At 66.3% G+C, this 112758-nt stretch carries 109 protein-coding genes and 1 tRNA gene (2 of these 110 only partly in view); 41 read left to right on the plus strand and 69 right to left on the minus strand.

Annotation, left to right across the window (positions count from 1 at the left end):
• On the minus strand, window positions 1-754 hold the start of the coding sequence (locus ACQR1F_RS07790) for a porin (protein ID WP_316218310.1). 776 nt of this gene lie to the left of the window's left edge; the window shows 754 of its 1530 coding nt (coding positions 1-754); the start codon lies at window positions 752-754; its stop codon lies beyond the left edge, outside the window.
• Between the two features lie 674 nt (window positions 755-1428).
• Window positions 1429-2958: a porin gene (locus ACQR1F_RS07795; RefSeq protein WP_315804010.1), complete on the minus strand. Its 1530-nt coding sequence runs from the start codon at window positions 2956-2958 to the stop codon at window positions 1429-1431.
• Between the two features lie 400 nt (window positions 2959-3358).
• Here ACQR1F_RS07795 and ACQR1F_RS07800 point away from each other — a divergent pair, with 400 nt between their 5' ends.
• Complete coding sequence (locus tag ACQR1F_RS07800; RefSeq protein ID WP_315804011.1) at window positions 3359-3880, plus strand: MarR family winged helix-turn-helix transcriptional regulator; 522 nt, start codon at window positions 3359-3361, stop codon at window positions 3878-3880.
• Between the two features lie 64 nt (window positions 3881-3944).
• Here ACQR1F_RS07800 and ACQR1F_RS07805 read toward each other — a convergent pair whose 3' ends face one another.
• Together ACQR1F_RS07805 and ACQR1F_RS07810 are read right to left on the minus strand one after the other, a co-directional pair.
• Window positions 3945-4844 (minus strand): alpha/beta hydrolase family protein, encoded by a 900-nt coding sequence (locus tag ACQR1F_RS07805; RefSeq protein ID WP_434912769.1) that lies wholly within the window; start codon window positions 4842-4844, stop codon window positions 3945-3947.
• Window positions 4845-5625: 781 nt separating this feature from the next.
• Complete coding sequence (locus ACQR1F_RS07810; RefSeq protein WP_315804013.1) at window positions 5626-7155, minus strand: porin; 1530 nt, start codon at window positions 7153-7155, stop codon at window positions 5626-5628.
• Window positions 7156-7902: 747 nt separating this feature from the next.
• On the opposite strand from ACQR1F_RS07810, the gene ACQR1F_RS07815 reads away from it, so the two are divergent.
• A tRNA-Ser gene (locus tag ACQR1F_RS07815) sits at window positions 7903-7996 on the plus strand.
• 131 nt (window positions 7997-8127) lie between these two features.
• Here the strand turns inward: ACQR1F_RS07815 and ACQR1F_RS07820 are convergent.
• The 9 genes from ACQR1F_RS07820 to ACQR1F_RS07860 all read right to left on the minus strand — a co-directional run bounded on the left by ACQR1F_RS07820 (window position 8128) and on the right by ACQR1F_RS07860 (window position 16305).
• Window positions 8128-8481 (minus strand): hypothetical protein, encoded by a 354-nt coding sequence (locus ACQR1F_RS07820; protein WP_315804076.1) that lies wholly within the window; start codon window positions 8479-8481, stop codon window positions 8128-8130.
• Window positions 8482-8607: 126 nt separating this feature from the next.
• Entirely contained in the window at window positions 8608-8874 is a 267-nt protein-coding gene (locus ACQR1F_RS07825; RefSeq protein ID WP_315740271.1) for a hypothetical protein, read from the minus strand.
• 1394 nt (window positions 8875-10268) lie between these two features.
• Window positions 10269-11747, minus strand: coding sequence for an Asp-tRNA(Asn)/Glu-tRNA(Gln) amidotransferase subunit GatB (gene gatB, locus ACQR1F_RS07830; protein WP_316181893.1), 1479 nt, complete (start codon window positions 11745-11747; stop codon window positions 10269-10271).
• A 4-nt stretch (window positions 11748-11751) separates the two neighbouring features.
• Window positions 11752-12048 (minus strand): hypothetical protein, encoded by a 297-nt coding sequence (locus ACQR1F_RS07835; RefSeq protein WP_316237456.1) that lies wholly within the window; start codon window positions 12046-12048, stop codon window positions 11752-11754.
• Complete coding sequence (gene gatA, locus ACQR1F_RS07840) at window positions 12039-13514, minus strand: Asp-tRNA(Asn)/Glu-tRNA(Gln) amidotransferase subunit GatA (RefSeq protein WP_434912770.1); 1476 nt, start codon at window positions 13512-13514, stop codon at window positions 12039-12041. The genes ACQR1F_RS07835 and gatA overlap by 10 nt, the downstream gene beginning before the upstream one ends.
• Complete coding sequence (locus ACQR1F_RS07845; RefSeq protein WP_316237458.1) at window positions 13511-13747, minus strand: hypothetical protein; 237 nt, start codon at window positions 13745-13747, stop codon at window positions 13511-13513. Before ACQR1F_RS07845 ends, gatA begins: the two co-directional genes overlap by 4 nt.
• An 80-nt stretch (window positions 13748-13827) precedes the next feature.
• Complete coding sequence (gatC, locus tag ACQR1F_RS07850; RefSeq protein WP_315804081.1) at window positions 13828-14115, minus strand: Asp-tRNA(Asn)/Glu-tRNA(Gln) amidotransferase subunit GatC; 288 nt, start codon at window positions 14113-14115, stop codon at window positions 13828-13830.
• Between the two features lie 120 nt (window positions 14116-14235).
• The gene (locus ACQR1F_RS07855) at window positions 14236-15312 is read right to left on the minus strand and encodes an NAD(P)H-dependent flavin oxidoreductase (RefSeq protein ID WP_315804082.1); all 1077 of its coding nucleotides are present in this window, start codon (window positions 15310-15312) and stop codon (window positions 14236-14238) included.
• A 9-nt stretch (window positions 15313-15321) separates the two neighbouring features.
• Window positions 15322-16305 (minus strand): NAD(P)H-dependent flavin oxidoreductase, encoded by a 984-nt coding sequence (locus tag ACQR1F_RS07860; RefSeq protein WP_434912771.1) that lies wholly within the window; start codon window positions 16303-16305, stop codon window positions 15322-15324.
• Window positions 16306-16410: 105 nt separating this feature from the next.
• Here ACQR1F_RS07860 and ACQR1F_RS07865 point away from each other — a divergent pair, with 105 nt between their 5' ends.
• The gene (locus ACQR1F_RS07865) at window positions 16411-17301 is read left to right on the plus strand and encodes a LysR family transcriptional regulator (protein ID WP_315804084.1); all 891 of its coding nucleotides are present in this window, start codon (window positions 16411-16413) and stop codon (window positions 17299-17301) included.
• 226 nt (window positions 17302-17527) lie between these two features.
• On the plus strand, window positions 17528-18463 hold the full coding sequence (locus ACQR1F_RS07870) for a cyclase family protein (protein WP_315804085.1): 936 nt from the start codon (window positions 17528-17530) through the stop codon (window positions 18461-18463).
• Between the two features lie 46 nt (window positions 18464-18509).
• On the opposite strand, the gene ACQR1F_RS07875 is transcribed toward ACQR1F_RS07870, so the two are convergent.
• Window positions 18510-20099 (minus strand): ABC-F family ATP-binding cassette domain-containing protein, encoded by a 1590-nt coding sequence (locus ACQR1F_RS07875; RefSeq protein ID WP_434912772.1) that lies wholly within the window; start codon window positions 20097-20099, stop codon window positions 18510-18512.
• Between the two features lie 171 nt (window positions 20100-20270).
• Here ACQR1F_RS07875 and ruvX point away from each other — a divergent pair, with 171 nt between their 5' ends.
• Both ruvX and ACQR1F_RS07885 read left to right on the plus strand, forming a co-directional pair.
• Window positions 20271-20756: a Holliday junction resolvase RuvX gene (ruvX, locus tag ACQR1F_RS07880; protein ID WP_434912773.1), complete on the plus strand. Its 486-nt coding sequence runs from the start codon at window positions 20271-20273 to the stop codon at window positions 20754-20756.
• A 3-nt stretch (window positions 20757-20759) separates the two neighbouring features.
• A complete protein-coding gene (locus tag ACQR1F_RS07885; protein WP_316218301.1) occupies window positions 20760-21683 on the plus strand; it encodes an AEC family transporter in 924 nt (307 codons plus the stop codon).
• Window positions 21684-21692: 9 nt separating this feature from the next.
• On the opposite strand, the gene ACQR1F_RS07890 is transcribed toward ACQR1F_RS07885, so the two are convergent.
• Genes ACQR1F_RS07890 through ACQR1F_RS07900 form a run of 3 tightly spaced genes read right to left on the minus strand, consistent with a single transcriptional unit; the run spans window position 21693 to window position 24905 of the window.
• Window positions 21693-22517 (minus strand): CPBP family intramembrane glutamic endopeptidase, encoded by an 825-nt coding sequence (locus ACQR1F_RS07890; RefSeq protein ID WP_316218299.1) that lies wholly within the window; start codon window positions 22515-22517, stop codon window positions 21693-21695.
• Window positions 22514-24157, minus strand: coding sequence for an acyl-CoA dehydrogenase family protein (locus ACQR1F_RS07895; protein WP_434838252.1), 1644 nt, complete (start codon window positions 24155-24157; stop codon window positions 22514-22516). The genes ACQR1F_RS07890 and ACQR1F_RS07895 overlap by 4 nt, the downstream gene beginning before the upstream one ends.
• 22 nt (window positions 24158-24179) lie before the next feature.
• Window positions 24180-24905, minus strand: coding sequence for a M15 family metallopeptidase (locus ACQR1F_RS07900; protein ID WP_316218297.1), 726 nt, complete (start codon window positions 24903-24905; stop codon window positions 24180-24182).
• A 151-nt stretch (window positions 24906-25056) separates the two neighbouring features.
• Here ACQR1F_RS07900 and ACQR1F_RS07905 point away from each other — a divergent pair, with 151 nt between their 5' ends.
• From ACQR1F_RS07905 to dprA, 5 genes are all read left to right on the plus strand, one after another.
• Window positions 25057-26010: an aspartate carbamoyltransferase catalytic subunit gene (locus tag ACQR1F_RS07905; protein WP_434884870.1), complete on the plus strand. Its 954-nt coding sequence runs from the start codon at window positions 25057-25059 to the stop codon at window positions 26008-26010.
• Between the two features lie 23 nt (window positions 26011-26033).
• Window positions 26034-27335, plus strand: a complete 1302-nt coding sequence (locus tag ACQR1F_RS07910) for a dihydroorotase (RefSeq protein ID WP_434890184.1) — start codon at window positions 26034-26036, stop codon at window positions 27333-27335.
• A 30-nt stretch (window positions 27336-27365) separates the two neighbouring features.
• The gene (plsY, locus tag ACQR1F_RS07915; RefSeq protein WP_434912774.1) at window positions 27366-27962 is read left to right on the plus strand and encodes a glycerol-3-phosphate 1-O-acyltransferase PlsY; all 597 of its coding nucleotides are present in this window, start codon (window positions 27366-27368) and stop codon (window positions 27960-27962) included.
• A 213-nt stretch (window positions 27963-28175) separates the two neighbouring features.
• Window positions 28176-29513, plus strand: a complete 1338-nt coding sequence (locus tag ACQR1F_RS07920; protein WP_434912775.1) for a patatin-like phospholipase family protein — start codon at window positions 28176-28178, stop codon at window positions 29511-29513.
• A 63-nt stretch (window positions 29514-29576) separates the two neighbouring features.
• Window positions 29577-30695: a DNA-processing protein DprA gene (gene dprA, locus ACQR1F_RS07925; RefSeq protein WP_434912776.1), complete on the plus strand. Its 1119-nt coding sequence runs from the start codon at window positions 29577-29579 to the stop codon at window positions 30693-30695.
• A 3-nt stretch (window positions 30696-30698) separates the two neighbouring features.
• Here the strand turns inward: dprA and ACQR1F_RS07930 are convergent, their stop codons facing one another.
• Window positions 30699-31097: a winged helix-turn-helix transcriptional regulator gene (locus ACQR1F_RS07930; protein WP_315804096.1), complete on the minus strand. Its 399-nt coding sequence runs from the start codon at window positions 31095-31097 to the stop codon at window positions 30699-30701.
• Between the two features lie 97 nt (window positions 31098-31194).
• Between ACQR1F_RS07930 and ACQR1F_RS07935 the strand changes: the two genes are divergently transcribed.
• On the plus strand, window positions 31195-31806 hold the full coding sequence (locus tag ACQR1F_RS07935) for an FMN-dependent NADH-azoreductase (RefSeq protein WP_316218293.1): 612 nt from the start codon (window positions 31195-31197) through the stop codon (window positions 31804-31806).
• Between the two features lie 70 nt (window positions 31807-31876).
• Here the strand turns inward: ACQR1F_RS07935 and ACQR1F_RS07940 are convergent, their stop codons facing one another.
• Window positions 31877-32650: an SDR family NAD(P)-dependent oxidoreductase gene (locus tag ACQR1F_RS07940; RefSeq protein WP_434912777.1), complete on the minus strand. Its 774-nt coding sequence runs from the start codon at window positions 32648-32650 to the stop codon at window positions 31877-31879.
• Between the two features lie 141 nt (window positions 32651-32791).
• On the opposite strand from ACQR1F_RS07940, the gene ACQR1F_RS07945 reads away from it, so the two are divergent.
• On the plus strand, window positions 32792-33235 hold the full coding sequence (locus ACQR1F_RS07945; protein WP_434912778.1) for a winged helix-turn-helix transcriptional regulator: 444 nt from the start codon (window positions 32792-32794) through the stop codon (window positions 33233-33235).
• A 13-nt stretch (window positions 33236-33248) separates the two neighbouring features.
• Here ACQR1F_RS07945 and ACQR1F_RS07950 read toward each other — a convergent pair whose 3' ends face one another.
• Window positions 33249-33458, minus strand: a complete 210-nt coding sequence (locus ACQR1F_RS07950; protein WP_315712655.1) for a hypothetical protein — start codon at window positions 33456-33458, stop codon at window positions 33249-33251.
• 225 nt (window positions 33459-33683) lie between these two features.
• Here ACQR1F_RS07950 and topA point away from each other — a divergent pair, with 225 nt between their 5' ends.
• From topA to ACQR1F_RS07970, 4 genes are read left to right on the plus strand one after another with little or no spacing between them, the layout of a single operon-like run.
• Entirely contained in the window at window positions 33684-36455 is a 2772-nt protein-coding gene (topA, locus tag ACQR1F_RS07955; RefSeq protein WP_434912779.1) for a type I DNA topoisomerase, read from the plus strand.
• 4 nt (window positions 36456-36459) lie between these two features.
• Complete coding sequence (gene rnr, locus ACQR1F_RS07960) at window positions 36460-38835, plus strand: ribonuclease R (protein WP_434887038.1); 2376 nt, start codon at window positions 36460-36462, stop codon at window positions 38833-38835.
• Window positions 38832-39278 (plus strand): DUF983 domain-containing protein, encoded by a 447-nt coding sequence (locus ACQR1F_RS07965; RefSeq protein ID WP_434884876.1) that lies wholly within the window; start codon window positions 38832-38834, stop codon window positions 39276-39278. Before rnr ends, ACQR1F_RS07965 begins: the two co-directional genes overlap by 4 nt.
• A gap of 40 nt (window positions 39279-39318) precedes the next feature.
• Window positions 39319-40077, plus strand: coding sequence for an NUDIX hydrolase (locus ACQR1F_RS07970; RefSeq protein ID WP_434882456.1), 759 nt, complete (start codon window positions 39319-39321; stop codon window positions 40075-40077).
• Between the two features lie 15 nt (window positions 40078-40092).
• Here the strand turns inward: ACQR1F_RS07970 and ACQR1F_RS07975 are convergent, their stop codons facing one another.
• Complete coding sequence (locus ACQR1F_RS07975) at window positions 40093-40476, minus strand: Rid family hydrolase (RefSeq protein WP_434912780.1); 384 nt, start codon at window positions 40474-40476, stop codon at window positions 40093-40095.
• A 351-nt stretch (window positions 40477-40827) separates the two neighbouring features.
• Here ACQR1F_RS07975 and ACQR1F_RS07980 point away from each other — a divergent pair, with 351 nt between their 5' ends.
• The 3 genes from ACQR1F_RS07980 to ACQR1F_RS07990 all read left to right on the plus strand — a co-directional run bounded on the left by ACQR1F_RS07980 (window position 40828) and on the right by ACQR1F_RS07990 (window position 44015).
• Entirely contained in the window at window positions 40828-42153 is a 1326-nt protein-coding gene (locus tag ACQR1F_RS07980) for an LLM class flavin-dependent oxidoreductase (RefSeq protein ID WP_434912781.1), read from the plus strand.
• Window positions 42154-42272: 119 nt separating this feature from the next.
• Window positions 42273-42440 carry a 50S ribosomal protein L33 gene (rpmG, locus tag ACQR1F_RS07985; RefSeq protein WP_006611239.1) on the plus strand — a complete coding sequence of 56 codons (168 nt, stop codon included), beginning with the start codon at window positions 42273-42275 and terminating at the stop codon, window positions 42438-42440.
• 222 nt (window positions 42441-42662) lie between these two features.
• A complete protein-coding gene (locus tag ACQR1F_RS07990; protein ID WP_316237475.1) occupies window positions 42663-44015 on the plus strand; it encodes a globin-coupled sensor protein in 1353 nt (450 codons plus the stop codon).
• Window positions 44016-44127: 112 nt separating this feature from the next.
• Here ACQR1F_RS07990 and ACQR1F_RS07995 read toward each other — a convergent pair whose 3' ends face one another.
• The 8 genes from ACQR1F_RS07995 to ACQR1F_RS08030 all read right to left on the minus strand — a co-directional run bounded on the left by ACQR1F_RS07995 (window position 44128) and on the right by ACQR1F_RS08030 (window position 50186).
• Window positions 44128-44358 carry a hypothetical protein gene (locus ACQR1F_RS07995; protein ID WP_315804107.1) on the minus strand — a complete coding sequence of 77 codons (231 nt, stop codon included), beginning with the start codon at window positions 44356-44358 and terminating at the stop codon, window positions 44128-44130.
• Between the two features lie 145 nt (window positions 44359-44503).
• Entirely contained in the window at window positions 44504-45202 is a 699-nt protein-coding gene (locus ACQR1F_RS08000; protein ID WP_316237476.1) for an aspartate/glutamate racemase family protein, read from the minus strand.
• A 186-nt stretch (window positions 45203-45388) separates the two neighbouring features.
• A complete protein-coding gene (locus ACQR1F_RS08005) occupies window positions 45389-45790 on the minus strand; it encodes a DUF1127 domain-containing protein (RefSeq protein WP_315804109.1) in 402 nt (133 codons plus the stop codon).
• Window positions 45791-46258: 468 nt separating this feature from the next.
• Window positions 46259-46681 carry a DUF1127 domain-containing protein gene (locus ACQR1F_RS08010; protein ID WP_434838264.1) on the minus strand — a complete coding sequence of 141 codons (423 nt, stop codon included), beginning with the start codon at window positions 46679-46681 and terminating at the stop codon, window positions 46259-46261.
• Between the two features lie 382 nt (window positions 46682-47063).
• Window positions 47064-47237 (minus strand): hypothetical protein, encoded by a 174-nt coding sequence (locus ACQR1F_RS08015; RefSeq protein ID WP_434838265.1) that lies wholly within the window; start codon window positions 47235-47237, stop codon window positions 47064-47066.
• A gap of 14 nt (window positions 47238-47251) precedes the next feature.
• Entirely contained in the window at window positions 47252-47437 is a 186-nt protein-coding gene (locus ACQR1F_RS08020; protein WP_434838266.1) for a hypothetical protein, read from the minus strand.
• 952 nt (window positions 47438-48389) lie between these two features.
• Window positions 48390-49808: a PleD family two-component system response regulator gene (locus ACQR1F_RS08025; protein ID WP_316181848.1), complete on the minus strand. Its 1419-nt coding sequence runs from the start codon at window positions 49806-49808 to the stop codon at window positions 48390-48392.
• 12 nt (window positions 49809-49820) lie between these two features.
• The gene (locus tag ACQR1F_RS08030) at window positions 49821-50186 is read right to left on the minus strand and encodes a response regulator (RefSeq protein WP_008964019.1); all 366 of its coding nucleotides are present in this window, start codon (window positions 50184-50186) and stop codon (window positions 49821-49823) included.
• 217 nt (window positions 50187-50403) lie between these two features.
• On the opposite strand from ACQR1F_RS08030, the gene ACQR1F_RS08035 reads away from it, so the two are divergent.
• Together ACQR1F_RS08035 and ACQR1F_RS08040 are read left to right on the plus strand one after the other, a co-directional pair.
• Complete coding sequence (locus ACQR1F_RS08035; RefSeq protein ID WP_315718395.1) at window positions 50404-50703, plus strand: DUF3572 domain-containing protein; 300 nt, start codon at window positions 50404-50406, stop codon at window positions 50701-50703.
• Window positions 50700-52007 carry a DNA polymerase IV gene (locus ACQR1F_RS08040; RefSeq protein WP_434838267.1) on the plus strand — a complete coding sequence of 436 codons (1308 nt, stop codon included), beginning with the start codon at window positions 50700-50702 and terminating at the stop codon, window positions 52005-52007. Before ACQR1F_RS08035 ends, ACQR1F_RS08040 begins: the two co-directional genes overlap by 4 nt.
• Before the next feature lie 8 nt (window positions 52008-52015).
• Here the strand turns inward: ACQR1F_RS08040 and ACQR1F_RS08045 are convergent, their stop codons facing one another.
• On the minus strand, window positions 52016-52873 hold the full coding sequence (locus ACQR1F_RS08045) for a cell envelope integrity EipB family protein (RefSeq protein ID WP_315804115.1): 858 nt from the start codon (window positions 52871-52873) through the stop codon (window positions 52016-52018).
• Window positions 52874-53078: 205 nt separating this feature from the next.
• On the opposite strand from ACQR1F_RS08045, the gene ACQR1F_RS08050 reads away from it, so the two are divergent.
• The 4 genes from ACQR1F_RS08050 to ACQR1F_RS08065 all read left to right on the plus strand — a co-directional run bounded on the left by ACQR1F_RS08050 (window position 53079) and on the right by ACQR1F_RS08065 (window position 56126).
• On the plus strand, window positions 53079-53546 hold the full coding sequence (locus tag ACQR1F_RS08050; RefSeq protein WP_315804116.1) for a RidA family protein: 468 nt from the start codon (window positions 53079-53081) through the stop codon (window positions 53544-53546).
• 30 nt (window positions 53547-53576) lie between these two features.
• Window positions 53577-54329 carry a glycerophosphodiester phosphodiesterase gene (locus ACQR1F_RS08055; protein WP_316237479.1) on the plus strand — a complete coding sequence of 251 codons (753 nt, stop codon included), beginning with the start codon at window positions 53577-53579 and terminating at the stop codon, window positions 54327-54329.
• Window positions 54330-54431: 102 nt separating this feature from the next.
• The gene (locus tag ACQR1F_RS08060; protein ID WP_434912782.1) at window positions 54432-55640 is read left to right on the plus strand and encodes a GNAT family N-acetyltransferase; all 1209 of its coding nucleotides are present in this window, start codon (window positions 54432-54434) and stop codon (window positions 55638-55640) included.
• 60 nt (window positions 55641-55700) lie between these two features.
• On the plus strand, window positions 55701-56126 hold the full coding sequence (locus ACQR1F_RS08065) for an HIT family protein (protein ID WP_434912783.1): 426 nt from the start codon (window positions 55701-55703) through the stop codon (window positions 56124-56126).
• On the opposite strand, the gene nadC is transcribed toward ACQR1F_RS08065, so the two are convergent.
• The 8 genes from nadC to ACQR1F_RS08105 form a co-directional block, all read right to left on the minus strand.
• On the minus strand, window positions 56127-56975 hold the full coding sequence (gene nadC / locus ACQR1F_RS08070; protein ID WP_434912784.1) for a carboxylating nicotinate-nucleotide diphosphorylase: 849 nt from the start codon (window positions 56973-56975) through the stop codon (window positions 56127-56129).
• Complete coding sequence (locus tag ACQR1F_RS08075; protein ID WP_434912785.1) at window positions 56972-58525, minus strand: L-aspartate oxidase; 1554 nt, start codon at window positions 58523-58525, stop codon at window positions 56972-56974. Before ACQR1F_RS08075 ends, nadC begins: the two co-directional genes overlap by 4 nt.
• Window positions 58522-59508 carry a quinolinate synthase NadA gene (gene nadA, locus ACQR1F_RS08080; protein ID WP_316181838.1) on the minus strand — a complete coding sequence of 329 codons (987 nt, stop codon included), beginning with the start codon at window positions 59506-59508 and terminating at the stop codon, window positions 58522-58524. The genes ACQR1F_RS08075 and nadA overlap by 4 nt, the downstream gene beginning before the upstream one ends.
• Before the next feature lie 68 nt (window positions 59509-59576).
• Window positions 59577-60533, minus strand: a complete 957-nt coding sequence (locus ACQR1F_RS08085; protein WP_315804123.1) for an NUDIX hydrolase — start codon at window positions 60531-60533, stop codon at window positions 59577-59579.
• Between the two features lie 15 nt (window positions 60534-60548).
• Window positions 60549-61031, minus strand: coding sequence for a tRNA (N6-threonylcarbamoyladenosine(37)-N6)-methyltransferase TrmO (gene tsaA, locus ACQR1F_RS08090; protein WP_434899363.1), 483 nt, complete (start codon window positions 61029-61031; stop codon window positions 60549-60551).
• A gap of 78 nt (window positions 61032-61109) precedes the next feature.
• Window positions 61110-61454: an AzlD domain-containing protein gene (locus ACQR1F_RS08095; RefSeq protein ID WP_315804125.1), complete on the minus strand. Its 345-nt coding sequence runs from the start codon at window positions 61452-61454 to the stop codon at window positions 61110-61112.
• Window positions 61451-62197 carry an AzlC family ABC transporter permease gene (locus tag ACQR1F_RS08100; protein WP_434912786.1) on the minus strand — a complete coding sequence of 249 codons (747 nt, stop codon included), beginning with the start codon at window positions 62195-62197 and terminating at the stop codon, window positions 61451-61453. The genes ACQR1F_RS08095 and ACQR1F_RS08100 overlap by 4 nt, the downstream gene beginning before the upstream one ends.
• A 122-nt stretch (window positions 62198-62319) precedes the next feature.
• On the minus strand, window positions 62320-63336 hold the full coding sequence (locus ACQR1F_RS08105) for a transglycosylase SLT domain-containing protein (RefSeq protein ID WP_410051455.1): 1017 nt from the start codon (window positions 63334-63336) through the stop codon (window positions 62320-62322).
• A 142-nt stretch (window positions 63337-63478) separates the two neighbouring features.
• Between ACQR1F_RS08105 and ACQR1F_RS08110 the strand changes: the two genes are divergently transcribed.
• A complete protein-coding gene (locus ACQR1F_RS08110; RefSeq protein WP_434912787.1) occupies window positions 63479-64414 on the plus strand; it encodes a glycine reductase in 936 nt (311 codons plus the stop codon).
• A 113-nt stretch (window positions 64415-64527) separates the two neighbouring features.
• The gene (locus tag ACQR1F_RS08115; protein ID WP_316181829.1) at window positions 64528-64989 is read left to right on the plus strand and encodes a PEGA domain-containing protein; all 462 of its coding nucleotides are present in this window, start codon (window positions 64528-64530) and stop codon (window positions 64987-64989) included.
• Window positions 64990-65006: 17 nt separating this feature from the next.
• Here the strand turns inward: ACQR1F_RS08115 and ACQR1F_RS08120 are convergent, their stop codons facing one another.
• Window positions 65007-66023, minus strand: coding sequence for a carbon-nitrogen hydrolase family protein (locus ACQR1F_RS08120; RefSeq protein WP_316218266.1), 1017 nt, complete (start codon window positions 66021-66023; stop codon window positions 65007-65009).
• 183 nt (window positions 66024-66206) lie between these two features.
• Between ACQR1F_RS08120 and ACQR1F_RS08125 the strand changes: the two genes are divergently transcribed.
• The 5 genes from ACQR1F_RS08125 to ACQR1F_RS08145 all read left to right on the plus strand — a co-directional run bounded on the left by ACQR1F_RS08125 (window position 66207) and on the right by ACQR1F_RS08145 (window position 70048).
• Entirely contained in the window at window positions 66207-67163 is a 957-nt protein-coding gene (locus tag ACQR1F_RS08125; RefSeq protein WP_434847053.1) for a helix-turn-helix domain-containing protein, read from the plus strand.
• Window positions 67164-67228: 65 nt separating this feature from the next.
• A complete protein-coding gene (locus ACQR1F_RS08130; protein ID WP_315804132.1) occupies window positions 67229-67390 on the plus strand; it encodes a hypothetical protein in 162 nt (53 codons plus the stop codon).
• Window positions 67391-67415: 25 nt separating this feature from the next.
• The gene (locus ACQR1F_RS08135) at window positions 67416-67754 is read left to right on the plus strand and encodes a c-type cytochrome (protein WP_315804133.1); all 339 of its coding nucleotides are present in this window, start codon (window positions 67416-67418) and stop codon (window positions 67752-67754) included.
• A 99-nt stretch (window positions 67755-67853) separates the two neighbouring features.
• Entirely contained in the window at window positions 67854-69278 is a 1425-nt protein-coding gene (locus ACQR1F_RS08140) for an MFS transporter (RefSeq protein ID WP_434912788.1), read from the plus strand.
• 8 nt (window positions 69279-69286) lie between these two features.
• Window positions 69287-70048 (plus strand): sulfite exporter TauE/SafE family protein, encoded by a 762-nt coding sequence (locus tag ACQR1F_RS08145; RefSeq protein WP_315804134.1) that lies wholly within the window; start codon window positions 69287-69289, stop codon window positions 70046-70048.
• Between the two features lie 86 nt (window positions 70049-70134).
• On the opposite strand, the gene clpA is transcribed toward ACQR1F_RS08145, so the two are convergent.
• Both clpA and clpS read right to left on the minus strand, forming a co-directional pair.
• Entirely contained in the window at window positions 70135-72522 is a 2388-nt protein-coding gene (clpA, locus tag ACQR1F_RS08150) for an ATP-dependent Clp protease ATP-binding subunit ClpA (RefSeq protein ID WP_315804135.1), read from the minus strand.
• A gap of 422 nt (window positions 72523-72944) precedes the next feature.
• The gene (clpS, locus tag ACQR1F_RS08155; RefSeq protein WP_008960690.1) at window positions 72945-73277 is read right to left on the minus strand and encodes an ATP-dependent Clp protease adapter ClpS; all 333 of its coding nucleotides are present in this window, start codon (window positions 73275-73277) and stop codon (window positions 72945-72947) included.
• A 487-nt stretch (window positions 73278-73764) separates the two neighbouring features.
• Between clpS and ACQR1F_RS08160 the strand changes: the two genes are divergently transcribed.
• Window positions 73765-75540, plus strand: a complete 1776-nt coding sequence (locus ACQR1F_RS08160) for a TadE/TadG family type IV pilus assembly protein (protein ID WP_315804136.1) — start codon at window positions 73765-73767, stop codon at window positions 75538-75540.
• 92 nt (window positions 75541-75632) lie between these two features.
• Here the strand turns inward: ACQR1F_RS08160 and ACQR1F_RS08165 are convergent, their stop codons facing one another.
• On the minus strand, window positions 75633-75974 hold the full coding sequence (locus tag ACQR1F_RS08165) for a phasin family protein (RefSeq protein ID WP_315718372.1): 342 nt from the start codon (window positions 75972-75974) through the stop codon (window positions 75633-75635).
• A gap of 429 nt (window positions 75975-76403) precedes the next feature.
• On the opposite strand from ACQR1F_RS08165, the gene ACQR1F_RS08170 reads away from it, so the two are divergent.
• Window positions 76404-78143 carry a serine hydrolase gene (locus ACQR1F_RS08170; protein WP_315804137.1) on the plus strand — a complete coding sequence of 580 codons (1740 nt, stop codon included), beginning with the start codon at window positions 76404-76406 and terminating at the stop codon, window positions 78141-78143.
• 231 nt (window positions 78144-78374) lie between these two features.
• Here ACQR1F_RS08170 and ACQR1F_RS08175 read toward each other — a convergent pair whose 3' ends face one another.
• The 4 genes from ACQR1F_RS08175 to ACQR1F_RS08190 form a co-directional block, all read right to left on the minus strand.
• The gene (locus tag ACQR1F_RS08175) at window positions 78375-79091 is read right to left on the minus strand and encodes a DnaJ domain-containing protein (protein WP_316237485.1); all 717 of its coding nucleotides are present in this window, start codon (window positions 79089-79091) and stop codon (window positions 78375-78377) included.
• 105 nt (window positions 79092-79196) lie between these two features.
• Window positions 79197-79955, minus strand: a complete 759-nt coding sequence (locus ACQR1F_RS08180) for a VWA domain-containing protein (RefSeq protein WP_434912789.1) — start codon at window positions 79953-79955, stop codon at window positions 79197-79199.
• Between the two features lie 143 nt (window positions 79956-80098).
• Window positions 80099-80986: an alpha/beta fold hydrolase gene (locus ACQR1F_RS08185; protein WP_315804140.1), complete on the minus strand. Its 888-nt coding sequence runs from the start codon at window positions 80984-80986 to the stop codon at window positions 80099-80101.
• Between the two features lie 408 nt (window positions 80987-81394).
• Window positions 81395-82318: a division plane positioning ATPase MipZ gene (locus tag ACQR1F_RS08190; protein ID WP_315718368.1), complete on the minus strand. Its 924-nt coding sequence runs from the start codon at window positions 82316-82318 to the stop codon at window positions 81395-81397.
• Window positions 82319-82581: 263 nt separating this feature from the next.
• On the opposite strand from ACQR1F_RS08190, the gene panC reads away from it, so the two are divergent.
• A complete protein-coding gene (gene panC, locus ACQR1F_RS08195) occupies window positions 82582-83433 on the plus strand; it encodes a pantoate--beta-alanine ligase (RefSeq protein WP_316181812.1) in 852 nt (283 codons plus the stop codon).
• Between the two features lie 172 nt (window positions 83434-83605).
• Here panC and ACQR1F_RS08200 read toward each other — a convergent pair whose 3' ends face one another.
• From ACQR1F_RS08200 to mgtE, 8 genes are all read right to left on the minus strand, one after another.
• Complete coding sequence (locus ACQR1F_RS08200) at window positions 83606-84046, minus strand: DUF1489 family protein (protein ID WP_434912790.1); 441 nt, start codon at window positions 84044-84046, stop codon at window positions 83606-83608.
• A 23-nt stretch (window positions 84047-84069) separates the two neighbouring features.
• Window positions 84070-85062: a hypothetical protein gene (locus ACQR1F_RS08205; protein ID WP_434912791.1), complete on the minus strand. Its 993-nt coding sequence runs from the start codon at window positions 85060-85062 to the stop codon at window positions 84070-84072.
• Between the two features lie 299 nt (window positions 85063-85361).
• Entirely contained in the window at window positions 85362-85553 is a 192-nt protein-coding gene (locus ACQR1F_RS08210) for a hypothetical protein (RefSeq protein WP_315718364.1), read from the minus strand.
• Between the two features lie 239 nt (window positions 85554-85792).
• Window positions 85793-86452 carry a glutathione S-transferase family protein gene (locus tag ACQR1F_RS08215; RefSeq protein WP_316181807.1) on the minus strand — a complete coding sequence of 220 codons (660 nt, stop codon included), beginning with the start codon at window positions 86450-86452 and terminating at the stop codon, window positions 85793-85795.
• A gap of 150 nt (window positions 86453-86602) precedes the next feature.
• Window positions 86603-87475, minus strand: a complete 873-nt coding sequence (locus ACQR1F_RS08220) for a hypothetical protein (RefSeq protein WP_434908606.1) — start codon at window positions 87473-87475, stop codon at window positions 86603-86605.
• Between the two features lie 147 nt (window positions 87476-87622).
• Window positions 87623-88441 (minus strand): aldo/keto reductase, encoded by an 819-nt coding sequence (locus ACQR1F_RS08225; protein WP_316181804.1) that lies wholly within the window; start codon window positions 88439-88441, stop codon window positions 87623-87625.
• Window positions 88442-88517: 76 nt separating this feature from the next.
• A complete protein-coding gene (locus ACQR1F_RS08230) occupies window positions 88518-88793 on the minus strand; it encodes a helix-turn-helix domain-containing protein (RefSeq protein WP_315718360.1) in 276 nt (91 codons plus the stop codon).
• A gap of 81 nt (window positions 88794-88874) precedes the next feature.
• A complete protein-coding gene (gene mgtE / locus ACQR1F_RS08235) occupies window positions 88875-90293 on the minus strand; it encodes a magnesium transporter (RefSeq protein WP_434899373.1) in 1419 nt (472 codons plus the stop codon).
• Window positions 90294-90402: 109 nt separating this feature from the next.
• On the opposite strand from mgtE, the gene ACQR1F_RS08240 reads away from it, so the two are divergent.
• Complete coding sequence (locus ACQR1F_RS08240; RefSeq protein ID WP_434912792.1) at window positions 90403-91239, plus strand: polysaccharide deacetylase family protein; 837 nt, start codon at window positions 90403-90405, stop codon at window positions 91237-91239.
• A gap of 240 nt (window positions 91240-91479) precedes the next feature.
• Window positions 91480-92673: a polysaccharide deacetylase family protein gene (locus ACQR1F_RS08245; RefSeq protein WP_434912793.1), complete on the plus strand. Its 1194-nt coding sequence runs from the start codon at window positions 91480-91482 to the stop codon at window positions 92671-92673.
• A gap of 57 nt (window positions 92674-92730) precedes the next feature.
• Here ACQR1F_RS08245 and ACQR1F_RS08250 read toward each other — a convergent pair whose 3' ends face one another.
• The 4 genes from ACQR1F_RS08250 to ACQR1F_RS08265 form a co-directional block, all read right to left on the minus strand.
• On the minus strand, window positions 92731-93105 hold the full coding sequence (locus tag ACQR1F_RS08250) for a hypothetical protein (protein WP_315804151.1): 375 nt from the start codon (window positions 93103-93105) through the stop codon (window positions 92731-92733).
• A 222-nt stretch (window positions 93106-93327) separates the two neighbouring features.
• On the minus strand, window positions 93328-94566 hold the full coding sequence (locus tag ACQR1F_RS08255) for an NAD(P)/FAD-dependent oxidoreductase (protein ID WP_315804152.1): 1239 nt from the start codon (window positions 94564-94566) through the stop codon (window positions 93328-93330).
• A 16-nt stretch (window positions 94567-94582) separates the two neighbouring features.
• Window positions 94583-94933, minus strand: coding sequence for a RidA family protein (locus ACQR1F_RS08260; RefSeq protein ID WP_315804153.1), 351 nt, complete (start codon window positions 94931-94933; stop codon window positions 94583-94585).
• Window positions 94934-94972: 39 nt separating this feature from the next.
• The gene (locus ACQR1F_RS08265) at window positions 94973-96469 is read right to left on the minus strand and encodes an amidase (protein ID WP_434912794.1); all 1497 of its coding nucleotides are present in this window, start codon (window positions 96467-96469) and stop codon (window positions 94973-94975) included.
• Between the two features lie 207 nt (window positions 96470-96676).
• Between ACQR1F_RS08265 and ACQR1F_RS08270 the strand changes: the two genes are divergently transcribed.
• The 3 genes from ACQR1F_RS08270 (at window position 96677) to ACQR1F_RS08280 (ending at window position 98361) form a co-directional block, all read left to right on the plus strand.
• Window positions 96677-97342, plus strand: a complete 666-nt coding sequence (locus ACQR1F_RS08270; protein ID WP_315804155.1) for a helix-turn-helix domain-containing protein — start codon at window positions 96677-96679, stop codon at window positions 97340-97342.
• Between the two features lie 91 nt (window positions 97343-97433).
• Window positions 97434-97787: a hypothetical protein gene (locus tag ACQR1F_RS08275; RefSeq protein WP_316181794.1), complete on the plus strand. Its 354-nt coding sequence runs from the start codon at window positions 97434-97436 to the stop codon at window positions 97785-97787.
• Between the two features lies 1 nt (window position 97788).
• Window positions 97789-98361: a type II toxin-antitoxin system VapC family toxin gene (locus ACQR1F_RS08280; protein WP_315804157.1), complete on the plus strand. Its 573-nt coding sequence runs from the start codon at window positions 97789-97791 to the stop codon at window positions 98359-98361.
• 281 nt (window positions 98362-98642) lie between these two features.
• On the opposite strand, the gene ACQR1F_RS08285 is transcribed toward ACQR1F_RS08280, so the two are convergent.
• The 11 genes from ACQR1F_RS08285 to ACQR1F_RS08335 form a co-directional block, all read right to left on the minus strand.
• The gene (locus ACQR1F_RS08285) at window positions 98643-98855 is read right to left on the minus strand and encodes a hypothetical protein (RefSeq protein WP_315804158.1); all 213 of its coding nucleotides are present in this window, start codon (window positions 98853-98855) and stop codon (window positions 98643-98645) included.
• Between the two features lie 655 nt (window positions 98856-99510).
• Complete coding sequence (locus ACQR1F_RS08290; protein WP_434912795.1) at window positions 99511-102099, minus strand: ATP-binding protein; 2589 nt, start codon at window positions 102097-102099, stop codon at window positions 99511-99513.
• A 213-nt stretch (window positions 102100-102312) separates the two neighbouring features.
• The gene (locus ACQR1F_RS08295; protein ID WP_434912796.1) at window positions 102313-103821 is read right to left on the minus strand and encodes a glycerol-3-phosphate dehydrogenase; all 1509 of its coding nucleotides are present in this window, start codon (window positions 103819-103821) and stop codon (window positions 102313-102315) included.
• Window positions 103818-104564, minus strand: a complete 747-nt coding sequence (locus ACQR1F_RS08300) for a class II aldolase/adducin family protein (protein WP_434912797.1) — start codon at window positions 104562-104564, stop codon at window positions 103818-103820. Before ACQR1F_RS08300 ends, ACQR1F_RS08295 begins: the two co-directional genes overlap by 4 nt.
• An 18-nt stretch (window positions 104565-104582) precedes the next feature.
• Window positions 104583-105623 (minus strand): 2-hydroxyacid dehydrogenase, encoded by a 1041-nt coding sequence (locus ACQR1F_RS08305; protein ID WP_316181789.1) that lies wholly within the window; start codon window positions 105621-105623, stop codon window positions 104583-104585.
• Window positions 105616-107196 (minus strand): FGGY family carbohydrate kinase, encoded by a 1581-nt coding sequence (locus tag ACQR1F_RS08310; protein WP_434912798.1) that lies wholly within the window; start codon window positions 107194-107196, stop codon window positions 105616-105618. The genes ACQR1F_RS08305 and ACQR1F_RS08310 overlap by 8 nt, the downstream gene beginning before the upstream one ends.
• 2 nt (window positions 107197-107198) lie before the next feature.
• Window positions 107199-108308 carry an ABC transporter ATP-binding protein gene (locus ACQR1F_RS08315; protein ID WP_434912884.1) on the minus strand — a complete coding sequence of 370 codons (1110 nt, stop codon included), beginning with the start codon at window positions 108306-108308 and terminating at the stop codon, window positions 107199-107201.
• 15 nt (window positions 108309-108323) lie between these two features.
• Complete coding sequence (locus tag ACQR1F_RS08320; RefSeq protein WP_434874456.1) at window positions 108324-109427, minus strand: ABC transporter ATP-binding protein; 1104 nt, start codon at window positions 109425-109427, stop codon at window positions 108324-108326.
• A gap of 6 nt (window positions 109428-109433) precedes the next feature.
• Window positions 109434-110291, minus strand: coding sequence for a carbohydrate ABC transporter permease (locus tag ACQR1F_RS08325; RefSeq protein WP_434899381.1), 858 nt, complete (start codon window positions 110289-110291; stop codon window positions 109434-109436).
• Window positions 110292-110302: 11 nt separating this feature from the next.
• Window positions 110303-111229, minus strand: a complete 927-nt coding sequence (locus ACQR1F_RS08330) for a carbohydrate ABC transporter permease (RefSeq protein ID WP_434912799.1) — start codon at window positions 111227-111229, stop codon at window positions 110303-110305.
• A 104-nt stretch (window positions 111230-111333) separates the two neighbouring features.
• Window positions 111334-112758, minus strand: partial view of an extracellular solute-binding protein gene (locus ACQR1F_RS08335; RefSeq protein ID WP_315804166.1) — the 3' portion only. 15 nt of this gene lie beyond the right edge of the window; only the last 1425 of its 1440 coding nucleotides appear in the window; its start codon lies beyond the right edge, outside the window; it ends in the stop codon at window positions 111334-111336.

Raw genomic sequence — 112758 nt, forward strand, 5'->3', positions numbered from 1 at the left:
CATAGCTGCCGGTGAGCACGCCAGCGGCCGTCTGTCCCGCCGTATTCCAGATCTGCGACTGCGAATACTGCGTCGCATCCTGGGCCGAGATCGCGGCCGTGATGCCCGAGCCGAAGTCCGCGGTGTAGGTGAACTGGTTGACGCCGGTGATGGTGCCGCCGCCGCCGGTCAGACCGTCGAAATTGTTGCCGGGGTAGTTGGCCCAGGGTGCGTCGAACTGCGACACGGCCTTACCCATGGTGAAGCCGGCGAACTGGATGAAGGCATAGAAGACGCCGATCCCGCCTTGCGCGATGTTGCCGTCAGCCTGCGCTCCAGGCGCGCCCGCCGTCGAATAGGCGGTTGCGCCCGTGGGGGAGCCGGTCCCGGCATAGCTGCCCCCGGTCCACTGGAAGACACCGTCGAAGAAGGTGCGCACGACGCCATATTCGGTCGCGGTGCGGGTGTCGATGTTGAGGTCGGCGCGCGAACGCGTCGTGTAGTAGTTGCTGAGACGATTTCGCCCGCCGGCGACGCCGTTCACGGCATTCTGGAAGATCGTATTCGTACCGAAGCCGGCCTCGGCACGCAGGTAGCCGCCGAGCTTGATGCAGGTGTCGGTACCCGGAATGTAGAAAAATCCGGCGCCGTACATCGAGCAGACCCTGACATACTCGACCGCTTTGGCCTTGATCGGAAGGTCGGCGGCCTGAGCCCCACCCATGGCGAGCAACGCCGCCCCTGAGCCCAGAACAAGGCTCCTCACAGTCTTCATACTAACCTCCAAATTGCTCAGTTCAGACCGGCCCGGCTCGACATCGAACGACCGCCCCAACGGTCAGCCCGTCTCCAGCTGCACCACAGTGCTCGCGCATAGCGTTGCAGTGGGAACGATCGCGAGGCAGAGTTGGTGCTTTATCGGACCATTCTCGTGACCGGCCGGATCACGCATGTGGCGCGGCCGCGGCACGGCACACGGTCGCCAGATCCCCAAGAGTAATGTGTCAGGGAAGACTTTCGCCGCCGAATGCGTGTCGCGCTCGTGGCGGGAATGCAGCAGGACGCGCGTCGAGAAGCGCGGCGAGCGCGAGGCTCCAATTTTACGGCTCTGTCATCCCGGCGATCGTGGCACGGGCCCTCGCCTGCCCGGGATCGCGCAGGCCAAGCTTGGCTCAAACGTGCGGTCGAACCGAACGACCCCGCCGACCGCCTCTCACGCATGTTTGAGCCGGATGGCCACGAGGCGGTCGCGAAATTCCATCCAGATCGCACTCCGTCGCGTGGCCGCGCGGTGTGGTTCTCGGGCGGCTCTGCAGCATGTTTGTCAGCGACAGAGCGGAGCAGCGAGGAATGCGGATCTCGGCGCCGGAGCACGCGCTGGCTATGCAAAGAAAAACCCCCGGCAGTTTCCTGCCGGGGGTTCGTCAAACCGTCGTCAGACGATCTGGATCAGAAGTTGCGCTGAGCGCGGAGCAGCAGCACAGCCGACTGCTGATCCTTCAGCTCGTACACCGCGGCCGGCTTCGCGACAGCAGCAGCAGCCGGAGCGGTGACCGAACCGGAGTGCTTCTGGTCGAGCCAGGAGTAGGCGAAGTCAGCCGAGAAGGTCAGGTTCTTGACCGGGGTCCAGCGCGTGATCAAGCCGAGGGTGGCCAGATCGAAGTCCGGATTACAGGTCGAACCCGCGTTGAAGGCCGCGACAACGCCCGGGCTGGTGCAGATCAGGCCCTTGGCCGTGCCATTGTAGCGGACGGCAGCCCACGACCCGTAGATCGCAGTGTTCCAGGCCGGATTCCAGTTGTGGGTGTACGCACCGCGCATACCGTAGGTCGTGGTCAGCTGCTGCTCACCACCGGTCGTGAAGACCGAGTCGCCCACACCGGCAAAGCCGATGCTCTGGTAGGCGCCAGCCAGACCCGTGCTGCCGTACATCGCGTAGTTGTTCGGCATCAGGCTCTGGATGTTGTAGCGGCTCGCACCGTTGGTGTAGACGCCCTGCACGTTGATCGTGTCGCCAGGTCCGGTCGGGATGTTCTTGATCGACAGGGCCAGCTGAGCCGCCCAGCCCCACTTGTCGGCCGGGTGGCCGGAGGTCTCGGACGCGCCGTAGTAAGCGACGTGGTTGTCATGCGCCGCGAACGACGCCTGGAACAGACCCCAGGCCTGGTCGACACGGACCATGCCGACGAAGTCCGGAGAGACGTTGCCACCGTAGTTGCTGGTGCCGTAAGCACCACCGATCACGCCAGCCGCCGTCGAACCCGCCACGTTCCAGAGGTTGTTCTGGTAGTAGGCGCTCGCATCCTGAGCCGAGACCGAGGCCGTGATGCCGGAGCCGAAGTCAGCAGTGTAGCTGAACTGATTGACGCCGGTGACCGTGCCGCCGCCGCCGGCGAGACCGTCGAAGTTGTTGCCCGGATAGTTGACCCAGGGCGTGTCGAACTGCGACACGGCCTTACCCATGGTGAAGCCGGCGAACTGGATGAAGGCATAGTACACGCCGACCGAGCCCTGCGCGATATTGCCGTCGGCCTGTGCGCCCGGCGCACCAGCGGTCGAGTAAGCGGTCGCACCGGTGGCCGAACCCGTGCCGGCATAGCCGCCGGAGGTCCAGCTGAAGGTCAGGTCAGCGAAGGTACGGACCACGCCGTACTCGGTCGCCGTGCGCGTGTCGATGTTGATGTCCTGACGAGCGCGGGCCGTGTAGTAGTTGCTCAGGCGGTTATGCGCACCACCCTGGCCGCTGTACGTGCCGTTGAAGTCGCTGTTCGTGCCGATCGCCGTTTCAGCACGGAGATAGCCACCGAGCTTGATGCAGGTGTCGGTGCCGGGAATGTAGTAGAAGCCCGCACCATACAGGGAGCAAACCTTCACATACTCGACCGCTTTGGCCTTGATCGGAAGGTCGGCCGCCTGAGCCGCGGACATGGCGAGCAGAACTGCCGCCGAGCCGAGGACAAGGCTCTTAACCGTCTTCATTTAAACCTCCAAGTTGCTCTTTTGAGAAAGAACCGGACCAAGATCCCCCAGGACGATCCGCTTCCTCTGCTCCCGAAAAACCGCTTCAGCCGCTTCGCGCCATCGGACACACCCGCATCACGCGAGGGACTTAAGCGAACCACCTGTCACGGGACGATCGAGTAACCCCCCACCGTCGCCAGGAACTATGCCTTCGCTCATTCGGTAAGCAAAATAGTTTATGCAGTCAGGTAATTGAATGAAGCCGAAATGTGTCTTGAGGGCAACACAATGGCAGCTTGTTGTGCAGCGCACGGGGGACGGCGCATGTCCTCCTAGATAAGTGATTTTGTTGCGGATTTTTTTTCTTTAGGGTCGAGCTTCGTACTGGAACTCCTGAGCAATGGCGCCCTTGAAGAACATGTCTGCCGCACCTGTGGAAGCGGACGCGCAACCGCAGACTGCCGAACATCTGCCGAAGAATCGCGACGCCATTCTTCGCTTCGCCAGGGAGATCTCCACGATCAACGTCCATCTGGAGGAGCTGAGGTACTTCTGGGCCAAGCGAATCGGCATCAGTGGCCCGCAATGGATGATCCTGATGGCGATCTCCGAGCTGGATCAAGGCGAGGGAGTCGCCGTGAATGCGGCGGCCAAGCGGCTGCACGTCGACCCTTCGTTCGTCACGACGCAGTCGAAGCTGCTGGAGAAGAAGGGCTTCATGGAACGCAAGCCCGCGCCCAACGATGCGCGCGTGGTCCGGATGTCGCTCACCACCAAGACATCGGAGCAGTTCGCCGAGCTGGAAGCCCAGCAGGCGCAGATCTTCAGCTTCATCTTCGAGGAATTCGACGCTCGCGAGCTGGCGACGTTCACGGACAAGCTGGCTGGCCTCAAGGACCGTTTCGAGAAGGCCAGCGCGCGACTCACGATGGGGCTCTGAGGCCCCCGAGGCGACCACGGCCCAATCGCCTCTTGCAGGCAGCGGGCCCAGATATGCGGTCGCATCAGCCAGGAGGCCGCTGAGACCCCGCCAGGCGCCTGGCGATCCAGTCAAAGACGAAGGCATCGGCTTCGAGCCAATCGGCGCCCGCGCTGGAGACGATCTTCAGAGTGATATCCGGGTGCTCGCGCTTGATCTGCGCGATCAGCCGGGTTGCGATGTCGGCTCGAAGCCAGCCGCGCTCCGGCACCGTCACCAGCAGCGGACACATGATCTGCCGCGCCGCCAGCCCTTCCGTCGCGATCGGCGGCCTGCCCCGCTCACCCGCACCGGGTCGGCGCGACAGGAAGACACGCTCGTGAATATCCCACAAGCCGGCGTCGCAGACCGCCGCAGCATAACGCGGATCGAGTGCGATGCCGCGCGCGACAAAGGACGAACTCCAGTCGTCGGCCAGAATCGCGACCCGGCCTTCGTCCACGTCATCGCGGGACGTCACGTAGTCCGTCACGCTCGCGATGGCCGATTCGAGATCGCGACGGCCGACGATCTCCTCGAAGCGGCAGTCCGGTCCGCTGCCCAGCAGATCGACCACCAGCAGCGCCAAGCCGCGCTGCTCCGCATGGGCTGCAAACTTGAACAGCGACGTTTCCTTGCGACGGCCGGGCTCACCGATGCAGATGACGGTGGGCGCCCTGCCCGCCTCGCCACGCGCCGGCAGGAAATAGGCTTCGAGCGGATAGTCGGCGCGCCAGTGGATTGTGACGACCTCTCCCTGCGGATCGGCACAGCGCAGGAATTCGCGCGCACATTCGCGCATGCGGGACAGCACGACGTCCTGGCGGGAACGCGAGCTGCTGAACGGACAGGCCGCAGCCTCATAACAATCCACTGCGCGCGACCATTTGCGAAACGCCAGCTCGGGACGACCGCTGCTCACGGCGTCGGCGGCGGCAGCCTTCATGGCGTCCGCGCATTGCATCCACTCGCGATACCAGGACTCGTCGTCGCTGGCGTCGATCCGCTGCGCAACCGCCAGACATTCCGCAAGCTCGGCCCGGCCCTCGGGCCGCGCTTCCAGCAGCCGCGTGATGGCGCCCGCCAGATCGTCTTGCTCGGACCACGGACGCAGCACTCCCACAGAGCCTTCCGAACTCATCTTTGGACACATTCCTCACTGGCGTGACGGTGTGGCCCCGTCATCTGACGGTCATGGTGACCATCCGGCATTTCCCGGTCAAGCCGATGCACAACGATTTTTAGTGAGACGATGGATGTATGCGCTGATGGCACGCGCCTGCGGAGATCACGCTGAGGCTCTGCAATCGAGAGGCAACGTCAGATCTTGGGTGCCGAGGAGATCCCGATGTGAAAAAGCCTCCGGCGGGGCATCGCCGGAGGCTTCCTGGAGTCTAACATCGTATGATCGTCGTCTTGCGTCTGCGGTGTCGTCCTCACGAGGACGAATGATTACTCAGGCATGAGAAAATTAGCTTATCAACTCATCTGTTTTCAACACCATTTTTAAAAAAATGCCAGCATGCAGCCAACCTACTGAAACGAATGCGACTTTCGAGCTACAGGCAATCGAAGCTCTGCTCAATTGGCTCGATCCATCGATCTGGCATCGATCGCTTCTCGAGCGCAGCGGACCCGGAGTCACTCCGGAATGAGCGCCCGCACACAAGCAAAAACCCCCGGCAGTTTCCTGCCGGGGGCTCTTGAACCCGATCAGACGATCAGGATCAGAAGTTGCGCTGAGCGCGGAGCAGCAAGGACACCGAGTTCTGGTCCTTGAGCTGATAGACCGCAGCCGGCTTGGAAGTCGTGGTCGTAGCCGGGGAAACAATGTTGCCCGAGTACTTCTGGTCGAGGTTGGTCCAGGCCACGTCGGCCGAGAAGGTCAGGTTCTTGACCGGGGTCCAGCGGGTGATCAAGCCCAGCGAGGAGATGTTGAAGTCGGGGTTGCAGGTGAACCCTGCGCCCGCGATCGCACCCATCGCCGCGCTGCCGCAGATCAGGCCCTTGGCAGTGCTGTTGTAGGACACGGCAGCCCACGAACCGTAGATCGCGGTGTTCCAGGCCGGGTTCCAGTTGTGGGTGTACGCACCGCGCATACCGTAGGTCGTGGTCAGCTGCTGCTCACCGCCGGTCACGAAGACCGAGTCGCTGACGCCAGCGAAGCCGAGCGTGCCGTAGACACCAGCCGTGCTGCTGCCGCCGTACATCGCGTAGGTGGTCGGCACCAGGCTCTGAGCGTTGTAGCGGCTCGCACCGTTGGTGTAGACGCCCTGGATGTTGATGGTGTCGCCGGGGCCGGTCGGGATGTTCTTGATCGACAAGGCCAGCTGAGCAGCCCAGCCCCACTTGTCAGCCGGGTGACCGGTGAGCTCGGTGGCGCCGTAGTAGCCGGTGTGGTTGTCATGCGCCGCGAACGACGCCTGGAACAGACCCCAAGCCTGGTCGACACGAACCATGCCGACGATGTCCGGGGACACGTTGCCACCGAAGGTGTTGGTGCCGTACGAACCGCCGATGATGCTGGCCGCGGTGATGCCCGACACGTTCCACATGTTGGTGGTGTAGTACTGGCTCGCGTCCTGCGCCGAGATCGCCGCAGTGATGCCCGAGCCGAAGTCGGCGGTGTAGGTGAACTGGTTGACACCGGTCACGGTGCCGCCGCCGCCCCACAGGCCGTCGAAGTTGTTGCCCGGGTAGTTGGTCCAGGGCGCGTCGAACTGCGACACGGCCTTACCCATCGTGAAGCCGGCGAACTGGATGAAGGCGTAGTACACGCCGATGCCGCCCTGAGCGATGTTGCCGTCGGCCTGAGCGCCAGGAGCGCCAGCCGTCGAGTAGGCAGTCGCGCCGGTCGCCGAGCCCGAGCCAGCGTAGGTGCCGCTGGTCCAGGTGAACGTCAGGTCAGCAAAGGTGCGGACCACGCCGTACTCGGTCGCGGTGCGCGTGTCGATGTTGAGGTCCTGACGAGCGCGGCTGTAGTAGTAGTTGCTCTGGCGGTTCATGCCGCCGGCAACGCCGTTGACCGCGTTGTTGTACTGGCCGTTGCTGGCGAACGACGTTTCAGCACGCAGGTAACCGCCCAGCTTGATGCAGGTGTCGGTGCCGGGGATGTAGTAGAAGCCAGCGCCGTAAAGCGAGCAGACCTTCACATATTCGACCGCCTTGGCCTTGATCGGAAGGTCAGCTGCCTGAGCCCCGGACATGGCGACGAGAGCGGCCGCCGAGCCCAGGACAAGGCTCTTGATCGTGTTCATAATGTTAAACCTCCAAGTTGCTCAGTCAGGGAAGGTTCCGCCTCCGCTGGGTGAGAGACACCCTTGGGGTTGGACCCGTTATCCCTCTTCGACCCGTCGCTCAGCCGCTTCGCGCTATCGGACACACCCGCATGAACGCGAGGGACTTGAGCGAACGACCTAAACGGGACGACGTCGGGATGCCCCCCTTCGTCGTGCGAGCAGAATTACCGAAGGCCTTTGCACACGCAACAAAGGAACCATCATTGCGGCGCCCAAGCGGCGCCTTTTCGGATCGGTGTTGCACAAAAGGCACGGAACCGTGGTTCTGCGGGAACACCTAAGTCGCTGTTTATGTTGTCGTTTTGTCACAACGCAATTTGAGGTGCTTAAGGCCGCGAGCACTCGCCCGCCCGGAACCCGCCCCAAGTCAGGCGCCGGGGCCGTGAATCCAGCCACGCGCTGAACGAGAATCGGGCTGGAGGACGCTGCCGTCTGCGTCCCCTCCCGCCGGCCGCCTTTGCTGCCGACGACCCTCTATATTAGGGGTCCCCCGCGTCAGGGATCATCGAGGGGGCTCGCACCGCCCGTCGACTTCGACGCGTACCGCGGCCGATCAAACGGCAGGTCCAGCCCGGATCGATGAGCCGAAGGTGAAGACCACCGCCCGCACCGGTCCGGCGAAGCCGCGGCCCTGTGAGGATTTCGAAACCGCATGCAATCTGCCGCTTGCGGCTCAGCGCGGCGTCGGGCATACCGACCGTCGCCGGAGACGTGGCCGAGTGGCTGAAGGCGGCGGTTTGCTAAACCGTTATAGGGTTGTAAAGCCCTATCGAGGGTTCGAATCCCTCCGTCTCCGCCAGCCACCCTTGGGTGCGGCCAACAGGCCCCTCCCCCCGATCATCCGCATCAAAGCCGAGCCGTTCACGCACCTGCCGGATCGCAACGGAGCATGGCCGTCGTGATCACGGTTGCCGCTCGATCCCGCGCGGTTCAATCGAACAAGCCACGGCTGATGTTGATCACGAAGGCGGCGGGCACGCCGATGATGGTGCCGACGAACCCATAGCCGAGCGCAGCCCACCATGACGCTGCGCCTCCTGCTCCCATCGCGGCACCATAGATGGCGCCGAGACCGGCACAGAGGGCGGTCACCACGACGAGGCGGCGGTCATTATGGGCCTCGACCCGCAGACGCTTCAATTCGCGCCGGCTTTGCACCGCAGGCCCGGCCGGCTCGGTCGATCCACAATGCGGGCACGCCACTGCGCTGAAGGAAACGCCGCTGCCGCAGTCATGGCAGTCGATCAGCTCTTGCCGCCGCGCCTGTCGCCGTGCCTGGCCCATGCCGTCAATCCCGCTTGTCTGCGTCACACCGAACGACAGATAGGAGATTTATGGGCGCGCGACGAGGCCCGCTTCCGACGAGAATGAGCGATCGGGCGAGATCCGCCAAGCCGCGGCTTGGCTCGCTCAGTGCGCGGTCATCCAGGCGCGCGCCTCGCGCTGCGCGGTCGCGATCTCGGCGTCCGACATCTGCTCGGCGACCTCGCGGCGCATGGCCACGGCATCGACGCGGCCCCTGAGGGCGGCGAGATTGAACCATTTGTGCGCGGCGATCAGATCGACCGCACCGTCGCGACCGCTCGCATAGAGCATGCCGAGCTCGAACAGCACATCGCCGCTGGCGCCCTGCTCCGCGGTGGTCACGTCATCGAAATTGAGTTGTCCCTGAAACATCGTCGCTCTCCTTCGCTTCGAGGAGGCGGCTGGTCACCCGAGCACGCCCCCGTCCAGCTGTTCAACGCCTGGTTATCCCCATGCCGTCTCGCGGCTTATGCGCGAAGGATGACCGATCAAGTTTGAAAGGCAGTTTAAACATCGTGCTGAACGAGCCCTGAACGCGGAACCCCGCATTTTCCCGGGCCGGGTTCAATGCATTGATTCGAAATGGATTCTTCAACTCGGCAAAGAGCGGTTTACCGTTCTGTTTGGCAAACTCATAACCATCCGCGAAAGCGCCTCACCGCGCTGGCGCGAAGCGCACCACGCCGCTGGTCAACAGCCGCATCGCGACTGGACACGTCTCGACAGCACGTGCGGGAGATTGCGCAGCGCGGGCACGCCTGCGCCGAGCTGCTGATGATGCTGTTCGTCTATGGGGAGGTTGGAGGCACACAGTCGCCAAGGGCGCGGTGCTCAGGGATCGAGGGCGTCGGCGAACACGTCAGGATCAGATCCCACTCTGGCTGATAGCCGCTCGTGAGATTGCAGACCGGAAACGCGATCTGCACCGAACGAAGAAATCCTGTTTCTTCTGCCGGACCGCACCGCGAGCGAAGCCGCTCTCGAGTTCGATCCGACCGTTGACCTGATGTCTCGCCGACACCCTCTATCGTCTGTTGGAGCTTCAGGAGATCCGCCCGGCTCTCGAGGAGCCATGCAGACCTAACGTTCCAACGACGTGCCGGCATCAGCTGCCGGACTCATCTCGCAGAGGACTGCGAGAGTTACTTCTTCTTGGCGACCTTCTTGGTCTTCTTGGCAGTCTTCTTCGCCGCAGTCTTCGCGACCTTCTTCACTGCCTTCTTCGCCTTCTTCGCTTTCTTGGCCATGTTGCCCTCCGATGTGAGATGGCTTAGTCGATGCGTGCACTCGGGAATCGAGCTGCACTCCTCATCGATACACCAACGAGTGAAAAAAAACAGCTTCCGGCTTAAGGAAGTGTTGACAGGCGCGCGCGCACGCGGCTGGCGCAACGCGCGAAGCAGCGCGTCGATCGATCGCGAAAATCCAAACGTCTCTCTGCGCAAGGCCGCGATCGCAACTAATCGCGATTGCGCAAAAAGCCTGTGCTGCAAGTATTTTTCTGAGCGACTGAACGGCACGTCGCACGCGGCGACGCCGGCGTGTCGGCGTGCAGACTCGCACCGCGAGAGCAACGCGCGGACTCTGAGTCGTAAATTTTGGCAACGAAAAAATTTTCATTGCACACGCCCTCGTGTGCGTTCGAACGCTCGGCAATGGTGGCTTTTTTGCGAATCGCACGCGGCGATTCGCCGGACCGCGGCGCCAAAACAAAACGGCGCGCACCCTCGTGCGCGCCGCCGGAACGAAGACGAGCGACCGTCGTTTCAGATGCCGAGCTTGCTCTTCAGGAGATCGTTCACCGCCTGCGGATTGGCCTTGCCGCCCGACGACTTCATCACCTGACCGACGAACCAGCCGGCGAGTTGCGGCTTCGCCTTCGCCTGCGCGACCTTGTCCGGATTGGCGGCGATGATCTCGTCGACCACCTTCTCGATGGCGCCGAGGTCGGTGACCTGCTTCATGCCGCGGCTCTCGACCAGCTCACGCGGATCGCCGCCCTCGCTCCAGACGATCTCGAACAGGTCCTTGGCGATCTTGCCGGAGATCGTGCCCTCGCCGATCAGCGCGACGATCGCCGCGAGCTGAGAAGCCGAGACGGGCGACGACGCGATGTCACGGCCTTCCTTGTTCAGCCGGCCGAACAGCTCGTTGATCACCCAGTTGGCGGCGAGCTTGCCGTCGCGCGCCCGGTCGGACAGCGCCTCCAGGACGGCCTCGTAGAACGCAGCGCTCTCGCGCTCGGCGACCAGCACGGAGGCGTCGTAGGGCGACAGGCCGAAATCCGCGATGAAGCGCGCCTTCTTCTGGTCCGGCAGCTCCGGCAGCGCCGCCTTCAGCTCGTCGACGAAGGACTGCGAGAACTCCAGCGGCAGCAGGTCCGGGTCCGGGAAGTAACGGTAATCATGCGCCTCCTCCTTGGAGCGCATCGAGCGCGTCTCCCCCTTGTCGGGATCGAACCGGCGGGTCTCCTGCTCGATCGTGCCGCCGTCCTCGATGATCTCGATCTGGCGCCGCGCCTCGGCCTCGACCGCCTGGCCGATGAAGCTGATCGAGTTGATGTTCTTGATCTCGCAGCGGGTGCCGAGCGGCCCGCCCGGCTTGCGCACGGAGACGTTGACGTCGGCGCGCAAGGATCCCTTCTCCATGTCGCCGTCGCAGGTGCCGAGATAGCGCATGATCGAGCGCAGCTTGGTCACGTAGGCCTTGGCCTGCTCGGCGTCGCGGATGTCAGGCTTGGAGACGATCTCCATCAGCGCCACGCCGCAGCGGTTGAAGTCGATATAGGACAGCGACGGCGACTGGTCGTGCAGCATCTTGCCCGGATCCTGCTCGATGTGCAGGCGCTCGATGCCAACAGTGGCGGTCCTGCCGCCGTCGAGCTCGACCGTGACCTCGCCCTCGCCGACGATCGGGTCCTTGTACTGGCTGATCTGGTAGCCCTGCGGCAGGTCGGGGTAGAAATAGTTCTTGCGGTCGAACACTGAGCGCAGGTTGATCTTGGCATTGAGCCCGAGCCCGGTGCGCACGGCCTGCCGCACGCACTCCTCGTTGATGACCGGCAGCATGCCCGGCATCGCCACGTCGACCAGCGAGACGTGGCTGTTGGGATCGCCGCCGAAGGCGGTGGAGGCGCCCGAGAACAGTTTCGACTTCGAGGTGACCTGGGCATGGATCTCCATGCCGATCACGACCTCCCAGTCGCCGGTGGCGCCCTTCATCAGCTTGCCGCTGGTTGCCGTCATGGCTCTAACTCCCAAGCAGTGCGGAGACGATCCGCTCGAATTCGATAACCAACGCATCTTTCGCGACCGGCTGCCCGGCCTGGCGATACCAGTAGCCGGCATTGCCGAGGTCGCCCTCGACGCGATGCAGATGTGCGTGCGCCCAGGCCGCGTCGCGGCCGGGCTCGTCCTGAATGATCTTGTGCGCCCGGTCCCAGTCGCCCTTCGCCAGCCACCACAGGCCGGTGAGCACCGGCGTCAGGCCGGCCGCGGGCGCGTCGCCCGCGAGGCTCGTCTTGAAATCGGCGACGCTTACCACCACCGAACCGGCGTGAAGCGTCCCGCCGCGTGCTCGATGACCTCGCCGAGCGAGAACAGCGTCTCCTCGTCGAACGGCCGGCCGATCAGCTGCAAGCCCAGCGGCAGCCCCTGGCTGTCCTTGCCGGCGGGCACCGCGATGCCCGGCAGGCCGGCCATGTTCACGGTCACCGTGAAGATGTCGTTGAGATACATCTCGACCGGATCGGCGCCGCCCTTCTCGCCGATGCCGAAGGCGGCCGACGGCGTCGCCGGCGTCAGGATCGCGCTCACGCCCTGGGCGAAGCAGTCCTCGAAATCCTTCTTGATGAGGGTCCGGACCTTCTGCGCCCGGATGTAATAGGCGTCGTAATAGCCGGCCGACAGCACATAGGTGCCGATCATGACGCGTCGCCGCACCTCGGGCCCGAAGCCCTCGGCCCTTGTGTTCTCGTACAGTTCGCCAATCGACTTGCCGGGCACGCGCAGACCGTAGCGGACACCGTCGTAGCGGGCGAGGTTGGAGGACGCCTCGGCCGGTGCCACGATGTAATACGCCGGCAGCGCATATTTGGTGTGCGGCAGCGACACCTCGACGGTTTCTGCGCCGGCGGCTTCCAGCCACTTGCGACCCTCGCTCCAGAGCTTTTCGATCTCGGCCGGCATGCCGTCGAGCCGATACTCCTTGGGGATGCCGATCTTCATGCCCTTCACGGACTTGCCGATCGCGGCCTCGTAGTCCGGCACGGGGATGTCGACCGAGGTGGTGTCCTTCGGGTCGTGGCCGGCCATCGAGCGCAACAGGATCGCCGCATCGCGGGTCGAACGCGCGATCGGGCCGGCCTGGTCGAGCGAGGAGGCGAAGGCGACGATGCCCCAGCGCGAGCAGCGGCCATAGGTCGGCTTGATGCCGACGGTGGCGGTGAACGCTGCGGGCTGGCGGATCGAGCCGCCGGTGTCGGTCGCGGTCGCGCCCATGCACAAGAGCGCAGCCACCGCCGACGCCGAGCCGCCGGACGAGCCGCCCGGCACCAGCGTGGTGTTGGAGCCCTCGCGGCGCCAGGGATTGCCGACCGGGCCGAAGCACGACGTCTCGTTCGACGAGCCCATCGCGAACTCGTCATTGTTGAGCTTGCCGAGCATGACGGCGCCGTCGCGCCACAGCTGCGAGGTCACGGTCGACTCGTAGGTCGGCACGAAATTGCCGAGGATCTTCGAGCATGCGGTGGTGCGGACGTCCTTGGTGGCGAACAGGTCCTTGATCCCGAGCGGAATGCCGGCCAGCGGCCCGCCCTCACCCTTGGTGATCTTGGCGTCGGCGTCGCGCGCCATCGCGCGCGCCTGGTCCGGCGTCTCCATCACGAAGGCATTGAGCGCCCGCGCCTCCTCGATCGCCTTGAGATGGGCGTCGGTCAGCTCGAGCGACGTGAAGGTCTTGCTCGCGAGACCCTTGCGGGCCTCGGCGAGCGTCAGCGAAGTCAAATCGGTCATTTGTTGATCGGGCTGCAGAAGAACGGGGAGAGCGTCTTGTCGTCGTCGGCGTCGTCCGCGAAGAACTTGTTCTTCGCAGGGGAGGCTTTCTTGGTATTGGCGGCCGCTTCGAGCTGGTCGAGGATCTCGTTGACGGCCTTGTCCGGGTCGGCGGCCTTGCCCTGCCGCTCCATGGCGTCGAGATAGTCCATATAGGCCTTGTAGGCCGCTTCATCGTCGCAGAGCAGGCACATCGGCGTTGGCTCGCTTGTCGGTTTGAAGGAGCGGATCACGCGCGACGGGCGCGCGGACCTGCCTCGGCTATTCCACCTGGCTATTCCACGACCTTCGGCACGAGAAAGAAGTTGTTCTCGGTCATGGGCGCGTTCTTGACGATGTCGTCGGCGATGTCGCCGTCGGTGACGACGTCCTGGCGCTTCTTCATCGCCATCGGGGTCACCGAGGTCATCGGCTCGACGCCCTCGACATTGACCTCCGAGAGCTGCTCGACGAAGGCCAGCATCGCATTGAGCTCGCCCTGCAGATGCGGGACCTCGGCGTCAGTGACAGCGATCCGCGCCAATTGCGCGATCTTGCGGACGGTGGCGGCATCGACCGACATTATATAGGGCCTCGCGGGAAACAGTGAACCCGCCCTATAGCAGAGCCGGCTTTCGCGCCGCAACCGGCAGCCTCCGGACTTTCCCAGGGCACCGCCCCGCCCGTGACGCCGCCTTTGGCGTCAGCCCGCCAGCTTCGCAAGCCGCGCCAGCGCCTGTTCGGCCAGCGTCCGCGTCAGCTCGGCCCCCGGCAGCTCGCGGCCGAGCGGCAGCGCCTGCCCGGCCCAGAGATTGGTGAAATCGACCTTGCCCTGCTTCTCCGCGGCCGCCTTGAGCGGGCCGAGCGCGGTCGCGGCATGAGGAAACGCCGGCGCGTCCGGCGAGATCGGCCCGACCTCGCGCATCACCCGGTTGGCGACGCCGCGCGCGAGCCGGCCGGTCATCACGTTGGTAATAACGGTGGATTCGTCATCGGCGGCGGCAAGCGCGGCACGCGCCAGCACGCTGACCTTGGATTCGGGGCAGCGCAGATAGGCGCTGCCGATCTGCACGCCGGAGGCGCCGAGCGCGAACGCCGCGGCGATGCCGCGCGCATCGGCGATGCCGCCCGCCGCGATCACCGGGACATCAACCGCATCGACGATCTGCGGCACCAGCGCAAACGTCCCGACCTGCTCGGCGAGCTTGTCGGTCAGGAACATGCCGCGATGGCCGCCCGCTTCCGCACCTTGCGCGATGATGACGTCGGCGCCGTTCCGCTCCAGCCACACCGCCTCGCGCACCACGGTCGCGGACGCCATCACGACCGCGCCTGTCGCCTTCACGCGGGCCAGCAGCGACGGCTCGGGCAGGCCAAAATGGAAGCTGATGATCTCCGGCTTCAACTCCTCGACGACGGCGCACATCGCGGCATCGAACGGCGCACGGTTCGCGGCCGGGACCGGAGCGTCGGGATCAACGCCGTACTCTTGATAATATGCGCCGAGCCGCTTCTTCCACCCGGCCTCACGTGCCGCGTCGGCCTCGACGGGCGTGTGGCAGAAGAAGTTCACATTGATCGGCGCCGAGACGCGCTGGCGGATGATGTTGACCTGCTCGCGGGCCTTGTCCGCCGAGAGCATCGCGCAGGGCAGCGAGCCGAGCCCGCCGCCTTGCGCCACCGCGATGACGAGATCGGCGTCCATCACGCCGGCCATCGGCGCGAGCACGATCGGGTGCTCGGTCTTGACGAGATCCAGGAAGCGGCGGTCGGGCCACATGATTTGCTCCTATTGCTTGGCGAAGACGGCGGACGAGTTGCGCCGCCCTTGCAGGATCTGCTCGGCCTCATCGACGATGCGCGCGACGATCTCGGCGGCCGGCGGGATATCATGGATCAGGCCGACCGCCTCGCCGGCAATGACCGCGGCGATGTCGAAATTGCCTTCCGCCCTCGCCTTCACATAGTCGGCCGACACGCGCTCGACCTGCTGCAGCAGCTCGACCTCGCGCGCTATCCAGCGCCGCGCATGGTCGTTGACCAGGCAGCGTCCGGTAAACGGCGCCGGCCAGACATTGTTGCGCGACAGGTCGAAGACGATGCCGCGCACGGTCTCGCCTGATTTTGCCGCGCATATGCGGCGCTTGGCTTCGTCTGCACCGGCAGCTTCCTGGCTGGCATAGAAGCGCGTGCCGAGCAGCACGCCATCGGCGCCGAGCGTGAGCATCGCGGCAAGACCGCGGCCATCGGCGAGACCACCGGCGGCGGCCACTGGCACGCGACCGGCTGCGAGATCGATGATGGCCGGCACGATGTCGAGCGTGGTCCGCGAGGCGCCATGGCCGCCTGCTTCGGTTCCTTGCGCGATCAGGACATCGGCGCCGGCCGCGATCGCCTGCTCGGCCATGGCCTCGTCCTGCACCTGGCAGATCAAGCGCGCGCCCGCCTGCTTGATCGCCGGTGCAAAGCGCCGGGGATCACCGAACGACAGCATCACGGCGGTGGGCTTGGCCGCAAGCGCGATCTCGAGCAACTCCGGCTGCTTCGCCAGCGACCAAGTGATGAAGCCGATGCCGAACGGCGCACGCAGGCCATCGAGCTTCGCTGTCTCCTGCATGAGCCAAGCGCGGTTGCCATAGCCGCCGAGAATGCCGAACCCCCCGGCACCGCTGACGGCGCGCACCAGCCGCGCATCGGCAATCACATCCATCGGCGCCAGCAGGATCGGATGATCGATGCCGAGCCTCTCCGTCAGCGCGGTTCTCAGCGGCATGAAGACTCTCCTGCGCTCTGGACGCGGACATTAGGCGCGGGTAGCATTCTCTGAAAATGAATAGTTGAGAACTCTGCCATCGCAGATTCAAAACGGAGAGCGGCCGTGGAACTGAGCGACCTGCAGACCTTTGCCGCGGTGGCGCGCGCCGGCGGCATCACGCGCGCCGCGGAGGTGCTCAACACGGTCCAGTCCAACGTCACGCAGCGGATCAAGGCGCTGGAAGCCGAGATCGGCACCGCGTTGTTCGAACGCCACAGCCGCGGCATGACCCTGACCGGCGCCGGACAGCGCCTGCTGCCCTACGCCGATCGCATCGCGGCGCTGTCGCGCGAAGCGGTTCTCGCCGCGCGTGACGACGGCGAGCCGCAGGGGCCGCTGATGATCGGCTCGATGGAGACGACCGCCGCGGTGCGCCTGCCGACGCGGCTCGCCGACTTCCATCGCCGCTTTCCCGCCGTCGCCCTCAGCCTGCGCACGGCGCCGACCGCCGATCTCGTCGCGAGCGTGCTCGACGGCACTCTCGATGGTGCCTTCGTCGCCGGTCCGATCGACCATCCCGATCTTGCCGGCGTCGTCGCGTTCGAGGAAGAGCTGGTGCTGGTGACGGCCCGGCGCTTCGAAAGCCTGTCCGCCTTACGCGCGGCGACCGCTGCGTCGGGACCGACCGCGCTGGTGTTCAGGACCGGCTGCACCTACCGGCAGCGGCTGGAGCAGGTGTTCAACGATTTCGGCTGGCCCGCCGCGTCCCGGATCGAGCTCGGCACCCTCGACGGCATGATCGGCTGCGTCGCCGCCGGCATGGGCGTCGCGCTGCTGCCGCGCGCGGTGGTGACGCGGCACGCGATGAGCGGCAGCGTCGGGCTGCACACACTCGATCCGTCCCATGCGCAGGTCGAGACGCTCTTCATCCACCGCCGCGCGGCGCATCGCAGCAGTGCGCTGTCGGCCTTCATGGAAGGCCTCGGCTGCCGGGATCACGACATCGCGGCGTAAGACGTTCGCCCAGAGATTGTGCACAGGCGTCCCAGCCACAAGACACATTCCACAGCACGGAATCAACGCCACCTCCGCAAAACACTGCCATTTCGACCGATGCGACGTTCGGGCGCTGTGCAGCGCACGCATCCGAAAACATTTTGTCCGGCAGCCCTGCACTACGTTAGGATGCAGCGCTGGCCAGCGCGAAAACAACAAACATCAACATGTCGGAGGAAATGCGATGCGCAACGCGTTCGTGTTGGGCTGCTCGATTGCCATGATGGGTGCGATCGGGACGGCCCAAGCCCAGGACTGGACGAAATCGAAATGGGGGCCGAACGACGAGATCGGCGCGGCCAACTACATCACGCCGGAGCTCGTGGTCAAAGCCGCCTCGCTGGTGAAGACCGGCAAGACCTATCCGCTCGGCATGATCATCGACTCCAAGACCCCCGCCTACCCGCCGCGCTCGTTCAAAATCACGGTGGTGCAGCCGGGACAGGCGGGCATTCCCGGACTCGGGCCCAACAAGGCGACCTACAATGACGACATCGTCGAGGGCTGGGTCGGTGTCGGAAGCCAGATTGACGGTCTCGGCCATCTCGGTATCGAGCACGTCTATTACAACGGCAACAAGCTGCTCGATTTCGCCGATCCGACCGGCCTGAAGAAGCTCGGCATCGAGAAGGTGCCGCCGCTGGTCGCACGCGGCGTGCTGCTCGACATGGCCGCCTATTATAACACCGACGTGGTCAAGGAAGGCACGGCGTTCAACGTCAAGGAGATCGAGGAGGCCGCCAAGAAACAGGGTGTCGAAATCCGCCAGGGCGACATCGTGATCTTCCACACCGGCTGGCTCGGTCTGATCGGCAAGGACGACAAGCGCTACGGCGCCGGTGAGCCGGGTCTCGGCGTCGAAGGCGCGAAATACCTGACCTCGAAGGGCGTGGTCGCCGTCGGCGCCGACAATTGGGCGGTGGAGGCGATCCCGTTCGAGTCCAACAACCTGTTCGAGGTGCACCAGATCCTGCTCGCGATGAACGGAACCTACATCCTGGAGAACATGGACACCGCTGAGCTCGCCAAGGACAAGGGCTACGAGTTCCTGTTCGTGCTGGGCCAACCGCGCTGGCGCGGCGGCGTCCAGGGCATGATCAACCCGATCGCGATCCGGTAGCTCATTGAATCGCATCTGCTTTGCGGGCACGGTCTGCCGTGCCCGCTCAGCCATTCACGACGAACTCCCCGGCAATGCCGATCGCCGCAAGAAATGACGGGTCGTGGCTGACGACCAGCAGCGCGCCGTCGAAGTCGCGCAGCGCCCGCTCCAGGATCTCGATCGAGAAAATGTCGAGATGGTTGGTCGGCTCATCGAGCAGCAACAGCCATGGCGGACGCTCGCCGCCGAACGTGCAGGCAAGGCCCGCGCGCAGGCGCTCGCCGCCGGACAGCGTCTCCACCGTCTGCTCGGCGTCGCGGTTGCGGAATGCGAAGCGCGCGCAGGCTGCATGCGCCGCTTCGGCGCCGAGCGCCGGATGGAGGCGGCGGAAATTGCCGATGATGCTGTCGCTGCGATCCAGCAACGCGACGTGTTGATCCAGCATCGCGATACGCCCGTCGGTGCGCCGGACCGTTCCATCGGTCAGCGGAATCGCGCCGATCGCGGCCCTGAGCAGCGTGGTCTTGCCTGCGCCATTGCGTCCGGTGATCGCGATCCGCTGCCGGCCCCTGACACCGAGCGTCCAGGGACCGAACCTCCTGTCGCCGGCGCTCACGACCGCGTCCTCCATCGCAAGCAGCTCGGTGCCGGCGCCGAGCCCGGTCGGCGGCAGGACCATCGAGAGCGGCGTCAGCACCTCCACATGTTGTCGTGCCTGTTCTGCTCGCTCGGCCGCTTCGGTGATCATGCGCTCGGCGAGCCGCTGCGATCGCCCGCCGGTCGTCTCGGCCCGCTCGGCTCGGGCGCCCAGCATGATCCTCGGGGCCGAGCCGGCGGCGGCGAAAGCACGGCCGGCCTTGTCCTTGCGCGCCTTGGCTTCGCGCTGGCGCTGCACGGCGCGGCTGACATCCCGCACATGCGCATCGGCGCGGTCCAGCGCGATCGCTGCACGCGCCCGCGCATCCTCCCGCGCCTGCGTAAACATCGTCCAGCCGCCGCCGACGATGTGGACCCCGACCGGGGTGAGCTCCACGATCCGGTCCATCATCTCCAGCAGCGCGCGGTCATGACTGGCGACCAGCACGCCGCCGCGCCAGCGCCGCATCAGCCGGCCGACGGCGTCGCGGCCCTCGGCATCGAGATTGTTGGTGGGCTCGTCGAGCAGCAGCAGATCCGGCGCCTCGATCAGCAGCCGCGCGATGCCGATGCGCGTCCGCTCGCCGCCGCTGAGCGAGTCCATCGAGCGATCGAGCGCAATTCCGGCGAGGCCCGCCTCGGTCAGCGCGTCATCGACACGACTCGGCAGGCTCCAATCCGCGCGCGCGAGATCATCGGCAAGATCGGTGTCCTGGCTCTTTCCCGCAACGATACGGCCGATGACCGCAAGGTCGCCGGCGACGCCGAGCGCCTCGTCGACACGCAAACCGGGATCCCAGTGCTGCGCCAGGAGGCCGAGCGTTCCGCTGCGCGTCACCGCTCCGGCCGCCGGCTCCGAGACGCCAGCGACGATGCGGAGCAAGGTCGACTTGCCGGAGCCGTTGCGGCCGACCAGACCGACGCGTTCGGCGCCGATGGAGAGCGTGAGATTGTCGAAGAGAGGATGACCGTCAGGTGTCGCGGCGGCGACCGCGTCGAGCGTGAGACAGGAGGACATGAGCGACCGTGATGGCAGAGGACACAAAGCGGCGGGCAATGTTGGTCCTGCGATCCACGGCACCACTCCTGTTCACGGTACGATGCTCCATATAGAACGATGGCAGCGGAGCGACAAGCCATGCGCCTGCCGTGCTGGCTCGGGGGATGCACCCGTGCTAAGCGGCGCGCCATGCCCGCTCCCATCCTTCCCCTCATCGACGCCGCCGGCCGCTGGCCCGAGCGCGGCGCGCTGGTCGGCCTCGACCTCGGCACCAAGACCATCGGCGTCGCCGTGTCCGATCCGGACCGGCGGCTCGCCACCGGCGTCGAGACCATCCAGCGCAAGGCCTTCAAGGCGGACGCGGCACGGCTGCTTGCCATTTGCGCCGAGCGCAAGGTGGTCGGCCTCGTGCTCGGCCTCCCCATCAACATGGACGGCAGCGAAGGGCCGCGGGCGCAATCGACCCGGGCGTTCGCGCGCAATCTCGCCGGCATCACCGACCTGCCGATCGGCCTGTGGGACGAGCGGCTGTCGACCGCGGCGGTCGAGCGCGAGCTGATCGGCATGGACGTCAGCCGCGCCAAACGCGCCGAGGTGATCGATACGCATGCGGCGATCTTCATCCTCCAGGGCGCGCTCGATCGGCTTGCGACCTTGCGCCAGTCCGGTCGCTAGCTCATGAGCCCCGTCGCCGCGGCGCTCGCGCCGGTGTTCCTGCTGATCGTCGTCGGCTTCGGCCTGCGGCGCAGCCTGATCCGGCTGGATACGCAATGGCACGGGCTCGAGCGGCTGACTTATTATGTGCTGTTTCCGGCGCTCCTGCTGCAGAGCCTGGTGAAGGCCGATCTCGGCAAGGTGCCGGTCGCAGGCATCGGCGGCGCCCTGTTCCTGGCGATGCTGGCGATGTCGGCGCTGTGCCTCGCGCTGCGGCCGCTGCTCACCCGCTCCGGCATCGATGGTCCGGCTTTCACGTCGATCTTCCAAGGGGCAACCCGCTGGCAGACCTACGTCGCGCTGAGCGTGGCGGGCAGCCTGTTCGGCCCGACCGGGCTCGCGGTGGCCTCGGTCGGCATGATCGCGATCATCCCGATGGTCAACGTGTTCAGCGTCGCCGTGCTCGCCCACTATGCCTCGCCGACCCGCCGCTCGATGCGCGAGATCCTCGCCACCATCGTCCGCAATCCGCTGATCTGGGCCTGCATCGCCGGGCTCGCGCTCAACGTGGCGCATGTGCCGCTGCCAAAGCTCTGGCACGATGCCGCCGATGCGCTCGGCCAGGCCTCGCTGCCGATCGGTCTGCTGGTGACCGGCGCCGGTCTGCACTTCGAGGGCCTGCGCCGCGCCGGCCCGGCGGCCGCGCTCGGCGTCGTGCTCAAGCTGGTCCTGATGCCCCTCCTCGCGATCGGGCTCGCCGGATGGTTCGGCGTCACCGGCCCGAGCCTCGTCGTGGTCGCGATCTGCGCGGCGGTCCCGACCTCCCCCAGCGCCTATGTGCTGGCCAAGCAGATGGGCGGCGACGCGCCGCTGCTGGCGCAGATCATCTCGTTGCAGACCGTGCTGGCGGCACTGACGATGCCGCTCGCGATCGCCTGGGCGAGCTGAACTCCGCGTTCAGGAGTGGCCGCTCGCCAGCCACATCGTCTGCACCGTCGCTGCGAGGTTGTTGAGGCCGTGCAGCACCATGGTCAGATAGGTCGAGTGGGTTCGAGAGCGCAGATAGCCGAACCATACGCCGAGGGAAAATACGTTGAGCAGCGCGAACCAGTCGTACTGGAGGTGCAGCACGGTCCAGAGCAAGGACGACAGCACGATGGCGCCCGGCACGCGCAGGAAGGAGTCCGACCAGCCGCGGTAGAGAAAGCCACGCGCCATCAGCTCTTCCGACACTGGTGCGGCGACGCAGAAGGCGATGACCATCAGCCAGACCACGCCGTCGCCTCTGGCGGTCTTCATGATGTCCACCATGAAGTTCGCCGACTTCTCTTCGCGTCCCGTCAGCTGCGCCGCCAGCTCCCAGCATCCCAGGATCACGACCATTCCGACGAAGCCGAGGACGAAATTCCTCCAGCCGGTCCAGCGCAGGCCCAGATAGTCGGCGAACGACATGCGGGTGTGGCGGACGGCAAAATAGATCGGGATCAAAATGGCCGGAACACCCATGATCGCCGACAGCGAGACAGTGAGCGACCGGCTCGCGATCTGGATCATCGCCAACTGGAACGCGGCCATGCTGTCGATTGGCCCCTCATGGCGCAGCAGGAAATAGACGATAGGAGTCAGCTGGCCGATGAAGAACACGACGATGATGAGGAGGCCCCACAGCAAGGTGCGCCAGAAGCCGAGCGTGCGCGGCTGATGCTGCGCCGGAGCGACCTGCTGCGGCGGGTTGCCCGGATCGAGGGAATCCATCACGGCGGCTTCGGGAGTGTCGGTCAAGGCAGCGCGCGCTCCAGCAAGGTACGGATGTCCGAGGGATCGAGATCGATGGCGCCGTACATGCTCGGATGAACAGCGGAAAGACGCGTCGCGGCGAACAGTTCGGCATGGCCGGGCATCACGAGGTTGAGCGCGGCGGCGGCTGCGAGCAGCGCCAGCCTCTCGACCGCGAGGCGCGCGACGCGCTCGGAATCCGATCGACGGAAGCTGGTCTCGATGAAGGCAAGCGCCTCCGCGGCGCCAGGGAGTCCGCCGGTCTCGGCTTTCAGATGCATCAGAACATGCGCGGCAGCCTCCGTCTCGCGCGACAGCGCGCGCAGCACGTCGAGGCACATCACGTTGCCCGAGCCTTCCCAGATCGCATTGACCGGCGACTCCCGGAAGTGGCGCGCGAGAATGCCGTCCTCGACATAGCCATTGCCGCCCAGGCACTCCATCGCCTCATACAGGAACGGCGGCGCGCTCTTGCAGACCCAGTATTTGATCGCGGGCGTCAACAGCCGCATGTAGGCGGCTTCGCTCGCGTCAGCCGGCGTGCGGTCGAACGCGCGGCACAGCCGCATCACCAGCGCCACCGTCGCCTCGACATGGAGAGCCATGTCGGCGAGCACCGCCTGCATCAAGGGCTGGTCGGCGAGATGCTTCTGGAACACGCTGCGATGGCGCGCATGATGCAGCGCATGCGCGAGCCCCGAGCGCATCAGGCCGGCAGACGAGATCGCGCAATCCTGCCGCGTCAGTTGCACCATCTGGATGATGGTGCTGATGCCCCTGCCCTCGTCGCCGACCCGCTCGGCATAGCTGCCTGCGAACTCCACCTCCGACGAGGCATTGGAGCGATTGCCGAGCTTGTCCTTCAAGCGTTGAAACTGGATCGCGTTCACCGCGCCATCCGGCGTGAAGCGCGGCATGAAGAAGCAGGTCAGGCCGGCATCGGCCTGCGCCAGCACCAGGAACGCGTCGCACATCGGCGCCGACATGAACCATTTGTGCCCGGTGATGCGATAGCCATCGGTCGTACGCTCAGCGCGCGTCATGTTGGCGCGCACGTCGGTCCCGCCCTGCTTCTCGGTCATGCCCATGCCGAGCGTCATGCCGCGCTTTTGCCACCACGGCGCAAACGCCGGATCGTAGTCGCGCGTGCCGATGAGGGGCATCGTCCGCGCCAGCAGGTCAGGCTGCGCGGCCAGCGCCGCCACCGAGGCCCGCGTCATCGTGATCGGACAGAGGTGTCCGCTCTCGACCTGCGAGGCGATGTAGAACTTCGCCGCGCGTACCACCTCCGACGCGCCGCCAACAGGATGGCCCCCGGCGGTCCATGTCGAATTGTGCAGGCCGGCCTCGACCGAGCGCGTCATCATCTGATGATAGGCCGGATGAAACTCGACGACGTCCCGCCGAAAGCCCTTGGCGTCGAAGCTGCGCAGCTTCGGCGTGTTCTCATTGGCGAGCCGGCCCTGCTCGGCCATCGCAGCCGAGCCCCATCGCTTGCCGAAAGCTGTCAGCTCCTGCTCAGCCCCGGCACCACCATTGGCCTTGACGGCGTCGGCCAACGGCCGGTCGGCCGTGAACAGGTCGACGTCCTCGAACGGCGGCGACTGGTTGAAGACCTCATGGGTCGCGAAGGAAGACTGCGTCATGGCCGTGCCCTGCAGAGATCGATCATCGGCGCGGCCGAATGGGAAAAACATAAGTGGTCGCGCCAGCGCCCGGCAGCGAAAAGTGCCACCACTCCTTGGCATAGTTCACAAAACCTTGCCGCGCCATCACCGCAACCAGTTCGTTGCGCCAGCGGCGCTGCTCCGGTGTCAGGTTCTGCGCAGCGGTATGGGCCTTCACGTCGGAACAATCGTAGCCGGTTCCCATGTCGACGCTGCCCTCGGGCGCGCGTAGCGCTGCGGGCGCGGTGCAGTCCGCGTAGTCCTTGGCCGGGTCGAACGCCGCGGAATTGTCGGCCGCGAGCTCGACCAGCGTGAGATCGAGCGCCGCACCCGTCGAATGGCTCGAACGCAGGGCGATATAGCCGAGACGGAACAGGTCCTGCTTGGCAACGCGCGGAGTGTAGCGGCGGCCGGCCGTGGTCTCGACGCCGTCCTGGGACCAGGCCAGCATCTCTGCGACCGCACGCACCGGCCGGTAGCAGTCGAGCATCTTCAGCGACAGGCCGCGCTGCCGCAGCTCGGCCTGAGCCGCCTGCAGCCGCCGCGCCACGTCACGCGTCACGACGCATTCGGCCGCCTCGTAGCCCGGCAAGGGTCGGCCGACGAAATTGTTGCTGCCGGCATAACGGATGTCCTGGAGGATCGTCGGGTCGATGTCGCGGAGATAGACGAAATCGAACGGCAACGCGGCCGCGCAGGCCGGCACGATCGCCGCCAGCAGGATCAGCGCATATCGGAGCGGGCCTCCTCCGACGACGGCCCGCCAGCCCCCGGTTTGGAGGCCCCTGAGAGGCTCGGAAGACGGAACGGGGGATAACTCGGAACCCCGGCTTTCGGCCTTGCCCCCCATGGAAACCGCGCCTATAGCTCTGGCTTTAATGGCAACCTCTCCGAAATCGACTTTCGTCCTCGGGCACCGGCATTTGCTGGGAATCGAGGGCCTTTCCGCCCACGACATCACCGGCCTCCTCGACCTGTCCGAGGAGTATGTCGAACTGAATCGTCAGGTCGACAAGAAGCGCACCGTGCTGCGCGGCCGCACCCAGGTCAACCTGTTCTTCGAGGCCTCGACCCGCACGCAATCCTCGTTCGAGCTGGCGGGCAAGCGGCTCGGCGCCGACGTCATGAACATGTCGGTGTCGTCCTCGTCCATCAAGAAGGGCGAGACCCTGATCGACACCGCGGTCACGCTCAACGCGATGCATCCGGACATTCTGGTGGTCCGCCACCACGCCTCCGGCGCGGTCGAGCTGCTCGCGCGCAAGGTCGACGGCTCCGTGATCAATGCCGGCGACGGCGCGCATGAGCATCCGACCCAGGCGCTGCTGGATGCGCTGACGATCCGCCGCAACAAGGGCCGCATCGAGGGGCTGGTCATCGCAATCTGCGGCGACGTGCTGCATTCGCGCGTGGCGCGATCCAACATCCTGCTGCTGAACACGATGGGCGCGCGCGTCCGCGTGGTCGCACCCTCCACGCTGCTGCCACCCGGCATCGAGCGCATGGGCGTCGAGGTCGCGCGCGACATGCGCGAGGGGCTCAACGGCGCCGACATCGTGATGATGCTGCGGCTGCAGCGCGAGCGCATGAACGGCTCGTTCGTGCCGTCGTCGTCGGAATATTTCCAGTATTTCGGGCTCGACCAGAAGAAGCTCGCCTACGCCAAGTCCGACGCGCTGGTCATGCATCCGGGGCCGATGAACCGCGGCGTCGAGATCGAATCCATCGTTGCCGATGGCGCGCAGTCGCTGATCCGGGAGCAGGTCGAAATGGGCGTCGCCGTGCGCATGGCCGTGCTCGAAGCACTGGCCCGCAACCTGCCCAACGCGTGATACAGAAGTCGGGACCAAACGCCATGCTGACCGACCGCCGCCCGATCCTGCTCGCCAATGCGCGCGTGATCGACCCCTCCCGCGACTTCGACGGCCCCGGCGACGTGCTGATCGCCGACGGCGTCATCCGCGACCTCAAGCGCGGCATCGGCGCCGCGGGCGTGCCCGAGGGCACCGATGTCGTCAACTGCGCCGGCAAGATCGTGGCCCCCGGCCTGATCGACATGTGCGCCTTCGTCGGCGAGCCGGGTCTGGGCCATCGCGAGACATTCGCCAGCGCCAGCCAAGCCGCCGCGACCGGCGGCATCACCACCATCATCTGCCAGCCCGGCACTGAGCCTGTGATCGACAATTCGGCGACCGTCGACTTCGTGCTGCGCCGCGCCCGCGACACCGCGATCGTCAACATCCAGCCGATGGCGGCGCTGACCAAGGGCCTGCGCGGCGAGGAGATGACCGAGATCGGGCTGTTGCGCGCCGCCGGCGCCGTCGCCTTCTCCAACGGCCACAGCAGCGTGATGAACGCCCAGGTGATGCGCCGCGCGCTGACCTATGCGCGCGATTTCGACGCCCTGATCGTGCATCACACCGAGGATACGAACCTCGTCGGCGAAGGCGTCATGAACGAAGGCGAGTTCGCCTCGCGGCTCGGCCTCTCCGGCATTCCGCCCGCAGCCGAAGCCGTCGTGCTCGAGCGCGACATGCGTCTCGTCGCACTCAGCAAGGGCCGCTATCACGCGGCCGCGCTGAGCTCGATCGACTCGCTCGACATCCTCAGGCGCGCCCGCGAGGCAGGGCTCACGGTGAGCGCGTCGGTCTCGATCAATCATGTCACCCTGAACGAGAACGACATCGGCCCCTACCGCACCTTCCTCAAGCTGACGCCGCCGCTGCGCACCGAGGTCGACCGCCGCGCGCTGGTCGAGGCGCTCGCCTCCGGCCTGATCGACGTCATCATGTCGGACCACACGCCACAGGACGTCGAGGTCAAGCGGCTGCCGTTCGCGGAAGCTGCCAGCGGCGCGGTCGGACTCGAGACGATGCTGCCAGCGGCGCTGCGGCTGGTGCACAATGGCGAGCTCAGCTGGACCGCCCTGATCCGCGCGATGTCGACCCGGCCCGCCGAGCTGCTCGGCCTGCCCGGTGGCACCTTGCGGGCGGGCGCGCCGGCGGACATCATCGTGATCGATCCGGACGTGCCCTGGATCCTCGATCCGGCAGACCTCAAATCGCTGTGCAAGAACACGCCGTTCGACGAAGCCCGCTTCACCGGCCGCGTGGTCCGCACCATCGTCGGCGGCCGCACCGTGTTCGAACATGTCTGACGCCAGGCGAAGCGTCGAAGGAGTCGCGTGATGGGTTCCGAAGCCTTCCTGCCGGTCGCTCTCATCATCGGCTATCTCCTCGGCTCCATCCCGTTCGGCCTGATCCTTACCAAGCTCGCCGGCACGCAGGATCTGCGCAGCATCGGCTCCGGCAACATCGGCGCCACCAATGTGCTGCGCACCGGCCGCAAGGGGCTGGCGGCGGCGACCCTGCTCGGCGACGCTCTCAAGGGCACGGCGGCCGTGATCATTGCGGGCTATCTCGGCGGCCCGAATGCCGCGATGGTCGCGGGCCTCGGCGCCTTCCTCGGTCACTTGTTCCCGGTGTGGCTGAAGTTCCGCGGCGGCAAAGGTGTCGCCGTTTACATCGGTATTTTGATCGGACTGTTCTGGCCGGGCGCGATCTTCTTCTGCCTCGTCTGGCTCGCAACCGCCTTCGCGCTCCGCTACTCATCACTCGCGGCACTCGTCGCCAGCGTGCTGACGCCGATCGTGCTGTGGGCTTTCGGTCACACCGAGCTGGCCGCCTTGTTTGCTCTGCTCACATTGTTGCTCATTTACATGCATCGCGAAAACATCAAGCGATTGCAGGCCGGCACCGAGAGCAAGATCGGCGCGAAGAAGTAACTACTCCGGGCAAATACGGGTAACGTGTGGTTCGCGCTGAAATCGCAGCGGCAACGCAGCAACACCTGTGCTTCATCAGCTAACAAGTCAACGCCGGACCCTGGCGTGAATCATGATTGCCTGTCATGATTCCGGCATCTGATTACGCAAGACCCATTCAAGCGGTTCGTCGCCACGCGCGATGATCGCACTGATGAGGAGCCGGCGCAGCAAATGTCCACCCCGGTCCGTTCCAGCGCCAGCGCCCTCCTCTCCGCCGCTCAGATCTGGTTGACGGATGCGTTCGGCTCCACCAGCGAACCCGCCGCTCCCTCGCCGGCGACAGCGGTCGAGCCCGCGACGAGCGTCGGCGTAGGCGCGGCTGAAGATCTGGTTCCTGAGAGCGCAAACGCCGCGATGGAGCCTTCGGCGAGCACGCCGCAGGAAAGCACCGCCGCCGTCAAGCTTCCCATGACCGGGGCGGCGGCTGCCGCCGAGCCCAAGCCTGCGGAAACGCCGGAGCGATCGCTCGCCGAGACGATCGCCAGCGCCACCCTGCCGCCGCCGCCGCGAACATGGCCGCCGCGCAAGCTGTCGTTGGCCCTGCAGGGCGGCGGAACGTTCTCGGCCTTCACCTGGGGCGTGCTGGATCGCCTGCTCGAGGAACCCGGTTGCGATTTCGACACCATCAGCGGCGCCAGCGCCGGCGCGGTCAACGCCGCGCTGCTCGCGAGCGGGCTGGCCAAGGGCGGCCGTGACGAAGCGCGCAACCGGCTCGCTTTGTTCTGGACCCGGCTGATGGAGGAGGCGTCGTTCCGATCGCTGCTGGTGATCGGCGCGTACTCGCCGGCGAGCAGCTCGGTGTCGTTCGGTGCGGGGCTGCGGGGCGGACGCGCCGACCCGCTCGATCTCGATCCGCTCCGCGACCTCCTCCGCGAGACGATCGATTTCGACGCCGTGCAGGGCCCGGCCGCGCCCCGCCTGCTGGTTGCGGCGACCCGGGCCCGTGACGGCCTGCCGCAGATCTTCCGCAATGCCGGCATCACGCCGGATGCTCTGCTCGCCTCCACCTGTCCCGCGCAACTGCACACCGCGGTCGACATCGAGGGCGAGGCGTATTGGGACGGCGGCTACGTCACCAATCCGCCGCTGATCCGGATCGCGCATGAGTCGAGCGCCGCCGACCTGCTGGTCGTTCAGGTCACGCCCGCGCACGACGGCCATGTCCCGATGACCTCGGCCGCGATCGATCGCCGCCTCGACCAGATCGTCGGCAATGCGGTCCTGAACGCCGAGCTCGCGGCACTCGAATGGGCGCGCAGCGACGGCCTGCATCCGCCGCGCGTGCATCGGCTTGCCGCCGAGGACGAGATCGAGGCCCTGGCTCAGCGCGATGCGACCGACCTCGGCAGCGGCTTCATCGAGCTGCTCTACCAGCGCGGACGCGACGCCGCGGAACGCTGGCTGCGCGAAGCCCCGGCCGGCACCACGCCGGCCATCCCCGACGAGCAGCCCGCGCTGGCGTCTCCGGTGTCCGTGTCCGAGGACGTGCGCGACGTCGCGCCGGCGTAGCGCGCCCTCTTCCCTGCGTCTTCGGGTTGCTCCATTCTAGCCTCCGAGTTTGGGGGGCTATGCGTGGACGCCATCAACACGACGATCGAGCTGAGCGACACCGAGCGGCGCGACCGGCTGCGGCTGATCCGTTCCGACAATGTCGGCCCGCGCACCTTCCGCTCGCTGCTCGACCATTTCGGCACCGCGCGCGCCGCGCTCGACCGGCTGCCCGACCTGGCACGCCGCGGCGGCGCGGCCGGAGCCGGCCGGATCTGCACGGTCGGCGAAGCCGAGGCCGAACTCGACGCCTGCAAGCGGCAGGGCGTCGACCTGCGGGCGCCGGACGAGGACGGCTATCCGCCCCGACTCGCCACCTGCGACGATGCACCTCCGCTGCTGGCGGTGCGCGGCGCCCGCGAGACGCTGATGCGCCCGATGATCGCCATCGTCGGTTCGCGCAACGCCTCCGCCGCCGGACTCAAATTCGCCGGCCAGATCGCCCATGAGCTCGGCCAGGCCGGCTTCATCATCATCTCGGGGCTCGCCCGCGGCATCGATCAGGCCGCCCATCGCGCGAGCCTCGGCAGCGGCACCGTCGCGGTCCTCGCCGGCGGCCATGACCGGATCTATCCGCCGGAGCATGTCGATCTGCTCGGCGCCATCATCAGTGGCAGCGGCGCCGCAATCTCCGAGATGCCGCTCGGACACGAGCCGCGCGCCCGCGACTTTCCCCGCCGCAACAGGCTGATCTCAGGCGCCTCGCTCGGCGTCGTCGTCGTCGAGGCTGCGCATCGCTCGGGCTCGCTGATCACGGCGCGCATGGCCGGCGAACAGGGACGCGAGGTCTTCGCCGTCCCAGGCTCGCCGCTCGATCCCCGCTGCGCGGGCACCAACGATCTCATCAAGCAGGGCGCCACGCTGGTCACCGAAACCGCCGACATCATCCAGGCCGTCGGCCCGATCATGGAGCGGCCGCTGCCCTTTTCGCTGCGCGAGCCGGACGAGGAGTTGTTCGCCCCCGATCCCGAGGGCCACGACCGCGCGCAGGTCACGGCCCTGCTCGGCCCGACCCCGGTGTCGATCGACGACCTGATCCGGATCAGCGGCCTGTCGCCGGCCGTGCTGCGCATCGTGCTGCTGGAGCTCGAGCTCGCCGGCCGCCTGGAGCGCCACGGCGGCGGGATGGTGTCGCTGACCTGACTCTCAGTCCGCATCCCTGCGCGCGTCGAAGCGCGTGCGCGCCTGCTCGATCTGCTCCTGGTGCCGGATGGCCCATTGCCCAAGCGCCTGCACCGGCTGCGACAGGCCGCGGCCGAGATCGGTCAGCTCATAATCGACCCGCGGCGGGATGGTCGGAAACACCGTCCGCGTCACCAGCCCGTCGCGCTCGAGGCCACGCAGGGTCAAGGTCAGCATCCGCTGGGAAATCCCGCCAACGAGCCGCTTCAGCTCGTTGAAGCGCTTCGGCCCGTCCTGAAGCATCATGATCACGAACACGCTCCATTTGTCGCCGACACGCGCCAGGATCGAGGCCGCGCCCCGGCAATCATCATGACTTGGCTGCGTCGGGAGATCGGGATCATCGCTGTTCGCAAGTGTCACGGCTGTGCTCGGGTTTCAAGAATGTGCGTTCTTGTGAGGTTACAGCACAGTCACTCATAGTGCGCCAGTTACAAACCAATACTGAGGTGACTGACCTATGACCCAACTCCTCCACATCGACTCCAGCGTGCTCGGCCCGAACTCCGTCAGCCGTCAGGTATCCGCCGCGATCGTCGGCCGTTTCCGCCAGATCATGCCGGGGCTGGAGGTGATTTACCGAGATGTCGCAGCCGAGCCGCTGTCGCATCTGTCAGGAACGCATGTCGCCGTCGCTTACGGAGCGCCCGTCGAGGATCCCGCGGTGGAAGCTGATGTCGCTGCCGGACAGGCCGTTCTGGAAGAGTTCCTGGCTGCCGATATCGTCGTGATCGGCGCTCCGATGTACAACTTCTCTATCCCGAGCCAGCTCAAGGCATGGATCGACCGCATCGCTGTCAAAGGTAAGACCTTCAGCTATGGCCCAAACGGCCCGCAGGGTTTGGCCGGTGGCAAGCGCATTATCGTGGCGCTCTCGCGCGGCGGCCATTACGGCGCGGACACGCCGATGGCGGCATTCGAACACCTGGAGACCTATTTGCGCAGTGTCTTCAGCTTCATCGGCGTCACGGATCTCGAATTCGTTGCGGCCGACGGTGTCCAGATCGGCCCGGAGCATCGCGAGCAGGCTCTGGCCAAGGCGATTCAAACGGCCGGCGGTCTCGCCGCTTGAGTCCCTCGGTGGCTGCCGCCGGCAGCCACCGCTTTCACCCCCGGGGCAGGTCTCAAACCGACCCGGCCGGTCAACCCCGATAGATCGGCGCACCGGCCGGCGAGCTCGTGGCGCCGCCATCGACGAACAGCTCCTGGCCTTGGACATGCGCGGCGTCGTCCGAGGCCAGGAACAGCACGGTGCCGGCGATATGGTCAGGCTCGCCGATATGACCGAGCGGGGTGGTCGCCGCGATTCTGGCCTCGAACATCTTTTCGGCATCCGGCGTCGCGACCGCGGCGCCCCAGATCGGCGTCCGGATCGCGCCCGGCGCGACCACGTTGACACGGATGCCGCGCGGCGACAGCTCCGACGCCAGCACCCGGGCCATCGCGCGCACCCCGGCCTTGCTCGCGGCGTAGGCCGAATAGCCGGGATTCCCGAGCACGGAGATCACCGAGCCATTGAGGATGACCGAGGCGCCGTCCTTGAGATGTGGCAGCGCCGCCTGCACGGTGAAGAACACGCCCGTCAGATTGGTGCGGATCACCTGCTCGAACACCTCGAGCTTGGTTGCCCCGGCCGGCGTCGAGCCGGGGATGCCGGCATTGGCGAACAGGATGTCGAGCTTGCCGAAGCGTTCTGCGACGGTGGCAGCCGCAGCCTCGGTCGCGGCGATGTCGGTGGCATCGGCCACTACGGCCAGCGCGTTCGGCCCGAGCTCGCGCGCTGCAGCCTCCAGCCGCCCGGCATCGCGCCCGGTGATCGCGATCCTGGCGCCTTCGGCGACGAAACGGCGGGCGGTCGCAAGCCCGATGCCGCTACTGCCGCCGGTAATCAGTGCCGTCTTGTTCGCAAGCCTCACATCCGTCTCCATATGGTTGCATAATTAAACCGATGGACGACATAGGCTGACTGGTTTTATAATGCAACCACACAAGTGCGTGAGCGGGCTCGAGCGCCCCGGGCATCAGCCGCCCCTGGGTGACAGGACAAGGATCATGTGATGGTCAAGCGCACCAGTCTGGAAGGCGACGCCTGCCCGATCGCACGGTCGCTGGATGCGATCGGCGACTGGTGGTCGTTGCTGATCATCCGCGACGCGTTTCTCGGCGTGCGCCGCTTCAGCGCGTTTCAACGCAGCCTCGGCATGGCCAAGAACATCCTTGCGGCGCGGCTGCGGGCGTTGGTTGATCGCGGCATCCTGACCACCGAGCCGGCCTCGGATGGCAGCTCCTATCGCGACTACGTGCTGACGCCGAAGGGCCGCGGCCTGTTTCCGATCCTGGTCGCACTGCGGCAGTGGAGCGAGGAGTTCGACGAGCACCCCGACCAGATCGCCGCCGCGCTCGTCGACCGGGCGAACCGCAGGCCGGTTCGCAAGCTGCTGCTCACTGCGGAAGACGGCCGGACGCTGGCGCCGGAGGAAACCGCTCTCGCCCCGCGGTGAGCGCGGCCGGCCGTCAGCACAGCCTGCGGCGGCTGCGCAGCCTGAGATGCTCCTCGGCCTCCAGGTTCGCCATGCGCAGGAGGTAGTCGAGCATGTCGAGGCGATGGCGCTGCGCCAGATGCGACAGGCTGGCCGTCACCTCGGCGATCAGCGCCGCCGCGGCGTCGGGATCCTCCACCATCGCCTCGACGTCCGGGTCGCTTTTGTCCGCTGCCTTGGCCAACAACTGTCACCCAGCATAAGGAATTTGACGAAAAACAACCTCAAAAGAGCGCGGATCTCATCGTGCTCCGTACAACCTGATAGGTACTTCGCCGACCCAACGCAATCGCCTTTCAACATCCCTCGATTTGACAGGAACCCCCTCACCACCCATGTTCGGGTCAACGCAGCCGGCGCGAATCCCGCGAAGCCAGCTTCAATCCTTCCACTAAGCCATTGGAAATACATGAATATCGTCATCGTGGAGTCGCCTGCCAAGGCCAAGACGATCAATAAGTATCTGGGCTCCTCCTACGAGGTTCTGGCCTCTTTCGGTCATGTCCGCGACCTTCCGGCCAAGAACGGCTCCGTCGATCCGGACGAGAATTTCCGCATGATCTGGGAGGTCGACCCCAAGGCGGCCGGCCGACTCAACGACATCGCCAAATCGCTGAAGGGTGCCGACCGACTGATTCTCGCCACCGACCCTGATCGCGAGGGCGAAGCGATTTCCTGGCATGTGCTGGAGGTGTTGAAGGAGAAGCGGGCGCTCAAGGATCAGAAAATCGAGCGCGTCGTCTTCAACGCTATCACCAAGCAGGCCGTCTCGGAGGCGATGAAACATCCGCGCCAGATCGACGGTGCGCTTGTCGACGCCTACATGGCGCGCCGCGCACTCGATTACCTCGTGGGCTTCACTCTCTCTCCCGTGCTGTGGCGCAAGCTGCCGGGCGCCCGCTCGGCCGGACGCGTGCAGTCGGTCGCGCTGCGTCTCGTCTGCGATCGCGAGCTGGAGATCGAGAAGTTTGTCCCGCGTGAATATTGGTCGCTGATCGCAACCTTGGCGACGCCGCGCGGCGACATCTTCGAGGCGCGCCTCGTCGGCGCCGACGGCAAGAAGATCCAGCGGCTCGACATCGGCACCGGCGCGGAGGCCGAGGATTTCAAGAACGCGCTCAACGCGGCGAGCTACACGGTCGCGACCGTCGATGCCAAGCCGGCACGGCGCAATCCGCAGGCGCCCTTCACCACCTCGACGCTGCAGCAGGAGGCGAGCCGCAAGCTCGGCTTTGCGCCGGCGCACACGATGCGCATCGCGCAGCGGCTCTACGAAGGCATCGACATCGGCGGCGAGACCACCGGTCTCATTACCTATATGCGAACCGACGGCGTGCAGATCGCGCCGGAGGCGATCACCCAGGTGCGCAAGGTGATCGGCGAGATCTACGGCAACAAATACGTCCCGGATAGCCCGCGCCAGTACCAGGCCAAGGCCAAGAACGCCCAGGAAGCGCACGAAGCGATCCGTCCGACCGACCTGTCGCGCAAGCCGGCCGAGCTGCGCAAGCGGCTCGATGACGATCAGGCCAAGCTCTATGAGCTGATCTGGACCCGCACCATCGCGAGCCAGATGGAATCGGCCGAGCTTGAGCGCACCACCGTCGACATCATCGCCAAGGCGGGCGCGCGCACCCTGGAGCTGCGCGCCACCGGCCAGGTCATCAAGTTCGACGGCTTCCTCGCGCTCTATCAGGAGGGCCGCGACGACGAGGAGGACGAGGACAGCCGCCGCCTGCCGCAGATGAGCCCGAACGAACAGCTCAAGCGGCAGAATCTCGCGGTCACCCAGCATTTCACCGAGCCGCCGCCGCGCTTCTCCGAGGCCTCGCTGGTCAAGCGCATGGAGGAGCTCGGCATCGGCCGTCCCTCGACCTATGCCTCGATCCTGCAGGTGCTGAAGGACCGCGGCTATGTGAAGCTCGAGAAGAAGCGGCTGCACGGCGAGGACAAGGGCCGCGTCGTCATCGCGTTCCTGGAGAACTTCTTCCGCCGCTACGTCGAGTACGATTTCACGGCGGATCTCGAGGAGCAGCTCGACCGCATCTCCAACAACGAGATCGCCTGGCAGCAGGTGCTGAAGGATTTCTGGACCGGCTTCATCGGCGCCGTCGACGACATCAAGGACCTGCGCGTCGCGCAGGTGCTCGACGCGCTCGACGAAATGCTGGGGCCGCACATCTATCCGCCGCGCGACGATGGCGGCGACGTCCGGCAGTGCCCGACCTGCGGCACCGGACGGCTCAACCTCAAGGCCGGCAAGTTCGGCGCCTTCGTCGGCTGCTCGAACTATCCGGAATGCCGCTACACCCGCCCGCTCGCTGCCGACAGCGAGGCGACGGCTGACCGCGTGCTCGGCCAGGATCCGGAGACCGGCCTCGACGTCGTCGTCAAGGCCGGCCGCTTCGGCCCCTACATCCAGCTCGGCGAGCAGAAGGATTATGCCGAGGGCGAGAAGCCGAAGCGCGCCGGCATCCCGAAGGGGACCTCGCCTGCGAGTCTCGAGCTCGACCACGCGCTGAGGCTGCTATCGCTGCCGCGTGAGATCGGCATCCATCCGGAGACGGGTCTGCCGATCATCGCCAATCTCGGCCGCTTCGGGCCGTTCGTGAAGCACGACAAGACCTATGCGAGCCTGGAGGCCGGCGACGAGGTGTTCGACATCGGCCTCAACCGCGCGGTCACGTTGATTGCGGAGAAGATCGCCAAGGGACCGAGCAAGCGCTTCGGCGCCGATCCCGGCAAGGCGCTCGGCGAGCATCCCTCGCTCGGCCCCGTCGCCGTCAAGGCCGGCCGCTACGGCGCCTACGTCACCGCGGGCGGCGTCAACGCCACCATCCCCGGCGACAAGGAGAAGGACACGATCACCTTGGCCGAGGCGATCGCGCTGCTCGACGAGCGCGCCGCCAAGGGTGGCGGCAAGGCGAAGGCCAAGGGCAAGGCGGCGAAGCCGGCCAAGTCTGCCAGCAAAGCGGCGGCCAGCAAGGCCAAGCCGAAGACCGGCGGCGACGACGACACGCCGAAGCCGGCGAAGAAGGCCGTGGCGAAGAAGGCGGCCGCCAAACCGAAATCAGACTCCACCAGCAAGGCGCGTGCGCCGGTCGCCAAGGCCGCCAAGACCTCGGCGAAGCCCGCGACCAAGGCGACGCCCAAGAAGAGCGCTGGCAAGGCCCGCGGATGAGAAAATGAGCAAGAAGCGCGACATCGGCTTCCCTCCGCGGGAGGCCATCGTCGCCTACATCCGCGCCAATCCGGGCAAGGTTGGCACCAAGGATATCGCCCGCGAGTTCGGCCTGAAGAACGCTGATCGCGCGGCCCTCAAGCAGTTGCTACGCGAGCTCGTCGCCGACGGCACCGTGAAGAAGAGCGGCCGCAAGACCGTCGTCGAGACCGCCACCTTGCCGGCCACGCTGGTTGTCGACATCACCGGGCGCGACAGCGACGGCGAGCTGATCGCCAAGCCCGCCGAGTGGGACGAGGCCGAGCAATCCGAGCCGCCGCGCATCCGCATCCACACCCCGCGCCATGCCGGGCCCGGCTCGGCGGCCGGCGTCGGTGACCGCGCGCTGCTCCGCGTCGAGCCGATCAAGGATGAGGCGGGCGTGTCCTATCGCGGCCGCGTCCTCAAGGTGCTCGATCAGGCGCGGCCGCGCGTGCTCGGCATCTTCCGGGCTAATCCCGGCGGCGGCGGCCGCCTCATTCCGGTCGACAAGAAGCAGGCGGGACGCGAGCTCTCCATCGCCCCCGCCGACACCAAGGACGCCAAGGACGGTGATCTCATCAGCGTCGACCTGCTGCGCGGCCGCGGCTACGGCCTGCCCTCCGGACGTGTGAAGGAGCGCTACGGTTCGGTCGCGACCGAGAAGGCAATCAGCCTGATCGCGATCCATGCCCACGAAATCCCGATGGATTTCTCCGCGGCGGCCGTGGCAGAGGCCGAAGCCGCGCAGCCCGCGAGCTTGAAGGGGCGTGAGGACTGGCGCGAGCTGCCGCTGGTCACGATCGATCCGCCCGATGCCAAGGATCACGACGACGCCGTTCATGCCGAGCCGGATCCCGATCCGAACAATGCCGGCGGCTTCATTCTCCATGTCGCGATTGCCGACGTCGCCTACTACGTGCGGCCGGGCTCGGCGCTCGACCGCGACGCGCTGATCCGCGGCAACTCGGTGTATTTCCCCGACCGCGTCGTGCCGATGCTGCCCGAGCGCATCTCCAACAATCTGTGCTCGCTGGTGCCGGGCGAGGCGCGCGGCGCGCTCGCCGTGCGCATGGTGTTAGGCGCGGACGGCCGCAAGCGCTCGCACTCGTTTCATCGCGTGCTGATGCGCTCGGCCGCCAAACTGTCCTACGCGCAGGCGCAGGCCGCCATCGACGGCAAGCCCGACGACGTCACCGGCCCCCTGCTCGAGCCGATCCTCAAGCCGCTCTACGCGGCCTATGAGGTCGCCAAGCGCGGCCGCGACGCGCGCGATCCGCTTGACCTCGACATTCCCGAGCGCAAGATCCTGCTGAAGACCGACGGCACCGTCGACCGCGTCGTCGTGCCGGAGCGCCTCGATGCTCACAAGCTGATCGAGGAGTTCATGATCTCGGCCAACGTCGCCGCGGCGGAGCTTTTGGAGAAGAAGGCGCTGCCTTTGATCTACCGCGTGCATGATGAGCCGACGGTGGAGAAGATCCATGCGCTGCAGGAGTTCCTGAAGACGCTCGACGTGCCCTTCGCCAAATCAGGCGCGCTCCGGCCGTCGCTGTTCAACCGCGTGCTGACCCTGGTCGCCGGCCAGGACTACGAGCATCTCGTCAATGAGGTCGTGCTGCGCTCGCAGGCGCAGGCGGAATATTCGACCGACAATTACGGGCATTTCGGCCTGAACCTGCGCCGCTACGCGCATTTCACCTCGCCGATCCGCCGCTACGCCGACCTCGTCGTGCATCGCGGCCTGCTGCGCGCGCTCGGCCTCGGCGACGGCGCCCTGCCCGACAGCGAGACGCCGGATCATCTCGCCGAGGTCGCAGCGCAGATCTCGGTGACCGAGCGGCGCGCGATGAAGGCCGAGCGCGAGACCGCCGACCGCCTGATCGCGCATCATTTGGCGGACCGCGTCGGCGCCACCTTCCAGGGCCGCATTTCCGGCGTCACCCGCGCCGGCCTGTTCGTCAAGCTCGATGATACCGGCGCCGACGGCCTGGTTCCGATCCGCACCCTCGGCACGGAATATTTCGACTATGACGAGACGCGACATGCGCTGATCGGCCAGCGCAGCGGTGCCATGCACCGGCTGGGTGACGTCGTCGACGTCCGTCTGGTAGAAGCTCAGCCGGTGGCCGGTGCGCTGCGCTTCGAGCTGCTGACCCAGGCGGATGTGCTGGTGTCGCGGCATCCGCGCGGCGCAGGACCCCGGCGAAAGAATAACGTCGGGAAGAACGCCAAGGCGACCAAGCGGGCCAAATCCGAGGCTCGGCCGAAGCACAAAGAAAAAAGCCGCAAGAAAAGCCCAGCGGCAGGGGCAAAACGCAAGCCCGGCACATCGAAGAAAGGCAGATCGTGGACGCCATGACCTCAACGCCCAGCACATTGCCCCCGCAGACCTGGACGCGCGACACCGGCCTCGCCGAGAAGCGCGACGTCTGGACCGCGATGAAGCGCGGCCTGCGCGGCCGCTGCCCGCGCTGCGGCGAGGGCAAGCTGTTCCGCGCCTTCCTGAAGGTCGCGGACAATTGCGACCGCTGCGGCCAGGATTTCTCCGGGCATCGCGCCGACGATCTTCCCGCCTATCTCGTGATCGTCATCGTCGGCCACATCATCGTGCCGCTGGTGCTCTCGATCGAGACCAACTACGCGCCGCCGGTGGCGCTGCAGCTCGCGATCTATCTGCCGGTGACCTTGGTCGCCTCGCTCGCTTTGATTCAGCCGGTCAAGGGCGCCGTCGTCGGGCTGCAATGGGCATTCCGCATGCACGGCTTCGACGACAATCCCGTTGAAGGCATTCCACCGGTGTGAGCGACCAAACGATCAACAAAGAAGAAAAAGCGGGGAGGACATGAGCGATACGGCACAGGCGAGCAGCGCGCCGGCGGGCAAGCCCGCCGAGAAGGAAGCGGACCATCATCCCTACACCAAGCCACGCGATGCTGCGACCTTGATCCTGGTCGACCGCAGCGGCGCGGTGCCGAAGGTGCTGGTCGGCAAGCGCCACGACAAGGTCGTGTTCATGCCGGGCAAGTTCGTCTTCCCCGGCGGCCGCGTCGACAAGACCGATCATCGCATTCCCGTGGCAGCGCCGATGCCGGCGGAGCTCGAAGCCAATCTGTTCAAGGGCAAGCCGCAGACGACGGCCTCGCGCGCGAAGTCGCTCGCCGTCGCCGCGATCCGCGAGGCCTGTGAGGAAACCGGTCTCTGTCTCGGACGCAAGGTCGGCGGCCCCGCGCCGAAACTGGACGGGCCATGGGCGCCGTTCGCCGACGCCGGCCTGCTGCCCGATCCGTCCGGCCTGTTCCTGATCGCCCGCGCCATCACCCCGCCCGGCCGCATCAAGCGCTTCGACACCCGCTTCTTCACCGCCGATGCCTCCGCCATCACCCATCGTGTCGAGGGCGTGATCCATGCCGATGCCGAGCTGGTCGAGCTGGTCTGGGTCGAGCTTGGCTCCAGACCGCTCGCCGATCTGCATCCGATGACCAAGAACGTGCTCCACGAGCTCGACCGCCGCCTCGCCACCGGGCCGCTGCGCCACGACGCTGACGTGCCTTTCTTCCATTTCTATGGCGGCAAGATGCAGAAGGACGTGCTGGGCGGGTGAACGCAGCGTATTCGATCATCCATCGTGGATGATTGCGGTCGCCTCGATTTCGACCCGGGCGTTCGCGGGCGTGAGACCCGCGACCATCACCAGCGTGCTGGCCGGCCGAACCGCGCCGAACGCTTCGCCATGCGCGCGGGCAACGGCGTCGATGTCCGCCATGTTAGTCACGTACACGACCGTCCGCACCACGTGACGGAGCTCCGCTCCCGTCGTCTGCAGGGCTTCGGCGATGATGCCGATCACGCTTTGCGCCTGAGCGAAGACATCACAATCCAGATCAGAACCGCGCGCGGTCGTCCAGGAGACGAAGACGTGGTTGCCGACGCGGACGGCGCGTGCATAGCCGTAGACGTCCTCGAACGTATAGCCTGAGGTGATATTGAGCCGTCCTGACATTTCGAATACTCCCTCGCGACGGATGTGAAAGGCGCCGGCGCCGTCCACCCGTGCTACGGGTGCTGGTCGCAGCGAGCGGACAAAGGTGTCGTCCCGGCGAACGCGGCCCATACCGCGGAATCTCTCGATCGGCCCCGATGGCGGAGACTGTGCCTCCCATGCCCTTCACGGAGTATGGATCCCGGCGTTCGCCGGGACGACACTGTTGGTTTGATCGACGGCGTGGCTCACCTTGGAATGTGCGTGCTCCATCCGCCACCAAAAACGAAATCGTGTTCTGCGGCGGGTGGCTGACACGCATCAGCCGAGTTCCTATCTGCTGACGAGAGCAATCATCCCGGACGCCCCCACATGGCCCCTCGTCAACTCAAGCTCGGCGCCTTCATGCGCCCGGTCTCCATCCACACCGGCGCGTGGCGCTATCCCGGCGCCTGGCCGGACGCGAATTTCAACTTCGCGCATCTCAAGCAACTGATCCGCAAGCTCGAGGCCGGCAAGTTCGATGCCTTCTTCATGGCCGATCATCTCGCCGTGCTGAACATGCCGATCAACGCGCTGAAGCGCAGCCACACCGTGACGTCGTTCGAGCCTTTCACGCTACTCTCGGCGCTGTCGGCCGTCACCGAGAACATCGGCCTGATCGCCACGGGATCGACCACCTTCGACGAGCCCTATCACGTCGCCCGCCGCTTTGCCTCGCTCGACCACATTTCCGGCGGGCGCGCCGGCTGGAATATCGTCACCACGTCGAACCCGGATGCCGCGCTGAATTTCGGCCTCGACGATCACATGGAGCACGCCGAGCGCTACAAGCGCGCCCGCGAGTTCTACGACGTCGTCACCGGCCTGTGGGATTCCTTCGCTGACGATGCCTTCGTGCGCGATGTCGAGAGCGGGCTGTTCTTCGACCCTGCGAAGATGCATGTGCTCGATCACAAGGGCAAATATCTGAAAGTCCGCGGACCGCTCAACATCGCCCGCCCGGTGCAGGGCTGGCCGGTGATCGTACAGGCCGGCGCCTCGGAGGACGGCAAGCAGCTCGCGGCGGAGACGGCCGAGGCCGTGTTCACCGGCGGCGGCGGCCTCGCGGATGGAAAGACACTCTATGCCGACATCAAGGGCCGCATGGAAAAGGTCGGCCGCGATCCGGAGCATCTGAAGATCCTGCCCGGTGCCTTCGTCGTGGTCGGCGACAGCGTCGACGAGGCCAAGGAGAAGCGCGCTTTGCTCGACAGCAAGGTGCATGACGACAGCGCCATCGCCTCGCTCTCGGTCATCCTCGGCACCGACGCCTCCGGCTTCGATCCCGATGGCCCGCTGCCGCCGATTCCCGAGACCAACGCCTCCAAGAGCGGCCGCCAGCGCCTAGTCGATGTCGCCGCCCGCGACAAGCTCACGGTGCGGCAACTGGCGCAGCGGGTCGGCGGCTACGGCGGTCTGTCCTTCGTCGGCACGCCTGCGACGATCGCCGACCAGATGCAGGAGTGGCTGGAAAGCCGTGGGTCGGACGGCTTCAACATCATGTTCCCATTCCTGCCGGCAGGGCTCGACGATTTCGTCGACAAGGTGATTCCCGAGCTGCAGCGCCGCGGGATCTTCCGGACGGAGTATGAGGGACCGACCCTGCGGGACAATCTCGGCCTGCCCCGGCCGAAAAACCGCTTCTTCCCGGCCTAGGCACCCCAGAATCTGGCCCTCAAACCTTGACTTTGGGGGCTGGCTGGGTAGGTTGCCGGCCAACGGCGCCCCCTCTTTGGCCGGTGCCCACCCTATCCCCGATTCCAGAGGTTCAAGACATGGCCAAGGCGGTCACCATCAAGGTCAAGCTCGTGTCGTCGGCCGACACCGGCTTCTATTACGTCGCCAAGAAGAACTCGCGCACCATGACCGATAAGATGGTCAAGAAGAAGTACGACCCGGTCGCGCGCAAGCACGTCGAATTCCGCGAAGCCAAGATCAAGTAAGATCGCGGTCTGCTGCGACTTCAACGGGGCCGTTTCGGCCCCGTTTTTTATTGGGCCGATGCCTCCACTCCTGCGGCACGGGCCATCTCCCATCTGATCGGTCCATGGGCCGCGGCTGAATCCGGTTCCCGACTTAAGGAGCCATCAACCAAACCCGTGCGATTTGGGGTAGCGGCGCACCCTCAGTAGCGTCTCCCTCCTTATCTTACCGGCAGACCAGCGATGACCGATCTTCAGACTTTGCAATCCCGGCTCGATTTCATCGGCATCGACCATGCGACCCGGGAGGCGCTGCGGGAGCTGCGGCCGCTGATCGGCAAGGTGCTGCCCGGCCTGCTGGACCAGTTCTATGCCCATGTCGGCAAGGTCCCGCATCTCGCCAAGATGTTCTCCAGCCCGGCCACGATGCGGCACGCCAAGCAGGCCCAGCACGATCACTGGATGTCGCTGGCGACCGCGAAGTTCGACGATGCCTATGTGAAATCGGTGACCCGGATCGGCGAGGCCCACAACCGGATGGGGCTGGAGCCGCGCTGGTACATCGCCGGCTATTCGCTGATCGTGACCGGGCTGCAGAAGGCGATCGAGACGGAGATCGCGGACGGCTGGTTCGGCGGCCAGGCGGCGCGCGAGAAGAAGGCCGCGCTGCAGGCTGCGATCACCAAGGCGGCGATGATCGACATGGATCTCGCCATCTCGGTCTATCTCGATGCGGCCAAGACCGAGCAGCACGCCGCCATGCAGCGCATGGCCGACGAGTTCGAATCCACCGTCGGCCAGATCATCAACAAGGTCCATGCCGACGCGCGCACGCTCGAGGTCTCGGCCAACACGCTGACCAAGACCGCCGAGCAGACCCAGCATTTGTCGGCCAGCGCGGCCTCGGCCTCGGGCCAGGTCTCGACCAACGTGCAGTCGGTCGCCTCGGCCGCCGAGGAGATGACCTCCTCGGTGCATGAGATCGGGCGGCAGGTCAGGGAATCGACCACCATCGCCAAGGAGGCCGTTCGCCAGATCGAGCAGACCGATGTCGGCATCAGCGAGCTGTCGCGCACCGCCGAGCGCATCGGCGACGTGCTCAAGCTGATCACCTCGATCGCCGCCCAGACCAACCTGCTGGCGCTGAACGCCACCATCGAGGCGGCGCGCGCCGGCGACGCCGGCCGCGGCTTCGCGGTGGTCGCCTCCGAGGTCAAGGCGCTGGCGTCGCAGACCGCGAAAGCCACCGAGGAGATCGGCCAGCAGATCGAAGGCATCCAGAGCGCGACGCAGTCCTCGGTCGCCTCGATCAAGCAGATCGGCGGCACCATCCAGCAGATCTCGGAGATCGCCGCCGGCATCGCCGCGGCCGTCGAGCAGCAGGGCGCCGCCACAGGGCAGATCTCGCGCAACGTGCAGGAGGTCGCCGGCGGTACGACCCGCGTCGCCAGCAACATCGGCGACGTCAGCAAGGGCGCCAGCGCCACCGGCACCGCGTCATCGCAGGTGCTGGCGTCGGCGCATTCGCTGTCGCGCGAGAGTGATCACCTCAAGGACGAGCTGGAGACATTCCTGCGCAAGGTGCGCGCGGCCTGACCCAGTTCAGCCGGCGCGTCGGGCGCGTCAGCGTGAGCATCACCCGCCATTCCTCCGCGTCGCAGGAACGGCGGACGACGTTGCACTGAACCGGGCCGACGCACCGGGCGTGCTACATCCCGTGGCTCTGGAACACCGCCGAGCAGCGCTTGCTCAGCTTGGTCCGGTTCTGCGTCAGACAGTTCTGAACTGCGAAGTCATCGCCGAGCTGACTGCGGCAGAAGCGCTTGGCATCCGGCGCGCACGCCTTCTGCTCCTGCGGCGTCCCCATATGGCCCTGGGCCATGGCGAATGACGGCAGAACGGACAGCGACACGGCAACCGCAAACATCAGCTTCTTCATTGGGTGCTCCTTCTTGGGCTGAAACAAACGTTTCCCGCCCAAGGGGGTTCCGACGGAACTGTGCGTCCGAAGACCGGATGGCGAGCATCGCAGCCAATGCGGCCTGCACATCCTGCTTTGAACGATCAGCGCCTTGCCGCAATTCTCAGCCGGCGCCGGACATCGCCCGCGCCAGCGCAGCACGCGCGAGCAGACGCGTCGAATCCAACGTCGGCAGAGGCGAGTTGGCATCGTCGATGATCAGCGGAATCTCGGTGCAGCCGAGTGCGACGGCGTCGCAGCCATCACCTTTCAACCGTGCGATGATCTTCTGAAAGGTCGCGACGGAGGGCGGCTCGAACCGCCCGTAGACGAGCTCATCCATGATGATGCGGTTGGCTTCGACGCGATCGGCCTCCTCGGGACGCGCGAACGCCAATCCGTGTGCCATCAGGCTGTCCGGATAGACATTGCTGTCGACGAGCCATGTCGTGCCGGTGATGCCGATACGCCTGTAGCCTCTCCTGACCGCCTCCTTGGCCACCTCGTCGGCGATGTGCAGCCACGGCAGCGGTGAGCATGGCAGCACGAGCGGCAACGCCTGGTGGATGGTGTTGTCGGGACAGATCAGGAAATCCGCGCCAGCCGCAGCGAGCTTGTGCGCCGAGGTCAGCATCAGCTCGGCGACGCCATCGAGATCGCCGCGATCGAGGCAGGCCACGTAGTCGGCGAGCGACGGCGTGTGCATCGACACCTCGGGATGGGCATGCGGCCCGAGCAGGTCGGCACCCTCCCTGCAGATCGTGCGATAGCAGAGCGCCGCGCCCTCGGCGGAGCAGCCGACGATGCCGATGTGTCGTGTCATTCGTCGTTCCATCCCATCAACGTCGCCGACGATGATAGCGCGAAAGGCGGCCGAGCGTGAGCATCGCCAGCCGCCCACGCGCACCATCCTCCGTCATTGCAACAGAACGCGCGCACGGCATCGCCAGGGCAGATCACACGCTGATCCGCCCTGCCGAGAGATCCGTTCGCGCTGGCCGGTCCGCAGCTACATCACGCCGCGGGACATCATGACATTTGCCATGTCGTGCCTGAGGCGATCGAGCGCGCGGTGAGCCGCGATATGGTCGAGATCGCCTTGCGTCAGGCCAATATCCACCAGTTGCGCCTCGCTCAGGTCCCGCAGATGCAGTCTCATCATCCGGCGCCGGCGGCTCTCCTGGAACGCCAGCCAATAGCCTGCGAACAGGCCGAACAGTCCCGGAGCCGTGAGGCCTGGCGGCCCCGCCGCATTCTTTTCCGACAATGCGTCGCGCAGCACCGTGACGGATGCGTCTGGACGCGGCGCGGCTGGCACCTGGTGCGCCGCGTTCTTCAGCAATGTGAGAGGACGATCGCGCGTGGCGGCATTGCGCGCGATCTCGGCAGTGAGGTGGCTCTGGGGTGGCATCGGATGCTCCTGCTGCGTGGTGCCGGCAGGGAGCGTGGCCAAACAAAAGGCCCCGTCCGATGCCGGCGGGGCCTGGTGGAATGATCGTGTCGTCGAAAACCTAGCGCACGACTCCTCCCACGGCCCGGCTGCGGCGGGTCGTATGTTTACGGTTGGAATTGCGCACGACGTTGATCATGATCTGCATGTACCATGGAGATTGCGCCGGATCAAGGCATGTAGTTCCTGCGCTCGCAGATGAGCACCTATGCGAGGCTTGCGTTCTGCCAAACTCCGCGCACACGACGTTTCCGGCAGAATGGTGTCCGGAGAGAAGCGCGATCTCACCGCCGTCATTGCGAGCGCAGCGAAGCAATCCAGAGTCGTGTGCGGGACCCTGGATTGCTTCGCTGACGCTCGCAATGACGTCGCGGCGATCATCTTGTGCTCTTGGTCGACTGTCGCCGCGGTCGCCACGCCCGCGATCGACTACATTCCCCGACGCGAGACGCCGCCCGGATATGGATCATCCCTCAACCTGTCGAGCGTCTGCAGCGCGGCGATGTGCTCGATCTCGGCGCGCGTGATGCCGATATCGGTGAGCTCGCGTTCGCTCAGCTCGTAGAGGCTTGCCCGCACGCGCTCGCGGCATTGCCATGCTTGAATGGCACGCCAGCATCGGCCGATCAGGCGGATGATCAGCCAGGTCGGCCTGGCCGGCGGACCGGCCGCGTCCTTTTCCGACAACGCGTCTCGCAAGGCTGCGATGGAGGTCATGGACTGCGTCGATGGCTGCACGCTGCTGATCGCGTCTTTGACTGAGGCGATTTGGACCGAGGCGATCGAGAGATCGACGGTGAGCCCTGACACGCGCCCGGCGTCGATCGTCGAGTTGGTCTGGTGGGGTGGCATCCTGCGCTCCTGCTGTTGTGCCGGCAGGGAGCGTGGCCAAACAAAAGGCCCCGTCCGATGCCGGCGGGGCCTGGTGAGAACATCGCGTCGTCGATCTCCTAGCGCGCGACTCCTTCCATGGCCCGGCCGAAGCCGGTCATGTGGTCGAAGTTGACGATGCGGATCGATGTGCTCATGAGACCTGGATACCACCAACATCGGATAAAATCAAGAGCTGTTCCGCATGACGGCGCATCTCTGACGCGAGTACTTCGAAGTGATGAGCTTACGAAGTGTCGTAGGGCGGATTAGCGCCAGCGTAGTCCGCCATTTCACGGGAAGACAAGGCGGCGCATCACGCTTCACTAATCCCCCCCTACTGATCTGCTCTGCGAAGTGCGGACTACGGGCTGGGGGCCGCCATGAAACGATCCACGATGGCTTTGGCCAACAATGACAAAACGCCTCCCAGAACGCCGATCATCGGCACGCTGATCTGAACACCATTAGACTGGAGCGCCATCACCCCACAGAACGTCAGAACCCCAGTCAGGACGCCTACGTAGAACAGCCTCATGCTTGCCTCCGAGCTTAGTTGGCCCCAACTTCAATCGGCGCGCCGCCGAGAATCAGCAGAACCAGCGGCGCCAACGGCCCTACAATCGCGGCAGCCCACAACCATCGTCGGGGCGATCGATCGCGCTCGACCGCCATCGCCGACGCGAGCGGGATCGATCCGAGCGACACGATCATGAAAATCCACCACGCCACTGTCATGTCATTCTTCCGAACTTTCGGCCGGATCCTAGCACGTCGGCAGTTCGGCCGACCCATCCTCGTCGAAAGCTAAGGCTGCCGTCTCGTGCGAACAGGCATCGCCGGACGCCCTGCGCCGAAAAACTCATTTATTCAATCGCTTCAAGCGGATCACCTTGATCCGCCGTCACCGATCAGATTCATGTTTCGTTTTTCCGAAAATCATGCTACACGTCGCCCATCCCACCTCGCCATGAGGGGCGCATCGCGATCGTCACGAGCGTGAGGTGGGCTGCGGTGGGCGTGTCGGGGTGCAGCGTGGTTGATCCGCGCGGACGAACATCCTGATGCGCACGGTGAAGCCGTGTGGTCCTGGCCTCCCGACGCTGAGGCCAAGCGGGCGCTGCGACGAAGCGCGCCGGTGACGGGGGCAAGAACGCCGGTCCCCGGGGAGAGCACGGAGTAAGCCGTAAAGCCATCGCGCAGGGAGGGCCGGATGTCCGGTCCGTACCTGTGGTTCTGCCGCGTGCTTTCTTTCTGCACGCGGACCATGGGTGCGACCAGCACCCGGCCTTCCCTGCGCCCTCTGTTCTCGAAGAGGGTTTTGAATGGCAAAGCTCGGGCGCGGATGCGCCGCGAGGACGATTGGTCATGTCTGAACGGAAAGCACACGTGAACGGAGCATTCCGACGCGATGGAGCACGTCTTCCTCGCGAGGATGCATCAGCCCCGCGGCCGTCCTTCGAGACGCACGCCTGCGGCGTGCCCTCAGGACGAGGTTCGTGGTTTTGGCGTGATCTCGGAGGGATGCTGGAGAGATCTTGGCGAAGCTCTCAACCTCATGCTGAGGAGCGCCGCTTGCGGCGCGTCTCGAAGCACGAGGCCCGGAATCGCTCGATGGCAGATGGAGGGCGTTGGACAGATGCGCGGCAACTTCAGCCGAGGACGAAGAGAGCGCAGCCCCCCTGCCCCTCTAGCGGCCGCGGCCGGCGGCCTGCGGCAGGAAGGTCGGCTGATGGACCGGGGCGATCGCCACCGCGCGGTTGCGGCCCTCGTTCTTGGCCCGGTACAGCGCATTGTCGGCGCGCTTCATGACGTCGGCAATCGGCTCGCCCTTCTGCTCCAGGGTCGACAGCCCGATCGAGACCGTGACCTCGATGCGCTTCTCGCCCTTGTGCACGGCGAACGGCTCGTTGGCGACCGAGCGCCGCAGCCGCTCGGCGACCATGCCGGCGACGTGGAGGTCGGTCTCGGGCATCACGATCACGAACTCCTCGCCGCCATAGCGGCAGGCGAGATCGATGCCGCGGATCGACTTGCGCACGCGCATCGCGAACTCGCGCAGCACGTCGTCGCCGGCATCATGGCCGTAATTGTCGTTGATCGACTTGAAGTAGTCGATGTCGAGCATCATCAGCGCCAGCGGCTTGCCGCGGCTCGCGGCCTGGTCGGCCAAGGTCGAAAGATGCGTCTCCATGTAGCGGCGGTTGTGAAGGCCCGTCAGCGCGTCGGTGATCGCCATCTCGATCGAGTTCTGGACGTTGTCGCGCAGATGGTCGGTGTAGCGGCGCTTGCGGATCTGGGTGCGGGCGCGCGCCAGCAGCTCGTTCTTGTCGACAGGGCGCAGCAGATAGTCGTTGACGCCGATCTCCAGCCCGCGCAGCAGCCGCGAATTGTTTTCCGCATCGGCGATCGCCAGGATCGGCACGTGGCGCGTGCGCTCCAGCGAGCGCAACTGGCTGCACAGCCTGAGGCCGTCGAAATCGTTGAGGTCGAGCGAGACGATGACGAGGTCGTAATTGCCCTCGGCGGCGTTGAACACGGCCTCGGCGGGATTGGTCTCGACGTCGATGGAATGCTCGGTCGCCAGCATCGGCCCGAGCCGCTCGTAGGACGACGGCCGGTCGTCGACCAGCAGCACCCGCCCGCCCTTGCCGGCGTCGGCGACCGCGTTGCGCTCGGGCGCCTGCACGCCGATCTCGAGCGAGGTCAGCGCGCGCATGCGCAGCTCGTCGGTCATCATCTTCAGCCGCGTCAGCGAGCGTACGCGCGCGATCAGCACGACGTCGGAGACGGGCTTGGTGAGGAAGTCGTCGGCACCGGCCTCCAGGCCGCGCACGCGGTCGGACGGGCTGTCGAGCGCCGTCACCATGACGACCGGAATGAAATGCGTGGCCGGATTCGACTTCAGCCGGCGGCAGACCTCGAATCCATCCATGTCCGGCATCATGACGTCGAGCAGGATGATGTCGCATTCGGCGCGCTGGCAGATCTGCAGCGCCTCGGCGCCGTTCGCGGCGGTCAGCACGTCGAAATATTCGGCCGACAGCCGCGCCTCCAACAGCTTGACGTTGGCCGGGACGTCGTCGACGACGAGGATACGCGCGGACACTGCAGAAACTCCTTAGCCGATAAAGCGGCGTACCGTTTCAATGAATTTTCCGACCGAGATCGGCTTGGAAAGATAGGCTTCGCAGCCACCCTCGCGGATGCGCTCCTCGTCGCCCTTCATCGCAAAGGCCGTCACTGCCACCACCGGGATGGCACGCAAATCCGGATCGTCCTTGATCCATTTCGTCACTTCCAGGCCCGAGACCTGCGGCAGCTGGATGTCCATCAGGATCAGATCGGGGCGGGTCCGGCGCACGATGTCGAGCGCCTCCACGCCGCTGGACGTACCGGAGGTCTGGTACCCGTGGGCTTCCAACAGATCGCGGAAGAGCTTCATGTTGAGCTCATTGTCTTCCACGATCAGGACGGTCTTGCCCATCCGCCCCTCCGAATCACTGACACCGGCATGTCCTCTGGCGGACGACTGTCCACCGCTACTCATCTAATTCAAACTAGCCCCAGATTCGTTCAAACCCGTTAAGGTGGGATTCCATCTTTCCCCGAGATGGTTTCCACTTGCTTGAACCCATTCCGAAGACTCGGGCATGATGGGCGCAAAGTAGAGCCGACAAGTTAACGGAAAGGCAAATCCGCCGTTGAAAAAGCCCGTTCGAAATCCGCGCGAAGTCGCTGAAATCGTTGCAGTTCAGGCCCTCGGCTTCCTGGCCGGCGAACCGGAGCGGCTGGGCCGTTTCCTGGCCGAGACCGGGATCGGGCCGGAGACGCTGCGATCCTCGGCCGCCGACCCCAATTTCCTGGTCAGCGTGCTCGATTTCGTGCTGCGCGATGACGAGACGGTAAAGGCTTTTGCCGCCCACTCCAAGTTACATCCCACCAATATCATGGCCGCGCGGCAGGTATTGGGCGACCGGCAGTGGGAGCGCGACGTGCCGTGACCGAAGCAGCGCCAGCGAGCGGGTCGCGCGCGGTCAGCGGGCCGACCTGCTTCTGCCGCGACTGCCTGACGGACCTCGACGATGGCGCGCGCCGCTGTTCCGCCTGCGGCTCGCCGCGCCTCGTCCGCCATCGCGCCCTGCCCGCGCTGACCCTGGCCCATATCGACTGTGACGCGTTCTATGCAACCGTCGAGAAGCGCGACAATCCAGAGGTCGCCGACCGGCCCGTCATCATCGGGGGCGGCAAGCGCGGCGTGGTGTCGGCGGCCTGCTACATCGCCCGCACCTATGGCGTGCGCTCGGCGATGCCGATGTTCAAGGCGCTGGAGCTGTGTCCCTCGGCGGCCGTGATTCCCCCGGACATGGCGAAATATGTCCGCGTCGGGCGTGAGGTCCGGCAGGCGATGCAGGCGCTGACGCCGCTGGTCGAGCCGCTGTCGATCGACGAGGCGTTCCTCGACCTCTCCGGTACCGCGCGCGTCCACGGCATGATCCCGGCCAAGGTGCTGGCGCGCTTCGCCCGCGACGTCGAGCAGACCATCGGCATCACGGTGTCTGTCGGGCTGTCCTGCAACAAGTTCCTGGCCAAGATCGCCTCGGATCTCGACAAGCCGCGCGGCTTTGCCGCGCTCGACCAGGAGGAAGCACTGATGATGCTGGCCGACAAGCCGGTCGGCTTCATCTTCGGCGTCGGTCCGGCGACCCAGCAACGGCTGGCGAACCAGGGCTTCCGCACCATCGCCGACCTGCAGCGCGCCGACGAGATCGAGCTGATGAAGCAGTTCGGCGGCGACGGCCGCAGGCTGTGGCGGCTGGCGCGCGGCATCGACGACCGCAAGGTGGTGGCCGACCGCGGCGCCAAGACGATCTCGAGCGAAACCACCTTCGACACCGACATCCGCGACTACGTGACCCTGGAAAAGACCCTGTGGCGGCTGTCGGAGAAGGTGTCGGCACGGCTGAAGGCGAGCCAGCTCGCCGGGTCGACCATCACGCTGAAGCTGAAGACCGCGGACTTCCGTCAACGAACGCGCTCGCAATCGATCGCGGCGCCGACGCAGCTCGCCGGCAAGATCTTCGCAATCTGCAAGGAGATGCTGGCGCGCGAGACCGACGGCACGGCGTTCCGGCTGATGGGCACAGGCGTCAGCGCGTTGCGCCCGGGCTCGGAGGCCTCCGACACCGACATGCTCGACCGCCGCTCGGCCTCGGCCGAGCGCGCGATCGATGCGCTACGCAAGAAGTTCGGCCAGGCCGCGGTGATCCGCGGCATCGCCTATGACGGCCCGGAGCAGACCGAATGACGCCCCGGTCAATTGCTGCAGGGCTTGCCGTCCTTCACGTCCTTGACGTCGAACTTGCCGAGCGCGCCGGCGATGACGAAATCATTGTAGTCGAGCACGAGCGCGCGCGAGACGCCGTTCTCGTAGAGCTCGAACGACATCGCGTAGACCGGCGTCTGCTCGCCCTCGGCCCGCTTCGCGTCGCGGTCATAATAGCTGACCGTCACCGGCCACCGCGTCATCTTCTTCATCTCGTCATTGTCGGTCGAGGCGTCGGGCTTGGCGGCGGCCTTGTCGGCCGGCACGGGCGCACCGATCACGGTCAGCGTGTTGTAGACCTTCTCGCCATTGTCCGAGCCGTCATAGACCGTCAGCTCGAGCAGCGACTTGCCCTCGCGCGCGGCGGCGATGATGCGATGAATCTGCTCGGTCGGAAAAACGGTCGAGCCGTCGAGCGTGAAGGTCTTCGCCTCGGGCTGCTTGAGCTTGACGGTGATGTGATCGCCGGTGCGCTCGGCGATACCGTCGACCGGGCTGGAGGCCTGCTCGTTCATGCGCGAGTCGATCTTGAAGCGGTAGCTCTTCCCGGCGCCGTCCTCCCATGCGGTGGACCGCAGGTCGCTCAGGGTCACCTTGCCCTCCCCGAGATCGAGCTCCGAGACCTGGCGGAATTCCGAAGTGTAGCCGTCGCAGGCGTTGCCGGAGAAATTGTAGAGGATGCGGCCGCGCGCGCTGTTGACCGGGCTCGAACCGCGCGACTTGACCAGGCTCAGGTCGTAGAGCGCCTGATGCGGCAGGAACGGCACCGCCGCCCCGGCCTGCGCCGGACCGAACGTGATCGCCGCGACGGCGAGCGCTCCCATCGACAGTCGAAACGAATGAGCCATGAGTTTTCCTCGGAGGACGTATCGCTAAACCGTCACATTAGAGACCGCTGCATTGCGTCGCAACTGCGGCTGTCTCACGGAAACGTGCGCTTAAAGCGCCGGAATCGCGTCGGTGCTGGCAGCTTGCATGTCACTGGCAACTGCGCCAAACAGGGCCGCGGTCCGGCACGGGACCGGCTTTCAGGCGACAGAACGGGGATTTGAGATGGCGGGTACGGTCGAACAGAACCTGGCGGCACAGGGCATCACACTGCCGGCACCAAAGGCACCGGTGGCCAATTACGTCCCGTTCGTGCGCACTGGCAATCTGCTGTTCGTGTCGGGCCAAGTCTGCCTCGGCGGCGACGGCAAGATGATCGCTTCCGGCAAGCTTGGCGGCGGCGTGTCGATCGAGGACGGCTACGCGGCCGCGAAGGGCTGCGGCGTCAACCTGCTGGCGCAGGTGAAGGCGGCGGTCGGCGATCTCGACAAGGTCGTGCGCGTGGTCCGGCTCGGCGGCTTCGTCAATTCGGCGCCGGATTTCCTCGACGGACCGAAGGTGCTCAACGGCGCCTCCGACCTGATGGTCGCCGCCTTCGGCGACAAGGGCCGCCACGCCCGCACCACCGTCGGCGTCTCGGCCCTGCCGTCCGATGCGGCGGTGGAAGTCGAAGGCGTGTTCGAGGTTGAGTGAGTTCGAAGTTGAAGACAATGGACGGGGCGAATGCGCGCACCTGACTGGCTGACGGCCCGCCCCGTCGCCCATCGCGGCCTTCACGATGCTGTCAGCGGCATCATCGAGAACATGCCGGCCGCCGCACGCGGCGCCGTGGCCGGCAACTTCGCCATCGAATGCGACATCCAGCTGTCGGCCGATGGCGAGGCCATGGTGCATCACGACTATGATCTCGGACGCCTCACCGAGGGCACCGGCCCGCTGATCGAGAAGACCGCGGCAGAGCTGAAAGCGATCAAGTTCAAGCAGACCGACGAGCAGATGATGACGCTCGGCGACCTCTGCAACCTGATCGCCGGACGCGTGCCGCTGGTCGTCGAGGTCAAGAGCACGTTCCAGGGCGATCGCCGTCTGGTCCGGCGCATGGCCGAGGTGCTGGCGTCCTACTCCGGGCCGGTGGTCGGGATGTCGTTCGATCCGGACCAGGTCCGTGCCTTGCGCGAGACCATGCCGAAGCTGACGCGCGGCATCGTCGCGCAGCGCAGCTACGAGGACGGCTATTGGGCCAAGCTGACCCAGGCGCAGCGCGACAGCATGCTGCATCTGAAGCACGGCTTCAGCAGCCAGCCGCATTTCGTCGCCTATTGGGTCGACCAGCTGCCTGCGCCGGCCCCCTGGATCGCGCGCAATGTGTTCGGCTGCCCGCTGCTGACCTGGACCGTCCGCACCCCCGAGCAGCGCGCCGCTGCGGCCCGCTACGCGGATCAGATGATCTTCGAAGGGTTTACGCCGGAGACGTGACGCCGGCCTTGAACTCGCTGCTGCGATGCACGATCTTCAGGGCGTGGCATCTGGAACGTCCCGGCCGGGGCGTCCCGTGCCGGCCGGTTTGACAAGGACTCGATGGCATCGCCTGAGATCACGCTCGAAGCCGTTCCCGGGATCAGCGAGATCCCGGCGGCCGCATGGGATGCCTGCGCCAATCCCGGCGGTCGCGTTGGTCCCGGCTCATCTCCCGCCTGCGGCCGCGGCTACAATCCGTTCATCTCACACGCGTTTTTCTCAGCACTCGAAGCCTCTGGCTCGGCCACCCTGCGCACCGGATGGGCGCCGCGCCATCTGGTGGCGAAGATCGGCGACGATATCCTCGGCGTCGTGCCGTGCTATCTGAAGTCCCATTCGCAGGGCGAATACGTCTTCGACCGCGGCTGGGCCGACGCCTATGAGCGCGCCGGCGGCCGCTATTATCCGAAGCTGCAGGTGTCGGTCCCGTTCACGCCGGCGACCGGGCCGCGGCTCTTGATCCGCGCCGACCAGGACCAGGAATTGATCGGCAATGCGCTTGCGCAGGGGCTCAAGGCGCTGTGCGGGATCAGCGAGGCGTCCTCGGTCCATGTCACCTTCGCCCGGGAGTCCGAGTGGCAGCTGCTCGCCACGCAGGGCTTCCTGCAGCGCACCGACCAGCAGTTCCACTGGCACAATCAGGGTTTTTCCAGCTTCGACGATTTCCTGGCGACGATGAATTCGCGCCACCGCAAGGCGATCAAGCGCGAGCGGCGCGACGCATTGGCCGCCGGCATCACCATCCACTGGCTGACCGGCAAGGACATCACCGAGGACGCCTGGGATGCGTTCTTCGCGTTCTACATGGAGACCGGCTCGCGGAAGTGGGGCCGGCCGTATCTGACCCGCAAGTTCTTCGCGCAGATCGGCGAGACCATGGCTGAGGACGTGCTGCTGGTGATGGCCAGGCGCGACGGCCGCTGGATCGCCGGTGCGATCAACTTCATCGGCTCGGATACGCTGTTCGGGCGCAACTGGGGCGCCATCGAGCACCACCCGTTCCTGCATTTCGAGGTCTGCTACTACCAGGCGATCGACTTTGCGATCCAGCACAAGCTTGCCGTGGTCGAGGCCGGCGCCCAGGGCGAGCACAAGATCGCGCGCGGCTACCTGCCGCAGACCACCTACTCCGCCCACTACATCGCCGACCGCGGCCTGCGCCGCGCCATCGACGACTATCTCAAGCGCGAGCGCGCCTATGTCGAGCAGGCCGGCCGCGAGCTCGCCGAATCCGGACCGTTCCGGAAAGGCATGGACGAGCCGTCTTGACCGGCGACACGTGCCGGTGAGAGTAAGGCGCACCAAGAAGAACCGCTTAAGGGACTGCCCATGACCGCCTACGATCCCAACAATCCGTTCGCAAAGATCCTGCGCGGCGAATTCCCCTGCACCAAGGTCTACGAGAACGACCACGTGCTGGCGTTCCTCGACATCATGCCGCGCATCCCCGGGCATACGCTGGTGATCCCGAAGGTGCCGGCCCGCAACATCCTTGATATCACCGAGGAGGACTACCTCCATGTCGGCCGTGCCGTGCGGACCATCGCGCGCGCGGCCAAGACCGCGTTCGCCGCCGACGGCATCACCGTGCAGCAGTTCAATGAGCATGCCGGCGGGCAGATGGTGTTCCACCTGCACGTCCACGTCATGCCGCGCCACAATGGCGATTCCCTGCTGCCGCCCGCGAGCCGCAAGGAAGATCCGAAGGTGCTGGAGGAGAACGCGGCGAAGCTGATTGCGGCGCTGAAGGGCTGATCAGGCCTCGTCGAGCCCGATGTCCAGCGCGGCCGACGAATGCGTGATCCAGCCGACGGAGATCAGGTCGACGCCGGCCGCGGCGATCGCGGGCGCGGTCTCCACGGTGATCCGGCCCGAGGCTTCGGCGATGGCCTTGCCGCCGATCATGCCCACCGCGGTTTCGAGCTCCGCCGGCGTCATGTTGTCGAGCAGCACCGCGTCGACGCCGAGCGTCAGCGCCTGCTCGAGCTGCGCCAAGGTGTCGACCTCGACCTCGATCTTGACGAGATGGCCGGCATGGGCCTTCGCGCGCGTGATGGCAGCCTTGATGCCGCCGGCGATGGCGATGTGGTTGTCCTTGATCAGGACGGCGTCATCGAGCCCGAACCGGTGATTGCCGCCGCCTCCGGCACGCACCGCATATTTCTCGAGCGCGCGCAGGCCCGGCGTGGTCTTGCGGGTGCAGACGATCTGCGCCTTGGTCCCATTCACCGCGGCAACCAACGACGCCGTCGCGCTAGCGACGCCGCTGATGTGGCAGAGGAAGTTGAGCGCGACGCGCTCGCCGGTCAGCAGCGCCCGCGCCGGGCCGCTGATGGTTGCGATCGTGTCTCCCGGCGCCGCGGCGCTGCCATCAGGCCGCACGACCTCCAGGCGCACGTCCGGCGAGACGGTCTGGAAGGCGCAGCGCGCCACATCGAGGCCCGCGATCACGCCGTGCTGGCGCGCCCGCAGCTTCAGCGATGCGCGCTGCTCGGCCGGCACGATGGCATCGGTGGTGATGTCGCCGGCCCGGCCGAGATCCTCAAGCAGCGCCATGCGCACCAGCGGCTCGTAGAGCAAGGGCGAGAGAGGATTGAGACTCATGGCACTGCACTCCTCAACGGCGTCTGCTCGGCCTCGACGATGTCGCGCGCAACCGTGATCGCCTCGGGCAGAGTGAAGCTGGACGGCTGCGCGACGGTCCGCGTGTCCGGACGATCGCTGCGGAAATGCGCGCCGCGGCTCTCCTCACGGGCATGCGCCGCGACCGCGAGCATCAGGCCGACCAGCGCAGGATCAGCCGCGGGCCCGGCCTGCTCCGCCAGCGGAAGCAGGCTGCTGACGGCCGCCGCGATCGTGCGGCGCTCGCGCATCACGCCGAGCGCATGCGACAGCAGCGGCCGTACGGCCGACGGATCGGACGCCGGCGGAATGACCGCCACCGCGCACGGCTTGCCCGCACGCTGCGGCGCGCCGGCCACGCTTTCTGCCACCCATTGCGCGCAGACTATCGCTTCCATCAGCGAGTTGCTGGCGAGCCGGTTGGCGCCGTGCAGGCCAGTGCGGCTGGCCTCGCCACAGGCCCACAAGCCCTCGACCGTGCTGCGGCCCATCGCGTCAACAGCGATGCCGCCCATATGATAGTGCACGGCCGGCCGCACCGGGATCGGATCGCGCGCGGGATCGATGCCCGCCATGCGGCAGAAGGCGCTGATCACGGGATAGCGCGCGGCGAAATCCTTGCCCGGCTTGTCGCGCGCATCGAGGAACACACGGTGTCCCTGCGCGCGGCGCCGCCACACCGCGCGCGCCACCACGTCGCGGGGTGCCAGCTCGGCCCCCGGCTCGTCGGCCATGAAGCGCGTGCCGGTCTCGTCGATCAGCACCGCACCGTCGCCGCGGATCGCCTCGGTGAGAAGCGGCAGCGGCCGCGAGGGCCCGTCAAACGCGGTGGGGTGAAACTGCACGAATTCGAGATCGGACAGCACGGACCCGGCCCGCGCCGCCAGCGCGAGCCCCTGGCCGAAGCAGCCGGTGGGATTGGTGCTGTCGAGGAACAGCCCGCCGATGCCGCCGGTTGCGATCACGACGCGTGTCGTGGCGAGGATCAGAGCCGCATCGCCGCGCACCGCAACCACGCCCTGGATCGCGTTGTCGTCGACAATCAGCCGGCGCGCCTCGACGCCCTCCAGAAGCGTCACCGAGGGACATCGCCTGACCGCCGCGATCAGTGCGCGCATGATCTCGCGTCCCGTGCCGTCGCCGGTCGCATGCACGATCCGCTTGCGGCTGTGCGCGGCCTCCAGGCCCAGACGCCAGCGTCCATCCGCATGCCGGTCGAACGCGACGCCGAGCTGGGCGAGGCGCTCGACCGCGGCCGGCGCAGCATCGATGATACGGCGCGCGGCGGACTCGTCGCACAATCCCGCTCCGGCAGCGAGCGTGTCCTTCAGATGCAGCGACGGATCATCGTCATCGCCAACCGCCGCGGCCAGTCCGCCTTGCGCCCACATGCTCGATGCCTCCGCGCCGAGCGGCGACTTCGACAGCAGCACGACGGGCTCGGGCGCGAGCTGAAGCGCCGTCATCAGACCTGCGGCTCCGCCGCCGATGATCACGGGACGGCCAGCCAACTTCGAAACATCGATGCTCATGATGCCAGCATCCTTTCCACGGCGCGCCGCGCGCGCTCGGCCATCGCGGGATCGATCGTGACCTCGTGCGTATTGGTCTCGAGCGCATGGCGGATGTTCTTCAACGTGATCCGCTTCATGTGCGGGCACAGATTGCAGGGGCGGATGAACTCGATGTCGGGATGGAGCACGGCGACATTGTCGCTCATCGAGCATTCCGTGAGCAGCACCACCCGGACCGGCCGTCTTGCTCCGACGAAGTCCGACATCGCCGCGGTGGAGCCGGCGAAATCGGCCTCCGCCACCACCTCCGGCGGACACTCCGGATGCGCGAGCACGGTGACCCCGGGATGGTTGTCGCGCAGCGTGCGGACGTCATCGGCGCTGAAGCGCTCATGGACCTCGCAATGCCCTTTCCAGGCCGTGATCCTGACCTTGGTCTGTGCGGCGACGTTGCGCGCGAGATATTCATCCGGCAGCATGATGACGTGATCGACACCGAGCGACTCGACGACCGCGCGCGCGTTGCCGGACGTGCAGCAGACGTCGGACTCGGCCTTCACGGCCACCGACGTGTTGACATAGGCGACCACGGGCACGCCCGGGTGGCGCGCGCGCATCAGCCGGACGTCGGCGGCGGTGATCGACTCCGCCAATGAGCAGCCCGCCTCCACGTCGGGGATCAGCACCGTCTTGTCGGGATTGAGCAGCTTGGCGGTCTCCGCCATGAAGTGGACGCCGGCGAGCACGATCACCTCGGCATCGACCTTGGTCGCTTCGCGCGCCAGCAGCAGGCTGTCGCCGACGATGTCGGCGACGCCGTGATAGATCTCGGGCGTCTGATAGTTGTGCGCCAGCACCACGGCATTGCGCCGGCGCTTCAGCGCCAGGATGGCTTCGACATCGTCCTCGAAGACAGCCCATTCCGGCGGCGGGATCACCCGCCTCAGGCGCTCAGCAAGCGATGCATTCGGCGCGACGGCGGGCAGGACAAGATCGGCCATTTATACTCTCCATGAGCATAAGATGCCTTATACTTATCCTGAGCATAAGCCTTGTCAAGAGCGGGCGATCAAGACCGCGAGAGCGGCAGCTTGGTTCCGACCACCGCCCGCTCGGCCAGAACGCCCTGCCGGAAGCGAAACAGCTTGGCCGGCCGACCGATCGTGTCGGCAGCGATTGCGCCTGTCTCTTCAACGAGTTCCTGCTGCTCGATGAGGCGGCGGAAGTTCTGCTTGTGGACGAGCCGGCCTGCCAAGGCCTCGACGCTGCGTTGCAGTTGCAGGAGTGTAAATTCTTCCGGCATCAACTCGAACACGACCGGCCGGTATTTGATCTTGGCGCGCAGCCGCGCGATGCCGGTGGCGAGAATGCGGCGGTGATCACCCGTCATGGCGCGGCCCGGCACGATCGGATCGCCTCCCTTTTCGCGCACGCTCTCGGGGATCAGCCCCGCCTCATACAGCAGCTCGTAGCGCTGCAGCGTCAGCTCCTCGTTCCACTCGCGGCCATCGAGGCCGAAGGTGATGGCGGCGCGCCGCCACCTGGTCTTCTGCAGCGTCGGCTCGTCGGCGGATCGGGCCCAGGCTTTCAGCTTCGGCGCGATGATCTTGGCCAGGATCGCCGGCGGCCCGTCGCGATGATCCTCCCACGGGAAGTAGTCGTACCAGGATGACCATTGCGCATCCGCGCCCTCGCGCCCCTCCTCCTCACGGGTCAGGCCGAGATAGCTGATGGAGATCCGGTGCGGCGCGTCGGGATCGCCGGTACGGCCACGGTCGGCGAAGGTGTAGAGCTGCTCGACATAGCCCAGGGGATGGCCGGTCTGGGCCTCGACCCAGGCGCGCAGGCCGGTCTGCAGCGAGCGGTGCCCGAACTGAAACGGTCCGCTCGGCAGCGCCGCAGCGTGCTCGATCGTCATGATCCTGGGCTGCCCGTCGGTCACCGCCACCAGCACGGCGACGAGGTCCGCCGTGATCGCATCCAGAGCCGTCACCGTCTTCTGCGGCCGCTTGTTCACCTTCGACATCCGGATCTGTCGGTCCTATTTGTCATCCTTGCCAGCCGCCGCCGGCGTGAACACGCAGTGATCCGGTTTCAGATCGATCAGCGGCGTCTCGTCGAGGCAGTCGAGACCGCGCACCAGAACGGTGCTGCCCTCCAGCGCGACGAAGCGGACCGTCGACACGCCGATCGGATTGGGACGCACCGGCGAGCGCAGCGCGAAGGTGCCCCGGGTCTCGCCATCATGATGGCGCGGGCTCTGCTTTACGAGATCACGGCGCGCCCGGTTGAGCCAGTACAGCACCTGGAGATGGCTGAAACGATCGATGCCCTGCAGCGCCGGCACCCAGGGCTCGAAGATCTCGAGCCGGCACACCGGCCCCTCGAAGCTGCCCTGCCGCGGCGTCTCCAGACGCGAGGTCCAGGGTGTGCGGATACGGCCGATGAAATACAGCGTGGCGTCGCGCGGCTGTGGCGCGTCGATGGCGACTTCGCCCGGGCGGAGATCGGTATCAGCAGTCATTGCGGAGTCCTCAGGTCTTCCCGGCAATCTATCCGAACCTCGGCTCACCGCAATTGCGGCCGCGCAAGATCGCGCAACTCATCCGAGCCACCATTTGCCGGCCAGCATCGCGGCCTCGCCGCAGACGACACCGGCGAAGATCGAGCGACGGGTCGCCATGAAGGCCGCAAGGCCGGCAACGACGGCACCGTAGCGCAGGCCCCACGGCACGCTGGCGAGCGCGCCCGGCGGCTGCACCAGGATCTGGGCGATGACCCCCGCCAAGATGGCGGTCGCGACCGCCTTGACCCACATCAGCAGGTCCGAGCCCTCGTCGAGCCCGCTGCCGAACCAAAGTCCGAGCAGGCGCCAGATCTGGTTGGGGATCACGCCTGCCACCAGCAGCACCACGAGCGCATGCCAATCGCCGATGAAGTCGCTCATGCCAGCCCCCGCCGCTCGCGCCATTTGTGCGCGCCGAACGCGAGCGTTCCGGCGACGACGCCGCTGACCAGGATGTCGACGCCGCTGTTGAGCTGGGCGGCCAGAGGATACAGCACGAGGCCAAGACCGAGCGCGAGCACGTCGGCAAGCTCCCTGGCGTTGCGCAGGGTCGAGAACAGGAAGGCCAGCGGCGTCAGCAAGAGCACCGCGGCGCCGAAGGTCTGCGACAGATTGGCGGCGAGAAGATAGCCGATGATCGTCGCGATCAGCGCAATCCCCATTAGGCCGGTGCCGAGCCCATGCACGAAGGCGATGCGGCGCTCGCGCGGCACATGCGGCAGGAAGCGATAGCATTCGACCCACAGCGTCACGGCAGTGAAATGCGCGATCAGCACCAGGTGCCGCCGCTTGGTCTGGGGCGAGCGGATCAGCGGCAGCACCGCCACCACCATCGGAAACAGCCGGATCGCGCTCATCGTCACCGCGATCGCCGATTGCAGAATGGTCTGGCCGGAGCCGAGCGTGGAGACCAGGATGATCTGCGCCGGACCGGCCCATACCAGCGCGGTAGAGAGGATCGCCCAGAGCATGCTGAAATGGGTGTCGTGCGCGAGCGCGCCGATGCCGATGAAGGTGACGAACAGCACCAGCGACAGGATGGTCGCCGACGTCGCGCGCAGCCCCCAGCCGAAGGCGCGCAGTGAACCATGCCATTGCGGCGAATCGAGCGAAGGAAGTGTCACGGGCGGCCCAGCGGAACGAACCGCGATAAGGCTGGCGAAAGCCGCGCGCGTCAACCGCCATCAGGCGCGCGCGGGTCTGCGTCCGGCGCAGCCATTCCCCCGCACGCCATGCTGCGGCAGCGCTATCCGGAGCGATTGCGCAACACGAAGCAGGCACCACCGGCTCCGCGGATCCGACTGCAGAGCGCGTCGGCCTCGGCCCGTGTCTCGGCGCCGATCCGCACCTGGTAGAAGGCGCGGTTGCCGCGCGAGCGCATTACCGACGACAGCAGGCTGGGGTCGCGGTCGCCGATGACCGGGCCGAGCCCCTTGATCGCCCGCGAATACATCGCGAGCGCCTTGTTGCGGTCGAAGCCTGCAGCCAGCTGGACGCCCCATGGTTTCGCGGCCGACAGCGCCACATGTTGCTCGAGCTCCGTGACGAACGGATTCGGCGCGCGCTTCAACATCGCCATCAGCTGACGACACGAGGTCGGCGGCGGGCTCGGCGGCGTCTTGCCGCCGTTGCCGGCGGCCGCCCACTCATCGATCGTGGCTCCGGTGATCGCCGAGACGTAGTTGCGGGTCTCCCAGGGCATCTGCCCCTTGCCGGCGAGCCAGTCCTGCACCCGGCGCGGCCCCGCATTGTAGGCCGCCGCCGCGAGCCCGAGATTGCCGAACTGATCGCGCAGCTCGGCCAGAAACTGCGCCGACTTCGGCAGCGCCTGAACCGGATCGAACGGATCGAGCAATTGGCGCTCGTTCGCCGTGCCCGGCATGAACTGGGCGATTCCCTGCGCGCGCTGGCCGTTGCGCGTGACCGGCCCGACTGCATCGCTCTGAAAGCGGCTCTCCTGCCAGATCACGCGGGCGAAGAATTCGAGCGGCAGATCATTCGCCTTGGCTGCGGATTCGATCATCAGGCAGATCGCCTCGCGCGTGCCGCTCTCCTTGGACTCGTCGGTCTTGTTCTCCGGGCCCTCTGCTGCAGCGTCTGCCGGCTTCGCAGCCTCCTGCGGCGAATCCTGCCGCGCGCCATCCTTCGGATCAGCCGGCACGGCAACGTCGCGGTCGGAGGCCTGCTCCGCCGCCACGCCGGACAAGGGCATGGTCAGCATCAAGGCAAGGCCGAGACAGGCAATGCGAGCAACGGAAACCATGGAAAGCATCGTGGGCGCGGTGCAATGGTTGGAATTCTACCGACAGACAAAGCCGAAGACCATGCGGGGTTCCACCGCGCGGCGCCTTGACACAGCGAACGAGCCGGCTAGCAATCCCCAAGTCCTGCAGGGAGCGCGACGGATGACCGCACCGACCGACGACAGACTCGGCTTCGCGCCCGACAGCGATGCGCCATTGTCCTACATGGCGCGCACGCGCGACTACTATCTGGCGATCGGCTATGACACGCCCTATCGCTGGGCCCACTACACGTCGGCGCCGTTTCAGCCGCTGCGCAAGCCGCTCGCGCAGTCGCGCGTCACCATCGTCACCACGGCCGCGCCTTTCGATCCCGCCAAAGGCGATCAAGGTCCCGGCGCGCCCTACAATGGCGGCGCCAAGTTCTACTCCGTCTATGACGGCGACACGTCGGCGCAGCACGACCTGCGCATTTCCCACATCGCCTATGATCGCGTGCACACCGCGGCCGAGGATGCCGGCACCTGGTTTCCGCTACCACAGCTCCTAAGGCTGGCAGGTGAAGGCCGCATCGGCACGGTCGGACCGCGTTTCTTCGGCGCGCCGACCAATCGCAGCCACCGCGTGACGATCGAGACCGATGCGCCGGAGATTCTCGCGCGCTGCCGCGCCGACGCGATCGACGCCGTCGTGCTGGTGCCGAACTGTCCGGTGTGCCACCAGACGGTGAGCCTGGTGGCACGGCATCTCGAAGCGAACGGCGTCGCGACCGTCGTCATGGGCTGCGCCAAGGACATCGTCGAGCACGCCGCCGCGCCGCGCTTCCTGTTCTCGGATTTTCCGCTCGGCAATTCCGCCGGCAAGCCGCACGACGCGGCCTCGCAGGCCTTCACGCTCGATTTGGCTTTACGTGTCCTCGAGAGTTCACCAGCCGCACGCACGACCGTGCAATCGCCTTTGCAGTGGAGCGAGGATCACGGCTGGAAGCGCGACTACAGCAATCCCGCCATGCTCGCGCCGCAGGAGCTGGCGCGGCGGCGCGCCGAGTTCGATGCGCAGAAGGCGATCGCGCGGCAGGTTCGTGGAAAGCAGGTGTGAAAGCCACACTCGGGCGAAACTCGCCCGGGAATTTCTTCGGATAATGCTGATTGCGCTTGCCGTCCCGCTCCAGTTGCGCTTGAGTTCGCCCGGGTTCAAGGGGGCAGTACCAAATGAGAGTTGTAGCGTTGGTGGCGCTGTGCGCCGCGCTGGGAGGTTGCGCGTCCGTGACGCGGGGTACAACCGAGACGATCAGCGTCGCGTCGACGCCGTCCGGCGCCGAGGCCACGGTCGCCGGTCTCGAAGCGCCGATGACCTGCACGACTCCCTGCTCGTTCGTCGCCAAGCGCAATGCCGACATCTCCGTCACCATCGAAAAGCCTGGCTACGAGACCCAGATCATCCCGTTGACCAAGGACATCCCGGCGACCGGCGCGGCCGGCTTCGCCGGCAACATCCTGGCGGGCGGCCTGATCGGCATGGGTGTGGACGCGGCGACTGGCGCGGCGACCGACCACAAGCCGAACCCGGTGATCGTCACCTTGCAGCCACGCATGGCGGCACCGGCAGGCCGTGCGCAACGGCCGCCGCGGCGGTCGGCCCCGCCGCCGGCCCAACCGGAGGCCGGGACCTAGCCCGCTCGCCAGGCCCGTCAGCCAGCCGCCGATTGCGCTTCGCCAGGAGCGACCGCATCGACCGGCAGCGCGAACTGCTCGACCCGGTTGAGCGGCTTCTTGTTGAGCAGCAGCCGGGTCACATCGGGGCGCGAATAGTGCCCCGCCGGATCGGCGGCATTCTTGGCGATGCCGATCATGCCCAAATCGATCTCGGCGACCAGCAGGCCTTCCTGCTCCGGCGGCAGCTTCTCGGCGAGCGAAGAGCCATCCGGACCGAAGATCGCGGCATGGCCGCCGCCGACATGCAGCAGCGCGTGCTTGTCGGGCCGGTCACACAGCTCGTCGATCATCGCCTGCGAGACGGTGGCGCACGGCGCCAGCACGAAGCACGAGCCCTCGACCGCATAGACGCGCGAGGCGGCGTTATTGACCTCGGCGCCGAGCGCCGGCGCGAACGGATCGTACAGCGAGAAGCTCGGCCACGCGGCGACATGCACCTGCTCGTTCTGCGCGTACATCGCGTATTTCGACAGCGGCTGCAGATGCTCCCAGCAGCACAGCGCACCGATCCGGCCGATGTCGGGACGATCATGCACCGCAAGGTCACTGCCGTCGCCCTCACCGTAGACGGTGCGCTCGGCATGGGTCGGCCGCAGCTTGCGGCGCCGGGCGATGGTCTCGCCGTCGGGGCCGATCAGCCATTGCGCGATGTAGAGGCTGCCGCCGTCGCGCTCGGAGAGTCCCAGCACGGCCGTCAGCTTCGCCTTGCGCACGGCGGCCCGCAGCGCCTCGGCCTGCGGGCTGTCATAGGCCAGCGAGTTGTCGAAATAGCGCTGCACGAAGCCACGCCCGATGCACCAGGCCGGCGAGTCCATCCAGATGTGCCAGGGATAGCCGGGGATGAACACCTCCGGAAACGCGATCAGCTTGGCGCCCTTGTCGGCGGCCTCCTCGATCAGGGCGATGGTCTTCTTGATCGAGGCGTCCAGGTCGAGCCAGGCCGGCGCCGCCTGCACCACCGCCACCTTGTATTTCGGATGTGCCAGTCCCATCGCTGCTGCTCCCTGATGCCCGTGCGCGGCGGGTGGCGCCGCGACCGGGCCAACTATTGACGCCAGCCGGCTTTCGCGCTCGTCTCCCAGGGAACGAACATTCGACTGCGGCTGCGACGAAGATCGAGCCGGCCCGGAATTTGCTGCATTGCCGCAGGCACAGGTGCAGGAGGAGACGGAGCGATGCCGATCCTGTTCACCACCGACGGAAGCCCGGGCCACCGCCGGCTGGCGCTGTGGCAGGACATCGTCTGCGACGTCTATGTCGGGCTCGATTGCACCTCCGATCTCGGCAGCGCGTTTCGCGGCTCGGTGACCCACACCGCGTTGGGACGGGCCGTGTGCTCCGAGGTCGCCTCGGACCGGCAGCGCGTGCACCGGACCTCGCAGCGGATCTCCCGGGCGGATGCCGACTTCATCCTCGTCGCGCTCGGGCGTGAGGGGATCGGCGGCGTCGTCCAGGATGGCCGCGACACCGTGATCCGGCCCGGCGAGTTCGCGATCTACGACACGACCCGTCCCTATGAGCTGCAGTTCGACGCCGCGTTCAAGCAGATCGTGTTCAAGCTCCCGCGCGAGATGCTGCAGCGCCGGATCGGTCCGACCGAGACCGTGACGGCGATCAGCTTCGGCTCCGACAGCCCGCTCCAGCCACTCGCCCACGACTTCATCGTCAGGCTCTGCGAGCGCGCCGAGCACATCGGCCCCGAGCATGCCGAACGGCTGGCGGACCAGGCCGCCGACCTGCTCGCCATGACCCTGGCCGAGCGGCTGTGCACCCAGCCCCTGCCCGCCTCGAGCCATCGCGCAGCGCTGCTCTATCGGATCAAGGCGCACGTCCGCACCCGGCTGTCCGACGCCGACCTCTCACTGCCGGAGATCGCACGCGAGCTCGGGCTCTCGGCGCGCTACGTCAACGATCTGTTCTCGGACGAGGAGACGTCGTTCCAGCGCTTCGTGCTGGCCGAGCGGCTCACGCAGTGCCGGCGCGATCTCGGCTCGCCGATGCTGGCGCATCGTCAGATCAGCGAGATCGCCTTTTCCTGGGGCTTCAATGACCTCTCGCATTTCGGCCGCGTGTTCCGCGAGCAGTTCGGCCTCTCGCCACGCGAGTGGCGGCGCAGCACCTTGAAGCGCTAAACTCCCCTCGAAACTCCCTTGCAACGCGCCGGCCGCATGCGCTGGTCGGCCGGGCCGGATCTGCGATGCGCCGTTTTGCCTTGAAGGCTCTGTTTACCCTGCTGACGTTGAACCGGGATGATGACGATCCTCCCCGTTGGGATCTGATCATCCTGATCGGCTCGACGATCGTGAGCATTGGCCTGATCGGGCTTTACGCCTATGGAAAGGCCACCGGCCGCTGGTAGGCCGGATAAGTCGGGTGAACGTGACATGATCATGCGAGCAGGGCTTGGGTTGGCTTTGACGTGCCTGCTCACAGGCCCAAGCCATGCGCTGGACAGCGAGCAGAAGCGTGGAAAAGCGCTCTTGCAAAGCCTTTGCAGCCGATGCCATGCCGTAGGTCTCACGGGCGCCAGCCCGCACCCCGACGCGCCCCCGTTCAGGACCTTCGGTGACAGCAAGCTCTACGACGAGGATTTCGCCCAGCGGCTGCAGGCCGGCCTGTCGACCATTCACAAGGACATGCCGAGCTTCCAGTTCGACCGGCCCGAGGCGGAAGCCGCGGCCAACTATCTCAAGGCGATTCAGGTCCGCCCCAAACGGCGGTGACGCGTCGGCGCGCTCCGCCGGCGTGGAACGGGATATGTACCGCCGTGTTGCCCGTTCCCGTCCATTGTCCGCGGCGCGGCAGCGGCCGGAGCCCGCATGATGACGCCGACGACCCCAGGTCTGCACGCCGACGGACTGCCGCTGCCGCAGCGCACCTGGGCGATCGTGACGATCGCGCTCGGCATCGTGCTGGCCGTGGTCGACGGCGCCATCGCCAATGTGGCGCTGCCGACGATCGCCCGCGACCTGAACGCCAGCCCGGCGTTCTCCATCTGGATCGTCAACGGCTACCAGCTCGCGGTCACGATCTCGCTGCTGCCGCTGGCCTCGCTTGGCGAGATCATCGGCTATCGGCGGGTCTATCTCACCGGCCTCGTGCTGTTCACGGCGGCCTCCGCGTTCTGCGCGCTCGCCGACAGCCTGCTGCTGCTGACGCTCGCGCGCATCCTGCAGGGCTTTGGCGCCGCCGGCATCCTCAGCGTCAACTCGGCGCTGGTACGTTTCACCTACCCGCACGCTCTGCTCGGCCGCGGCATCGGCATCAATGCGATGGTGGTCGCAGTGTCCGCCGCGGTCGGTCCGACCATCGCCGCCGGCATTCTCGCCGTCGGCAGCTGGCCGTGGCTGTTCGCGATCAACGTGCCGCTCGGCATCGTCACCTTCGTCTTCGGCTTCCGCTTCCTGCCGCATACGCCGCGCGCCCCGCACATGTTCGACTGGCAGAGCGCGGCGCTGAGCGCGGTCGCCTTCGGCTTCCTGATCGCCGCCGTGGACAGCCTCGGCCATGGCGAGGCGCTGGTGACCTGCGCGATCGAGTTCGTCCTCGCCATCACGGCCGGCGTGTGGCTGGTCTGGCGCCAGACCCACATGGCCTCGCCGCTGCTGCCGCTCGACCTCTTGCGCATCCCGGTGTTCGCGCTGTCGATTGCGACCTCGATCTCGTCGTTCTGCGGCCAGATGCTCGCCTTCGTCGCCATCCCCTTCTATCTCGAAAGCCATTTCGGCTATTCGCCGGTGCAGATGGGTCTCCTGATCACGCCGTGGCCGATCGCGGTCGGCCTGACCGCGCCACTGGCGGGCCGGCTGGTCGAGCGCGTGCCGGCCGGCCTGCTTGGTGGGATCGGATTGGTGATCTTCGCCTGCGGGCTCGGTGCGCTCGGCCTGCTGCCGCGCGAGCCCTCGGCATGGGATGTCGTCTGGCGCATGGCGCTGGCGGGCTGCGGCTTCGGGCTGTTTCAGACGCCCAACAACCGCACGATGATCGCGGCCGCCCCGCGCGAGCGCGCGGGCGGCGCCAGCGGCATGCTCGGGACGGCGCGGCTGCTCGGCCAGACCACGGGCGCAGCCCTGGTCGCGATGTTCCTGGCGATCGACACGACCGACGGCACGCGGCTGTCGCTCTTGACCGGCGTCGGTTTCGCGCTGGTCGGCGCATTCCTGAGCATGCTCAGGCTGTCGCCGGCCGGCGCCCGCGGCGCCGAGCGCGTCCGCGTCCAGGACGGCCAGCGGCTGAAGGGCGAGTAGCGACAGCGATGACGGACTGGACGATGCTGGCCCTGCTCGCCCTCGCCGCCTTCGGCTCGGGTATCGTCAATGCGCTGGCCGGCGGCGGCGCGTTCCTGACCTTCCCGACGCTGCTTGCGGCCGGCATCCCGGCCATCGACGCCAACGCCTCCAGCACCGTCGCGCTGTGCCCCGGCCAGTTCGTCAGCGCCTGGGCCTCCCGTGAGATCTTGAACGACGCAAAGGCGCCGTGGCGTCACGACCTCGTGCGGCTGTCGATCATCAGCCTGCTCGGCGGCACGCTCGGCGCCGTGCTGCTCCTGGTCACACCGTCGGCCGCCTTCAGCCGGCTGGTGCCCTGGCTGTTACTGTTCGCCACAATGGTGTTTGCATTCGGCATGCGCTTTACGCCGAAGGATGGCGCGCGCTGGTTCGGGCCGCGGACCATCCAGGCGGTGCAGTTCGTGATCGCGATCTATGGCGGCTATTTCGGCGGCGGCATCGGCATCCTGATGCTGGCCGCGCTGGTGTTCTATGGCCTGCGCGACATCCGCGCCATGAACGGCATGAAGGTGCTGCTCGCCGCGCTCATGAATATGACGGCCTCCGCCATCTTTGCGTTCTCGGGCCGCGTGCATTGGCTGGAGACGCTGACGATGATGGGCGCTGCCATGGTCGGCGGCTTCGTCGGCGCGCGGCTCAGCCAGATCATCCCGCCGGCCCATGTGCGCCGCTTCATCATCGCCGTCGGCTGCGGCCTGACGGTGTATTTCTTCGTCAAGCCGGCCTGAGCCGGACGTCGCATCAAAGCACCTCCCGTCAACGAAAAAGGCCGGCGCGACGGCCGGCCTTTCGTACTCATCTCGTCGCGTCAGGCTTACGCCTTGACCAGCGGTCCCTTCGGAGCCGGCCCCTTCGAGCCGCCGCCGGATTTCGGCTTGCGCTTGCGCGCCGCCGGAACTTCGGACTTCGGCGTGACCGGGCCCTCGACGAACTCGAAGCCGATCTTCTCCTCGACGCCGGACTCGTCCTTGACGAGCACGACGCGGACGTGGCCGCCGCCCTTCAGCTTGCCGAACAGCACCTCATCAGCCAGCGGCTTCTTGATGTGCTCCTGGATCACGCGGCCCATCGGGCGCGCGCCCATCTGCTCGTCATAGCCGTGCTGGATCAGCCAGCTCTTCGCCGGCTCCGACAGCTCGATCGTGACGTCGCGATCGGCGAGCTGGGCCTCGAGCTGCAGCACGAACTTCTCGACGACCATTCCGATCACCTCGACGTTGAGGTGCGCGAACGAGACGATGGAGTCGAGCCGGTTGCGGAATTCCGGCGCGAACTGCCGGTTGATCGCCTCGTGATCGTCACCTTCCCGCTTCGAGCGATGGAAGCCGAACGCCTGCTTGGCCATGTCGGCCGCGCCTGCATTCGTGGTCATGATCAGGATCACGTTGCGGAAGTTGACCTGCTTGCCGTTGTGGTCGGTGAGCCGGCCGTGATCCATGATCTGCAGCAGCACATTGTAGAGATCCGGATGCGCCTTCTCGATCTCGTCTAGCAGCACCACGCAATGCGGATGCTGGTCGACGCCATCGGTCAGGAGGCCGCCCTGGTCGAAGCCGACATAGCCGGGAGGCGCGCCGATCAGGCGCGACACCGTGTGCCGCTCCATGTACTCCGACATGTCGAAGCGCAGCAGCTCGACGCCGAGGGTCGACGCGAGCTGCTTGGCGACCTCGGTCTTGCCGACGCCGGTCGGACCCGAGAACAGGTAGCAGCCGATCGGCTTCTCCGGCTCGCGCAGGCCGGCCCGCGCCAGCTTGATCGAGGCCGACAGCGAGTCGATCGCCTTGTCCTGGCCGAACACCACGCGCTTGAGGGTCTGCTCGAGATGCTTGAGCACCTCGGCATCGTCCTTCGACACGCTCTTCGGCGGGATCCGCGCCATCGTGGCGATCGTGGTCTCGATCTCCTTGATGCCGATCGTCTTCTTGCGCTTGTTCTCGGCCAGCAGCATCTGCGCCGCGCCGGATTCGTCGATCACGTCGATCGCCTTGTCCGGCAGCTTGCGGTCATGGATGTAGCGCGACGACAGCTGCACCGCGGCCTCGATGGCCTCGTTGGTGTATTTCAGCCGGTGATAGTCCTCGAAGTACGGCTTCAGCCCCTTCAGGATCGCGATCGCATCCTCGACCGACGGCTCGTTGACGTCGATCTTCTGGAACCGGCGCACCAGCGCGCGGTCCTTCTCGAAATGCTGGCGATATTCCTTGTAGGTCGTCGAGCCCATGCAGCGGATCGAGCCCGAGGCCAGCGCCGGCTTGAGCAGGTTGGACGCATCCATCGCGCCGCCCGACGTCGCACCGGCACCGATCACGGTGTGGATCTCGTCGATGAACAGGATCGCGTTCGGATGCGCCTCGAGCTCCTTCAGCACCTGCTTCAGGCGCTCCTCGAAGTCGCCGCGATAGCGCGTGCCCGCGAGCAAGGTGCCCATGTCGAGCGAGAACACGGTCGCGGCCGACAGCACCTCGGGAACTTCGCTGTCGACGATGCGCTTGGCGAGGCCCTCGGCGATCGCCGTCTTGCCGACGCCGGCTTCGCCGACGAACAGCGGGTTGTTCTTCTGGCGCCGGCACAGCACCTGGATGGCGCGGTTGATCTCGGAGTTGCGGCCGATCACCGGATCGATCTTGCCGTCACGCGCCTTCTTGTTGAGATTGACGCAATAGGTTTCCAGCGCCTCGCCCTTTTTCTTGGAGTCCTCGTTGCCCTTGGCTTCGGTCTCCTCGTCGACGCCACGAACCGGGCGCGCTTCGGAGACACCAGGACGCTTGGCGATGCCGTGGCTGATGTAGTTCACGGCATCGTAGCGCGTCATGTCCTGCTCCTGCAGGAAGTACGCGGCGTGGCTCTCACGCTCGGCGAAGATCGCGATCAGCACGTTGGCGCCGGTGACCTCTTCGCGGCCCGACGACTGAACGTGAATCACGGCGCGCTGGATCACACGCTGGAAACCTGCGGTCGGCTTGGCGTCGTCGCTGCCGTCGGTGACCAGATTTTCGAACTCGGTTTCGAGGTAGTTCACGAGACTGCCGCGCAGCTTGTCGAGGTCGACGCTGCATGCGCGCATCACGGCCGCGGCATCGCTGTCATCGATCAAGGACAGAAGGAGATGTTCCAGTGTCGCGTATTGATGATGACGCTCGTTGGCGATCGCCAGCGCACGATGCAGGGATTGTTCAAGGCTTTGAGAAAAAGTCGGCATGCGCGTCCTCTGTGGCCCCTTGCCATCATGATCGCCGCCGCCCGGTCAGGCAACAACAACCTTCGTCAAATATAGTTATAACCGAGTGCGACAAAAGACCGGCCGAGCCGCTCGATTACGGGTTCACCGGATCGTCAATGCAAAACCCGTTCCCATTGCGGCAAATCGGGCTTGCGCCAACCGAACGGCGCAGGCCGCCGAGCGGGAAGAGATAAGGACCGGAGCGGCCGTAATTCTTCGGGCGAAACGTGAAACCTGCCGGATCGCGCTGACCTCGTCTGCAGCAATCTGCGGCCTTCGAGGATCCTTCGTCCGACGCCGATTCGCGGCGATCAGTCGGGCAGCACCCCCGAGCAGCCGGAGCCCCCGGCCCCTGGCTCGCAGACGCGCGCGTCGGCGGCTCTCTTCGCGGAGGGAGCCGGCTATTTCTTCTCCATCACACACTGCAACGGATGCTGGTGCTTGCGGGCGAAGTCCATCACCTGCGTCACCTTGGTCTCGGCGATCTCGTAGGTGAAGACGCCGCACTCCCCGATGCCGTGATGGTGCACGTGGAGCATGATCTTGGTCGCGGCCTCGACGTCCTTGTTGAAGAACTTCTCCAGGACGTGAACGACGAATTCCATCGGCGTGTAATCGTCGTTCAGGATCAGGACGCGGTAGAGGTTGGGGCGCTTGGTCTTCGGCTTGACCTTGGTGATCACGGACGTGACCGGGCCACCGGTGCCACCGGACTTGTTGTCGTTATTGCTCATCCTGGGCGCGGATCGGTTCAATCTGGAAGTTGGCTGCGACATCTTGCACGCGTTAGATATGGCTGCGAGGCTCCCAATAAAGAGTTTCCCTCGGAGGGTTGCTCTCATAAGGGGCGCCCCGACCTGTCCCCTGCCGGGCCGCTTTCCGCCACCCGGTCCTGCTTTCCAGATCGCCTGTCCCAGCCGACCGGTCCGGTCGGACCGACACCAGGAATATGGGTCAGCGACCGGTTTGCCGCAAGCGCAGGCCCAGGACGGACCGACGCTCCGGCAGGACCGATTCCCTGCCCCGGCGATGAGGCGCAAGGTTAATCAAACCGGTCGCATTTTACAAAGCCCATTCAGCGGGCATTGACAGGGAACCAGCTCGGTTGCGGGCGCGGCGCCAGGCTGCGGGCATTGGCCCAGTGTTTCGCGGTTTCGATTTACCCGGCCTTGACGAAGCTGAACCGAAAACACCTGCAGAAAACCATAATTGGTGAGCGACATGACCGATGTCTCCTTCATTCGTTTCTGCCGCCGCGCCGTCCGACGGTTCGCCTGCGACCGCGGTGGCAACATCTCCATGCTATTCGCCATCTCGCTCGTCCCCATCCTGGCCTTCGTCGGCGCAGGCGTCGACTACAGCCGGCTGAACGCCGCGCGGTCGTCGATGCAGGCTGCGCTCGACGCCACCTCGCTGATGCTGTCGCGCGACCTGGCGCAGGGCACCATCAGCGCAACCGACATCGGAACCAAGGCAAGCGCCTATTTCAAGGCGCTCTACACCAGCACGGACGCGCAGAACGTCACCGTGACGGCCAGCTATACCGCCTCGACCACAACGTCGGCCTCCAACATCCAATTGTCGGCCTCCGGCCAGATCGTCACCCAGTTCATGAGGATTGCCGGCTTTCCGACCATGGACTTCGGCGTCAAAACGACATCGACCTGGGGCGACGTGAAGATGCGAGTGGCGCTCGCGCTCGACAATACCGGCTCGATGGCGTCCAGCGGCAAGATGTCCGCGCTGCAGAACGCCGTGGCCGGCAGCGGCGGGCTGATCGACCAGCTCAGCGCGCTGGCCAAGACCCCGGGCGACGTCTATATCTCGGTCGTTCCATTCGCCAAGGTCGTCAACGTCGGCGCCAGCAATTACGCCAAGGACTGGATCGACTGGACCGACTGGCAGAATCCGCCCACGATCCAGCCTGCCAATGGTTCCTATCAGGCCGCAATCCCGAACGGCAGCTACACGCAATCGCAATGGGACATGGTGGGACCGGGATCCTCCTGTCCGTTCAAGTCCGGCAACGGCTTTCCCTACTTCTCCTGCACCAGCGACCCGGCGACCGGGAGTTCGAGCGCCTCGAGGATTCCGTCGAGCGGGAGCTACACCGGCTACGTCTGCCCGGGCTATGATTCAGCCTCGCACAGCTACTACAATGGCTGCTGGAACAGCGTTCAGACCAGCACGCGGGTGAACTGGTGCACCGGCAGCTATTGCAGCTGCCCGACCAGCGGCAGCAATCTTCCGAACAACACGTGCAGCTGCACGGGAAGCGGATCCAGCACGGTGTGCAAGGTCAACACCTTCACCCACACCTGGGTCGCCAACACCAAGAGCACCTGGACCGGATGCGTCGCCGACCGCACCCAGCCGAACGACGCGAATGCCGTGTCGCCGGCGACCTCCGACGTGACGACGCTGTTCCCGGCCAACCAGCACATGGAGAACAACATCCAGTACTGCAGCAGCACGGCCTCGACGAAACTCGCGGAGATCGTGCCGCTCAGCTACAGCTGGAGCTCGCTGAAGAGCGCCGTCAACGCCATGCAGCCGACCGGCGGCACCAACCAGGCGATCGGACTTGCCTGGGCCGTGCAGTCGCTGATTCCGAACGGCGTGCTGGGCGCGCCGGCGGAGGACGTCAACACCACCTATAATCGCGTCATCATCCTGCTGTCGGACGGCCTGAACACCGAGGACCGCTGGCCCGAATACGGCAACGGCTCGTCGCAAGCCTCGGGCAACCCGATCGACGCGCGCCAGGCCCTGCTCTGCTCGAACCTGAAGAACACCAAGGATTCGAAGGGCAACGCGATGTACACGATCTACACGATCCAGGTGAACACGAGCTCGCCCGCCGACCCGACCTCGACCGTGCTGCAGAACTGCGCCAGCAGTCCCGACAAATTCTACATGCTGACGAGTTCGAGCCAGATCGTGACCACGTTCAACTCGATCGGCACCGCATTGTCGAAGCTGCGGGTCGCCAAATAGCAGACGCGCCGGGCCCCCGACAGCGCTCTGCCTTCAGCCAACAAAAAAGCCCGGCGCAAGCCGGGCTTTGTGCTCCCTGCGGGCGCGAACGGTCAGTGCGCGGCCGGCGGGGTGAACTTGGCGGCGATGCCTTCCAGCGGCTTGAACGCCTGCTTGGCGAGATCCGAATACAGCCCGGCGATCTTCTGCGAATCGGCGACGAAGGTCTCGTAGGCCGACTTGGCGAACTCGGTCTGCACCTCGAGCACCTTGTCGAGCGACTTCACGCCCTGGAGCTTCTCGACGAACGACTTGGTGTCCTCGAACGACTTCTTGGTGTAGTCGCCATAGGCGGTTGCGATGGCTTGGAGGCCGTTCTGCACGGTCGTCGCGGAGTTCACGACGGTCTCGAACTGCTCTTTGCCGTAGTTCTGAAAGTCTTCAACCTTAAACATGTGGCATTCCTTTCCCTGACTTTGAGCGCCCTCAGGGAAGCCCCGGCTCCCTGACGCGATCACAATATAGTGCAGCGCACAAAATCAATCAAGAATCTTGTGCAATGCACCATCCCGGGCATTGCTCCCCGATCCACCGTCAGGCGCTCCAACCCGGGTCAGTTCGGCAGAAATACCGGCCATCGCCGCAAGGTTTCTTTAATCCTTTGGCAACTCGACCGTCCTAACCTCTCCGGTGGTCCCGGCCAGCGTCGGCCGAACCGTAAAGCTGTTCTAAAACAGCGTCTTAACAAAACCTCAGTTCGGGCCCTTCGATGCTAGGCAGCGTCACGGCACGATCGGGAGGTCCGACAGGCACGGTCAAAGGGGCGTTCGGCACAATTTCGCCTTACGAGCCGGTGATCACGTCAGAAATTGGACGGGGATTTCATGCTTCGCAAAAAAATGGCTTCCTCGCGCCTGTTGCGAGTTGGCGTCTATGGACTGATCACCCTCGCGACGGCAGCAGTGGTCACGGTCGACAGCGCAGAAGCGCGCCGGCGTCATCGGCACCACCACGCGCGTCACTCGCCCCATACCGACGAAGGCAGCTACAGCCCGGCCTTCGCCTCGATCATCGTCGACGGCAATTCGGGCGCGACCCTGACCGCGACCAACCCGGACGCATTGCGGCATCCCGCGTCGCTCACCAAGATCATGACTCTCTATCTGCTGTTCGAGCGCCTGGAGTCGGGCAAGATGAAGCTCGACACCGAGATGCCGGTGTCCGAGCACGCCTCCGAGCAGTCGCCGACCAAGCTCGGCCTGCGCCCCGGCCAGACCATCCGCGTCGAGGACGCGATCAAGGGCCTGGTGACGCGCTCGGCCAACGACGCTGCGGTGGTCATTGCCGAGGCGATCGGCGGCGACGAGGATGATTTCGCCAAGATGATGACGCGCAAGGCGCGCTCGCTCGGCATGAGCCGCACCACTTATGTCAACGCCTCGGGCCTGCCCGCCGACGAGCAGATCACGACGGCACGCGACCAGTCGATCCTCGGCCGCGCCATCCAGGACCGCTTCCCGCGCTACTATCGCTACTTTTCGACCGAGGTCTTCAATTATCGCGGCCAGTCGATCCGCAACCACAATCACCTGCTCGGCAGCGTCGAGGGCGTCGACGGTATCAAGACCGGCTACACGCGCGCGTCCGGATTCAATCTCGTGACCTCGCTGCGCCGCGGCAACCGCCATCTGATCGGCGTCGTGTTGGGCGGCCGCAGCGGCGGTTCGCGCGACGCGATCATGCGCAATTTGCTCGCCGAGAACCTCGAGAAGGGCGCGACCAAGCGCACCGTCGCGGCGATCGGCGAGCGCGGCGGCTCCGATGCCGGCGACGACCGGGGCACGGTCCAGCTCGCCTCGGCGGCGCCAGAGGCCCCGGCCCCGAGCCGCGCCGCCAAGCTGATCTCGACCCTGTCGGAAGCCACCGCGGCCCTGCCGCCGGCGGCGCCGAAGGAAGCGAAGGTCGAGCCCGCGCCGATGACATCGGGTGTGATCCAGACCCAGCCGATGTCGATCGTTCCCGGTTCGACCGAGCCGATGAAGCCCGTCAAGGTCAGGACCGTTCAGGTCAAGGCCGGCGCGGTCAAGCTCGCCACGGCGGCCCCGCAGCCGGTGGCGCCACCGCCTGCCCCGATTGCACAGCGCATCGAAGCGATCGAGCCGGCGCCGCCGATGGTGCGCGCCGAAGCCGCCCGCCCCGAGATGCCGCCGCAGCCGCCGGGCCATGGCACCGGCAACGGCATTCTCGGCGTGCTGCCCGCCTCCAGCCTGCCGGCAGGCTCGTCGCAGGCCATGGCCTATGCCGCGCCTCCGGCCCAGCCGACGCAGATCGCCTCCGCGAGCGCTGCGCCGGAGCTCCCGAGCAAGTCGTCCGTCACGCGGAGCGGCTGGATCATTCAGGTCGGAGCGCTGGACAACGAGGCCGAGGCCCAGAAGCGGATCGAGGCGGCCCGCAGCTCGGCACAAGGTCTCCTCAGCAAGGCCGATCCCTTCACCGAGACGGTCGCGAAGGGCGACAAGACCCTCATCCGCGCCCGCTTCGCCGGCCTCGATCGTGATCAGGCCGAGGCCGTCTGCAAGAAGCTGAAGCGCGCCGACATCTCCTGCATGACCGTGCACAACTAACGCACCGACATCACGACATATGAGGCCCGCGCGACACACGCGCGGGCCTTTTTCTTTGCGCGCGTGCGACACCGCCGCGAACGCGCTCGCGCAAACCACTCGTCAAGGAATTGCCGCTAGAACTTTTTCACCATGTCGCACGATCGCGCCTGACAGAGCCGGGAGCCGCTGATGTCGACATGGCTGTGATGGAAGCAGTTTCGATCTGTGGCGTTGGTGGCGTTGCCGGAGTTAGCCGTGATGCGTACGAAGCAGAGTATCCTTGGCCTCGTTCACCCGGGCGGCGAGATACGTCGACCCCCCTTGGTCGGGATGCAGTTTCTTCATGAGCGCACGGTGGGCACGCCCGATCTCGTCTCGCCCCGCGCCCGGCTGCAGGCCAAGGATCTGATAGGCCTCCTCTTCCGTCATTTTGGAGCTCGACGCCGCGCGGCGCTGCCGCCCTGCCGCATCGCCTTGCGCGTGCTGACGCCAAGTGGGAAACCGGCGGTCCAGATAAGTTTCAAGTAGAGCGACGCTGTCGGCATCGAGGCTCGGTGCCATCGCCGCGAGCTGCGGCAGATCGAACTCGTCGAGCGACCGGCCGGCATGGATGCCGGCGACGAAGCGGCCCAGCATCTGGCCACTGTCGTGATCGAGCACCATCTCGATGAACTGCGAGCGCACCCGCGAGCTCTGACCGGACGAGCGCTGCCCACCCAGCCCGAACATGCTGCCGAGATTGCCGAGCCCGCCGGGTGACCAGCCGAGCAGCCCCGCCCCGAACAACCCGATCGGGATCGCCACCACCAGCTCGCCGCGAAGGCCGGTGAAAGCTGCCACCGCAAGGCAGCCGATGCCGCCGGCAACCTTGATCGCGCGCGCCAGCGCCGCCGGATTGGCGTTCCGGAACATCTGCAGCAACAGATAAAGGGTGATGACGGCGACGGCGCCAGCGATCAGTGTCATGGGCCGAATATAGAGCGTGTCGGCACAAAAAGCATGATCGGCTGCGTCCCCGACCGGCAGGCTCGAGCCGGTGCGCTTGATGTTGGCGGCGGCCGAAATCGATCTCTACTTCATCTGCCCGATCAGGCGTGCCGCGCCCGCTTCGGAGCCGGCGAGCCGGAGCAGCGCCGCGCGACCGCCCGCAGCGTAGGCCGCGGCGGCGCGCAGGAGCTCGCGCAACTGCGCGGAGGCGCCCGGATCGAACCTGCACCACGCTCCTCCCGAGAGCCGCGCCATCTCGCGAAACGCCTGCTCGGCCGCGGGCTCATGGCCCTCCTGGAACATGAACAGCGGGACCTTCAACAGCCCGAGCTCGCCGGCCTTTGCGCAGAGCTCGTCGACATCCTCCTCCATCGCGTCGCCAACGAACACGACGGCGCGGATTCCGGACGCTGTCGCATGGCGCCGCGCCTCGGCAAGAACCTTGCCGATCTGGGTCTTGCCGCCGCGGCAATCGATCTTGCCCATCAGCCGGGCGAGCTCGGCGCTGTCGGAGATCCAGCCAGTGGCGCGACATTCGTTGAAGCCCCTGTAGTACACCAGCCGGATATCGAGGCTGCCGAGGGCTGCGGCCTCGCGAAACATGTCGGCCTGCAGGGCGCAGGCCATGTCCCAGGTCGGCTGGCGGCTCAGGGTCGCATCGAGCGCGAAGACGAGGCGGCCTCTGGTCCCCAGAGCCGCGGGAGCCATGGCCTTGGCCTGCGCGACGAATGCCGCAATCGCGTCTGCCGTGGAATGCTCATTGTCCGGCAAGCGCTGCTGACGCGAGCCATCGTCGGGCGAGGTGATCGGGGCAGAACCGGGCTTCGAACGATGATCGACCATGCACGCACCTTGCTCGGACGCGCATCATGTGGGCAGGCGGATGGACAGCTTCAATGACGGCAGTGACATCTGCCGGATACGCCGTTCGTTCCAGTCGCAAGGGCCGCAAGGATCAGGCGAGACCGGCGTCCGCCCCTGCCCCCTCAATGCGTCAGCGGCTTGGCCGGCGTCGCGGTCTTGCCGACCGGCGCATAAGGCGCGACGGGACCCGGATCGAGCAACGGGGTATTGGTCTTGACCGGCCCGATGTCGCTGGTGCTGTCGCTATCGGCGAGGAACTTGTCCAGCATGGCCTGGATCGACGACTTGGCATCGTCAGGTCCGGTGTCGCGCATGTCGTTGTGCTGGAAGTCCGTCTTGACGACGGTGATGCCTTCCTTCTCGCAGATGTCGTCGCTCGGGATCACGCCGGGATCGGTCTTGAATTGCGGGTCCTTCGAGCGGAACGACAGAATCTTGAACCTGCCGTCGGTGACGAACGGGACGCGGAGGTTGTCGAGCGTGACCACCTTCCGGACGTCTTCGGGATACTGCTTGGCGAAATACATCGAGATGTCGCCGCCCATCGAATGACCAACAATCGTCAGATGATCATAGTCCGCATTCGGCTGCACTTGGTGCATCTGCTCGACGGCGAATCGGATGTTGGCGACACCGCGCTGGATCTGCGGCAGCCGGCCGACATAGGGCTCGCCGATCTTCGTCACCATCGGCGCATCGGTCGGCAGGTCGTGCTGGATGCTGACGGCCATGTAGCCGCGCGCAGCAAATACGTTGGCCAGGAACGAGTACTCGGTGAACTTGACGGTGTTGCCGTGATTGAGGATCGCGACCGGCAGCTTGATCATGCCGGCTTCGGCCTGCATCTCCTTGTCGCGGCGGACGGCCACGGCGACTTCGACCAGACGGTTGTCGCGCGAGGCGTCATAGAACCTGATGGTTTCGTGCCGGATCGCCCACTTGCTCGCGGTGAAGTAGCCGACGGCCGCCAGCACGCTGACAGACACAAGAACGGTTATTCCACGCTTCATGTTCGTCCCTCGGGAGCACAATCAAAGGTAGTTTTGAACCTGTAAGACTCTCGCGACCCGTTCTGTTTAATATATGTAACGGCGCTGTGACAGGAAGACTAAATGTTGTGTATCCGTCGCCCGTTCGTTGTGCGCCGCACCTAGTTGCTGTGCAGCAGAGCGGGTTCCGCCGCATCCTCTTGTGACTTGAGCCCTGAACGTCAGGTTCAAATCAGTCATGAATTTGACGGCAATCTAGCGAAATTGGCGGCCGCGGCGTTGACCTGAGACAAATCTTCTTCCGTCCAGCCCAAACAGGCTGAACGCGCCGCTACCCGCCGCCGCTGTCCGGAGATTTTTAACCAAGCCGCGGGCAAGTTCAACGTGCACAATGTCTCAGGCGAGGTCTCGCCTGACTGCGGACGGTATTCAGGCGCTGATGATGTCGTGCAGGTCGAGCGGCTTGTCGACCTGGGCGAACCATTCGGCGCGGTTCGCGGCGCGGCGGCGGCCGCGCTCATCCAGCGGCAGCTTGAGCTGACGCAGCAGGCTGGTGACCTCCTCCCGGGCCGTGACGTGGCCAAGATTGGGGCGAGTGCCCAGGGTCGCCTCGTCGATGTCGTCGAGCGCGGTCAGCCCGCGCGGGAAGAACTCGCGATAGACGACGCGTTCGGCAAAGCCGTCGATGGCGCGAAAGCCGAGCCGCAGCGACAGGTCCTTGAGGCCGTCGGCGACCAGTTGCTTGTTGCGCGAGCCGAGCATCGACAGCCGGTTGCGGACCACGATCCAGTCGGTCATCGCACCGTCCACCTGGCGGCGCTTGCGCCGGACGTCGCGCACCATCTCCGCATAATGGCTCTCGCCGGTCACGGCATAGGTCGCGGGATCGACCGTTCCCAGCACGTCGAAGTCGAGGAAGCTGTCGTTGATCGGCGTGACCAGCGTATCCGCCATCGAATGCGCCAGGCGCATCAGGTAGCTGTCATTGCCGGGCGTATCGATGACGATGAAGTCGAACGAGCGTTCGACCGCGCTCACGGCCTCCATGAACTGCTGGAACTCGGTGTTCTCGTTCTCGTCGATCTGCAACGTCCGGCCGAGCTGGATGCAGTAGTGCGTCGGCAGCTCGAGGCGCAGGCCGGTGCGGCGCGCCCAGGCGCTGCGGTTGTTGATGTAGTGGGTGAAGCTCTGCTGGCGGCAATCGAGATCGATCGTGGCGACGCGCTGGCCGGCCTTCAGGAGTGCCACGGCAATGTGCAGGGCGGTGGTCGACTTGCCCGACCCGCCCTTCTCGTTCCCAAGCACAACCACGTGGGCCGAGCCCGATTGTCCTTGGCTAGTCTGCACCAGCATGTTGTCGACCTCTTACGATCATCTTCGAGTCACGGTCGTCTGCGGTCAAGTGAAATGCATCGTCATCGTGAATCCCACGGGGAGACGCATCCTCCGCTACTACTTGACGCGCGCGTTTACCAACTCCGCATCGGACGCGGAGACGTGCTAACAGGCGTATTCAAGTATGCTGAGCGGCGTGCCGCGTCCTTGTTAAGGGCGGTCGCCCGAGCGTCAAGGCCGAACAGAGCAACCGCAATTTTTCGCTGTGAGATCGAGCAAAAATGTCACGAAGCCCGCGCGTCGCCCGCACCGTTTCCGCCCTCCGCCGCGAGCTCGACAGCTTGCGCGCGAGAAAAGCCAGCATCGCGCTCGTGCCGACCATGGGCGCGCTGCATGAAGGGCACATCTCGCTGGTCCGGCAGGCGAAGCGCCGCGCCGACAAGGTGGTCGTCTCGATCTTCGTCAACCCGACTCAGTTCGCGCCGACGGAGGATTTCGGGTCCTACCCCAGGACCTGGAAGGAGGATGTTGCGAAACTTGCGGCCGAGCGCGTCGATCTGATCTGGCATCCCGACGCGAAGGCGATGTATCCGGACGGCTTCGCGACGCGGATCGTGCCGGAAGGCGCGGCATTGGCCGGGCTGGAGGACCGCTTCCGTCCGCATTTCTTCGGCGGGGTGGCGACCGTGGTCGCCAAGCTGTTCACGCAATGCCGGCCGGACGTCGCGATCTTCGGCGAGAAGGACTATCAGCAGCTCCGCGTCGTCGCCCAGATGGCGCGCGACCTCGATCTCGGCGTCCGCGTCGTCGGATCGCGTACGGTGCGCGAACGCGACGGACTCGCGATGTCGTCGCGCAATGTCTACCTCTCGGCAGATGAGCGGCGGGCGGCGCCGACGCTGCACCGTGTCCTGAAGGAGCTGGCGGCCCGGCTGCGCGCCGGCGACGACATGCAGGCGGCGGTTGATGATGGCGCCGCCGCAATCACCGAAGCCGGCTTCGCCTTGGACTATCTCGAGGTCCGCCACGCCGAGACGCTGGCGCCCATCGCCCCGAACGAGTCGGGACCCAAGCGCATCCTGGTCGCAGCGAAGATCGGAACCACGCGACTGATCGACAATATCGCGGCGTGAGGCGCCGGGAGACCGGCGGTCCGCCAAGACACCGTGAGCGGCTCCCTCGCCCGCAAGGCAGAGGCAACGGCAGCCGACGCCGCCTCGAACGTACGCCCTGCCCTTGCGAGCGAGGCTGAACTTCCGCCGCGCGTGAGATGCTCACGCGCAACACCACCGGCACGTCGAGGTGCTACAGCAACCCGAGATCGCGCAGCTCGCGGCGCAGCGGCTCGGGCATGGCTTCGACGCCCGCCGCACTGGCCTTGCCGAGATCGGCCGGCGCATCCTCGGCGGTCAGATAGCGCCACCCCTGGAACGGACGCATCGGCCGCGGCGACACCGCGATCACCTTCGGCTGCATGATGATGCGGCACCGCCCGATGCCGTCGCCGTCGCGGAACGGCTCGATGCCGACGATCTTCTCGCGCGCGGCGACCTCACCGCGAATCACCCAGTACAGCGAGCCGCCGGCGAGGATGTCCTCGACCCGTTTCGGCGTCATCCGCGTGACATGGACGTGCTGCTGCGGCAGGCCCTTCTTCTTGGCCGCGAGCATGCGCTCGGCGATCCACTCCTTCAGCTCTTTCACGGACTCGCAGCCGACGGCGAGCTTGATCAGGTGCAGAGTCATGATGGCGGTTCGACCAGCGGGATCTATTCGTTGTTGGCGGCCGGCTCGGCGGGCTCAGGCGCCGCTTGAGGCGCCGCAGCGGCCGGCTTCGGCTTCGGCGCGGCCCTCTTGGCCGCCGGCGCCTGGGCGTGGCTGGCAGCCACGCTCGGTGGGGCTGCGGGCGACGGCGTAAGCTGCGTCGGCGGTTTCGGCGCCGCGGCTGCCGGGGCGGCCGAGCGCGTCGAGGCCGTCGGCTCGGGATTCATGATGCTGACCGGCGGGGTGTTCGCCGAGCTGGGAAATTCCGCGGTCGTCGGCTTGCCGCTCGGCGCCGACGGCGCCACCCCTGGAGGCGCCAATCCCGCAAAGGTTCCAGCGACGGGCTGGCCCGGCACCGCATTCCACTGCGAGGCGTAGCGTGTCACCAGGCCCTCATAGGTCCGCCCTTCCATGTTGTTCATCAGTTGCTGGCGATCGCCCACGGCACGGAACATCACGCAATCGCTCGGCGTGCAGCGGTCGCGTGTCAGCAGCACATAGGCCATCAGGCCATAGCGATCGCGCTCGACGGCACGGCGCAGCGCCAGCAGCTCCGCGGTCATCACCTTGTTGGCGCTGGCGACGTCGCCCACCTGGGACAGCCGGCTCAGCATGCCCGCCGCATAGCTGACGGCAGCGGCCGTCATCTCGGCCGATCCGAACAGGCTCTTCTCGCAATTCGCGAGCACCAGATCGCCGGCGAGATCATCCACGCAGGCCAGCGCGGGCGGCGAGAGGCCGACGGAGGCGGTCACAGCAGGATCGCCATTGGCGCCACGCGGGGTCGCATCCTGGCTCCGCATCATCGACGCCACCGCAATCCCGACCGCCAGCAGCGTGATCACCGTCAGCGCGCCGTTGGCGACCGATTTCTCGGCCCTGAGCAGCGTCGTCAGGACGACCAGCGCAAAGAAACCCGCCGCGGCAACGGTGAGCCACATCGGGAACGCCGGTGAGTTCAAGAGCTGATCCAACGAGGAAGGCCAGGTCGAGTTCATGCGCGCTTGTTCCTGACGTGGGCCAGCGAAAGCGGCCCCGATGGCGTCCCTACATGGGACGGCCGTGAAACGATCATCAAATTCAAATGATCACCCGATCGATTGCGGCCCCACCAAGACAATAAGACGATTCCATGCGCCTGCGGGCGCCGGATGGTGTGGAGCTACCCGCTATCCCCAAAAGGGATCGCGCAGCAATCGTCATCGTCTCGCGCCACGGCTCCCGAACGCGTGGCAACTCTCCCTCTCGCTTCGGCTACGTCTCCGGCGGCCGCGTCCGCCGACGCGGCACGTGGTTCTCAAGACAAGGCCAATTGGCTCTCTCTGGCAACCCGCTCAAAGGCTTCCGTCGAGCTTTTGATCCGATACTGGCAGTCGTCGTCTTCCGTCGGAAGCTGGCGGATGATCTCGTAGGTGCCTGTGGCCGCCGGACGCGAGACGTTGCTCGCGGTGAAATAGACGGTCGCCCCAATGGGGAACTTGTGTTTCAACGCCCTCTCCTGCTCGCATGCCGGCAAGAGCCCCTGGTCCCGCTGCCCGAGCCGGCGTGTCTTTATAAATATCGCGCTTATATCACGCCGCCGCCCGCCCTGACCAGCGACCTCACGACGTGGCAAACGCGGAGATTGCGAGATTCTTCAACGGGATGGGTCCGCAAACGGTATTCCTGGACGAGCGGCTCGGGGCGCGCTCGTCCACCACGGACCAAATCGCGAACAGACGAGACCGTTCAGACGTTCTCGACCCGCTCGATGACCCAGTCCTCCGCGAGGCCGTCCTTCACCCAGGCCGCGAAGGCCGGCATCGCCATCATCATGTCCATGTAGGCGCGGGTCTCAGCGGCGACCGGAATGGCGAAGCTGTGGAAGCGCGTGACCACCGGGGCGAACATGGCGTCGGCGGCACCGAAGCGGCCGAACAGGAACGGCCCGCCATGGCCGTAGCGGGCACGGCAGTCGCGCCAGATGTCCTCGATCCGCGCGATGTTGGCCTTGGCATCGGCTGACAGTTCCACCGGCCGCACCGGCCGGTGGAGATTCATCGGGCATTCGTTGCGCAAGGCCGGAAAGCCGGAGTGCATCTCGGCGCAGACCGATCGCGCATGGGCGCGGGCAGCGGCATCGGCGGGCCACAGCCCCGCCTGCGGGAAGCGCTCGGCGAGATATTCGATGATCGCGAGCGAATCCCACACGCTGATCGCGCCATCGATCAGGATCGGCACCTTGCCGGCCGGGGAATGCTTGAGGATGCGCGCCTTGTCGGCGGGATCGTCGGTGTAGAGCGGGATCACGATCTCATCGAAGGCGATGTCGCAGCCGCGCAGCGCCAGCCAGGGCCGCATCGACCATGAGGAATAGTTCTTGTTGCCGATCACCAGCTTCAGCGTCATGTCGCACCGTCTCCATGTTGGGCGTGGACGGCCCGCGCAGCCGCGCCGTCGACGCTCATGCTATCGGCGACGCATACAGGATGATCGGCGGTTGCGTCGACACACAAGCGCCCGACCACGCGCCCGCCTTCATGCGTCGCCGGCCGCAGATCAGCGGGCGAAATCTTGCGGCGTGAACGACATCTCGATCACCTTCCACTCGTCGTAGCGATCGGGAGGCAACATCGCGTAGGGCTGGCAGGCATTCAACGCCTGGACCGCGCTCTCCTTGAGCTGGATCGCCTTGGAGGCCGCGACGACCTCTATCACCTCCGGCTCTGTCGCCAGCCGTCCATCGGGTGTCATGCCGAAGCGCAGCCTGATGAGCACGTTGTCCGACAGCGACAGCGAGGCCGGCAGCCGCGCGCAGCTCCTGACCTTCTGCCGCAGAGCCGCTTCCAGATTGGCGGCGAGGTTCGTCGTCGCGGTCGGCCCGGCGTCCTTGCCGTCCTCCGGGCCGCCGGGACGCGGTAACGGAGACAATGGCTCGGGCAGACCGAGCATGACCCCATACTTCACCGTGAGATCCGGTTCGGGAGGCACATAGGTCGGCGCGGGTGCCGGCACGGGTGGCGGCGCCGGCTTGACGGCGGATCTGCTCTCCGCCTTTGCGGCCGTCTTCACCGCTTTGGGCGATGCTGCCGGCGCCGGCTGTTTCGCCGCCGGCGCGGCCGGCATCGGAGGATTGGGGGTCTCCTTGGCGTCCTGCGGCGGACTGGGCGGTGGCGGTGCGGCGGCCGCCGGCGAGGCGTTCGGGTCCGGCTGCGGCAGCACCAGATCCGGCGTCGGGGATGGCGATGGCGTGGCGACGGGCTCGGGCGTCTTCTGCGGCTCGTCGGCGTCGACGATGTTGACCTCGATCTCGTCGCTCTTGGGCAGCTCATAAGGCCGGACCGTGGTCGAGACCATGACCCCACCGGCGATCAGGAGATGCGCGAGCACGGACGCGGCGATGCCCCAACGGATGAACTGCCAACGTTCCATGCTGCTTCACTACGCCCGCGCATGAGCGAAGGTGCGCGTCGCGCCATCGCTCCGATCATCGGCAGGGAATGCGGCAGCCGCCGTCGTGCGGCCCGCCGGCCGCGCCCTGTCATGTCAGGCTTTAGCATAAATGCGCGGGCGCCGCCCTCAATCCCATTTCGGCGCAAAGGCGAAGTTGGTCATCCGCCCCTCGGGACTGCCCATCGCGAAGATGTCGGCCATGTCCTGCTCGGACAGCTCGAAATCGAACACGTCGAGGTTCTCGGACAGCCGTTCGATCTTGGAGGTGCGCGGGATCGCCACGACGCTCTGCTGCACCAGCCAGCGCAGGCAGATCTGCGCCGGGCTCTTGCCATGGGCGCGGCCGATCCGCGTCAAGGTCGGATCGTTCTTGATCTTGCCCTTGGCGATCGGGCTGTAGGCGACGAGCGCGACGCCATGGCGCGCGCAGGCCTCGCGGACCTTGGTCTGATCGAGATAGGGATGATACTCGACCTGGTTGCACACCAGCGGCTCCGGCGACGCCGCCACCGCCTCGTCGAGCAGACCGACCGTGAAATTGGACACGCCGATATGGCGTGCGAGCCCGAGCGTCTTGGCATGCGCCAGCGCGCCGAGCGTCTCGGTCAGCGGCACGTGCGGATTGGGCCAGTGCAGCAGCAACAGGTCGACCTCGGAGACGCGCAGGCGGACCAGGCTCTCCTTGGCCGAGCGCTCGAGATCGTGCGGCGCGAAATGCGTGGTCCACACCTTGGTGGTCAGGAACACCTCGTTGCGCCGGACGCGGGACGCACGCAGGCCCTCGCCGACCTCTTGCTCGTTCTCATAGACTTGCGCGGTGTCGATGTGCCGGTAGCCGAGGGTGAGCGCCTGCTCGACGATGCGGCTGCAGGCGCGCCCGCGCAGCTCCCAGGTTCCGAGACCCAAAGCGGGAATCCTGGCACCGTTGGCCTCGATCATCAGCATGGCCGTGCACTCCAGAGCGCGTGCAACATTATGTAGGCACACGCCGGGCGTTGCCAACGCACGACCCGTGGTTGGCTTAAGTCTTGGCTAAGGCGGCAAACACCGTCTCGGGCGCATGCGCGATGACGGTGAGCAGCGCGCGCGCCGGGCCGCGCGGCATGCGCTTGCCCTGCTCCCAATTGCGGATGGTCTCGACGGGCACACCGAGCTTGGCGGCGAATTCCTGCTGGGTCAGATGCACCCGCCGCCTGAGATCGCGCACTTCGAGCGGAGCCGCGGGCGCCAGCGGAATCTCCTCGCCGTCGCGCAGCTCCACGATCCGTCCATCTGCCTTCAGCCGCAAGCGTTGCATCGTCCGACTCCGTGTCGAGCGACAGTCTCGCCGAACCGCGTTAAGGCCGGATTAACGATATAAGTCGTTCAGGCGCAGGGGTTATTTCAGGCCGAACCAGAGCGTGGCGATGCCGAGAAACGAGAAGAAGCCGACCACGTCGGTCACCGTCGTGACGAAGGTTCCGGAGGCCACCGCGGGGTCGGCGCGGACCCGTTCGAGCACCATCGGGATCAGGATGCCGCCGAGCGCACCCGCGACGAGGTTCGAGATCATCGCAAGCCCGATCACGATGCCGAGCCCGGGCGTCTTGAACCACGCCACGGCCGCGATGCCGGTGACGAGCGCGAAGGCCAGGCCATTGACGAGCCCGACCAGCCCCTCGCGCATCACCACCCGCATCGCATTGTTCGGCCCGAGTTCGCGCGTCGCCAGCGCGCGCACTGCGACCGTCATGGTCTGGGTCGCGGCGTTGCCGCCCTGGCTGGCGACGATCGGCGCCAGCACGGCGAGCGCGACCATCTGCTGCAACTGGCCCTCGAACAGGCCGAGCACCGAGGACGCCAGAAACGCGGTGGCAAGATTGATCAGCAGCCAGTTGAAGCGGCCCTTGGCGATGGTCCAGACGCTGTCGGACAGCTCCTCGTCGCCGGACACGCCGCCGAGCGCCTTGAAATCCTCGTCGGCCTCCTCCTCGATGACGTCGACCACGTCGTCGATGGTGATGACGCCGGCCAGCCGGTTCTCGGCATCGACCACGGGGGCTGCGACCAGATTGTACTTGCCGAACAGCCGCGCCACCTCGGCGAGATCGTCGGTGACGGTGACGCGACGGCGGTCCTCGTCGATCAGATCGGCCAGCGGAACCGGACGGCGGGCGCGCAGCAGCGCATCGAGCGACACCGCGCCCTGCCAATGCCGTGCGTCGTCGACCGCATAGATCTCGTAGAACCGCTCGGGCAGATCCCGCGTCTCGCGCATGTAATCGATGGCTTCGCCGACCGTCCAGCCCAAGGGAACCGCGATGAACTCGCGCTGCATGCGGCGGCCGGCCGAGCCTTCGGGATAGTCGAGGCTGCGCGCGAGCGCGTCGCGCTCGGACGGCGGCAGCCGTTCGAGGATCTCCTCCTTGTCCTCCTCGTCGAGGCTTTCCAACAGCTCGACGGCGTCGTCGGATTCGAGCTCGCGCACGCCCTCCGCGACGGTCTCGGGCTCGAGCTCCTCGAGGATCTCCTCGCGGACCGCGTCGTCGACCTCGTTCAGCGCGGAGAAGTCGAAATCGGTGCCGGTCAGCTCGACCAGCCGGACACGGTCGTCCGGCGCGAGCGCCGCGATCAGGTCGCCGAGATCGGCCTCGTGCAGCTCGGCGACCTCGGCGCGCAGGAACGCCTCGTCCTCGGCGGCGATAGCCGCCGCGATGGCCGCGATGAATTCGGCGCGAATCTCGCCGGATTCGGTGCGCATCGGCGCGCGATCGCGTAGAGTTGCATCAGCATGGGCAACGTCCGATGTCTCGTTCATGACGTGCCTCACGCGCTTGATTTCAGAGCAAATGGTCTGATTTGTGCTTCACGCATTACATAATCGGCAACAGCGAGCGCAACGGGAAAAGATGCGGCCTTGGCGATCGATGACGGGATGGGTAAACGCGGCCGGCGTCGTGGCGGCGCTGCTTGCGGCTGACGTCGCCGCGGCCGCGCCTGCCGCATGCCCGCGCGAAGGTACGCTCGGCACGTCGCGCATTCTCACCGTCGACGCCGCGACACATCCGCGCGTCGGCCTGAAGAGCTTCCCGGACACGCTGCCGCTGCATGACGGCGAGGTGGTGCTGACCTTCGACGACGGCCCGTCGCCGCCGATGACCGACAAGGTGCTCGCCGCGCTCGCCAGGGAATGCGTGCGCGCGACCTTCTTCCTGGTCGGCCAGCCCGCGTCGGGCCGCGCCGCGCTGGTGCGGAAGATCGCGGCCGAAGGCCACACCGTCGGTCATCACACCTTCACGCATGCGCATCTCGCGCACATCACGCCGGAACAGGCCGTCGCTGAGATCGATCGCGGCATCGCCGCCGACGAGAAGGCGCTCAACGGCGTCGAGACGACTACGCCGTCGACGCCATTCTTTCGCTTCCCCTATTTCGAATCGACACCGGCGACGCTCGACCTGCTGCAGTCACGCGGCATCGTCGTGTTCGGCGCCGACTTCTGGGCCGGCGACTGGAACCCGCTGTCGCCGCAGCAGACTCTCCATCGGCTGACCAGCCGGCTGAACCAGGCGCGCAAAGGCATCATCCTGCTGCACGACCCGCAGCCGCGCACGGTGGCCATGCTGCCGGCGTTCCTGCGCTACCTGAAGACACACGGCTATCGCGTGGTCCATGTGGTGCCGAAGCCGCCGGAGGATTTGCATCACGAGGAGCGTAGCGAACGCCCTTCAGCCGCGCCGACGCTGCCGCACGAAGGTGGTTAATCCGCCGTTCAGGACCGCCGTCTACGCTCGACTGCCGTGATTGCGGCGATTTCTGCCGCTTGCAATCCGGCAACAGCCGCGGGCAAACCGGAACCCGGAACGATGTCATCTCGCGACAGCCGCACATCCCTGCTATGTCTTGGCGGTCGCTTGCCCGTTCCGCGCGGCTGCGACACATCATCGATCGTGGAAGACCCTGGCCGAAGGAGCCGGGACGGTGAAGGGAATGTGAGCAGCGTGATGCGTGATCGTCGGTGGGCTTGCGTCGGACGGCCAACATGGCTCGCAGTGCTGTTGGGCACCGTCGCCTGCATCGCCTCCAGTGTCGGATCGTCGGCCGCACCGGTGGCCGATTGTCCCGGGCATCCGAACGCGCTCGGCACGTCACGCGTCCTGGTGGTCGATCCGCGCGAGCATCCGCGCATCGGCGCGATGCAGTACAAGGAGACGCTGCCGCTCAAGGATCACGAGGTCGTCATCACCTTCGATGACGGCCCGCTGCCCAAGTACAGCAATCAGGTGCTGCAGATCCTCGCCGATCAATGCGTCAAGGCGACGTTCTTCACCATCGGCCGCCAGGCCAAGGCCGACCCCGAAGGCGTGAGGAAGCTTGCGGCCGCCGGCCACACCATCGGCACCCACAGCCAGAACCATCCGCTGAGCTTCAACAAGATGACGCTCGACCAGGTCAAGCCCGAGGTCGACCAGGGCATCGCCTGGACGACAGCGGCGCTGACCGATCCGTCGGCGCTGTCGCCGTTCTTCCGCGTGCCCGGCCTGCTGCGCGGCGACGCCGTGGAGAGCTACGCCGCCTCGCTCGGCCTGCAGGTCTGGAGCGCCGACTTCCTTGCCGACGACTGGCGCAACATCTCCGGCGCCAAGGTCTACGAGCTCGCGATGAAGCGGCTGGAGGCGCGCGGCAAGGGCATCCTGCTGCTGCACGACATCCACGCGCGCACCGTGACGGCGCTGCCGAAGATCCTCGCCGAGCTCAAGGCCAAGAACTACCGCGTCGTCCACGTCGTGGCGGCGACGCCGGACCTTCCGGCGACGCCGACCGAGCCCGAGGATTGGCTGGTGCACCGCCCGTCGGACGAGACCCCGGTGGCGCATTGGCCGAGGATCGCGCCCGTCGATCTCGCTGGCGCCGATACGAGGGCCCGCGCCAGGCTGGATGATTTCGGCATTCTCGACGTGCCGGCGGCCGTCGGACGTGTCGCGCAGAAGCCGGCATGGCCGCGTCCGCCGCTCGCGCGGCGGCTTGCGGCGCCGGCCTTGGCAGCGCCGGCGTCCGATCTGTTCGCATGGCCGCCTGTCGCGCCGCTGTCGGCGCAGCGGCGCCAGCTGGCCCGGCTCGAAAGCCCGGCCCCGAAGGCTGTGGCCGCCAAGCCGGCGCCGCGCCCGGTGCGCCTCGCCAGCCTCAGGCGGCGCTGAACATTCGCAGATGTTGCAGGTGAGGACGCTAAGACGATTCGCCCGCGCCGCGCGCGATCAGTTCGAGACCAGCTTGCTGACGCAGAGGATGACGGCGGCCGCCAGGAAGAACAGGTCCATGTAGGACTTCTTCTCGCCGTCCTTGCGCAGCGATCCGACGTCGGACACCACCTGCCTGCTGACCACCTGCCCGACCGGCCCGTCGCCGAGCATGCCGGCCAGACGGCGAACGTCCGACTCCATCTTCTCGATCCGTCCGAAGAAGTGGAAGGTGCGCACCACCGTGACGGCGCGCATGCCGGCATAGATCAGCACCACCAGCGCCAGCACGGCGCGGTTCTGGTACTTCTCGACGTAGTTCAGGCTGAGATAGACGGCCGCGAGAAATACGAAATTCGAGACGAAGCGGTACACGAGGCCCGTGAAGTTCATCTGCTCCCCCACATGATGTTCGGATCACTGGCCGACGACAGAACTCACGAAACGCGTTTCGCCCCCGCGTCCTGGTCCAACCGGCGTCACCCTAGGAGAGCGGGCTTGCGAATTCGTGAAGTGGAGATTTTGCAGCGCCAGAACAGGCCCGCTTGGTAAACAAGGGACTGCCCGGCGGGCGCCGCTGCAGCCTGCAATTGCAGGGCTGCAGCGGCTCCCGCACTATGCGCCGAACCGGGCCGGCGCGCAGGCGGCGACGTCGACGCTCGGCGCCTCGCCGCTCATCAGCTCGGCGAGGATGCGGCCGGTCGCAGGCCCCAGCGTGAAGCCCTGGTGGCCGTGGCCGAAATGCAGCCACAGGCCCTTGTGACGCGCCGCCTGGCCGACCACCGGCAGCATGTCGGGCATGCACGGCCGCGTGCCGATCCACGGCTCGGGCTCGACCGGCTTGCCGAGATCGATGAGCTGGCGCGCGGCAGCCTCGGCCTTGCCGAGCTGAACCGGGGTCGATTTCGCATTCGGCGATGACAGCTCGGCGCCGGTCGTGATGCGCACGCCGAGCGCCATCGGGTTCATCAGATAGCCGCGCGCCGCATCGCGCAGCGGCAGATCGAGCGGCGCGCCGCCGGTGTAGTGACGGTGATAGCCGCGCTTGCGCACCATCGGGATGTCGTAGCCGAACCGCGTCAGGAACTCCGGCGACCACGGCCCGAGCGCGACCACCACGGCCTCGGCCTCGATGCGTCCCTCCGCGGTGGTGACGGCCCAGCCGCTGCCCGCCTGCGCGAGCGTGGTCGCGTCGCCACGCAGCAGCTTGCCGCCACGACGCGTGAACAGCTCGGCATAGGAGGCGACGAGGCTGCCGGGATCGGACACGGTCCACGGCTCCTGCCAGTGCAGGCCGCCGATGCCGCTGTCGATCAGCCCGGGCTCGGCCTGCTTGAGCTGCTGCGCGCTCAAGAGCTTGAACTTGACGCCGAACGCCTTGCCGACCGCCTCGGCCTCCCTGGCCTCCTTGTCGAACTGCGCCTGCGTCCGGTGCAGCACGCGGAAGCCGTCGCGGCGCACGAGGTTGCCGGCGCCGGCCGCGAGGATCAGCGGCTCGTGCTCGGGCGCGGCGCGCGCGATCAGTTGCGCATAGGTGCGCGTCAGCACCTCGTGGCGCGCGGGGAACGAATTCCACCAATATTGCAGCAGCGGCCGGACGTGATAGGGCAGCGCCGCGAGGCTGTAATGCACGTCGTTGGTGCGCGCCAGCGCGATGTCGAGCACGCCGGCGAGATCATAGGGCATCGCGTAGGGCCTGACGGCCTCGCTCTGGATGATGCCGGCATTGCCATAGCTGGTCTCGCGGCCCGGCTCCCTGCGGTCGACCAGCGCCACTGACCAGCCGCGGCTCTGCAGATGCAGCGCCGTGCCGACGCCAACCATGCCGCCACCGAGAACGATCGCGCTTCGCATCGTCATCACTCCTACCTCAGGTCCGCGCCGCCGCGACGACGGTGACCTCGATCTTCACATCCGCGATCATCTGCGCCTGCACCGTGGTACGGACCGGCAGCGGATCCTTGAAGTGCCTGCGATAGGCTTCGTTGTAGGCGGCGAAATCCGCCTTGTCGGCGAGGTGCACCATGCAGGACACGATGTCGTCGAGCGTCAGGCCTTCGCCGGCCAGCGTTTCCGCGATGTGCTTGAAGACGAGGTCGGTCTGCGCCGCGATCCCTTCGGGAATGCTGCCGTCATCGGCGACCGGCACTTCGCCGGACAGGAACACCAGGCCGCCGGCGCGGCGCACCAGCGAGAACGGCCATGAGGGGGCGTCGGACATCGTTAGTCGCTCCAGGATGTAGTGATCATGAGGGCCGCCTCAATCCCACGCCATGAAGCCCGGCGTCTGCGCCAGCGGCGGCAGCGACGCGAGCCTTGCGAGATCCGGCCGCGGACGGCGAAGCTCGGCGTCATCGGCAAAGGCGGCTTCCAGCGCCGCGGCCACGCCGAGCACCAGCGCATCGCCGCCGCGCGGGCCGACGATCTGCAGGCCGAACGGCAGGCCGTTGTCGTCGAGGCCGAGCGGCAGGCTGAGCGCGGGATGCCCGGCCAGGGTCACCGCATAGGCGAGCGCCAGCCAGTGGAAGTAGGACCGCGTCGGCACGCCGTCGATCTCGGCCGGATAGAGCTCTGCCCAGGGCCGCGGGCTCAAGGTGATGGTCGGGCTGATCAGCACGTCGTGGCTGGCGAAGAAGCTCTGATAGGCGCGATAGATCCGGGTCTGGTTGGCGCTCGCGCGCGAGAAATCCTCGAGGCTGTAGCCGAGCCCCTCCTCGACATTGGCGCGCACGTTCGGCCCGAGCATGTCGGGCCTTTCGCGAAAATTCCTGCCGTGCTGGGTGAGGAACAGCGAGGCGCGCAGCACCGCAAAGGTCTCGTCGGCCCCGCTGCAATCCGGCGCGCCCTCGTGCGTCTCGGCAAACAGCGGCGCGATGCGCGACACGCGCGCACGGAAGGCGCGGCGGATCAGTTGTTCGGTCGGCGCGAAGCCGAAATCCTCGGTGAAGGCGAGCCTGAGCTTGTTCAGTTCCACCGCTGGCGGCACCGCCCAGCGCGCTGGCGCGCCGCGCACGGCCTCGCCGGGCAAGGTGTAGGCGAGCGGATCGCGCGCATCGTCGCTTGCCATCACCGACAGCATCAGCGCGGTGTCGGCGACGTCGCGCGCCATCGGCCCGTCGGTCGACAGGCACGACCAGCCATGGGCGCGCTTCTCGCTGGCGACGAGGCCGTAGGACGGCCGCATCCCAACAATGCCAGAGAAGCCGGCCGGATTGCGCAAGGACCCGCCGGTGTCGGAGCCGGAGGCCAGCGGGGCCATGCCGCAGGCGAGCGCGACCGCCGAACCGCCGGAGGAGCCGGCGGCCGAGCGCGTGGGATCGAACGGGTTTCCGGTGGCGCCGAACACGGGATTGCGGGTGTTGCCGCCCGCCGCCCATTCCGGCGTGTTGGTCTTGCCGAAGATGATCGCGCCGGCCGCGCGCAGCCGGCCCACCGAGGCCTGGTCGACGGCCGGGACATTATCGGCCAGGATCGGGCTGCCATAGGTCGAGCGCATCCCGGCGGTGTCCTGGGTGTCCTTGATCAGCACCGGCAGGCCGTGCAGCGGCCCCCTGTCCTCGCCCCTGACGATCTCGGCCTCGGCGCGCTTGGCGGCCGCCCGGGCGCCAGATTCATCCAGGGTCACCACCGCGTTGACCGCCGAGTTCACCGCCGCGATCCGTTCCAGACACGAGTCGAGCAGCGCAACCGGGGAGATCGCCTTTGTTTTCAGCAGCTTGACCAGCTCGACGGCGGTCTTGTCGCAAATCGATTGCACAGGGCTTCTCTTTTCCGTTTCGGAAAACTATTTAGCATATAAGAAATCGAATGCACGACCTGAAAACGCATTGTTCCACCGCTGTCCACGCATGACCTTCGGACGTCGGAGCACACAATTGAATTTCCTGCGCTTTGGGGCGAGATTGCCCGAACTGCCCCGGCCATCGGCGCGCCTGATCCGCTAACGGATTTTCCGGAGATCGCTTTGACAGACACTGCCATCAGCGTTTCAGCCGAAGGCCCGCACTCCCAGCTCGGCCAGTGCCTGAAGGCGGCCCGGCAGGCGCGCGGCCTGACCCTGAAGCAGGTCGCGGAGAAAACGGGGATGGCGCTGTCGACCTTGTCCAAGGTCGAGAACGGCCTGATGTCGCTGACCTATGACAAGCTGCTGCAGCTCACCTCGGGCCTGCAGATGGACATCGCCGAGCTGTTCAGCCCTGCTTCGCCGCGCCCCGAGCCGGGCCGCCCGGTGACCGCCCGCCGCAGCGTCAGCCGCGCCGGCCAGGGCCAGATCGTCAACACCCGATTCTACACCTACACCTATCAGTGCACCGACCTGATCGGAAAGCGCATGGTGCCGATGATCGCCGAGGTGCGCGCCCGCACGCTCGAGGAGTTCGGCCCCCTGCTCCGCCACAGCGGCGAGGAGTACTTCCTCGTCACCCGCGGCACCATCGCCGTGCACACCGAGTTCTACGCGCCGGAGATCCTGCACGAGGGCGACGGCATGTATCTCGACAGCACCATGGGCCACGCCTACCTCAACGCGGGCGAAGCGGCGTCGGCGCAGGGCGTGTGCCTGTGTACGAGCGAGCAGTCGGATCTGTTCGAGCAACTGCACAGGATCGCTAAGAAAGATGCGGTGGAGTGAGGGCGGAGCGGTCTGCTGCTCCGTTGATATCCGTGTGGTGAAGTGCTACGTTGAACAACAGCAGCTTTTGTCTAACATGATCGAAGCGTCCATGACCAAATCCCCCGCAGGCAAATCACCAACCCGCCGAGATAAGGGCGCGGCAGGCAGCAGTTCGCGGATTCACCGCGAAGCGGCAACTGGCCAGTTCGCCGGGAGCGAGACGCGGTTCGAGGCGGTGATGCGGGCAGCCGAGCGGTCGGGTCTGCTGAAAGACAAACAAGGTCGTATCGGCGGCCGGGTGAGTTCTGCACTTGTCCGCCAAGCGAAGCGGCAAACGGGCATCGAGACGGATACGGACTTGATCGAATTTGCCCTCGCAACGGTCGCGCTTGAGGACAACTTCGCAGATGTGTTCAAACGGTCGCGTGGTACGGCGGATCCGAAGCTGAAGCTCGGTTTTTGACGTGGCGGCGTTCGATTTCGATGCCGCACGACGATGGGCGCGGTTCGACCCGTGGAAAACGCTGCCCCGAAGAAGTGATGACCAACTACCATTTGTTGACGCGACCCTGATCGCTGGACAGGGGCTTTTGCTCGACACCTGCGTCTACATCGACCAGATGCAGGATCGATCACCTCCGATTCTCGACGATCTGATCGCACATCGGCAAGTGAATCACTCAACAGTTGCGATTCAGGAGTTGATGCACACGGTCGGCGTATTGAACCCCTCTGATCCGCGCACAGCCCCGGTCATCGATGTGATCGGAAAGCACATCAAAGCGATGCCACCCCATCGCACCTTTGCACCTGATGGCGACACGCTCGGGCGCGCAGCACTCCTTTCGGGTATCCTTTGCCGTCTTCAGAGTTACGAACGAGACGGTAAGCTGCGCGCACTTCAGGACAGTGTGCTGTTTCTTCAGGCCCAGAAGCTCGGTTTGGTCGTCCTTACCGCGAACGTCGCGGATTACGACCTTCTGCTGCAACTCGTCCCCGCGGGTCGAGCGCTGCTTTACAGACGGCGTGAACCATAGTGGAGGCCTTCAGGACATCGCGCCAGTAGCCGGCCTTCATGGCTGAAAGGTTGCGCACGACCAGCGGCAGAGCTTCCGCGCCAGGCGGGCGCAGACTGGATGACCAGTTGATGACCTGGCCAGGCGCGATCAGCAGAGCAACAAAGAGTGCGACCTGCGCCGCGATGAGCAGGACAAGCATGAGACACTGGGCGCGTGTCAGCGGCGCCGCAAACAATGCGGTGATCACGGTCGCTCCTTTCGCGAGTGAATGGTTCAGGTGATGGGCACGAGTGCCGCCCTCACCGCATCATCGAGGGGCGTATGCGACTCGCGCCGAGCAGGCTGGCCAGCCTGCCATTGTCCAGCGCGAGGCTCTGCTTCCACAGCCAGCGCATTTCGATCGCCTCGCGCATGAAGCGCACGAACGGCGCCGCGAACCAGAGCGTGATCCACGGGAACGGCTTCACCGGCAGGTCGGGACGGCCGACGACGCGGCGGACGGCGTCGATCATCTCGCGGCCGGTCGCATCGTAATTAGACGGAAGTCCGGCTGGCTTCGCGGTGGGGGTCGCCTGCGCCGAAATTCTCTTTTCATCCGCCGGCTCAATTATATCACCACTGTCCAGTCCCCGCGCGAAAAATATTCCTCTTTCGCTTTATCGGAAATCATGATTGTATCTCCCCATCCCGCCTCGGCACGAGGGGCGTATCGCGATCGTCACGGCACGCGGGGTGGGATGCGGTGGGCGCAGCGGCTCGCAGCGTGACGAAGGTCATGCGGACGAACGAAGCCGTTGCGCCGGCGAAATCGTAGGGTCCTGGCCTCCCGGTGCTGAGGCCAAGCGCGCGACAACGCGTTCGCGTTGCGCGGGCGACGGGGGCAAGACAGCCGGTCCCCGGGGAGAGGACGTATAAGCCGTCAAAACCATCGCGCGGGGAATGCCGGGATGCCTCGGCTGAACCTGTGGTTCCTGCCGCCTGCATTCTTGTTCGCAGGCGGGCCATGGGTGCGGCCAGCACCCGGCATTCCCCGCGCCCTCGGCTTTCGAGGGCGAAACGACCGGCACAGCTCGGACGCATCGCGCGCCGCGAGGCGGAGACGACTTGCCCGGACGGCGCCGACGATCGGACGAATGATGGATCGCTCCCCGCATGATCGCCGCGGGCTCAGATCGCCTTCCGGCCGGCCAGGGCCGACACGATCGCTTCCGACAATTGGCCGAGCCGGAACGGCTTGGCGAGCAGCGCGGTCGTCGCCCGGAGTTCCTCCGGCACCAGCGAGGGATCGGCGAAGCCGGACATGAAGACGATCGGCAGCTCCGGCCATCTGCGGCGCACCTCGCGCGCGAGGTCGATGCCGGTCATGGCGTCCGGCAGCAGAATGTCGGTCAGCAGCAACGCGAACGGATCCGGCCGCTCCAGCGCGGCGATCGCGGCCGTCGCATGGGTGACGACAACCGGGCCGTAGCCCATCGAGGTCAGCATGGTCGATGCCATCGCGCCGACCAGCGGATTGTCCTCGACCACGAGGATCCGTTCGCCGGTCTGCGGCCGCGCCAGCCGCGCCGCACCGGCGCGCGCGCGACCGCCGACGCCCGGCCCCGCGCTCGGCAGATACAGCGTGACGCAGGTGCCCTCCGCCACCCGGCTGTCGATCAGCACCGTGCCGCCCGATTGCCGCGCAAAGCCATAGACCATGCTGAGGCCGAGGCCGCTGCCCTTGCCGAACTCCTTGGTGGTGAAGAACGGCTCGAAGGCGCGGCGCGCGATCTCGGGCGGCATGCCGGCTCCCATGTCCGACACCGCGATCGTCACGTAGTCGCCGGGCATGATGCGCTCGTCGCCGTCGTCGAGCGGCTGGTCGAGCACGGCATTCGTCGTCGTGATCGTCAGGCGCCCGCCGCCGTCCATTGCATCCCGCGCATTGAGCGCCAGATTGAGCAGCGCGTTCTGCAATTGCGTCGGGTCGATCAGGCAGTGCCACAGCATCGGGTCCTGCGCCAATGCGATCTCGATGTTCTCGCCGAGCGTCCGCTGCAGGATGGTCGTCATCCCGCTGACGAGCTGGTTCACGTCGGTGACCTGCGGCTGCAGCGCCTGCTTGCGGGCGAAGGCGAGCAGGCGGCGGTTGAGGTCGGCGACCCGCTCCGCCGCCTCGATCGCCCGCTCGACCATGCTGCGGCGGGAGCTCTCGCCGGGCGGGAGCGCGTCGAGCAACAGATCGAGATTGCCGAGCGTCGCCGCCAGCATGTTGTTGGAGTCGTGCGCGATGCCGCCCGCCAACTGGCCGATGGCCTCCATCTTCTGCGCCTGCCGCAGCTCGTCCTCGATGCGCTTGCGCTCGGTGATGTCGACCGACAGCACGAAATAGCCGCGCACCGTGCCGTCCTGGCTGCGATCCGGCACCCGGATGGTCTCGCACCAGCGTTCGCGGCCGTCGGGAAACGCGATCTTCTCCTCGCCGCCCGCGGTCCGGCCGGCCAGCGCGGCCTCGATCTTCGGCCTCACCTCGCCGCGCCGGGCCGGATCGATGTAGTCGTCGATCCGGCGGCTGCGGCCGATCCCGCTGGGCGGCTGCGCATACCATTCGCGCGCGACGCGGTTGGCATAGCGGATGTCACCATCGGCGCCGACCTGGACGATCAGCGCGGGCACGTTCTCCGTCACCAGCAGATGCTGCTCGAAATTGTCGCGCAGCGCCTGCTCGGACGCCGCGCGCAGCCGCCATTGCCGCGCCAGGACGAGGCCGAACCCCGCGATCAGCAGATTGAGCCCGGCGGCGATGGCGCTGTAGTACAGCGCATTGTTCTTCCAGCCGGCCAGATATTCGATCGGGTCGCGCGCCACGGTCACCACCAACGGCAGGCCGGCGACGCGGCGATAGCTGATGCTCCGCGACGTTCCGTCCGTCATGCCGCTGCCCTCGAAGCTGCCGTGAGGGGCCTGCGGGAGATAGAGACTGAACAGCCGATTGGACCGGACGTTGCGGCCGGCGAAATCGTCGGCATGCGGCGTGCGCAGCAGGATCGTGCCGTCGTCGCGATAGAGCGTCACCGTTCCGCGCTGCCCGACGTTCAGCGACAGGAAGAACTGCCGCAGATTCTCGTAGTCGACAGCCACGACGATCACGCCGGCAAATCGTCCGTCCGGCATCATCAAGGCGCGGCTGACCGCGATGAACCGACCCCTGTTCACGCGCGAGGCCACCGGCACGTCGATGAACAGACCGCTGCCGGGGTCATCGCGCTGGACCTTGTAATAGGCCCGATCGGCGAAATTGTTCTCGCGGCCGGGAACTCCGTTGCCGGCGCTGTCGCCGAGCAGATTGCCGTCCGCATCCAGCACGACGATGCCGCCCGCGGCGGGGTACGGCACCACCCTGCGCTTCAACTCGTTGATCAGGGCCGGATTGCCGGCGGTGAGCAGCGATGGGTCCTGCTTGAGACTGTCGATCGTCGTGTTCAAGAGCACGTCGACGCCCTGGATGTTGCGCAGCATGTATTCTTCGAGCGCGCGGGCGAGATCGCCGTTGGCGGCCTCGGTCGTCCGATAGGTCTCCCGATAGTTGACGGAAAGCATGTGCGCCACGAAGGCATCACACAGCAGCGCCAGCACGAGGCCACTCAGCACGATGATCCAGGGAGTCCAGCGCCGGTCCATCCAGGAGCCGGACGCGAACCTCGTCCAGGCGTCGACGATGCCTGCCTGCCGCGGACCGCGCCGATGGTCGGCTCTCGCTTTGATCTGGTCCGGCATGGCGTCGCATTCAGGAGGTCGTCGGGCGGTTTGATTGTGAATCGATCGGCGCGTCAAGCATCGGCGAAGGTCCGGATTGTGCCGAATTCCGCGTCTCCAGGCGCGTCGCGATCCATATCGCGGGCGCTCGATAGCACGGTTTGCCAGGGCGTGTCATCGGCACCCGCCAGGGGCTGCGGCGGTCGCGGAGGGGCTCGACGCGTCAAGACACGATCAAAGCTGGAGCTCGAACGCCTCGCGCTCGGCGCGGCTCAGATGCAGGCCATGCTTGGTACGCCGGTCCAGGATGTCGGCGGCCGTGACGGCCCACTCCTGCTCGCGCAGGAAAACGAGCTCGCGCTCATAGAAGGAGGCACCGAAATGGCGGCCGAGATCGCCGACGTTGCGGGACGCTCCGAGCAGGTCGCGCGCACGGGTGCCGTAGAGCCGCGCATAATGTGCTACCACATCGCGCGGCAATCCCGGATACGCGCCGGCGAGATCGGCAAGGAACCGATCGAACGGCGCGCCGAGATCGCCGCCCGGAAGCCGCGCGCCCGCCGTCCATGCCGGCGCCATCTGCGGAAACCACGGCGCGAGGCGTTCCATCGCCTGCTCGGCGAGCCGGCGAAACGTCGTGATCTTGCCGCCGAAGATCGACAGCAGCGGCGGCTGCCCGGGTGCACCGTGCACCTCGAACACGTAGTCGCGCGTCACTGCCGACGGATTGTCGGCGTTGTCATCGTAGAGCGGCCGCACCCCGGAGAAGGCGTGAATGATATCACCCTTGCCCGGCGCGGCCCGGAAATAGCGATCGAGCACCGCGAGCAGATAGTCGATCTCAGCACCATCGACAGCGACGTCGTCTGCGCGGCCATCATGCACGATGTCGGTGGTCCCAATCAGCGCCAGATCGGTCTCATAGGGATTGACGAAGATGACGCGGCGGTCGGTGTTCTGCAGCAGATAGGCCTGCGATCCGCTCCAGAATTTTGGCACCACGAGATGGCTGCCTTTGACAAGCCGCACATTGTGCGCGGAGTTGAGCCCGGCGACACCCTGCACCACGTCCTGCACCCAGGGACCTGCGGCATTCACCAGTGCCTTCGCGCGGACGATCTGCACCTCGCCATTCTCGGAGCGCATCTCCAGCCGCCAGGAATCGCCCTCGCGCCGCGCGCTCACGGCGCGGGTGCGCGGCAGGATGATGGCTCCCTTGTGCGCGGCATCGACGAGATTGAGGATCACCAGCCGGGCATCGTCGACCCAGCAGTCCGAATATTCGAAGCCGCGCCGGAATTCGGGGCGCAGCGGCGCGCCCTCCGGCTCATGCGCGAGGTCGACGTTACGGCTCGCCGGCAGCTGCTTGCGACCGCCGAGATGGTCATAGAGGAACAGCCCGGTGCGCACCAGCCAGGCGGGACGCTGCTCCGGCGAGTGCGGCAGCACGAAGCGCATCGGCCAGATGATGTGAGGCGCCGAGGCCAGCAGCACCTCGCGCTCGATCAGCGCCTCGCGCACCAGGCGGAACTCATAGTACTCAAGATAGCGCAAGCCGCCATGGATCAGCTTGCCCGAACGCGACGAGGTGCCTTGGGCGAAATCGTCCTTCTCGCACAGCAGCACCTTCAGGCCGCGGCCGGCGGCATCACGGGCGATACCAGCGCCATTGATGCCGCCGCCGATCACGGCGAGGTCCAACAGACCGTGATCGGATCCGCTGCGTGAGACCGTCGCATTCATCGTTTGCTGCTGCGCTTCTTCTCTGGCTTGCTGCGCGCGGCGGCGCGCGCCTTCGTCGCAGTCTTGGCCGGCTTCGCCGCTTTCGCCTTGGGCTCCTGCAGGCCATAGGTGGAAAAGCCCTGCGCGGTCTCGGCGATCTCCGCGTCGCCGAGGATGTGCGGCTGGCCTAGCGCGAGCGACAGATAGTACTGCTTCGCGATGGTCTCGAGCTCGACCGCAAGCCACATCGCCTTGTCGAGATTGGCGCCGACCGCGATCATGCCGTGATTGGCCAGCAGGCAGCCGTTGCGGCCTTCCAGCGCCTCCAGCGCAAGCTCGGACAATTCGGCCGTGCCGAACCGCGCATAGCCGGCGCAGCGAATGTCGGTGCCGCCGAACGCCGCCATCATGTAGTGGCAGGCCGGGATCGGCTTGCGCGCGATGGCGAGCACTGTGGCGTAGGTCGAATGGGTGTGCACGACGCCGCCGACATCCGGACGGCCGCGCATGATGTCGAGATGAAAGCGCCATTCCGTCGAGGGCTTCAACGGGCCATCCCAGGAACCGTAGTCACCCTCGAGCGGCATCGCCGCGATCATCTCCGGCTTCATCGAATCATAAGGCGTCGCCGAGGGCGTGATCAGCATGCGGTCCTTGTAGCGGGCCGAGATGTTGCCCGAAGTGCCCTGGTTCAGCCCCGACGCATTCATCCATCGGCATTTGGCGATGATGTTCTCGCGGATCAGCCGTTCCTCGCGATTCATGTCGAAAACCTTTCGTCGTCAGCAGGGATTGAGCGGCGGCTCGCCGGCCAGATAGCGGCGAACCTCTTCGGCCGCCTGGTCGGCGGCAAAGGTGACGGTGCGCACGGAGGCGCCGGCGATGTGCGGCGTCAGCGTGACATTGGGGAGCTGCAGCAGCGGCCAGTCCGGCGGGACCGGCTCGACGGCGAAGGTGTCGAGCATCGCCCCCGCCAGCCGCTGCGAGCTGAGCGCGTCATGGAGCGCGTGATAGTCGACCAGGGGCCCGCGGGCCGTATTGATCAGGATCGCACCCGGCTTGATTCGCGCCAGCGCGTCGCGATCGATGAAGCCGGTGGTCTCCGCGGTCACGCGGGCATGCAGGCTGATGACGTCGGCGCGCGACAGCAGCTCGGCCAGCGCGACATGCTCGACCCCGTCGTTGCGGTCCTGCGCGCTGAGCTGAACGTAGGGGTCGGTCACCAGGATCTTGCAGCCAAACGCCTTCAACAGCTTCACCACGCGGGTGCCGATCGCGCCATAGCCCACGATGCCGACTGTCATCTCGCCGAGCTCACGTCCCGTGCGATCGGCGCGGTAGAGATCGCCGCGCCACTCGCCGCCCCGCATCGACTCGTGGCCGCTGCGGATCAGCCGGGTCTCCGCGAGCATCGCGCCGATGGTGAATTCCGCCACCGCGCTGGCGTTGCGTCCGGGCGTATTGACGACGAGCACGCCGTGATCGCGCGCCGCCTGCATGTCGATATTGACCGGGCCGCCGCGCGACACCGCGATGAATTTCAGGCTCGGCAGCCGCCGCAGCATCGCGCGCGAGATCGGCGCGAGATGCGTGACCAGCAGGGGCGCCTCGCCGATGAACTCAGCGAGCTCATCAGGGTCGCCCATGAACTCCTTGAGCCCGTCGAGCTTCGAGCCGGCATAGCCGTGCTCCATCGGCTCGTCCGGCCAGGGCTGCTCGAGCATGCGGATGTCGATGCCGTCGCCGCAGATGGCGGTGATGCGCTCGGCGAACACCGAGGGCAGCATGAAGCGGTCGCCGATGATGGCGATGGAGCTAGACATGATCGGCACCCGTGCGCTGCGCGGCGAGCTGCTTCCAGACCGGCCGCGCCGCGAGGCGGGCGTCGACATAGGCCGGGAACAATTGCGCATAACGTTCCGCCAGCGCCGCATCCGGCGCTTGCGGCTCATCCAGATACGGTCTCACCCACTCCTCCGCGCAATCCATCATGTCCGGGTAGAGCCCGGTCGCGACCGCCGCGATCATCGCCGCGCCCGATGCGCCGGCCTCCTCGCGACGGCAGACTCGAATCGTGCTGCCAAGTGCCGCGCCAAGAATGGCGCCGAGCGCGCGGCTGCGCGCCGCGCCCCCGGTCAGGCGAATTTCCCTCGGCAGCGGTCCCATCGCCGCGTAGCAGTCGCGTGCGGCGAAGGCCAGTCCCTCCATCACGGCGCGCATCAGATCCCAGTAGCCGTGGCGGATGCGCAGGCCGACCAGTTGGGCGGACGCCTCGTGGGACACGAAGGGGCCTCGTTCGCCGGCGTCGGAGATGAACGGATGATACAGCAGCTCGCCCACCTTCGCCGCGAGCACATGCTCGTCGAGGCGCCGGATCAGATCATTGCGCGACCTCGCGATGCCTTCCATGGCGAGCACGCCGCGCGCGACATCGAGCAGCCAGTCGATGTTCAAGGTCGCAGCCATGGTCGACTGCATCTGTGCATAGTGACCGGGCACCGGGAACGGCATCGTATAGCCGGTCGCCTCGGCATTCAGCTTGACCGCGTCGGCGCCGTTCACCAGCCGCATGTGCATGCCGGTCGAGCCGATGATGGTGCAGCCGACGTCGGGTGCGGGATCATACAGCCCACCACCGAGCGCATTGCAGATCACGTCGACATAGCCGAGCGACACCGGCACGCCATCGGGCAAGCCCGTCTCGGCCGCGGCCGCCGCGGTCAAGCCATGCGTCGTCGTGACACCATCGACGACATCTGGAAACAGGCGCGCGGAATCGGCAATGCCGACGAGACGCGCGGCTTCGCCGTCGAAGCCGCGCCTGCGAAAGTCACCGCAGGAGAACGTCGCTTCGGACGGATCGGTCGCCCTCTTGCCGGTCAGCTTGAAGTAGAGCCAATCCTTGCAGTGGAACGCCGTGCCCGCGCGTCCCAGCAGCTCCGCGTCATGCGCCTGCAGCCAGGCCAGTTGCGGCCCCTGCTGGCAGGCGTTGAGCCCCGATCCGGTGCGCAGGTAATGCGCGGCGTTGCGCTCGCCGCCTCGGAAGGTCTCAACGAAGCCTGCCGCGCGCGAGTCGAGCCACAGCAGCGCGGGCGCGACTGGACGGCCGTCCGCGTCGATCAGCCAGGTGCCGTCGCCCTGCCCGGTCACGGCGATCGCGGCGACGCGACGGGACAGGTCCGGCAGCGCGCCGCCCAGGCCGCGCAACGCCGCGACAGTGTCGGTCCACGTCCGCTCCATGTCCTGCTCGACACGACCACCGGGCAAGGTGGTGTAGCTGTTCGGAATCGCGAACTCGCCGAGCTGGCGGCCATCCCGCGCAAACGCGACCGCCTTGATCACCGAGGTCCCGGCGTCGATGCCGATGATCACGTCGCGGGTCGCAGCCGAGGTCATGGTCAGCGCGCCTCCGCGTGGCGGACGCAGATGCCGTCGGCGCCGAAAATGTGGAGATGGCGTGACTCCAGCGCGCAGGGCACGACATCGCCCGGCCGCGCCGCGATCTTGCTCGATGTCACCGCGACCAGCAGATGACCGGCGCATTCGCCCGCAATGTGCGACTGATCGCCGAGCCACTGGTTGGAGACCACGCGCAGCCGCGCCTCGCCGCTGCCGATCGCGATCCGCTGCGGCCGGATGCCGACCTTGATCCGATCGGCCTGCGCCAGTGCCTGTTGTCCCGTCACGTCCAGCGTCTGCCGGGGAATTTCAAACGCCATCTCGGAACCCACCGCCAGGCGAAACCTCGCTTCGTCCTGCGTGACCACAGTCTCCAGCAGATTCATCGGCGGCTCGCCGATGAAGCTCGCGACGAACAGATTGGCCGGACGGTTCTTCAGCTCGCGTTCCCCAGCGAACTGCTGCAGCACGCCATCCTCCATGACGGCGATGCGATCAGCGAGCGCGCTCGCCTCGGTCTGGTCATGGGTCACGAAGATCGCGGTCATGCCGCGCTCGGCGAGCAGGCCCTTGATGCGGCCGCGCAGCACGGCGCGGAGCTGCGGCTCCAGCTGCCCCATCGGCTCGTCGAGCAGATAGAGGTCCGCATCGCGCACCAGCGCGCGCGCCAGCGAGACGCGCTGCTGCTGGCCGCCGGAGAGCGCGCGCGGGTGGTGATCGAGGATGTCCTCGATCTCGACCAGACGGGCGATGCTGTCGACACGATGCGTGATCTCCGCGCGCGACAGCTGCTGTGCCTTCAGCGCAAACGCGATGTTCTCGCGCACGGTCAGCGGCGGATACAGCGAATAACCTTCGAACGCCATCGCCACCTTGCGCTTCGCCGGCGCCAGATCATGGATCGACCGCTGCGCCAGGGCGATGGAGCCCGCGCTCACGCTCTCGAAGCCGGCGATCATGCGCAGCGTCGAGGTCTTGCCGCAGCCGGAAGAGCCGAGCAGCGCGACGATCTCGCCGGCCTTCACCTCCATGTCGAGCGCGCGCACCGCGTGAACCGGCGCCTTGCCTCGACGGTGATAGACCTTGTCGACGTTGCGGATCTCGAGCATGCCCATCTCACATCCTCACGCCGCCTGCCGCCGCGGCAAGACACCAATACGGTTTCCCGTCGCATGGTCGAACAGCAACGCAGATTCGGGCGCGAACCGCACGAACACGTCCTCGTCGGCGCCGGCTTCCAGCGCCTCGGGCGCCAGCGCCGCCAGCCACTCGGATCCGTCAGCAAAGCGCAGCAGCACCACGGCACGCTCATGAATCGGGGTGACGGCGACGGTGCGCGCCGGGATCGCGCCTTCACCGCCATGGCGCGTCACCGCGACATCGTCCGGCCGCACGCCCAGCCAGCAGCGCTCCCGCGCATCCGCCGGCAGATCGTCGACATCGAGCCGGACCTGCGTCCCGGCGATAGCCGCTATCAACCGGCCCTGCTCCACCACCGGCACGACCTCCGAGAGATTGATGCTGGGATCGCCGAACAGCCGCGCCACCGCAACCGACGCGGGCCGCGCATAGATCTCCTCCGGACGCGCCACCTGCACCAGGCGGCCATTGATCAGCACGGCAATGCGATCGGCGATCGCCATCGCCTCGCGATAATCCTGCGTCACATAAAGCACCGCCGCAGAGCTCCGGCGCAGCAGGCTCGGCAGCTCCAGCCGCATCTCGTAGCGCAGCTTGGCATCGACGTTGCGCAAGGGATCGTCGAGCAGCAGCACCTCAGGATTGCCGATCAGAGCGCGCGCCAGCGCGGTGCGCTGCTTCTGGCCGTTCGACAGTTCGCGCGGCTTGTGGCCGAGCACGTGCTCGATCTTCAGGAGCCGGCTCATCGCCGCAACTTTCGCGGCGACGTCGGCGCTCCCCGTCGCGCGCAGGCCGCTGGCGATGTTGTCGCGGGCGCTCATATGCGGAAACAGCGCAAAGTTCTGGAACGCCATGCCGATGCCGCGCTGCTCCGGCGCCGCATCGACGATCGAACGGCCCCCGACCAGGATGTCGCCCGCATCAGGCTCGAACATGCCGGCGATCATGCGCAACAGCACGGTCTTGCCGCTGCCGGACGGGCCGAACACCGCGACGATCTCGCCGGGCTCGACCGCGAGCGACACGCCCTTGGCGCAGCTTGCGGCGCCGAAGCTCTTGTCGACCGATTGGAGTTCGAGACGGGCCATGTATCCTCAACCCTTCACTGCACCGAGCGAGAGACCTTCGACCAGATAGCGCTGCGCATAGAGCGCGAGCAGCAAGGTCGGCGTCACCGACAGCACGATTGCGGCTGCGATCTGGCCATACTGGATGCCGGACGCCGTCACGAAGGCGAGCGCGCCCACCGTCACCGGCTGCTTGTCGGCCGAGGCCAGGATCAGCGCGAACACGAAATTGTTCCAGCAGAAGATGAAGGACAGCAAGCCCGCAGCCGCGATCCCGGGTCCCGCCAGCGGGACGGCGATCCGGGTGAACGCCTCGCGCCAGGAATGCCCCGCCAGCCGGTAGGCGTGCTCGATGTCGGGGCTGATGTCCTCGAAATAGCCGCGCACGATCCACAGGATCAGCGGCAGCGCGATCAGCTGATAGACCCAGACGATCCCGAAATAGGTGTCGTTCAATCCGAGCTGCTGGTAGTACAGCGACAACGGCAGCAGCACCAAGAGCGGCGGCGCGAAGCGGAACGAGAGCAGCGTGAAGGCGATGGTCTCGCCGAGCCGGAACTTGAACCGCGCGAACGCATAGGCCGCGGGCACGCCGAGCAGCAGCGCCAGGATCACCGAGGCGCTCGACAGGATGAAGCTGTTCATGAGGTTACGCATGAACGAGATCTGCAGATTGCCGGCTGCCGTACGGAGCTGTCCCGAGATCAGCGCCTCGTAATTGGCGAGCGTCGGCTCGAACAGGATGCGCGGCGGGATACGCAGGATCTGCTCGTTGCTCTGGAACGACATCATGAGGATCCAGACGATCGGGAACATGAAGAAGACGAGCACCAGCGCGAGCGCAATGCCGCGGAAGATGCGCCCGGCGAGACTGGAATGATCCATCGGCGGCCTCCTCAGGCGTGACCGTGGGCGCGTTCGCGCAGCCGCAGCCAGTTCTTGATGAAGATGTTCGACAGGATGTTGGTGATCAGCCACAGGATCATCAAAAGCGCCGCCGAGCGTCCGACATTGGTGTACTGGAAGAATTCGAGGTAGGCCTGGACCTGGAACACCATCAGCCGGTCGCCGGGCCCGCCTTGCGTCATCGCATAGACGATGTCGAACTGCTGGATCGAATCGAGCAGCCGGAACAGCGACGCCGTGATGATGTAGGGCGCGAGCATCGGCAAGGTGATGCGGAAGAACACGAAGCTCGTCGGCACACCGTCGAGCGCCGCCGCCTCGAACGGCTGTCGCGGCAGCGAGCGCAGGCCGGCCAGCAGCAGGATCATGATGAACGGCGTGTAGACCCAGACGTCGACCAGCACCACCGTGAACAGCGCCGTCGACGGATCGGACGCCCATTTGAAATCATGCGCGCCGAACAGGCCGACCAGATAGGACAGAATGCCGAAGCTCGGATTGGTCATCAGCTTCCACATCAGGGCCGCGATCGCCGGCGCCGTCATCAGCGGCAGCAACAATGCGATCGAAACCGCGTTGTGAAAGCGCGTCGGCCGGCGCAGCAGAAGCGCGATGCCGAGGCCGAGCAGCAGTTCGGCGATCACGGTCACCGCGGTGTAGACGAGCGAGATCCGCAACGTGTTCCAGAACGCAGGATCGGACAGGAAGTCGATGTAATTGTCGACACCGATGAAGCCGCGCAGATACGGCAGGTTGAGCCGGTAGCGCTGCAGCGAATAGATCGCCGCGGTCACGAATGGCACCAGGATGGCGATGCAGACCAGCAGCGCCGGCAGGCTCAGCAGATATGGCAGCAGCCGTCCGCGCCATCTCTTCGCGCGGCGCGGCGCCGCGTTGGTTTCGACAAGTTCAGCCATGCTCATGACAGGCGTGATCACACATTCGCGGTGGTGGGCCGGTCCGGACGCCCGTGGGGGAGCGGCCGGACCGGCGGGTGGTCGTGGAGAGTCCGCGTCCAGCCTCAGCCGAGGCCGGCCTGCTTCAACTGACGGTTGATGCTCTCGGCCAGCTTGTCGAGGCCCTCGTCGACGCTGATCTCCTTGGCCACCATCTTCTGCAGCGACGCCGCCCACTCCGTGGTGAGGTCGAAGAACAACGGCTGCGCCGTGAAGTAGATCTTCGCACCGGGGGCCGAGAGGTCATGCTGCTCGAGATAGCCGGGATAGGACTTGGCGATGCGGTCGCGGAATTCGCTGTCCTTCCACACAGAGGCGCGGACCGGATTGACGAAGTCCATCTTGCGGGCGCCGAACAGATCATGCTCGACGGAGGCCGCCCACTGCATGAACGTCCAGGCCGCATCCTTCTGCTTGGAGAAGCTCGACATCGCCAGCGACCAGATCCAGACGTTCGGCGTCGGCGCCTTGGCGGCCGGATTGGCTGCAAACGGCGCGTAGCCGAGATTGCCGCGCTCCTTGTTCTCGCCGCCGTTCATGAAGTAGCCGAGAATGTCGGCGTCGAAGATCATGCCGGAGGCGCCGGCGCCCAGATCAGTGCCGACCTGGTACCAGGTGTAGGTCGACCAGTTCTTGGGGCCCGAGCCCTGGATCATCCTGACCCACTTCTCGTGGAAGTCCTTCGAGGCCTTGGTGTTCATCGCGGCCTTGAGCTTGCCGCCCTCCATCACGAAATCCTTCTGGCCGAAATTGGCGTAGGCCGATAGGAAGCCCGGATGGATGGTGGCCCAGGAGCGCGAGCCGCGCACACCGACGCCGTAGGGACCGCCGGCATCCTTGGTGATCTTGGCCGCGACGTCGAGCATCTCGTCGAGGTTCTTCGGCGGCTTGACGCCGACCTTGTCGAATATCTTGCGGTTATAGGTGATGTTGTTGAGCTCGTAGCCCCACGGGATGCACCACTGCTTGGCCTTGCCGGAGCCGAGCTCGGAGCCGGCGACGCCATCCCAGGCCGTCGACGACCGCAGGCCGGGCAGCACGTCGTCCCAGGCGAAGGCCGGATTGGTCTTGGCGGGATCCTTGATGTAGGTGTTGAGGTCCTCGATCCAGCCGGCCGGACCATAGGTCCAGGTCATGTAGGCGCCGGTCATGAAGGCGTCGTACTGGTCGGACTTCGACGACAGCGCCGCCGTCACCTTGTCGAAATAGACGTCCTCCGGGAAGATGTCGTAGGTGACGTTCATGCCGGTGAGGCTCTTGAACGCCTCGATGTCGCCGATCATCGCATCGACGTAAGGATGCTTGTTCAAGAGCAGCTTGACGGTCTTGCCGCTATGCGCCTTCCAATTGAAGTCAGCGGCCATCGCCTTCGACATCGCGGACGCAAAGGCGGCATTGGCGGCGACACCGGCAATGCCGAGCTTGGCGGCACCGTCGAGCAGATCACGCCGGCTGATGCGCTTGCCGGCATAGGACGCAAAGAGATTCTT

The organism is Bradyrhizobium sp. HKCCYLS3013 (assembly GCF_051167615.1).
GTDB lineage: Bacteria > Pseudomonadota > Alphaproteobacteria > Rhizobiales > Xanthobacteraceae > Bradyrhizobium.

Coding starts and splice junctions, on each gene's coding strand:
- clpS (WP_008960690.1), bottom strand. CDS start 73,277: ATGAGCAATAACGACAACAAGTCCGGTGGCACCGGTGGCCCGGTCACG.
- rnr (WP_434887038.1), top strand. CDS start 36,460: ATGAGCAAGAAGCGCGACATCGGCTTCCCTCCGCGGGAGGCCATCGTC.
- ACQR1F_RS07920 (WP_434912775.1), top strand. CDS start 28,176: ATGTCCACCCCGGTCCGTTCCAGCGCCAGCGCCCTCCTCTCCGCCGCT.
- ACQR1F_RS08220 (WP_434908606.1), bottom strand. CDS start 87,475: ATGGAACGTTGGCAGTTCATCCGTTGGGGCATCGCCGCGTCCGTGCTC.
- ACQR1F_RS08020 (WP_434838266.1), bottom strand. CDS start 47,437: ATGACAGTGGCGTGGTGGATTTTCATGATCGTGTCGCTCGGATCGATC.
- ACQR1F_RS07875 (WP_434912772.1), bottom strand. CDS start 20,099: ATGTCCTCCTGTCTCACGCTCGACGCGGTCGCCGCCGCGACACCTGAC.
- ACQR1F_RS08315 (WP_434912884.1), bottom strand. CDS start 108,308: ATGCTCGAGATCCGCAACGTCGACAAGGTCTATCACCGTCGAGGCAAG.
- ACQR1F_RS08245 (WP_434912793.1), top strand. CDS start 91,480: ATGCGTGATCGTCGGTGGGCTTGCGTCGGACGGCCAACATGGCTCGCA.
- nadC (WP_434912784.1), bottom strand. CDS start 56,975: ATGAGTCTCAATCCTCTCTCGCCCTTGCTCTACGAGCCGCTGGTGCGC.
- ACQR1F_RS08030 (WP_008964019.1), bottom strand. CDS start 50,186: ATGGGCAAGACCGTCCTGATCGTGGAAGACAATGAGCTCAACATGAAG.
- ACQR1F_RS08290 (WP_434912795.1), bottom strand. CDS start 102,099: ATGCCGGACCAGATCAAAGCGAGAGCCGACCATCGGCGCGGTCCGCGG.
- ACQR1F_RS08010 (WP_434838264.1), bottom strand. CDS start 46,681: ATGCCACCCCACCAGACCAACTCGACGATCGACGCCGGGCGCGTGTCA.
- clpA (WP_315804135.1), bottom strand. CDS start 72,522: ATGCCGACTTTTTCTCAAAGCCTTGAACAATCCCTGCATCGTGCGCTG.
- ACQR1F_RS08305 (WP_316181789.1), bottom strand. CDS start 105,623: ATGTCTAGCTCCATCGCCATCATCGGCGACCGCTTCATGCTGCCCTCG.
- ACQR1F_RS08135 (WP_315804133.1), top strand. CDS start 67,416: ATGATCATGCGAGCAGGGCTTGGGTTGGCTTTGACGTGCCTGCTCACA.
- ACQR1F_RS08095 (WP_315804125.1), bottom strand. CDS start 61,454: ATGAGCGACTTCATCGGCGATTGGCATGCGCTCGTGGTGCTGCTGGTG.
- ACQR1F_RS08060 (WP_434912782.1), top strand. CDS start 54,432: ATGGCATCGCCTGAGATCACGCTCGAAGCCGTTCCCGGGATCAGCGAG.
- ACQR1F_RS08170 (WP_315804137.1), top strand. CDS start 76,404: ATGCTTCGCAAAAAAATGGCTTCCTCGCGCCTGTTGCGAGTTGGCGTC.
- topA (WP_434912779.1), top strand. CDS start 33,684: ATGAATATCGTCATCGTGGAGTCGCCTGCCAAGGCCAAGACGATCAAT.
- ACQR1F_RS08085 (WP_315804123.1), bottom strand. CDS start 60,533: ATGTCGAAGGTGAACAAGCGGCCGCAGAAGACGGTGACGGCTCTGGAT.
- ACQR1F_RS07935 (WP_316218293.1), top strand. CDS start 31,195: ATGACCCAACTCCTCCACATCGACTCCAGCGTGCTCGGCCCGAACTCC.
- nadA (WP_316181838.1), bottom strand. CDS start 59,508: ATGGCCGATCTTGTCCTGCCCGCCGTCGCGCCGAATGCATCGCTTGCT.
- ACQR1F_RS08320 (WP_434874456.1), bottom strand. CDS start 109,427: ATGGCCCGTCTCGAACTCCAATCGGTCGACAAGAGCTTCGGCGCCGCA.
- plsY (WP_434912774.1), top strand. CDS start 27,366: ATGGGTTCCGAAGCCTTCCTGCCGGTCGCTCTCATCATCGGCTATCTC.
- ACQR1F_RS08115 (WP_316181829.1), top strand. CDS start 64,528: ATGAGAGTTGTAGCGTTGGTGGCGCTGTGCGCCGCGCTGGGAGGTTGC.
- gatC (WP_315804081.1), bottom strand. CDS start 14,115: ATGTCGGTCGATGCCGCCACCGTCCGCAAGATCGCGCAATTGGCGCGG.
- ACQR1F_RS07870 (WP_315804085.1), top strand. CDS start 17,528: ATGCGCAACGCGTTCGTGTTGGGCTGCTCGATTGCCATGATGGGTGCG.
- ACQR1F_RS08230 (WP_315718360.1), bottom strand. CDS start 88,793: ATGCAACGCTTGCGGCTGAAGGCAGATGGACGGATCGTGGAGCTGCGC.
- ACQR1F_RS07800 (WP_315804011.1), top strand. CDS start 3,359: ATGTCTGCCGCACCTGTGGAAGCGGACGCGCAACCGCAGACTGCCGAA.
- ACQR1F_RS07820 (WP_315804076.1), bottom strand. CDS start 8,481: ATGGGCCAGGCACGGCGACAGGCGCGGCGGCAAGAGCTGATCGACTGC.
- ACQR1F_RS08130 (WP_315804132.1), top strand. CDS start 67,229: ATGCGCCGTTTTGCCTTGAAGGCTCTGTTTACCCTGCTGACGTTGAAC.
- ACQR1F_RS08180 (WP_434912789.1), bottom strand. CDS start 79,955: ATGGTCGATCATCGTTCGAAGCCCGGTTCTGCCCCGATCACCTCGCCC.
- ACQR1F_RS07995 (WP_315804107.1), bottom strand. CDS start 44,358: ATGAAGAAGCTGATGTTTGCGGTTGCCGTGTCGCTGTCCGTTCTGCCG.
- ACQR1F_RS07855 (WP_315804082.1), bottom strand. CDS start 15,312: ATGTGGCCCGACCGCCGCTTCCTGGATCTCGTCAAGACCGAGCACCCG.
- ACQR1F_RS08015 (WP_434838265.1), bottom strand. CDS start 47,237: ATGAGGCTGTTCTACGTAGGCGTCCTGACTGGGGTTCTGACGTTCTGT.
- ACQR1F_RS07970 (WP_434882456.1), top strand. CDS start 39,319: ATGAGCGATACGGCACAGGCGAGCAGCGCGCCGGCGGGCAAGCCCGCC.
- ACQR1F_RS08110 (WP_434912787.1), top strand. CDS start 63,479: ATGACCGCACCGACCGACGACAGACTCGGCTTCGCGCCCGACAGCGAT.
- ACQR1F_RS08250 (WP_315804151.1), bottom strand. CDS start 93,105: ATGAACTTCACGGGCCTCGTGTACCGCTTCGTCTCGAATTTCGTATTT.
- panC (WP_316181812.1), top strand. CDS start 82,582: ATGTCACGAAGCCCGCGCGTCGCCCGCACCGTTTCCGCCCTCCGCCGC.
- ACQR1F_RS08310 (WP_434912798.1), bottom strand. CDS start 107,196: ATGACCTCGGCTGCGACCCGCGACGTGATCATCGGCATCGACGCCGGG.
- ACQR1F_RS07860 (WP_434912771.1), bottom strand. CDS start 16,305: ATGCCGCTGAGAACCGCGCTGACGGAGAGGCTCGGCATCGATCATCCG.
- ACQR1F_RS08045 (WP_315804115.1), bottom strand. CDS start 52,873: ATGGCTCATTCGTTTCGACTGTCGATGGGAGCGCTCGCCGTCGCGGCG.
- ACQR1F_RS07965 (WP_434884876.1), top strand. CDS start 38,832: ATGACCTCAACGCCCAGCACATTGCCCCCGCAGACCTGGACGCGCGAC.
- ACQR1F_RS07980 (WP_434912781.1), top strand. CDS start 40,828: ATGGCCCCTCGTCAACTCAAGCTCGGCGCCTTCATGCGCCCGGTCTCC.
- ACQR1F_RS07990 (WP_316237475.1), top strand. CDS start 42,663: ATGACCGATCTTCAGACTTTGCAATCCCGGCTCGATTTCATCGGCATC.
- ACQR1F_RS08145 (WP_315804134.1), top strand. CDS start 69,287: ATGACGGACTGGACGATGCTGGCCCTGCTCGCCCTCGCCGCCTTCGGC.
- ACQR1F_RS08050 (WP_315804116.1), top strand. CDS start 53,079: ATGGCGGGTACGGTCGAACAGAACCTGGCGGCACAGGGCATCACACTG.
- gatB (WP_316181893.1), bottom strand. CDS start 11,747: ATGACGGCAACCAGCGGCAAGCTGATGAAGGGCGCCACCGGCGACTGG.
- ACQR1F_RS08075 (WP_434912785.1), bottom strand. CDS start 58,525: ATGAGCATCGATGTTTCGAAGTTGGCTGGCCGTCCCGTGATCATCGGC.
- ACQR1F_RS08275 (WP_316181794.1), top strand. CDS start 97,434: ATGACCAAATCCCCCGCAGGCAAATCACCAACCCGCCGAGATAAGGGC.
- ACQR1F_RS08225 (WP_316181804.1), bottom strand. CDS start 88,441: ATGCTGATGATCGAGGCCAACGGTGCCAGGATTCCCGCTTTGGGTCTC.
- ACQR1F_RS08160 (WP_315804136.1), top strand. CDS start 73,765: ATGACCGATGTCTCCTTCATTCGTTTCTGCCGCCGCGCCGTCCGACGG.
- ACQR1F_RS08000 (WP_316237476.1), bottom strand. CDS start 45,202: ATGACACGACACATCGGCATCGTCGGCTGCTCCGCCGAGGGCGCGGCG.
- ACQR1F_RS08005 (WP_315804109.1), bottom strand. CDS start 45,790: ATGCCACCCCAGAGCCACCTCACTGCCGAGATCGCGCGCAATGCCGCC.
- ACQR1F_RS08185 (WP_315804140.1), bottom strand. CDS start 80,986: ATGAAGCGTGGAATAACCGTTCTTGTGTCTGTCAGCGTGCTGGCGGCC.
- ACQR1F_RS08105 (WP_410051455.1), bottom strand. CDS start 63,336: ATGGTTTCCGTTGCTCGCATTGCCTGTCTCGGCCTTGCCTTGATGCTG.
- ACQR1F_RS07795 (WP_315804010.1), bottom strand. CDS start 2,958: ATGAAGACGGTTAAGAGCCTTGTCCTCGGCTCGGCGGCAGTTCTGCTC.
- ACQR1F_RS07945 (WP_434912778.1), top strand. CDS start 32,792: ATGGTCAAGCGCACCAGTCTGGAAGGCGACGCCTGCCCGATCGCACGG.
- ACQR1F_RS07810 (WP_315804013.1), bottom strand. CDS start 7,155: ATGAACACGATCAAGAGCCTTGTCCTGGGCTCGGCGGCCGCTCTCGTC.
- ACQR1F_RS08240 (WP_434912792.1), top strand. CDS start 90,403: ATGACGGGATGGGTAAACGCGGCCGGCGTCGTGGCGGCGCTGCTTGCG.
- ACQR1F_RS07975 (WP_434912780.1), bottom strand. CDS start 40,476: ATGTCAGGACGGCTCAATATCACCTCAGGCTATACGTTCGAGGACGTC.
- ACQR1F_RS07895 (WP_434838252.1), bottom strand. CDS start 24,157: ATGACGCAGTCTTCCTTCGCGACCCATGAGGTCTTCAACCAGTCGCCG.
- ACQR1F_RS08190 (WP_315718368.1), bottom strand. CDS start 82,318: ATGCTGGTGCAGACTAGCCAAGGACAATCGGGCTCGGCCCACGTGGTT.
- ruvX (WP_434912773.1), top strand. CDS start 20,271: ATGCCCGCTCCCATCCTTCCCCTCATCGACGCCGCCGGCCGCTGGCCC.
- tsaA (WP_434899363.1), bottom strand. CDS start 61,031: ATGACTGCTGATACCGATCTCCGCCCGGGCGAAGTCGCCATCGACGCG.
- mgtE (WP_434899373.1), bottom strand. CDS start 90,293: ATGAACGAGACATCGGACGTTGCCCATGCTGATGCAACTCTACGCGAT.
- ACQR1F_RS08260 (WP_315804153.1), bottom strand. CDS start 94,933: ATGTCCGACGCCCCCTCATGGCCGTTCTCGCTGGTGCGCCGCGCCGGC.
- ACQR1F_RS08175 (WP_316237485.1), bottom strand. CDS start 79,091: ATGACACTGATCGCTGGCGCCGTCGCCGTCATCACCCTTTATCTGTTG.
- ACQR1F_RS08285 (WP_315804158.1), bottom strand. CDS start 98,855: ATGATCGACGCCGTCCGCCGCGTCGTCGGCCGTCCCGACCTGCCGGTG.
- ACQR1F_RS08120 (WP_316218266.1), bottom strand. CDS start 66,023: ATGGGACTGGCACATCCGAAATACAAGGTGGCGGTGGTGCAGGCGGCG.
- ACQR1F_RS08205 (WP_434912791.1), bottom strand. CDS start 85,062: ATGAACTCGACCTGGCCTTCCTCGTTGGATCAGCTCTTGAACTCACCG.
- ACQR1F_RS08200 (WP_434912790.1), bottom strand. CDS start 84,046: ATGACTCTGCACCTGATCAAGCTCGCCGTCGGCTGCGAGTCCGTGAAA.
- ACQR1F_RS08125 (WP_434847053.1), top strand. CDS start 66,207: ATGCCGATCCTGTTCACCACCGACGGAAGCCCGGGCCACCGCCGGCTG.
- rpmG (WP_006611239.1), top strand. CDS start 42,273: ATGGCCAAGGCGGTCACCATCAAGGTCAAGCTCGTGTCGTCGGCCGAC.
- ACQR1F_RS08065 (WP_434912783.1), top strand. CDS start 55,701: ATGACCGCCTACGATCCCAACAATCCGTTCGCAAAGATCCTGCGCGGC.
- ACQR1F_RS07910 (WP_434890184.1), top strand. CDS start 26,034: ATGCTGACCGACCGCCGCCCGATCCTGCTCGCCAATGCGCGCGTGATC.
- gatA (WP_434912770.1), bottom strand. CDS start 13,514: ATGACCGATTTGACTTCGCTGACGCTCGCCGAGGCCCGCAAGGGTCTC.
- ACQR1F_RS07845 (WP_316237458.1), bottom strand. CDS start 13,747: ATGTGCCTGCTCTGCGACGATGAAGCGGCCTACAAGGCCTATATGGAC.
- ACQR1F_RS07805 (WP_434912769.1), bottom strand. CDS start 4,844: ATGAAGGCTGCCGCCGCCGACGCCGTGAGCAGCGGTCGTCCCGAGCTG.
- ACQR1F_RS08165 (WP_315718372.1), bottom strand. CDS start 75,974: ATGTTTAAGGTTGAAGACTTTCAGAACTACGGCAAAGAGCAGTTCGAG.
- ACQR1F_RS08330 (WP_434912799.1), bottom strand. CDS start 111,229: ATGGCTGAACTTGTCGAAACCAACGCGGCGCCGCGCCGCGCGAAGAGA.
- ACQR1F_RS08295 (WP_434912796.1), bottom strand. CDS start 103,821: ATGAATGCGACGGTCTCACGCAGCGGATCCGATCACGGTCTGTTGGAC.
- ACQR1F_RS08325 (WP_434899381.1), bottom strand. CDS start 110,291: ATGGATCATTCCAGTCTCGCCGGGCGCATCTTCCGCGGCATTGCGCTC.
- ACQR1F_RS08055 (WP_316237479.1), top strand. CDS start 53,577: ATGCGCGCACCTGACTGGCTGACGGCCCGCCCCGTCGCCCATCGCGGC.
- ACQR1F_RS08140 (WP_434912788.1), top strand. CDS start 67,854: ATGACGCCGACGACCCCAGGTCTGCACGCCGACGGACTGCCGCTGCCG.
- ACQR1F_RS07905 (WP_434884870.1), top strand. CDS start 25,057: ATGGCAACCTCTCCGAAATCGACTTTCGTCCTCGGGCACCGGCATTTG.
- ACQR1F_RS07885 (WP_316218301.1), top strand. CDS start 20,760: ATGAGCCCCGTCGCCGCGGCGCTCGCGCCGGTGTTCCTGCTGATCGTC.
- ACQR1F_RS08300 (WP_434912797.1), bottom strand. CDS start 104,564: ATGAATCGCGAGGAACGGCTGATCCGCGAGAACATCATCGCCAAATGC.
- ACQR1F_RS07825 (WP_315740271.1), bottom strand. CDS start 8,874: ATGTTTCAGGGACAACTCAATTTCGATGACGTGACCACCGCGGAGCAG.
- ACQR1F_RS08215 (WP_316181807.1), bottom strand. CDS start 86,452: ATGACGCTGAAGCTGGTGATCGGCAACAAGAACTATTCCTCATGGTCG.
- ACQR1F_RS08255 (WP_315804152.1), bottom strand. CDS start 94,566: ATGCGAAGCGCGATCGTTCTCGGTGGCGGCATGGTTGGCGTCGGCACG.